We start from the raw sequence: 94,693 nt of genomic DNA on the forward strand, positions 1-94,693 counted from the left end.
TGAAGATATTAACGCTTATATGGAAGCGGGGGTGGACGAGACATCTGATGTCCAGTGGATCAATACGCTTCGCACAAAGCTAGGTTTTTCGGGGGAAGAAAAATTAGAAACTCTGTCGGGGGGTGAAAAGCGGCGTGTTTCATTGCTACGGGCTATTGCAGCAAAACCTGATATTTTGTTTTTAGATGAACCAACCAATCATCTTGATTTACCAACCATTGAATGGTTGGAGGGGGTTTTATCTTCTTTGCGTTCAGCCATTGTGGTGATTTCTCATGATCGACGATTTTTAGAAAATGTTACGCATTCAACGGTATGGCTTGATCGTGGCACAACGAAAAGACTGGAAAAGCGTTTTTCAGAATTTGAGAGTTGGCGTGATAAAGCACTGGAAGAAGAAGCACTCGAGCAGCATAAATTGGGGCGTCAGATTGCTCGCGAAGAGCAGTGGTTGCGTTATGGTATAAGCGCACGGCGTAAGCGTAATGTACGGCGCTTGGGGGAATTAAAAGACTTAAGAAAACGTCATCAAACCTATAAAGGGCCGCCGGGAAGTGCACTGTTGAGCGCCGCTAAAAGTCATGATTCTGGTCAATTGGTGCTTGAAGCAAAGAAAATTTCAAAATCTTATGGTGAGCGCGTGATTGTGAAAGACTTCTCTTTACGCATTCAGCGAGGTGATCGCATTGGTTTGGTTGGGCCCAATGGTATCGGAAAGACAACGCTCCTTTCCGCATTAATTGGGCAAGAAGCTGTGGATAGTGGAACAGTGCGGCATGGCTATAATCTGTCTATGGCATTGCTAGATCAGCAACGTATTATCAATGAAGAAGAAACTTTGGCACATTATCTTACAGGGGGGCGGGGCGATACTCTTGTGATCAATGGGCAGGAACGCCATGTGGTTTCTTATATGAAAGACTTTTTATTTTTACCGGAACAAGCGCGCACCCCTCTTAAAGAATTTTCCGGGGGAGAAAGAGCGCGCCTTATGCTTGCACGCCTTCTTTCGCGTCCTGCAAACTTTTTAATTCTTGATGAACCGACCAATGATTTGGATATGGAAACTTTGGATTTGTTGCAAGAATTTATTGCGGATTTTGCGGGAACAGTGTTGTTGGTAAGCCATGACAGAGACTTTTTAGATCGTACTGTAACGCATATGTTGGCACCGGAGGGCGATGGTCATTGGGTTTTATATGCGGGCGGCTATAGCGATATGATCGCACAAAATAAGCAAGCCTTAAAGGTACAACATAAAAAACGCTTACAAGGCAAAGAAATAGAATTATCGCACCATAAAGCCTCTTCAAAATCTCATACGGGCGAGGGCGGAAAACGTGCTTCATCAACAGATTCTAACCTGAATACGAGAGAGAAAAAAACACGGAGCAAATTGTCTTATAAGCAGGTTTATGCATTGGAAAAGTTGCCGGATGAGATTGCTGTGTTGCAAAATGAAATAAAAAAAATTGAACAAGAGCTCTCTGATCCAGCCCTTTATCGCAGTGATAAAGAGCGTTTTGAGCGTTTAACAACAGCGTTGGAAAAAAAGAAAAATACTTGCACACAAAAGCAAGAAAAATGGCTAGAACTTGAAATTTTACGCGAAGAAATAGAAGCCTGTTCACGTTAATGTCTCAGAGATTCATCTCTAAGCATGTTAAGAGATTCGTATTGTATCATCGCTTTTTGTAGAGCGCTTGGACATATTGAAGAAAGACGAGCGTATCCTTGCTAGGAAAGAAACGTCTCTCAAAGTGCACGTCATAGCCATTTTGCGACGGTGCCCCCGTGAATGGTATAACGGTAAATCCATTAAGCACTCCATCTTTGAAGTTTTTCGAAGAAGAAAGTCGGCATCCTCATACACTTGTGCCAGCTTTTGAGTATTGTGGACCAACCCTTGGGCTTGTAAGACGATTCATGAAAAGTCATTTTTAATTCTTATACCGTTTCACTCTACACGACTTATTCTGCTTTTAACGTGCAAATGGGTGGTTTTGATTGATTGAACATGCGAGAGATTTGTCATCAGAGAATTTTACGATATTTAGGTCTCTTATTTAATAGGTAAAATAATGAATTATCTTTATAAATTAGTGTCTTGTGTTTATAAAGAGCCGGTTTTTAAAAATGCGCTTTTGACTGAAGTTTATTTGATTGTGATTCAAAGTGATAGAGCTGGTTAATGAATGCTTGAAGCAAACTTTGACTTTTTATGTTTGTTTTTTTTTTGCAAAAATTTTGATAAAGAAAAAATTATCGCTGCGGTATGTTTTGTCAAAATTTTATCTATGCAAGCTTATCCACACCATCACACACTTCTTTTCGCTTCTAATGTGCGGTAGTTCTTGCCGTTTTAAGAAGATTCATAGGAGGTCTTTAGTCTTTCTTAGCTTTTATCTCTACGCTGTGCTTAGGCTTGTAAGCCACCCCTGCTTGTGATGTGCAAGAGAGGTGATTTTTATGCTTCAAGATAAGAAAATTTGAAATGAGGAAATCCTACGATTGTCGAGATTTTTCATTCAAGAGGGAGAACGATAAATGATCATTATAAATAAATACATTATAATGGGTGAATGATTGATCAACAGATGGTCCGTTTTACTGAGACAAGAGAAAAAACACAGGGAAAATTGTTCTATAAGCAGGGGGCAAGAATTTAGCATTTATAGAGGTGTCAAGCATTGGAAATATTGCTATCAGCACTCAACTGTTTTGCAAAATGAAATAAAAAGATTGAATAAGAACTCTTTGAGAAAGTTTTATCGCAGGGATAAAAAGCGTTTTGAGCCTTGATTGACAGCGTTTTAAAAAAAATACTTGTACACAAAAAGAATGGCACACAAAAAGAATGGCGGGAATTTTTACGCGAAAAAATGGAAGGTAAAAACAGGGAATGTGAAGTGCTTTTGTGCTATCGGATGTTTTAAATGCTTTGTATTGCGTTTTCTTGGGATTTATTGCAAGCGTTTATGGCTGATTTTGTGGAAATCAGTGTTTTTTAAAGTTATGACAGAGACTTTTTAGGTTGTGCTATATCCGCTATGTTGGTCTCTCAAGGCGATGGTCATTAGGTTTTTTATGCGGGGGGTGTATCGGGTGGTTATTCGTGAATAGGATGGTGGAAAAACAAGCTGGCTCTCCACTTACAAGGTAAAAAAACCAACGCAAAAAACAGAATAATCTCTGCGTTGTGTTTTTTTCAAAGTTCCGTATATGACAAGTATGCCAGCTTCATCACAAATTTTTCCAGTCCTAAAATGTTATTAGAGTCCTTGGCACTTGAGACGGTTCATAAAAAGCCTTCTTTTAATCTTTACCTTATACCCTAAACACACCAATTCCGCTTATAAAGTAACAAGCAAATGATCCGCATTGATTCTCATGTAAGAAGCTGTTTTGATGCAAAAAGCGTATCGTATTTGACGTTATGATTTAAATTTAAAAGTAATGATTTATCATGGTAAATCAACGTGTTATTGTCATATTTCTAGGAGGAGAAAATGAGGACAATTAAAACAAAGCGAACAATTTCTACATTGATTGGTTTAGAAGATGCGGTTGAACTATCTGCTTATTACCTGCGTAATGCGAATCATCTGCGCTCTTTTGAACCGTTAAGATCTGATGATTACCACACCCTAGCCGCTTGGAAAGCACGAACCAATGAATTTGCGTATGAAAGCGCGCAGAGACAAGCATACCGATATGCTGTACGATTAAAAAATCAAAATAGAATCATTGGTGTGGTAAACTTTACAAATGTGGTTCGTGGTGTTTTTCAAGCCTGTCATCTTGGTTTTTCTCTTGATGAAAAACAACAAGGCAAAGGTCTCATGTTTGAGAGTTTATCGGCTCTCATACGCCATATCTTTCGCGTTTATCATTTGCATAGGGTCATGGCAAATTATAGACCTGAGAATATAAAAAGCGGACTTTTATTAAAGCGCCTTCATTTTGAAAAAGAAGGCTATGCCAAGGATTATTTGATGATTTCTGGAAAATGGAGAGATCATATTCTCACGTCTCGAATAAATGATCTTTATGAGCCCGCCGATAGATCTGAATAAAGCTCTATTAAGGGGCTTTTCTCCCAGATGTATCAATATGCCGAATTCTTCACTATCCTAAAAGATCCTTCATCATCTTTCTTTTTGTAAATGCCCCTTGTTGAGCGGATTTTAGCTGCGGTTCCCTTTGAGCCGCCCCCTTTAAATGTCTTTTTTGTAGATAATGAATTGATTGATCATCATTATTCATTGTTTTTCAATTTAAAGAAGAATCCTTAAATATCGTAGGATTTTCTCCATTTTACCTCTATCTTTAGGGTGAAGCACTCAAAACGCCTTGCTCGCCATACACAAGTGCAGTTGGCTTAAAGGGGGGATGATTCGTATGGATAAAAATGCCGGTATGGATAAAATGCCCATATAAATAAAAATAATTGGAGAATAAGCATAAAAATGTGCTTTTTATGAAACCTTATACCGAGCATGAATCCTTTCAAATATGAGGGCTTTTGCAATCTTACGCCTTCTTGTGACCAGATATCGTGTCACAAGTTACATGCGTTTTTTGTTATTTTGCACAAATTGCTCAGGGGTAGCAGAGTTTATATGCATTCATTCGTTTTTCTCTATTTCTCGTTTTCTTAAGAAAAATTCCATTGATATCAATGATGTTAACTCATTCCAAGCGCATTTTTATAAAGTTCAATGATGGCTTCTTCTTCCATTCGTTCATGTTCTTCTTTTTTACGCAACCGTATAATGCTGCGCACAGCTTTGCTATCAAAGCCTGAGCCTTTAAGTTCTGTGTAAACGTCTTTAATGTCATCAGAAATGGTTTTTTTCTCTTCTTCTAGCCGTTCAATCCGTTCGATAAAAGAGCGTAATTGATTGACGGATATAGCATGTGTTTGATCGGTTACTGTGTCATTCATTGTATTGTTCTCCAAGTTGTATATTTGTAAGTTTTTTTTCGACGACGAATTTATGTTGAAAAAGCTTGAAAAACAAAAAGTCAATCAAGCTCCATCGTTTTTTTACAAATTGACTTTAAATATTTTGTAAAATTTTTAAGATATATGCCTTCATAAAAGGGCTATAAAAAGAAAAATGTGAAAATATATTTTTAGACTTGAAAGACTTTTGAAAAAAGAGATTTATAATTTTGTTAAAAATTGACATTATAGAGGAAGTTTTGTGATTTTAAAAAAACGATATTGGGCGTTGAGAAGAGGGTTAAAGGTTTTTCTCTTGAGCGTTTTGCTTTTGTTTCCCTTTGTTGTTTGTGCAAAAGCTGACTTTAGAGTTTGTAATACAACCCAACAGTCTGTGGGCGTTGCTCTTGGATATCGTACGTTTTCAGGGTGGGTGAGCGAAGGTTGGTGGGTGGTCCCTGTGACAGAATGTAAAACCTTAATCGAAGGGCCCCTTGCTTCACGGTTTTATTATTTTTATGCGGAAGGGGCACAAAAAAAAGGAAACTGGGCAGGCTCTATCACCATGTGTGTGCAAGATAGCCAATTTACCATTCAAGGGGTTCATGACTGTTTTCCTCGCGGGTATCAAAAGGCTGAGTTTAAAGAAATCGATACCGGCAATCAAACCAGTTGGATGGTACAGTTGACGGATGAATCTTTGTTCAACAATTCAGTTGTCCCCTCTCTTTCAGGAAATTCTCCACCGTGAAACGTGCTCGTAAAGTAAAAATTATTGCGACTCTTGGTCCTTCTTCTTTTTCTCGTGTCATGATTGAAAAGCTTTTTAAGGCAGGAGCAGATGTCTTTCGCCTTAATATGAGCCATACGGACCGTGACACAATGGTTGACTTGGTCAAGTTGATACGCGAGGTGGAAAAAATCGTTCAACGCCCCATTGGTATTTTAGTGGATCTTCAAGGGCCAAAACTGCGTATTGGTCGTTTTGCTAACGGTCAAGAAGATTTACGTGTCGGGCAAAGCTTTACCTTAGATAATCGCGATGTACTTGGTGATGCACAGCGTGTTTTTTTCCCGCATAAGGATGCCTTTTCGGTGATTAAACCAGGGGATCGGTTGCTGATTGATGATGGAAGGTTGGAGCTTTGTGCTGAAGTTTGTGATGATCATTTTGTTCAGTGTCGTGTGGTTGCAGGTACCCGTATTTCTGATCGAAAAGGCGTGAGTTTTCCTGATACCACTTTGCCTTTTGATTCGATGACGTCAAAAGATAAGGCTGATCTTCAAGCTCTTTTGCAACAGCCTGTTGATTGGGTTGCCCTTTCTTTTATCCAGCGTCCAGAAGATATTATAGCTGTGCGCCGGTTGACAAAAAGCAAGGTGTCTTTGATGGCTAAAATCGAAAAGCCGCAAGCCTTCGAGCATATAGAGAAAATTATTGATGTTTGTGATGGTATTATGATTGCACGCGGTGATCTCGGCGTGGAGATGCCTCTGGAAAGGATTCCAGTACTGCAAATGGAGCTGATAAAAGCTTGCCGTTTAGCCGGAAAACCTGTCGTCGTAGCAACACAGATGCTCGAATCAATGATCACATCTCCTGTGCCAACGCGCGCAGAAGTATCAGATGTGGCTACAGCGGTTTATGCTGGAACAGATGCGGTGATGTTGTCTGCTGAATCTGCTTCGGGTCGCTATCCAGAAGAAGCTGTACTTATGATGGACAAAATCGCGCAGCAAATTGAACAAGATCATACTTATGCCGCTCAGGTTGGCGCACAACATCCAGCACCAGAATCAACAGGAACGGATGCGATTTCTCTTGCAGCGCGGCAGATTGCTGAAACACTTTCACTCGCGGCTATCGTTGCCTATACGGCTTCAGGAACAACGGGGGTGCGCGCTTCTCGTGAGCGTCCCAATAGACCGATTATTGCTTTATCGCCCATTGTGGAAACAGCACGGCGTTTGGCACTCGTTTGGGGGCTTCATTGTGTGGTCAGCGAGGATGCACGGAATTTAGAGGATATGGTTGATCGTGCTGCAGCTATTGCCTTTCAAGAAGGTTTTTGCCAAGCAGGAGATCGCTTCCTTGTAACAGCCGGTGTTCCCCTTGGAACGCCTGGTGCCACAAACCTTTTGCGTATTGCCACTGTCTCTCAAGATGGAAAAAAGGGGTTTTGATCCGTTTACGTATGATCTTTTTTCATGCATTTTTGAACAGGCTTTAGGAAACAATAGGGCGGCGCTTCTCGTGAGCGTCTCAATAGAGCGATTATTATTTTGATCTTCCATTGTAGGAATAGCAGGTCGTCTGATGTTTGTGCATTAAGTTTTGGGGCGAGATGCGGTGATGTTGTAATTTTGTCCGTTTAATGTGTCTTTTGTCTTGAAGAGGTTATGCTTATGGAGGGTTTTAATGAAAGAAAACTTTTTATCTTATTGAGGTATGTTTCAGATTGCTTGATTGATGTCTTGCAAGCGAGATATTCATTTATCATGAGTGTTTATTCTTTTGATATTTGAATGAGGGCGTGACAATTTTTGTGAATAGATAAAACTTTTGCAAACAGAATTGAATAAATTCCAAAAAAAATCATGTGCTTAAAAAGTTATACGAGTATGCCATGAGAAAAAATGACGGGTCAGTGCGTTTTAAAATATATTTTTTATGCACTGTTTTTTGCAAAAGTCGTTGGCTGTATGCGTTGTGGGCGCGTTGATAATATATTGATTTATAATAATTTAGCGTTATTCAACTTGAGTGATAGTTCCCAATATCACAAGATTTTCTCGTTTTAAATTTGTTCCATGTTGTGTCAGTCATGCCTCTTTTCTTGTACGTTACAAGTGGGGAAAGCTTACATGGATAAAAACGACGAAGAAAGGTCATGTCTTTGCATGAATCATCTTGCAAGCTTAAGAGTTGTTGCAGCATTGGGGATAGGATGTGATCGCGTTGGCTTTTTCCTTCACAAGTGTAATGGGAAGTTTTAATGGATTTGCCTTTATACCATTTATGGGTGCTATTGTTATGGGCGCTATTGTGAAATAAACTTGAATGCTTTGAGAGATGTTTTTTTAACAAGCCACTACAACTGGGTGGCACTCTATTCTTTGTGAAGGGCGTGATTCTACTCAATAAACCAGACTGTTTAGGGCTGTAGAGTTAAAAATTTTTGTCCTGTAATAGTGTGGGAGGCACATCACACATTGCTGGTTCGTTCCGCACTGATGTATGTTTAGAAATCTTCCTGTTCTTGTTCTTGAATGTTTGTGCTGTTTTGATCATCTTTGAGCAATTGGTTCGTGAGTTTTTCAATGCGTTGTGTGGTGTCACGCATAATTTTTCCCATGGTACGGTCTCTTTCATTGTGGAGTCGTAAAAGAGCGTCGTAGTCTTCTTGTAGCTTTTTATTTTCTCGTTTTATTTCTTCCATTTCATCGATAATCATTATGCCTGCCATAACAGATAAACGATGATCGCCAATTTCACCAAAATTTTTCTTTAAATGGGTGATATATTGATCTAATTGAGCTGCAAGCGCCATAAGATGACGTTCTTGTCCTTTATTACAAGCCATGCGATAATTTTTACCATCAATGGTAACGGAAACAGTTTCCATACATTCAAACCTTTATCTATCAATGACGACACGAATCGTTTCCATTGCTTTAATAAGACGTTTGGAAACTTCTTTGTTAACAGATTCTAAGCGTTCAATTTGCGCTTCAGCTTTATCAAGTGCTTGGGCAAGATGGCTGCGGTCAGCATTCATCCGTTGAATTTCTTCTTCCCATTCGTTATTTTTATCAATAACGGCATTGCGGTTTATGATGGTGATCTCTAAGGTTCTAAGTGCTTTTTCTAGGTGCTCTAGAGCATCTTGTAGAACCGTAGTCTCTTGGTTCATTGCTTTTGTCCTTTGAGTAATTGTATCCTTTATCAATGCGTTATGCAAAAACGAATCACTTACACTTTAGTATTGTGTGCATTTTATTTTTAAGTATGTAGGATATTTTAGCAAGCAAAGCGGAGTATAGATATAAATTAAAAGCTGGATTTTTTGCGCGTATTGGCATAAATGACATGGATATACAGGATGCGTGAGGGGAATGTGTTATTAGTGTTATTGATAGTGGTGACAGGTAGTCTCACGCTGATGGTTAAAAAAGAGTATTTCTTAAGGAATTTTAAGAGAATACCCAAAAAGTAACAGAATAACGTATTAATGAAATGGTCGATCATTCATGACAAACACCCACCAACAGAATCAGATGGCCAATGCTATCCGTTTTCTAGCTATTGATGCGGTTGAAAAAGCAAATTCTGGTCATCCGGGTTTGCCAATGGGGGCTGCCGATATTGCTACGGTTCTTTATACACAATTTCTTGCGCATGATCCTAAAAAGCCGCATTGGCCTAATCGTGATCGTTTTGTGTTATCAGCAGGACATGGCTCTATGTTGCTTTATGCTCTGCTTTATCTTTCTGGTTATGAAGATATTGGTATTGAAGACATCAAAAATTTCCGCCAATTAGGGGCAAAGCTTGCAGGGCATCCAGAATATGGGCATGCGGCAGGAATCGAAACAACAACTGGACCTTTAGGACAAGGGTTGGCGAACGCCGTAGGGATGGCTCTTGCAGAACGGTTGCAGAATGCCCGTTTTGGCGATCTTATCAACCATTATACTTATGCGTTGGTAGGAGATGGATGCCTAATGGAAGGGATTTCTCAAGAAGCTCTTTCCTTGGCTGGGCATTTGAAACTCAATAAGCTTATCGTGTTATGGGATGATAATAATATTTCTATCGATGGAGAAATCTCTCTTGCGGATAGTACAGATCAGATAACTCGGTTTCAAGCATCCGGTTGGAATACACTCAAAGTGGATGGACATGACCAAGCCGCTATTGCACGGGCTATTGAAGCAGCACGCAATGGTGATAAACCAACGTTGATTGCTTGTAAAACAACGATAGGCTTTGGAGCGCCCAATAAAGCGGGAAGCAACAAAGTTCATGGAGCCCCTTTAGGCGCACGGGAAATTACTGAGACCCGTATCGCTTTGGGGTGGGAGGCAGAGCCTTTCCTTATTCCAGCTGATATCCTGGATAACTGGCGCTTGGCGGGCCTTAATGCTGCTAAAAAGCGGCGAAAATGGGAAGAAAAATTAGCTGCTCTTCCTGTTTCAGAACGGGTGGAGTTTGAAAGGTTGATGCGTGGTGATTTGGTGGGGGGATTTGATAGTGCTGTGGATGCTTATAAACAGAAACTCGTCGAAGAGCGTCCTGTTGTTGCGACGCGTAAAGCTTCAGAAATGGCTCTTGAAGTGATTAATGAAGTGGTGCAGGAGACCATTGGTGGTTCTGCTGACTTAACGGGATCCAATAATACAAAAAGCAGCCAGATGAAAAGTATCTCGGCGGATGATTTTTCAGGACGCTATCTCCATTATGGGATTCGTGAACATGCTATGGGCGCTATCATGAATGGGCTTGCTCTTCATGGGGGCTGTATTCCTTATGGGGGAACATTCTTATGCTTTTCTGACTATATGCGTCCTGCTATGCGTTTGTCTTCTCTCATGGGATTGCGGGTGGTTTATGTCATGACCCATGATTCTATTGGACTTGGGGAGGATGGTCCGACCCATCAACCCGTGGAACATTTGGCTAGCCTGCGCGCTATGCCTAATCACCTTGTGTTCCGACCTGCTGATGCGATAGAGGCACTCGAGTGTTGGCAATTGGCTTTGAAAGCACGCGGGACGCCTTCCACCTTGGCTTTGAGCCGACAAAATTTACCGCTTTTGCGCCAAGAGTATGAAGAAGAAAATCTCTGTATGCTCGGTGCTTATGAACTGTTAACAGCCAGTGATGATGCAAAAGTGACTCTGTTTGCTTCCGGTTCAGAATTACAAATTGCAGTAAAAGCCCATGAAGTCTTAGAAGAAAAAGGTATCCCAACCCGTGTGGTTTCTGTGCCTTGTTTTGAACTTTTTTCTCAACAATCTTGCTCCTATCAGCGTGCTCTCATCGGAGATGCGCCGATTAAAATCGCGATTGAAGCTGCTGTTGCCCAAGGATGGGACCGTTTTATTGGCTGTGATGGTGTGTTTATTGGTATGGAGGGCTTTGGGGCAAGTGGAACAATTGATGATCTTTATGCGCATTTCGGGATCACTTGGGAAAATGTTGTTGCTCGTGCTGAAGGAGAGCTGGAAAAGATCAAAGAGAAAAAGACAAAATGACAGCTTGTGTTGTCATGAGTGTGGGGCGTGCGCCATATTTTGTTCAGTGTTGTGGATAGGACTGTGCATTATTGTGGATTAAGTGAGTGATTGATCAAAATATTGACGTTATGGGAACACATGGTTTGGGATTGGAAAATGCCCTTTAATATTGTGTTTTTAACGGTTGATGAAAAGTATATACATAACGCATGTTATCATGAGAGTGTGTAGCGCGTTATATTTTATGCAGCATTGGGGGGGTGTGGGTAGTTTTGTACATCGTTGTGGATTAAGTGAATGATTGATCAAGATATTGACTTTATAGGAATGAATGATTTGGAATTGGTAAAATATCCATTTATTCTTATTCTGTTTTAAATGTTGTGCTTTAAAAAATTGATGAGGAAACATGTAAGATGACAGTTCGTGTTGCAATTAATGGGTTTGGTCGTATTGGACGCAATATTTTGCGCGCACTTATGGAAAGTGGACGAAAAGATATTGAAGTGGTCGCAATTAATGATTTGGGATCGGTGGAAACAAATGCCCATTTGTTGCGCTATGATTCAGTTCATGGGCGTTTTCCTAGGGATGTTAAGGTGGTAGGAGATGCTATTGATGTAGGGAGTGGTTTAATAAAGGTATGCGCAGAGCGTGATCCTGCACAGTTGCCTTGGAAAGATTTGGATATCGATATTGCCTTGGAATGTACGGGCATTTTTACTGCACGTGATAAAGCAAAGGCTCATTTAGATGCGGGGGCAAAGCGTGTTCTGGTTTCTGCACCCTCAGAGGGCGCAGATCTTACGGTCGTCTATGGGGTTAATCATCAGTCTTTAAGCAAAGAGCATCGCATTGTTTCCAATGCTTCTTGTACAACCAATTGTTTGGCACCTGTTGCACAAGTCTTGCATAACACGGTGGGCATTGAAAAAGGCTTTATGACAACAATCCATTCTTATACGGGGGATCAGCCGGTGTTGGATACGATGCATCGTGATCTTTACCGTGCGCGTGCGGCAGCTCTTTCGATGATTCCTACTTCAACAGGAGCGGCAAAAGCTGTGGGATTGGTCTTGCCAGAATTAAAAGGATTGCTTGATGGAGTCTCCATTCGTGTTCCAACCCCTAATGTTTCTGTGGTGGATTTGACATTTGTTGCTAAGCGTTCCACAACAATTGAAGAAATTAATACAGCTATTGAAACTGCTGCACGAGGTTCTCTAAAGGGCATTTTGGATACGACAGAAGAAAAGCTTGTGAGTTGCGATTTTAATCATAATCCGCATTCAGCAATTTTTCACAATGATCAAACCAAAGTGATTGATGGTAAGCTCTGTCGTGTTCTTGTTTGGTATGATAATGAATGGGGCTTTTCTAACCGTATGAGTGATACGGCTGTAGCTTTTGCCAAGACAATATAAACGCTATAAGAAGGACCTTAGGGTCCTCTTTTTTAAGAAAAAGTTTTATAGGAAAAAGCCTCGTTTTTGTACAAATTAAGGCGCATTCTTTTAAGAAAAACAGACAGAGGTTTTTTTGATGCGCTAGAGAGAAGATGCTGTTGAAAGATTGATGGTGTTTTTAAAATACGAGGCAATATGTGCTTTAAAAAACCGTGTGAAAGAGTAAAATTTGAAAAAATAATATCTCAAATGAGATAACGTTTGAGCAAAGGTTTAGAAAACGAAAAATGCAAACGCTTTTGCATAAAAGTAAAAGGGCATTTTAGTGGATAAGACAATTAAGCCAATGTATTTATTGGTAACAATGGAGTTTAGAAAATTAAAAGCAATGAGCGGCTTTGGTATACTTGACGATGGAAGTTTTAGATCTTCAGGCAGAGAGTTGAGAAAAGGATGGCTGTCGCAGATCCTTTTCATGCAAAAGCGAAGAGGGGCAGGCAAAAGCGAAGAGGGGGGTAGTGGAGAGAAAATTGAGCAGGTTTGTTTGATGCGCTTTTATTTGAAACAATGGAAAGTGAAGAGGAAGCCGTGATGGGATTTCGTACGCTTGATGATGTTGATGTTTTGGGCAAACGTGTTCTTGTGCGTGTGGATTTTAATGTTCCTATGGCGCAGGGCAAAGTTTGTGATGAGACGCGTCTTCAACGACATAAAGAGACACTTGTTGAGCTACAAAAGCGGGGCGCTAAGCTTATTCTGCTTTCTCATTGTGGTCGTCCCAAAGGAAAGGTAGAGCCAGAATTTTCACTCCGCTCTGTTGTGCCAGTGCTGGAAAAGATCATGAATCAGCCGGTTGCTTTTGCGCCCGACTGTATTGGCTCGGTGGTGCAGGTCGCGGTGGACGCATTGCAAAACGGGGGTGTTTTATTGCTTGAAAATGTTCGCTTTTATGCTGGTGAGGAAAAGAATGATTGTTCTTTTGCAGAAGCTTTGGCTCATAATGGAGATCTTTATGTTAATGATGCTTTTTCAGTTTCTCATCGTGCGCATGCTTCGGTGGAAGGGATAACACATTTGTTGCCTTCTTATGCGGGGCGATCGCTGCAAGGGGAATTGCAGGCTTTAGAAAAAGGGCTTGGCAATCCAACGCATCCTGTCGTTGCACTGGTGGGAGGAGCAAAAGTTTCCAGTAAGCTTTTTGTTCTTAATCATTTGGTGGAAAAAGTCGATTCTTTGGTTATTGGAGGGGGGATGGCCAACAGCTTTTTGGCTGCACAAGGTGTCCATGTGGGAAAATCTTTATGTGAACACACCTTGATGGAAACGGTAAAAAAAATCATTAAAAAAGCACAAGAGTATCACTGTACACTTCTGCTTCCTGTGGATGCTATCGTTGGATTTCGCTTTGAAAAAGAGGCACCGCATCGTCTTTATGATATTGGTGATATTCCTGAAGATGGTATGATATTGGATATTGGAACGCGCTCTATTGCCCATATCAAGAGTACGATAGATAAGGCTGCTACCCTTGTATGGAATGGGCCCCTTGGTGTTTTTGAAATGCCACCCTTTGATAAGGGAACAATTGCCATTGCACGTCATGCTGCAGAACGCAGTTTGATGGGAAAGTTGGTTTCAATTGCGGGAGGAGGCGATACGGTTTTTGCTCTTAATCATGCTGGTGTTGCTAATGATTTTACTTATCTCTCAACGGCAGGAGGGGCTTTTTTGGAATGGATGGAAGGAAAGGTTCTGCCTGGAGTTCTTGCGCTTATGCAGGTTTAAAGGCTTATTTAAAAAGTAGCTTTAAAGCTGTGGGTCGTAGGGTATGTTTAAGCGTATTATGCACTTTTGGAAAATTTTAAGATAAGATAGAGAAAATAAAGAGGAATTTTTTTATGACTGAACGGCTTGAAGATATTGCACTTTCTCTTGTGCAGGCGGGTAAGGGTATTTTAGCGGCAGATGAAAGTACGGCGACCATAGGCAAGCGTTTTACAAGCATTGGTGTTGAATCCAATGAAGAGAGGCGCCGTGCTTATCGTGAAATGCTGTTTAGTACAAAAGAAGCGATGGAAAGTGCTATTTCTGGGGTCATTTTATTTGATGAAACCATTCGGCAAAAAGCATCAACAGGGCAAATGTTAACAGATCTTATTCGGGATTCTGGGGCATTGCCAGGAATTAAAGTTGATACGGGGGCTAAGCCCTTGGCTGCTTTTCCCCAAGAGACTATTACCGAAGGATTGGATGGTCTTCGTGAAAGGTTAAAAGACTATTATGCTTTGGGCGCACGTTTTGCTAAATGGCGAGCGGTGATTGCTATTAATGCAGATACTTTGCCAACAAGAGGCGCTATTAATCAAAATGCACAAGCTCTTGCGCGTTATGCTGCTTTATGTCAGGAACTCAATATTGTGCCGATTGTTGAGCCGGAAGTACTGATGGATGGACCGTCGTGTCAACATTCTATTGCGCGTTGCTTTGAGGTGACACGCGCTGTTTTGACAACTGTCTTTAAAGAACTGTTTGAATCCCGTGTTGTTTTAGAAGGGATGATTTTAAAGCCTAATATGGTGATTGATGGCAAGGATGCGCGCAAGGCTGGTGTTGAAGAAGTGGCTGAAAAGACCGTTCGTGTGCTTAAACAAACTGTCCCTTCTGCTGTTCCAGGAATTGCTTTTCTTTCTGGAGGGCAATCTGATCAGGAAGCAACGGCGCATTTGTCTGCCATGAACTGTTTGGGCGTATTACCTTGGAAATTGACATTCTCCTATGGACGTGCATTGCAAGCGGCTGCTTTAAAAGCATGGGCTGGAAAAGATGAAAATATTGCTGTTGCACAAAAGGCATTTCGTCATCGCGCTTGGATGAATCATCTTGCGGCTTTAGGGCAATGGACACAAGAGCAGGAAAAAGTGAGCGCTTAAATTGCCGTAGGCTTGAATTTCCATAAGGAATGTGTACGGTGATTGTCCTTGATGCAAACGCTTTGTTGAGCTAAGCGGGGCAATTAGAATGCGCACACCCTCGCACACCATGCTCTTCGATAAAGAATATAGTTGTTTTTATCTCGAGAATTTCGAGATTGGAGTGTGCTGATTTTTGAATGGTGAGTAGCTGATGGAGGGACCGTTGTGTCAACATTCTCTTGTGCGTCTTTCAAAATATCCCATTACGCGTTGGGCTGTCTTTAAAGAGTTGTTTGAAGCCCGTGTTGTTTTAGAGGGGATGATTTTAAAGCCCAATATGGTGCCCAACATGGTGATTGATGGCAAGGGTGCGCGCAAGGCTGGTGTTGAAGAGATGGCTGAAAAGACTGTCCGTGTGCTTAAACAGACTGTTCCTGCCGCTGTTCTTAAGAATTGCTTTTCTTGTCTTGCGGGCAATCTGATGAAGCGGCAACGGTGCATTTGTCTGCCATGAATTCTTTGGGGGCATTGCTTTGGAAATTGACTTTTTCTTGATCGACGTGCATTGCAAGCGGCTGCAAGCATGGGCTGGAAAAGATGAGAATATTGCTGTTACACAAAAGGCATTTTGTTATCGTATAGGGATAAATTTCTGTCTTGGATAAGAGCGTTTTTAGCCTATGATGCTATGTAATAGCGTCATTTAGGCGGAAATTTGAATTTTATAAAGTAGTTAGTAGAGGAATTTTCTAGATAAAGAGTTAGATTGTATGGGTCCAATATAGAACATAAGAGAAAGAAGAGTTATTTTGTTCATATTGCTGAAAATCCAACGAGGAACTATTTTTATATAATGATAACATATTGATTTATAATGATAATTAGTAGTTTTATGTTGAATGAGAGTCTTGAAAATCAGAAACTTCTCTTGTTTCAACTCTGTTCCAGATTGAATCCAGTAAGACTATTCGTTTGCGCGTTACAAATGGGGAAAACCGTGTAAAGAGAAACGCTACAATAAAAATGTTTCTTATGAATGATTTCAAGTGTTAAGGGCAACATATTGGACATTAGAAAAGTATGTGATGCTACCAGCTTGTTCTTTTATGAAGTATTAAAGATGGGGAGCTCAATAGGTTTTATATTATTTATCAGTGTGTTATCATTATATTATTCACGGTTGATGTCGCGAAATGGGCTTTGTTGCATTAAGATAGGGGGCTTTAAAGAAAGTACGTGAGTGAGCAACCCAACGGTGTTCTATTTTGCGTAAGGATGTGGCTTTATTAGAGAAGTGGCTTTATTAAAGAACATGAGATAAAAGCATGAGGTAATATGTAATCTTTATACTTTAGAAGATATTGCTGTGAATGCTTTTGAAAGCCGTAAAGCTAAATTTAAAAATGATAGTAAAAATCAAAATTGGTTTATACTTTTACGCTTTTATTTCTTTTCCAATTCAGCTTTCTTCTCCTTTCGAAATTACATGAACAAACATATGTAAATAGGTCTTCATTTTGCTCGCCTGAGCAAAAAATCTCTGTTTCAAAACAAGCAAACTATTTTATTGGTTCTGTAAAGCTTTAGACGTAAATCTTTTAAAGCACACTTATTTCCGTTCAAAAAAATGAACGTTTTTTAATCACTTTATTTGAAATTTTTGTGCCTTATGAGAAGGGGACTTATGTTGATATTTCAAAATGATTTTCAAATTAAAAAAACGCAGCCACCGCGGTTTATAAGCGCTTGAGCCATTCTGTTTCTATTGGATGCGTTTTTGAATTAATCTTTAAGGTAGCACTCTTTACAGTGCAAGAAAAAACTCACTGCTTAACGAGGCAATCGTTTTGTTTAAAATCTTTGTGCCCCACAAGAATGAGTTTTTTACATACCAATATTACCAAAACGATTTTTGAACTTAGAAAGGCGACCACCACGGTCTACAAGTGTCTGGGATCCACCTGTCCATGCTGGATGTGTTCTTGGATCAATATCCAAATTAAGGGTATCCCCTTCTTTTCCCCAAGTGGAGCGCGTTGTATATTGGGTTCCATCCGTCATAACAACGGTAATTTTGTGATAGTTAGGATGAATATTCGCTTTCATGCGTCAAGCCTTTTACGTTTATAGAATGAAAGAACACTTACTTGATTTTTTAAGTGCGCTTCCTTTATCTTTTTGATACATTGATTAAAGTATTTATTTCTATAGCTGAGCACGCATCAAAAAACAAGTGTTCAAGATACATCATTGTATCACGTGTTATAAATCATTGAATAGAGTGAGCGGAGTTTTATGAAATTATATCGTCATTTAAAAAAATCTATAAAGTCTTCCTCTAGAAAAGCTCCCTTCTCTCCGCTTGCAGTTTTTGTTCCTTATCTTTTGCGTTATCGCTGGTTGTTTATCTTTGCCTTTGTTGCTTTGTCTATTGCAGCCCTTGTTACATTAGCTTTGCCTATCGCTATTCGCCAAATGTTTGATCATGGTTTTTCTCCTTCAAGTCATGGGCATATCAATTTTTACTTTGGCGTTTTGTTTGTCTTAGCCTTGGTTCTGGCATTGGCTTCCGCTTGCCGTTATTATTGTGTGATCACATTGGGAGAGCGGATTGTTGCCGATTTACGGCGTGATGTGTTCGTTCATATTATGAAACTTTCTCCTGCTTTTTTTGATCGGTCGCATTCAGGCGAGATTGTTTCAAGGCTTCTAACTGATACAACACAAATAAAGTTAGCTGTGGGATCGACCGCTTCTACTGCTGTGCGTCAGCTGATTATCGTGATTGGAGCCGTTGTGATGATGGTGATCACCAATGCTAAATTATCTTTGCTCGTTTTGGCTGCTATTCCTGTTGTGGCACTTCCTTTGGTGGTCTTTGGACGTAAAGTTCGTTCTCGTACGCGTGCGGCGCAAGATCGTCTTGCAGATGCTAATGCTGTTGCAACAGAACAGGTTAGCGCTATTCGTACTGTGCAAGCCTTTACCGCTGAAAAACTTGTTGCGACACGTTTTTCTCAGTTGGTAGAACGCGCTTTTCAAACAGCGCGGGCTTCTGTCATTTTGCGGTCCTTTTTTACCGGTTTTGCAATTTTTCTTGTGTTTAGCAGTGTCGTTGCTGTTTTGTGGATTGGGTCGCACGATGTTTTGAATGGGACGATGACAGGGGGAACATTAGGGCAATTTGTCCTTTATGCCGTTTTTGGAGCCTCAACTTTTGCGCAGTTATCAGAACTGGGGGCAGAATTAATCCAGGCAGCAGGTGCTGCTGAACGGCTGGCTGAACTGTTGCAAGAACAGCCTACTATTTTAGCACCTGAAAATCCTTTATCATTGATGCAGCCTGTTCGAGGCGAACTTGTTTTTGATCAGGTTGATTTTACCTATCCTTCTAGACCACAAGAAAAGATTCTACGCGCGCTTTCTTTTTCAATCAAAGCAGGGGAAACCGTTGCTTTTGTTGGGGCTTCAGGGGCTGGAAAAAGCACCATTTTTTCTTTGATCCTGCGTTTTTATGACCCGATAAGCGGCAAAATTCGGTTAGATGGTATGGAAATTGATTGCCTTTCTTTGCAAGATTTACGCGGAACACTCTCTTATGTTCCGCAAGAGGTTGCTATTTTTGATGGTACATTGCGTGATAATATTGTTTTTGGGACTGAAAATGCTCGTGAAGAGGATATTCTTTCTGCGGCTAAAGCAGCCAATGCACTTGAATTTATTGAAGCCTTGCCAAACGGTTTGGATACGCAGGTAGGAGAACGTGGAACCATGCTTTCTGGGGGGCAAAAGCAGCGCATCGGTATTGCACGGGCGATTTTAAGAAATGCCCCCCTCTTGCTGCTGGATGAAGCAACATCTGCGCTAGATGCGAACAGTGAAAAGCTTGTGCAAGAAGCCTTAGAAGGCTTGATGAAAAATCGCACAACATTGGTAATTGCACACCGTTTGGCAACCATTTTAAAAGCGGATCGTATTCTCGTGATGGATAAAGGCGCCCTTGTGGAAGAGGGAACCCATGCCGAACTTGTGGCAAAAAATGGTGTTTATGCTTACCTCGCAAAATTGCAGTTTTCACCGGAATAAGAATATAACTATCGGTATTCTAATGGAAATGACGCATTGCCTTACGCTTTTGTTTCTCTCGAGTCTTTTTGGCACGCACCCTTCATGGGGAAAAGAACAGCCTTTGTTGTAAAGGCTTTATGACTTGCAAACACCCCACCTTTCATTAAAAAAACTATTTTTTATTGTAAATTTTCTGAAATTACTTTACAGATTAAAAGGTGTTTGGTCGTATACGCAACGACCAATAGGGCCTTGAAAACCCGAAACCTACGCATGAATTTATCCCACTTTGTGGGTATCCCGGAATTCCGGGAGTTTTTGCTATGTCCAGGTGCATCTCTATGCACTAAAAGCAAAAAAGGCTGATTAGGTTTCAGTATTTTCAAGCTCCCGGAATACTTATGCGAGGGCGCTCGCAACCGGAGGGGGCAAAATGCAATCCCAAAATCTTAATATCGATTTTTGTGTGGGCAAAAGAATTCGCTTGAGACGAAAAATGCTCAAAATGTCGCAAACAACTTTAGGAAATGCTTTAGGAATAAGCTTTCAACAAATTCAAAAATATGAAAACGGCTTAAATCGCGTAAGTGCGGGGCGTTTAATGAAAATTGCTGATATTTTGAAGGTTCCGATTGCCTTTTTTTATGCAGATATCATCACAAAACAGCCGCCTTCATATCATCACGATGATGTCATCTCCAGCACAGAAGAATATCTGCTCCTTAAAAGATTTAGAACGCTCACCGCAATAAAACAAAAAGCCATTTTACAACTCATCATGGATGAGAATGCAAACTAACATCATGCGATAGCGCACACCACATTCTCCATAACGCAACGCGTCCTATAGAGCCTATAGACCTCTCTTCTCCTCAACATTCCACTCTCTTCAATAAGCATTCATGGATATTTGGGAAAAGAACAGTCTTCGTTGTAAGCGCTTTATGACTTATACCCCCCGCCTCTTATTAAAAAGCTGTTTTTTATTGCCAATCTTCTGAAATTACTTTATGAGTTAAAGGGTGTTTTGGTCGCATACGCAACGACCAATAGGGATTCAAAAACCCGAAAACTCGTACATTAATTTGTCCCACTGATGTGGGTATCCCGGAATTCCGGGAGTTTTTGCCATGTCCAGGTGCGCTCTAGCACTAAAAGCAAAAAAGCTGATTCGAGTTCAGTATTTTTGACTCCCGGAATACCAATGCGAGGGCGCTCGCAACCGGAGGGGGCAAAATGCAATCCCAAAATCTTAATATCGATTTTTGTGTGGGCAAAAGAATTCGCTTGAGACGAAAAATGCTCAAAATGTCGCAAACAACTTTAGGAAATGCTTTAGGAATAAGCTTTCAACAAATCCAAAAATATGAAAACGGCTTAAATCGCGTAAGTGCGGGGCGTTTAATGCAAATTTCTGATATCCTCAATGTTCCGATTTCCTTTTTTTATACAGATGTTATCACAAAACAACCACCTCCATATCATCACGATGATGTCATCTCCAGCACAGAAGAATACCTGCTGCTTCAAAGATTTAGAACGCTCACCGCAATAAAACAAAGAGCTATTTTGCAACTCATCATGGATGAAAATGCAAGCTAACATCATGCGATAGCATACAGTACACTCTCTATAATGTGGTACGCACTCATAGAGCTTACATGCTCTTCTCCTCAACATTCCACTCTTTTTTCAATAAGTATTCATGGGTATTGGAGAAAATAGAACGCTATTGGTTTGCACATTCACGGGCTTTTTTAAAGAAACATTTTCCAACGCCCGTCATACCCATTTTGCGACGGCGGTTTGTGAAGGGTATAACGATAAAGCCTCATCAATTATAAATGTCAATTATACATTATGAATATTGAACACTGCCATCTTTACGCTTGATCAGAAGAAAGCCGACATCATCACACACTTGTGCCAGCCTTTGAGTGTTGTGGACCAATCCTTGGGCTTATCAGACGATTCATGAAAAGCTATTTTTAGTTCTTTTTTATACAGTTTCATTCCACACATCCATCCCTCTGGTGATGTGCAAGAAAGTGATTTTGATTGATTCAATATGAGAGAGATTTGAAATGAAGGAATTTTACAGTATTTGGGTCTCTCATTCAATATAGAAACAGTAATTTAATATTATAAATCAATGTATTGTTAATGATAAACAGCAATATTTTTATAAAAAAATTATCATGAATCTCTCATGAAGGAGAAATATCAGAATTGAGGCACTCTGTCTTTAATTATGCGTGAGATTATTCATTTTGATAAAAACATTTTTGTGGGGAGAATGTAACGCGATGCTAAGCTAGTTTTCTATGGATTATTAAATTTTGTGCAAAGAGCTCTTTTTATAGCAGAACGTTGATTAGGATAACACATTGTTTATTATGTTGAACGACAGTATAAGATTTTTCCTTTCAAATTTATTTATATTGCATCAATCAACACTATGTTGCGCTTGTGATAAGTGAAGAAAGTTTGCGTACATAAAACACTTTGAGAAAAGACAATGCCTTTTCATGAATTGTCTCAAATTAATGGCTATAGAGGCAACATTGGGGGAAATGTATAACGGTGCGTGTATAATGGTGCTGGATTGCAGAAGAAAAGCTGATCAATAGGCAGAGACCGCTTTTTTATGTAAAAAAGAGCCTGTAACGCACGCAGTTTGTTTCTTTTTAAGGGGGGAGGTTTCCTTTGTTGTAACACAATAGAGTTATGGTTTTTGAGAGCTGATAATATTTTTTTAAAAAAGCGCATCAATCACGAGAGTAGTCTGATTAAATACAAAATGTTTTAAATTTACTTGTGTATAAAGCTAAATTTTATATTATTTATTTCTCACAGAGCATTTAGTAGTTTAAAGATTAGTATGACACATATTGATACAATAAAGAGGGATCAATGAGAGAACTCTAAAAGTAGTCATGAGCACATTAAAGAGGGCAATAATGAGTGATACTATCTTTGTCATAGGGGGAATATTCATATTAGGAATTATACTCTACTACATTTGGAAGGCAATGAAGAAAGGTTGCCATGCAGGATTTGAAGATACGGCGCTATTTGTCATAATTGTGGGTGGGCTTTGGTACTTTGGAGCTTCAACGAATATTTTGTTGAGTGTGGTAATTATAGCCTATTTGGTAGAGAGTATTATGCTCGTTGTGGTAAAGAATCATAATAAACGCTTAAATGAAAGACTTAAAGAAATTGAGAAAGTAAACGATTAAGAGTACAGTAATATAAATTATTGTACAGTGAGAGCAAAGGCTTTTTGAAAAAACGCAAAAAATATCACAAGAATGGATTAAACAATGGGATGCAGGAGTAAGGCAATGGGAAAGGAGTATACTGGAGATAAAAAATCTTGGGCACATTTCTGAATCTAAAGGACAGTGGTCTGTAATGGTAGAAGATATTTGTATGCAAGGATATGGGAAGGCATGTTTTTTTGTATGAGAAGGCGCTGAAAGTAAAATATACTGTTGAGCACATTGAAAGAATAAATGATGAAGTAAACTACTTAATGAGGTTGAAGAATTTTAAGAAAGTTTATTTAAAGACAGTGCGATTGATGAGAGAGAATGGTATCTCTCTGCAAAAGTTTGTAAACCCTCTTACGAAAAAAACGCGCTATAAACCTACGTGCTATCGCTTTATTGGTGTTTATATGTGGTTGATGATATGATTAAAGCTGAAGATGAACAACAACAAAAAGACAAAGCTTTAGGACGTTATAAAAATATAGTCTCTCCGGAAATTCACTTTGAAGGCCTCCCTAAATATACAGAATATGAAATGCTAAGCAAGGTACTAGAAGGATTTGGTTGTCGACCTAGTGAGTGGACAAGATAATGCATTTGTAAAAAGGGGCTGTTATCATTCTTGTATGATGTTTCCAGTGCTTATAAAGTGGCAGGAAAGACTTTCATTTACTATAAGATGCTTATTGAGACGGTGAAAGAAGGCGCTATTGCCTTTAATGAAGATTGTCGTTATTCCACGGTTGAAAGGGTAATGAAAGTTTGTAGAAAGAGAGATAAGCAAAAGAAAAAAGACTTTAGTATTTCCGAAGAGATGCCAACATTTGAAGAAGCTTACAAATTAGGTGTTAAAGAGTGGATGCGAGCTGTCAAATGAGAAATGTGATAACCGGGTGATCTTTTGGAAGGAGCTCATAGGAATAGGGAATTCACGAGAAAAATTAGAAATCATCTTTGGTGAGGAGCAGCTAAAGAAACTGGAAGAGGCTATTAAAAAGGATCGAGAACAGGTTAAGAGAAAAATGCAGGAAGCGATTTTTGAGAACAAGAATTTTTGTTACTACAAATCTCGGGAGCATTTCATAGACCATCTAAGATAATGGTTAAATGAAGGGGGGAATGCTGTATAACTCAATGAATCTGCTGAAAGCTCTGTCACTATGTAGGGGTGATCTTTTAAGAGGGAGAGGGGAGTTTTTTGCCTTGGCTGTGGTTGGTGCTTTTGAGAGCGTTTTGTTGTGATGATGCTTTTTGTTTCGTTTTCTAGTGTGTTTGTGAGCGAATTGAGGAAAACAACAGCGTTAATAATATTGGCTAAGCTGTCATTGCCTCTTTGAGGGGGAGGTGAGGGCCTTGATGATTGGTGATGATGTTTTATCATCATTTTCTTTTGTATCTGGAAAGAAAGTTGAAAAGCCTTCCTTTACATTGTTTTTTCAGATTCTATAAGATTTTAAGGAGGGGGCATGTTTTAAGGAGTCTTTTAAAAACGGGCTTTTAAAAAGATTATAAGGTTTAAATGCCTTTTTTGAGGGTTCTTTCTAGTTTCAGGCGGATATGTTTGTTGCCGGCGAGGATATTTTTTTTACGGAATATGTCATCACCGCCTTCTTTATCGGTGACAAAATTGGTAGTTTCGTGAACTATTTGTATGTTGGTTGTTCTATTCCAAATTTACAGGCTGTCTTCCCAAAACCATTGGTTTGGCTAGGGGCAATATAGGCTCAATCAAAAGCAGCAGTGTTAGAATGGAGAAGGTTTGTGGCTTTTCTCATCACATTGCCAATTTTATAAGATAGGCTGTGTGATGAGGGATATTTAGATAAGGGCGGGGCTCTGTATTGCTTTTTTAAAGACGCTCTTGAGGGGTAAATGTGAGGTTTAAATGCCTTTTTTGAGGGTTCTTTCTAGTTTCAGGCGGATGTGTTCGTTGCCGGCGAGGATATTTTTTTTGCGGAATATATCATCACCACCTTCTTTATCGGTGACAAAACCACCGGCTTCACGAACCATCAATATTCCAGCAGCCATATCCCAAATTTGCAAATTGTCTTCCCAATAGCCATCGGTTCGACCAGCGGCAACATAGGCTAAATCAAGGGCTGCTGAGCCAAAACGGCGAAGTCCAGCAACTTCCATCATTACATTACGCAGTTCAATAAGATAAGTTCCATGACCTGGACGCCCAAAATGCGGCATGCCTGTGGCAATGACACAATCTTCTAGTCTGCGTCGTGCAGAAACGCGACAGCGCCGGTCGTTGAAAAAAGCACCACTGCCGCGTTCTGCAGTAAAGAGTTCATCACTCACGGGATTGTAAATGACACCTGCAACGATTTTACCTTGGCTTTCTAAAGCAATCGAAACAGCAAAAAAAGGAATGCCATGGAGAAAATTTGTGGTGCCATCTAAAGGGTCAACAATAAAACGATGTTGTGAATCCTCTCCAACGATTTCTTCAGATTCTTCCATCAGAAAACCAAATTTGGGGCGTGCTTTGCTTAGTTCAGTGAAAATAATTTTTTCTGCTTTACGATCGGCTTGGCTGACGTAATCGGCTGGCCCTTTCAAAGACACTTGCAAATTTTGTACTTCACCGTAATCACGCACCAGCGAGCGTCCTGCTTTCATGGCAGCTTGCACCATGACATTCATGACTGCAGAATGGGCCATCTTTTTATTCCTTTATTTATCTTTTTCATTTGCACGACGCAAATAAATCAACTCGTTGGTGTCGACAATGATACGTTCACCGGCATTCATAAAAGGGGGGACAAGAATGCGAATACCGTTTTCAAGCATGGCGGGTTTATAAGAGGCGGTCACTGTTTGTCCTTTAAGAGCTGGATCGGCTTCCACAATCGTGACAGCAACTTGATCAGGAAGTGAGATGCCAATAGGCTTTTCTTGATAAAGTTCAACGGTAACAGTCATCCCATCTTGCAAGAAAGCAGCACGTTCACCAACAAAATCTTTTTGAAGTTCAAGTTGTTCATACGACTCTGAATCCATAAAGACCAAAGCATCTCCTTGTTGATAAAGAAAGGTGAAATCCTTTTGTTCAAGGCGTACGCGCTCTACCGTTTCTGCGGCGCGAAAGCGTTCATTAAGTTTTGTCCCATCAATGAGATTTTTCAGTTCAACTTGATTAAATGCTCCACCTTTTCCAGGCTTTACAGCATTACATTTCACTGCAACCCACAAACTTCCTTGATGTTCAATCACATTACCAGGACGAATTTCATTGCCATTAATTTTCATCGTTTCTATCCAATTCTATTTTTGCAAAAAGAGCTCTCTTGTTGCTTTTATGGCGCTTTTCTTTGCTGCCTTAACAATGAACTCTTTATATTGTTTTTGGGTTCAAATTCCCTTGTTAGTCTTGCTGCGCTTTCATGGTCTCTTTGTGTGCTTTTCATCTGTTTTGCCATGGATTGGTTCAAGGCGTTTTCTCATAAATTTTTTCATGAGCTTTGCAGAAAAAAGCTTAAGTACAAACAAGGACCTTGATGTATTCTTGTTCTTCAGTTCTTTGCAAGACCATAAAAAGTGCCAAGACGCAAGCTTTTTAAAAATTTGCACAAAACTTTTTGCGACTTTGGGGGAATTTTTTAGGGATTTTGGGGAAATTTATTCCGTTGTGTCGTAAAATATTATCAAGGCTGATGATAAAAGTTCTGTAAAACCATGAGGCGTTTTTTGATGAAAATCTGTGGTGAATATGAGAGGGGGGGAGCATTCCAGATCAGGTGCTTTTTGCCTGCTTTAGCCAACAGAGTGCATGGCGCCGTTAGAGTATGGCGTTGTTATTGTGCGGTCCTTTCATGCTTTGAAGCATCCTTTTGTTTATTCTTTTGATAAAGACTTTCTGAAAGAAATTTGTACTAAGCAAAGTTTAAGTTTGTTCAGTGCGTTTTAAAAAACAGGAAGGAGCTTTATTGCTTCTTTGCGCGCTTTTTCTCGTTGTTTGTTGTCCATACCTTGGAGCATTATTTCAAGATCAGGTGCTTGCATTTTTGCCTCCTTTGCAAGCATATACCATGCTGCTGCCATGATCGTATCGCCTTTTGTTCCGATACCGTCTCTATAAAGTCTTGCAAGAGAAATTTGTGCGGGGGCGATCATGTTGGTGGCATTGTGAAGCAGCAAATGAAAAGCACGATCAAAATCTTTTTCTCCTCCACGGCCTTGTATAAGCCATTGGGCTAAATGAAGTTGAGCTTTTAAGTGGTTGTTTTGAGCAGCGACTTCCATGAGTCTGCGGGCATTACGATCATCTTTTGGTCGATTTAAAGTGCCTAAGGAAAGAATTTTTGCAGCCGCAAAAGCAGCCTCAGCATCTCCAAGAGCAGCCCCTTTTAAGAGCCATTTTAAGGCCTGTTCAATGGCTTCATTTTCACGGCTTTGAGAAGAGACGCCAGGGAGATTTTGTTTTTCTTGTGAGGCTTTATAAAGAAGCAGTTGTCCATAATAAAAATAGGCTTCCTTAACGCCTGCGTTGACAGCTTTTCGAATAAACTGTGCACCAAGTTCCTGGTTTTGTTTTACAAAATGACCATCAAATAACATAAGTCCATAGCGAAGCTGGGCTTGGGGTTCTCCTTGTTTTGCGGCGCGTTCAAACCATAAAGCAGCCCGCGCACCGTCAACAGGAACAGCGCATCCTTCCATATAAATTCGGGCAAGAAGCGTTTGGGCAAAAGGATCGTTTTTTTCAGCACGCCGGAGGGCTTCTCGAAAAGCTTTTAAATAATAGCCTTGAATGTAATAGTCATAGGCTTGGTCATAGTCTCCAGCTTTTAAGGGCTGAAAAGGTTCTTCTGGGGGTGAAGATTTTTGAATCGTATTGAAAGAGCGTTCAAAATTTGAGAGTTCTTCAGTGTTGCCAGCAGAATTTACAACAGAATTTGTCAATCCCATCATGGCTACCATCAGCACTTTAACGCTTTTCTTGATCATCAATGTCTCCTCCTCGCTAACAATCGGGATTTTCACATTTTTCTTTTATGATATCAAGTATGAGAAAAAGAATTATCTTGCGTCAAAATATTTCTCTTCAAGGCTATAAATTTATATGCGGTTTTCTCTTTCGCATCAAAAGTTTTAAAAGATTGCAAAATTATTCTCTGCTTGAACAACAGTCGGGACTTTTATAATTTCTGTCTCCACCCATGTTTATGGCAATATTTTGCTCACTGAAGATTGCGGCGGTCAGCATGGGGCTTTTTTATCAGCTTTGTTACCATGACTTAATTAAGGTTTAAGAGAATGCATATTAAGAGGATGCATAGCCTATTTTTGCGTCAAAACACGGGTTGTTTAGGGCAGTAATACAAGCATCGTAAACTGACAAATTCAGCTATATTGAAGTGTTTTGAGTGTGTGTGGTTGTCTTTAAGGAAACACTTGTTCCTAGAACTGATGCAAGTGAACCGCATGAGCGGTCAAGCAGTGGAAACGAGCTCCAAAAGACATTAAACTTTTTACAGACTGGAAATTTTTTATAGATTACCAATTTGTAGGAACCTTTTTCCTTTTCATGTATATTTAATGCATTGATTTATAATGATAAACTATCTTTTTTAGTTTGAATCATAACTCTGAATATCGTAAGATTTTCTCATCACAATCCCTCTTATATTGAATCAATTCATATCACTTGCTTGCACGTCAAAGGCGGGGCTGGTGTGTGGGTAAAAATTGCTAAAGAAAGGGCTAAAAATGGTTTTTCATGAGCCCTCTTACAAGCCCAAGGGCTGGTCCGCAACACGCAAAGGCTGGCAAATATAATGATGGTGCCGGCTTGTGACGGCATGTTAATAATGGAGAGAGTGAGAGCGTATAGGGCTCTATATCATGATGTTGAGTTTCATTTTGATTCAATGAAGAGAGCGGAATATTGATGAAAAGAGCGTGTAGGCTTTATGAGTACGTATCGCTTTATTTTATGAAAGAGCATGTGGTTTGATGCAATGAAAAGCGTCCATATTGAAGAGGGGAATGTCCTTAAAATATGTATAACTTCTGATGAATAAAGCCTGTCGTATTCACGTGATATTAAAGGCTTTCATTGGGTTCAGAGAGTAATTGTAAAATTGCTTTGCGTTTTATCGCAGTGAGCGTTCTAAATCTTTTAAGCAGCAGGTATTCTTCAGTATCCGAGATGATTTCATCGTGATGGTAGGGAGGCTGTTGTTTTTTGATGATATCTGCATAAAAAAAGGCAATCGGAACATGCAAAATATCAGCAATTTCCATTAACCGCCCTGCACTTACACGATTTAAGCCGTTTTCATATTTCTGGATTTGTTGAAAGCTTATTCCTAAAGCATTTCCTAAAGTTGTTTGCGACATTTTGAGCATTTTTCGTCTCAAGCGAATTTTTTTGCCAACACAAAGATCAATATTAAGATTTTGGGATTGCATTTTGCCCCCTCCGGTTGCGAGCGCCCTCGCATGAAGTATTCCGGGAGCTTGAAAATACTGAACTCAAATCAGCCTTTTTGCTTTTAGTGCTGGTAAGCACCTGGACATAGCAAAAACTCCCGGAATTCCGGGATACCCGCAGAGCGGGACAAATTCATGTTTGAGTTTTCGGGTTTTCAAGGCCCTATTGGTCGTTGCGTATGCGACCAAAACACCTTTTAATGTGTAAAGTAATTTCAGAAGATTGGCAATAAAAAATAGCTTTTTGAATGAGAGGTGATGTGTTTTGCATGAAGGCAATAAAATAACCACATTGAGGGAGGCTTTGAACAACGCGTGGTACGCCTTATAGTGCGTATCGCGTTATGGAGAGCGTGGTGTGTGCTATCGCATGATGTTAGCTTGCATGTTCATCAGAGATGAGCTGTAAAAAGGCTTTCTTTTTTACAGTGGTGAGCGTTCTAAATCTTTTGAGCAGCAGGTATTCTTCAGTATCCGAGATGATTTCATCGTGATGGTAGGGAGGCTGTTGTTTTTTGATGATATCTGCATAAAAAAAGGAAATCGGAACCTTCAAAATATCAGCAATTTCCATTAACCGCCCTGCACTTACACGATTTAAGCCGTTTTCATATTTCTGGATTTGTTGAAAGCTTATTCCTAAAGCATTTCCTAAAGTTGTTTGCGACATTTTGAGCATTTTTCGTCTCAAGCGAATTTTTTTGCCAACACAAAGATCAATATTAAGATTTTGGGATTGCATTTTGCCCCCTCCGGTTGCGAGCGCCCTCGCATGAAGTATTCCGGGAGTCTAAAATACTGAAACCTAATCAGCCTTTTTGCTTTTAGTGCTGGTAAGCACCTGGACATAGCAAAAACTCCCGGAATTCCGGGATACCCACAAAGTAGGGTAGATTCACGCGTAGGTTTCAGGGTTTTAGAGCCCTCTTGGTCGTTGCGTATGCGACCAAAACACCTTTTAATGTGTAAAGTAATTTCAGAAGATTGGCAATAAAAAATAGCTTTTTGAATGAGAGGTGATGTGTTTTGCATGAAGGCAATCAAATAACCACATTGAGGGAGGCTTTGAACAACGCGTGGTGTGCCTTATAGTGCGTATCGCGTTATGGAGAGCGTGGTGTGTGCTATCGCATGATGTTAGCTTGCATGTTCATCAGAGATGAGCTGTAAAAAGGCTTTCTTTTTTACAGTGGTGAGCGTTCTAAATCTTTTGAGCAGTAGGTATTCTTCACTGTTGGAGATGATTTCATCGTGATGATAGGGGGGCTGTTGTTTTGTGATGATATCTGCATAAAAAAAGGAAATCGGAACAGTCAAAATATCAGAAATTTCCATTAAACGCCCCGCACTTACATGATTTAAGCCATTTTCATATTTTTAGATTTGTTGAAAGCTTATTCCTAAAGCATGCCCTAAAGTTGTTTGCGACATTTTGAGCATTTTTCGTCTCAAGCGAATTTTTTTGCCGACCAAAAGATCAATATTAAGATTTTGGGATTGCATTTTTCCCCCTCCGGTTGCGAGCGCCCTCGCATGAAGTATTCCGGGAGTTAAAAACACTGACCTCGAATCAGCATTTTGCTTTTAGTGCGTAAAACGCACCTGGACATAGCAAAATCTCCCGGAATTCCGGGATACCCGCAAAGCGGGGTAAATTTACGCGTCAAGTCTTCGGGTTTTTAGAGCCCTATTGGTCGTTGCGTATGCGACCAAATATCCTTTCACTCATAAAGTAATTTCAGAAGATTGGCAAATAAAAATAGTTTTTTGACTTATAAAATTTGTTTTTTGAATGAGAGGTTATTCTTACCTCTCAACCTCTCTGGGACGAGTCACAAAATCACGACATTAGACCCCGTGTTTGTTGAGAGAACGAATAAGCTTTTTTAAGATCAAAAAAACTTTGGACGCTTAAAAGTTAAACATTTTCAATTCGCTAATATTGACAACATAACCAATAGTTATTACCTTTAATACCAAGGAATAGAAAGGACATACTGCTATGAAAACTACCCTTTCTCCGCTCATTTCAGAGTTCGAAACCGTTGAACAGGAAAGCAGCTACACGGCGTGGTTGCGCGATAAGGTCGCGATAAGTCTTGCAAATCCATCTCCTCCTATTCCGCACGATGAGGTGATGGCTGAAATGGACGTTATCATAGATCAATGTGAAGCTGAACAGAAACAGTGATGCTTCCGGTTGTTTGGTTGTCTTCGGCTCGTGATGATTTGCGTCAGATTTTAACTTACATTGCTTGCGAGAATCCCTTCGCTGCACGCTGAATGAAAAGGTTATTGGAAGAATCTGTACTACCATTGGCTGAACATCCATATCTGTACAGACAGAGTGAGAAGGTGCTCGGATTGCGAGAAATTATAGCACATCCAAATTACCTTATATTGTATCGAGTTGTTGCAAATCAGATCGAAATTGTCGCTGTCGTACATGCCCGACGTGAAGTTCCTACTTCTCTTTAATTGCCTATTTCTCTTTAATTGAATGAGAGGCTATTCTCGCTTCTCAACTTCTCTGGAACGATGACCAAAGTCATGATATCAACCCCGTGTTTGTGGAGAGGGTTAAAAAGCAGAAAAAAGTAGGGTTATTTTGCGGATGGGATAGTGCTTGCTTAAAGTAAATTACGAGTGAATAAAGTATACTTTCAAAATTAAAGATGAGTGTTGTTTAAATTTATAATGCATCAATTGCATCTGCATCTAAAGAGAAGCCAGCTTTTTTTAACCGCTTCATAAGTTTGGGAAATGTTTCTTTTATGTCTTCTTTAAAAGAAAGGTAGTGAACTCCATTAACATCTGAAGGTATTTCAACACCTTCTTTGTATAAAATAGCAATTTTATCAAGAGGAAGCGCGATGATTAACATGCCCGTTTCCAAAACAGCGTTTTGTCGTGCACGATCTTTGGCCTTTGTTTCACCGTCAGTCTTCGCATAACCCACGTCATCAGGTGTTAGCAGTACAATACCAAACCCTATAGAACTATTACAAATTTCTTGTTTCAAAGTTTCAATGATGGGTAAACCATTACCACTCGTATTTTGTAGAATGTATGGATCGAGCCTAAGTTTGAGAAGAGCATTTTCAAGCTTTGTTAAGGAGACATGATCATGACCATGAACGATAAAAATTTTTTTATTTGATGTATTGGAAGCAATCTTTGGAGTTAAATCTTCTTTTAACTTTCTTGCAGCGGATGCTTTACCTTGAAAGTTGAGTGTTCCTGTACTTTCATACCAATTAATAATTCCTCCACAGTAGGTTTTGATCTGATATCTTCCAGAAGAATTATGTAAGAGAGGTTTAGCTTTTAGAATGTAATACCCAGCATTGCAAACTATCTTTTGAAGATCTTCAAACGTTCCTCTGTATTTATATTCCATTTTTATATCCCCTTTATATTTTTATCATCAGTTGTTTGTATTCACTATTGGTATGAGAAAATGATGATTATCCCCCAATCGTAATGGTTTTTTTATAAGCATTGAATTAGAAAGCTTTTATGATCCTTCTTTCTATATATTATGTCAAAAAAATTCGCTAGCTTTTTCAGCTCGTTTGATTGGAATTATGAAGCAATTTTATTGAGTTTTAAGGTACGCAAAACGTATTTTTATTCTCTTTATCTGTTACCGTGTGTTCACCATAGGTAATATAGTGGTCGCTGTAGTGTTGTTTTTAACGCTTTCTTTATAAATTCTTCCCGTATTAAAAGGGGGGCGCTTTTGCGTTGTTTTAAGCAGAGGCAAGGGGATGTCGTTGGCAAAGATGATATCTTTAACGGCAATGAATTCACAAGCGGTCTCTTCATCAAAACTTGCGCAATCGTTTGCTGTTTAAAAAAGGGTAGGGCGATTCTTTTTAGTCTATAGGGTTGTGGTTACAAGACGTGAGTGGGGTGTCCATGTGGTTTTGGGCGTATGTGTTATCCTAGAGGTTTTTTCCTTTACAAGAGTCAATTAAAAAAGGAGGCGCTTTACAAGGGGGCGTTTTTACATTTTTCTTGGCAAAGTTGAAGCAGAACCAAGGGGGTGTCATGGGTAAAGATGACTTCTTCTATGGCAATGAATTCACATCCAGTTTTTAAGGCTTCATCAAAGGTTGCAAAGTCACTTCCTGCTTGAATAATGGCGGGGGTTTCCATAATCTCTGCCCACCATGTTGCTAACTGAAGATTGCGGGGGTGCGGTTGGGGTTTTTTATCAGCCCCTAATTTGCCAAAGAGAAGATAATCAACCCCTGTTTCTGCAGCAAGCATAGCACTATGGCGATTGCGTAAATTGCCAAAGCCGATGATTTTTTGTTCCTTTTGCTGATTTTTAAAGCTTTCAAGGCTGTTTAGATCATCTTCTATGTGCAAACCATCAGCTTTTATGCGTCCGGCAATGCGGCTGTCACCAGCAATAAGAAGAGCGGCACCATTGTTTTGAATATCTTCTGCGTAAGTTTGAGCTTGTCGTTGTAAAAAAGAACCATCATCTTTTTGCTTTTCAGAATCATAGAGAATGACACAGGCAAAAGATTTTGTTTGCAAAATCGGACGCAAAAAGCTGTGCGGAGTGTTGCGTCGAACATCAAGTGTTAAAACCAATTGAGGAAAAAGAGGGGGGGAAATCGGTTTGTTTTTTTGTTGTGGCATGTCAAGTTCCTGTTTCTTAAAAAAATAACATTTAAAAATTAAAATTTCATCTTATCTTGTTTGCGATGAGGGGCACCATCATTGTATCTAACTTTTTGCGGTGCGTGGAAATCTATTTATGAGTAAATCCATTTAATTGAGCAATGAGAGTTTTTTTGAGTATAAGATGTCGCCTTTTGCTGTGCTCGATGCAGGGTTATTGTTCGTTCTTTTTCCTTAAAAAAAATGATGCTTATAAAGAAACTTGACTCTGCAAAATTAAAGTTTAACTTTGCATTGTTTTTTTTGCAATGAGGGGCACCACCGTTTTTATGTAACTTAAAAGCTTTAGGGTGTGTGGGAGTCCGCTGATGAAATACCAAGATGTTATTGAGCATAATACGCAACATTTTCGTCGTGATACACGTATTGATGTTTTTCGCTCTCTAGCCTTATTGACGATTTTTATCAATCATATTCCCGGAACGCTCTATGAGCATATAACCCATAGAAACTTCGGTTTTTCTGATTCTGCAGAAGTTTTTGTTTTGCTTTCAGGTGTTTCGCTGGGGTTAAGCTTTCAGGGGCGGTTACAGCACAAGCCTTTTGTTTTTATTATCCGAAAACTTTGGCAGAGGGCTTTGCAACTTTATGGGGCCTATCTTTTTACAACCTTTGTTACGTTAAGCTTGTTTTTAAGCGCCTTTTTCTTATGGCGAACAGAAAAGTTGTTAGCAATGAACAATGTGGGGCTTTTTGTCACACAGCCGCTTACGGCATTTTTGCATAGTTTTAGCTTGGGGCATCAATTAGGCTATAATAATATTTTGCCACTTTATATGGTTTTGATGTTTTTTGCACCTTTTATCCTCTATTGGAGTTGTAAACAGACAAAGTGTCTGCTTTTAGGCTCGTTTATGCTTTATCTTATTTGCGGGTTTTATAAAATTGCTCCCCCTTCTTATCCTATAAAGGGGAAGTGGTTTTTAAACCCTTTGTCTTGGCAATTCTTATTTGTCATAGGCTTGACCAGCACTTTAGCGCTTAAACAAGGAAAAACAATCGCTTTTCAGTCTTTTTGGATGGTTTGTGCGGCAGGATACCTCTTGTTGGCGTTGTTATGGGTTCGCTTAAACTGGTGGGGCGTTTTGGGGTGGTTGGGTTGGTCTTCTCCGTTGATCAACTTTAATAAAACCTTTTTAAGCTTACCACGTTTGCTCCATGTTCTTGCATTGGCTTTTCTCATTGTATGCTTGCCGCGTGTCAATAAATGGTTTTATGTTTCAGAACAACATCCTTTAGCAATCTTAGGAAAACACAGTTTACCGGTCTTCGTAACGGGAACTATTTTTGCGATGTTTGGACAAATTGTAAAAACAGTGATGACAGGAACGTTTTTTTCCGATAGCCTCTTAATCATAACAGGTATTGTTTTGCAATTTGGAGTCGCCTATTATTGTGAAAGACGTCGATCGTTGCAGGGCACGTTTTCAAGGAAACTGATCCGTTTATAAGAAAACGGTTTCAGGGTGGTTATTGGGCTGCGTTAACCTTAGTATAAAAAGTGCGTTGCGCAAAAAAATTAAAAGAGGTAGTCAATTAAAAAAAGCATTCTATACAGCAACAAAAGAAACTTTTTAGGACTCTGTTCGTTGAGTGGGGGAGTATTGAGTGGTGTGGTTTTTGTGCTGATACTTGGAGTATAAAAGCGTGAGCGTACATAAATGTCCCTATGATGAACCTATTATCATGATTGAGCATAATGCTTTTGAAAATGCTTTTAATCGTCTTTATGAAGAGACAATGGCACTGATTGAAAAAACAGCAGCCTATATCGATTCAGAAGGGAAAGTTGTGGCACGTTCCCTTTCAGCAGAAATTTCTGCAATCTATGCAAAAGAGGCGATGTATTTAAGTACACGACTTATGCAAATTGCCTCTCAACTTCTTCTCCTTCGAGCAGAGCGTGAAGGGGAAATGTCACCGGAACAAATAAAAAAAGAAATCGTAAAAGTTTCTCTTCATACGCCGACATTGGAACTTGAAACCCCGCATTGGAACGAGCTACCAGAAGATTTCCGCCAATTTGTTGCTCATTCACTGCGTTTAGAGGCACGTATAAAGACTATGTGTGCGGGGTGGGAAGCTGTGGCTTCTCATACTTTGGAAGATGAAAATCCCGTGGGAAAACAAATCGAATTGCTGAAAACAGCTTTTAGGCGTTCTTAGAAGATATTTCCTTGTTTTTTGTCTATTGGCTTCGTTTGAGAAGCACGTATAAAGACTATGTGTGCGGGGTGGGAAGCTGCTGCTTCTCGTACTTTGGAAGATGAAAATCCCGTGGGAAAACAGATCGAATTACTGAAAACAGCTTTTAGGTGTTTTGAGAGGATATTTCCTTGGGCTTTTGTCTATTTGCTTCATTTGAGAGGCATACATATTTTTCGTTTAGGATATGTGGCTGTTGTTTATGCGTTTTGATGCTGTTATTTATGTGCTTTGATAAAGAAGAGGCGGCTTTTTTGGGGGAAGGGTGAGATATCTTCTTGGCTTTTTGTGCAAAGGGGAAATGTCACCGGAACAAATAAAAAAAGAAATCGTAAAAGTTTCTCTTCATACGCCGACATTGGAACTTGAAACCCCGCATTGGAACGAGCTACCAGAAGATTTCTGCCATTTTTTGCCTATTCACGCTCGTTTGAGAGGCACGTATAAAGGCTATGTGTGCGGGGTGGGAAGCTGCTGCTTCTCGTACTTTGGACGATGAAAATCCCATGGGAAAACAGATCGAATTTGCTGAAAACAGCTTTTAATCGTCTTTATGAAGAGACAATGGCTCTGATTGAAAAAACAGTAGCCTGTATCGATTCAGAAAGGAAAGTTGTGGCACGTTCCTTTTCGGCAGAAATTTCTGTAATCTATGCAAAAGAGGCAATGTATTTAAGTACACGGCTTATGCAAATTGCTTCTCAACTTCTTCTCCTTCGGGCAGAGCGTGAAGGGGAAATGTCACCGGAACAAATAAAAAAAGAAATCGTAAAAGTTTCTCTTCATATGCCGACATTGGAACTTGAAACCCCGCATTGGAATGAGTTGCCAGAAGATTTCCTCCATTTTTTGCCTATTCACGCTCGTTTGAGAGGTACGTATAAAATCTATGTGTGCGGGGTGGAAAGCTGCGGCTTCTCATACTTTGGAAGATGAAAATCCCGTGGGAAATATATACCCTCCATAGAGAAGCATCTTTAATACTTATGAATGTATGGATTCTATCGTTGTTTACTGGTGATGGTTTAAGCGTTATGACATTAAAGATGAGAGAGAAGGGGAACTTTATGCGTTTCTTTTGTTTATCTTGTAAGATGTGAATGACTTTGTTTGATTGCATTTGTGTCTCATAAAGTATGTTCTATAAAGCCACTGTTTGTTCGTGTGTTATACTGTATAAATTCATGACGCACGATCGTCTATTTTACTGGTTTTATGTTTTGCTGCTGTTTTCTTTGTGGGCGAGCCTTTATTCAAAAGGGGGAAATGTGTATAAACTGGCGTTTATGGCAGAGACGATTCGTATTATAGGCATTGATCCCGGATTACGCTATACTGGATGGGGCGTTATCGATCTTGTGGGTAATCGTCTTCAGTTTGTTGCCGCAGGGACGGTTTCTTCTGATGTACAGTGTGATCTGGCTTCTAGACTCTGTCAGATCCATAAAGGTCTTTCAGAAGTTGTACATCGATTTATGCCCCATGAAGCTGCAGTGGAACATGTGTTTGTTAACAAAGATGCGACAGCAACTTTAAAACTTGGGCAAGCGCGTGCGATTGCACTACTGGTTCCTGCGCAAGCCGATCTTCCTGTTTTTGAATATGCGCCCAACAAAGTGAAAAAATCGGTTATTGGTGTTGGTCATGGAGCTAAAGAACAAATACATATGATGGTAAAAGTCTTACTTCCACGGGCTGAATTTGATAGCAATGATGCGGCTGATGCTCTTGCTCTTGCGCTTTGTCATAGCATGCATCGTAAGAGTATTAACCAATCTTATCAGGCAAGGGTGGCGATGTGATTGGGTTGGCAACATGATGGGTAAATTAAAGAATGCCTTCATATCGTTGAAGATCATAGCCTTCTGGATGTTGACGGTGTGGGGTATGGTGTTGTGTCACATTGGTTGTATACAATATGAGAGGAATGACTGGTCTTATCAGGCAAGGGTAGTGATATGATTGGGCTGGCAACATGATAGGTAAATTAAAGAATGCTTCCATATCGTTGAAGATCATAGCCTTCTGGATGTTGACGGTGTGGGTTATATTGTTGTGTCACATTTGTTGTATACAATGTGAGAGAATGGGCTGGTCTTGTTAGGTAAGGATGGTGGTATGATCGGGGCGGCAACATGATTGGCAAATTAAAGGGCACGCTTGAACATATCTTTGAGGATCATATCGTTTTAGATGTTCATGGTGTGGGGTATGTTGTTTTTATCTCAAATCGGTTGCGTCCTTCTTTACCTGCTGTTGGGGAGGCGTTAAGTCTCTTTATTGAAACGCATGTTCGGGAAGAGGCAATCCGTCTTTTTGGTTTTGCGACAAGAGCTGAACAGGAGTGGTTTTGTATGCTCCAAAATGTTCCAGGGGTAGGGGCAAAGGTTGCTTTGGCAATCTTGGGGACTTTAGCGCCAGATGAACTTGCACAAGCCATTGCCTTAAACGATGTGGCGATGATTAGTCGAGCACCGGGCGTTGGTAAAAAAGTCAGTGAAAGAATTGTGGGTGAATTGAAAAGTAAAACACTTCCCTTTGAACAGGCGGTCAAGACTGTTTCGGTTTCTCAGAAAGAGAGGACCAATCAACCTGCGCATGATGCACTTTCCGCGTTGATGACGCTAGGCTTTGAACGGGAGCAAGCCGCGAGGGCTCTTGCTCTTGCGATGAACGCTCTTGAGGGGGAAACTGTTTCTTCTGCTCTGCTTATTCGTCATAGTCTCAAATTGCTTTCTTCTCCTACTTGAGTAAAAGGTCACAATGCATAAAGATGAAGATCAACGCCTTTTAGGGGCTGCTTCCCTTCCCAACGATCCAGATCGTTCCTTAAGACCACAAGTTCTCGATGACTTTATTGGGCAAGAGGCGGCGCGGGCTAATTTAAAAATATTTATTGAAGCCGCGAAAACGCGGCAAGAAGCGCTGGATCACGTTTTGTTTGTAGGACCACCGGGACTGGGAAAAACAACGCTTTCACAGATTATGGCAAAAGAATTAGGCGTTAATTTTCGCTCTACTTCAGGACCGGTTATTGCTAAAGCAGGCGATTTAGCTGCTCTCTTGACCAATCTTGAAGAACGCGATGTCTTGTTTATTGATGAAATTCATCGCTTAAATCCAGCGATTGAGGAAATTCTTTATCCAGCTATGGAAGATTATCAACTCGATTTGATTATTGGGGAGGGACCGGCGGCACGCTCTGTTAAAATTGATCTGGCTAAATTTACTTTGGTGGCAGCAACCACACGGTTGGGGCTTTTGACTACACCGCTGAGAGACCGTTTTGGTATCCCCATTCGTCTTAATTTTTATACGATAGAAGAATTAGAATATATTGTGCAGCGCAATGCACGGCTGTTTGCTGTTAAGATCAGTGATGATGGCGCCCATGAAATTGCACGTCGAGCACGGGGGACTCCGCGCATTGCTGGACGGCTTTTACGGCGCGTGTGTGATTTTGCTTTGGTAAAACAGGCAAAACAAATTGACCGAAAAATTGCTGATGAAGCGCTTTCGCGCCTTGAGGTTGATCATCTTGGGCTTGATCCACTGGACCGGCGTTATTTGCTCTTGATTGCTGAGACTTTTTTAGGGGGACCGGTGGGTATTGAAACGATAGCTGCTGCTTTATCAGAGCCCCGTGATGCTATTGAAGATATCGTTGAGCCATATCTTCTCCAACAAGGCTTTATTCAAAGAACGGCGCGTGGGCGTATTCTCACGGAAAAGGCGTGGAGCCATTTAGGACTTGTCGCGCCTACTACAACTTCTATACAAAAGCGTGCTCAACTTTCTGATGTTCAAGATAATGCATCACTTCAGACGTCTTTATGGGATGGGGAAGAGGACTAAGGCATCTTTTAAAAGAAATTGTATAAATATTTTATAGCAAGGTCATAAAATACAAGAGGCATTTTTCTTTTCTATTTTTTTTATTCTTGTGTTCTGACCGAAAGGGTTTAGAACGCGTAAGGCTTTTGTATTTTTGCTTTTCACAACTTCAACACAAAAATGTGTTCAATATCTTGATTGATAAATAATTTGCTAGCTTAAGTGATTTTATGGGACATAAAGTTAATGACAGAAATAACGCCTTTTAAGAGCAATCATACAAGTGCTTTTCATAATTTTCAGGTGCGCGTTTATGTGGCTGATACAGATTTTTCCGGTGTGGTTTATCATGCTCGTTATCTAGAGTTTTTTGAACGGGGACGTTCAGAGTTTTTAAGGGATACCGGTTTTAATAATAAGATGTTAGCAGCAGGGGTTAAGGGAGAAAAACTATTTTTTGTTGTGCGCCATATGGAGATTAGTTTTTTAAGACCAGCCAAGATTGATAATCTTTTAGTTGTTAGAACACGGATTAATCATCTCCAAGGGGCTCGCTTTTTTATGGAGCAATCTATTGTGCATGAGGCAACCACGTTGGTAACAGCAAAAGTTGAAATTGCTTTGATTAATGAGGAGGCAAAACCACGACGTTTACCCAAAGAGCTTTTTGCAAAAATGCTGGGTTAAAAGTTTTGTGCGAAGCCGGGCATCATCGTTATATTTGTCAGCCCCCAATGTTGCAACAGATCTTGCATTAAGACGGTTTATAAGAGCTATTTTTAGTCCTTTCTTATACATCCACACATTCATCCCGCTTTTGACGTGCAAGGGAATGATTTTGATTGATAATCGCCTTATTCAACTTGAATGAGAATCTTTAAATGTCGTAAAATTTTCTCATTTCAAACTCTTTTGTGAATTCATCAAAATCATTTTCTTGCATGTCATATTTTTTCTTGTCATAGGCAGGGTTGATGGGGGGATACAAAAAGGATTGAGAAAGGCATAAAGTACCTAGCTTTTTAAGTGTCAAGACTGATTGCAAATTTTGCGTTAAAACGTTTATCCTATCATGCCGTAAAACACTGCTCTGATCGTTGGGCAATGTAAGGGGCTTCTTGTGCAAAGTGAGGGATGAATATTTTAGGGAAGGATTTGCAGGCTGGAGACTACTCTTCTTTGAGAGACAGTGATTACCTTGTGAAATAATCAACTGAGAAATCCGCTAGAATCAGAAACCGGCGTGTTGACAGACCAGTGTTTATAGAATGGTGCGGAGGATCGTTTCATTTGCTGCTTTCTTTCAAGATACAAAAGTGTAAAAACGTGAATCCGTAAAATGAAAGGAAGTTTTGGTTTTTTTCATGCTTTTGCCTAATGTGAAATTAACCACCAAATTTCCTCCTGCTTTTTAGGGTGAAGTTCTCTAAAAGTTTTCAAAAGGGCGTGTTCTTTTTCGCTATAGGTTTCTTGATCATTGTGTAAGCAATGTTCTTTTGTGGGAAATTCTTTTTTTGAAATATCTGCATAAAAAAGGCAATCGGAACATGCAGAATATCAGCAATTTCCATTAAACGCCCTGCGCTTACACGATTTAAGCCGTTTTCATATTTTTGAATTTGTTGGAAACTTATTCCTAAAGCATTTCCTAAAGTTGTTTGAGACATTTTGAGCATTTTTCGTCTCAAGCGAATTTTTTTGCCAACACAAAGATCAATATTAAGATTTTGAGATTGCATTTTTCCTCCCGCCGGTTGCGAGCGCCCTCGCAAGAGTATTCCGGGAGTAGTAAAGTACTGAGTTCAGTCAGCCTTTTGCTTTTAGTGCTGAGATGCACCTGGACAGTGCAAAAGCTCCCGGAATCCCGGGATATCTATAAAGTGGTATCGATTTTTATGTACTGAACTTAGGGCTTTACTAACCCTTTTGGTCGTTGCGTAGACGACCAAAGTTACCTCATTAGTAAAGTACTTTAAGGAGATTGGCAAGACCCATTAAAGCATTGGTTCTTCTATTATATTGTAAAATAGCGCTGTTTGAGAGGTGAGGATCTGGAGTCAATAGAGGGAATTCGCTTTAAGGAAAGTTGGCGTGTTGATAGATTATTGTTTGTAAAACGGTGCGGGGATGAATGTTTTTCCTGCTGTTTTCTATTAAAATAGCAATGTCGTTAAAATATGAATCCATACAATGAAAAAGAAGTTTTTGGTTTTTGTTTGTATTTTTGTCTCATTTGAAATTAACCACCAAATTGCCTTTTGCTTTTTAGGGTGGCGTTCTCTAAAAGTTTTCAAAAGGGCGTGTTCCTTTTCGCTATAGGTTTCTTGATCATCGTGTGAGCGATGTTCTTTTGTGGGAAATTCTTTTTTTGAAATATCCGCATAAAAAAGTTCATTGGAACCTCCAGTAGGTTGGCAATTTCTAGTAAATGCCCTGCGCTTACACGGTGCAAAGCTTTTTCGTATTTTTGGATTTGTTGGAAACTGACACCTAAATGGCTTCTTAATTTCTTTTGAGAAAGCCCTATGGCAATGCGTCTTGTGACGAATTCTCTTTCCAATTGAAATATCATTAAAGCGTGGCTTTTTGTTTTGTACTTTGCATCCCCCACCTCGTGCGAGCGCCTTTTATGCGTATTCCGGGAGTAGTAAAGTACTGAACCCTAGCCGGCTTTTTTGCTTTTAGTGCTTTTGGCACTTGGACATGGCAAAAACTCCCGGAATTCGACATACTCGAAAAGCGAGTTTATTTTTACGTTAAAGCTTAGATTTTTCAGAGCTCTTTTGATTATCGAGTATGCGATCAAAATACCTTTTAATCTCTAAAGCCATTTCAGAAAATTGGCAATAAAAATAAGCTTTTTTCATGAGAGGCGGGGTGTTTACAAGTCATAAAGCGCGACAATGGAGGTTGTTCTTTTACCCAATCCCCATGAATACTTATTGAAGAGAGTGTGTAGGCTTTATGCGTGCGTATCGCGTTATAGAGAGTGTGGTGTATGCTATCGTATGATGTTAGTTTGCATGTTCATCAGAGATAAGCTGTAAAATAGCTTTTTGTTTTATCGAAGTGAGCATTCTAAATCTTTTAAGCAACAGGTATTCTTCTGTGTTCGAGATGATTTCATCGTGATGGTAGGGGGGCTGTTGTTTTGTGATGATATCTGCATAAAAAAAGGCAATCGGAACCTTCAAAATATCAGCAATTTCCATTAAACGCCCCGCGCTTACACGATTTAAGCCGTTTTCATATTTTTGAATTTGTTGGAAACTTATTCCTAAAGCATGCCCTAAAGTTGTTTGAGACATTTTGAGCATTTTTCGTCTCAAGCGAATTTTTTTGCCAACACAAAGATCAATATTAAGATTTTGGGATTGCATTTCCCCTCCCGCCGGTTGCGAGCGCCCTCGCATTGGTATTCCGGGAGTAGTAAAGTACTGAATCCGAGTCAGTTTTTTTGCTTTTAGTGCTGATAAGCACCTGGACATAGCAAAAACTCCCGGAATCCCGGGATACCCACAAAAGTAGGCATAATTGTACGCTCGGATTTAGGGCTTTACTAACCCTCTTGATCGGTGCGTAGACGATCAAAATATCTTTTAATTGATAAAGTACTTTAAGGAGATTGGCAAGACCCATTAAAGCATTGGTTCTTCTATTATATTGTAAAATAGCGCTGTTTGAGAAGCGGGGTTCTGAAGTCAATAGGGAATTCGCTTTAAGGGAAGCTGGCATGTGGATAGATTATTTTTTGCAAAACGGTGCGGGATGAATGTTTCGCTTGCTGCTTTCTATCAAGATAGAAAAGTCGTTAAAACGTGGATCCGTAAAGTGAAAAGGAAGTTTTGGCTTTTTGTTTTATCGAAGTGAGCATTCTAAATCTTTTAAGCAACAGGTATTCTTCTGTGTTCGAGATGATTTCATCGTGATGGTAGGGGGCTGTTGTTTTGACATGATATCCGCGTAAAAAAAGGAAATCGGAACATGCAAAATATTCGCAATGTGCATTAAACGCCCTGCGCTTACACGATTTAAGCCGTTTTCATATTTTTGAATTTGTTGGAAGCTTATTCCTAAAGCATGCCCTAAAGTTGTTTGAGACATTTTGAGCATTTTTCGTCTCAAGCGAATTTTTTTTACCCACACAAAGATCAATATTAAGATTTTGGGATTGCATTTCCCCTCCCGCCGGTTGCGAGCGCCCTCGCATTGGTATTCCGGGAGTAACAAGTACTGAATCCGAGTCAGTTTTTTTGCTTTTAGTGCTGGTAAGCACCTGGACAGTGCAAAAACTCCCGGAATTCCAAAATAGCCACAAGAGTAGGCATAATTGTACGCTCGGATTTAGGGCTTTACTAACCCTCTTGATCGGTGCGTAGACGATCAAAATATCTTTTAATTGATAAAGTACTTTAAGGAGATTGGCAAGACCCATTAAAGCATTGGCTATTCTATATATACTGTAAAATAGTGTTGTTTGAGAAGCGGGGTTCTGAAGTCAATAGGGAATTCGCTTTAAGGGAAGCTGGCATGTGGATAGATTATTTTTTGCAAAATGGTGCGGGGTTAGAAATTTTGTCTTTTGAGATTGTGGGAGCTTTAGAAATGGGATTGGAGAAACTTTCTTTCTTTGAAGGGTGGAGAGATTAAGAATATTTTGGGCAGGATTTCCTGTAGAGCCTTATGCAAATAAACCGTATGAGTGGTCAGCAGGTGGAATTCGTTTCAGAGAAGCCGGACTGTTCACACGAGACTGGCGCTGGGTGGAATTTTCATCCTTTAAGGTGAAGGGTGGAAGTCAAGATGGTTTGGCGTTCTTTTCATAAACATGAAAGAGGGGGATTGGGTCTCATGCTTTATATTACTGATGGAGAGGGGGAGGCTTTATGGTTATCTTGTCGTTAATGCCGGTGCGAAATGGGCGGAGGTGTGGAGGTCTTTGATGATCATTTTTAAAAGAAATTTAAAAAACGGGTCTTGTTTTAGCGCATGGATTTATGTGAAACTAAAGTTTTTTAATTAAATTTAGAAATTATAAAATAATCTGTTTTATAGAATTTTAAGAAATGCACCTTTCATTTAGAGGGATAAAATTATGCTGCATGGTGAACTAACAAATCCGGAAACAATGGGAATGTTGCATTTGTTTATGCAAGCGAGTTTCGTTGTTAAAGCTGTTATGATCGGGTTGCTGCTTGCTTCCGTTTGGAGTTGGACCATTATTTTTGATAAAATTTTTACGTATCGTAGAATACGGCGTGAAATAAAGCAATTTGAACGTACATTTTGGTCCGGCAAAGCGTTAGAAGATCTTTATGCTGCGTGTAAAAGTCAACGCACCAACAGTATATCTGCTGTTTTTATGGCGGCAATGAGTGAATGGAAAAAATCCCTTGAAAAAGGAACCCATACATCGGCAAGTTTGCAAAGCAGAATTGATAAGGCGATGGATTTGACGCTGGGACGTGAAAGTGAAAAAATAGAATCAAAGTTAAGTTTTCTTGCAACTCTTGGATCCGCAGGACCCTTTATCGGTCTTTTTGGAACAGTGATTGGTATTATGGAGTCTTTTCTTTCTATTTCAGCTTCTCAAAATACATCTCTTGCCATTGTAGCACCAGGGATTGCAGAAGCACTTTTGGCAACCGCTATCGGTTTGTTTGCGGCAATTCCAGCCGTTATTGCTTATAATAAGTTGATCCATGAAAGTGCACGCATCATTGCACAAATAGAAAACTTTGCTGATGAATTTTCAACAATTGTATCGCGGCGTATTGATGAAACACACGCAGCAACTTCCTCTTTATAAAAAGGAGCTTGTCTCATGGGTATTTCTGTTGCTTCTTCTTCTCGAAAAAATACACGTAGACGGCATCGTTCACAAAACCAGCTGATGAGTGAGATCAATGTCACGCCTTTTGTTGACGTCATGTTGGTTTTGCTTATTATTTTTATGGTCTCTGCGCCCCTTTTAGTGAACGGTGTTCCTTTAGATTTGCCACGGAGTCAAGCGGGACCGGTACGCGCGCAAAAAACGCCTCTTACGGTTTCACTTGATGCGCAAGGACGCTTTGCTATTCATCAAGATTATTATGAAACCTCACAAGAGCTGATTGCACAGCTTAAAGCTCTTCTGGAAGCGGATGCGACACAAAAAGATCAACGGATTTTTGTGCGTGTTGCTAAAACCGTTGAATATCAACAAGTCTTAAAATTACTCGCAGATATTCAAAAAGCAGGGTTTTCTCAAGTTGCGTTAGCAAGTCTTGCGCAATAATAAACTTTTTCATAAGTTATTGTTTTTAATATTTTTAAAGAGCGAAGAATGATTGAAAATGAAAAAGTGCAAGGTATAAATTAAGGCATAAAGAATGAACAAAGACTCCTATCATAGCATGAAACGAGGCTTGGCTTTATCCCTTGTGGTCCATGTCATTTTTCTCAGTTGGGGCGCCGTTCAATTTACAAACTCTGTTTTTTTACCACAACCCTTGGAAGCAATTCCCATCACTCTTGCACCTTTGAGCGAAGAGTTTTCCTCTCAACAAGGTGCTGTGAAAGCGCCACTTCGTGCAATCCCTACTGTTAAACCAACGATTCAACCCCAAGAGACAGAAGACGCACATCATGTTGGAGAGGGAAAAATAGATAGTCTTGCACCTTTTCAACCAAAAGAAAAGCCGCGTCTTGTTGAAGCCACATCGTCGCTGCCAAGCAATACGTCAGAAACCTCTGAACTAACAAAACCAGTTGAAACAAAAACAGAAGAGGCACCTGCGCCTGCACCTGAGATGTCTTTAAAAGCACCAGAAGAGACGCCTGCGTCTGCACCTGAGATGCCTTTAAAAGCACGAGAAGAGACGCTTGCGTCTGCACCTGAGATGCCTTTAAAAGCACGAGAAGAGACGCTTGCGCCTGCACCTGAGATGCCTTTAAAAGCACCAGAAGAGGCGCCTGCGCCTGCACCTGAGATGCCTTTAAAAGCACCAGAAGAGACGCCTGCGTCTGCACCTGAAATGCCTTTGGAAGCACCAGAGGATACTCTCAAGATGGCACCGAAGCTTGTACATAAGAATGAAGAAATGATCTTGCCAAAAGAATTGGCGCCCAAGGTACAAAAGGCACCAGCAGAGCAGGTTGTTCATCAAGAGCCCAAAATTGCACTTCCAGAAAAACCTCTTCTTCCACAGTTTAAGCCAAAATTTGACGAAGCATCTCCAATGAAGAATGGGGCTACATTGAATCAAAAGGCACCAAAGATTAACAAGAAAAAACAAGAAAAACAAACCATTGAAGATATTTTAGCACTGGAAGAAAATAATTTGCTCAATCGTGCACGAACACAAGGAGGGGGCGCAAAACGTTCTGATACACCAGAAGCAATGGGGGAAAGAAAAAACATTAATGATACCACAAAAATGGCACAAACATTGGTCAATATTGCAGGGGGATGTATTCAACAGAAGCTTAAACTTGTGGCACTTGGTGGCGATTTAAAAAACCGTCCGGTTGTGCGGTTACGCTTTTACTTAGACCGTGAAGGGATGGTGATAGGCGATCCTATCATTGATCCGGTAAGTGGTCTTGAAAGCCAACAAGCGATTATGATAAGGCAGGTATATGCGGCTGTCTTTTCATGTCAACCTTATGCAGATCTCCCACGTGATCAATATGACCTGTGGGGGCAAGGTTTTGACTTTAATGTTGACCCCCTCCAAGAAATAAGATGATAAAAGAAAAAATAAATCGGCTATGAAAGGACACATTCCATGATGACGATAACAAGACAGAAAGTTTTTACGTGGTTTATCATCACTTGTGGTTTGTGGTTTTCCAGCCTCTCATCGGGTTATGCGCAATTGAAAGGAACGATTTCAAGTGCTGATTTTAATCCTATTCCCATTGCCATTACAGATTTTATTTCCAATGATTCGATTGGATTGAAAATATCGGCAGTGGTGTCAGCTGATCTTGAACGGTCTGGGCTTTTTTTACCGCTTGATAAGGAAAAATTTTTTGAAAAAATTTCTAATCCGAATAAACAACCGCATTTTGCTTCTTGGCAGAAAATAAAAGCGCAAGGTTTGGTGATGGGGCAAGTCATGAGAGAAATCGATGGGCGTTTGAGGGTTGATTTTCGTTTATGGGATGTTTTTGGGCAGCGACAACTGAAAGGGCGGCGTTTTTATACCGCAACAGAACGTTGGAGACGTGTGGCCCATATGATCGCAGATGAGATCTATAGTGAAATGACAGGGGAAAGTGGTTATTTTGATACACGAATTGTTTTTATCGATGAGACAGGCCCCCAAAATGCGCGTATTAAACGTTTAGCAATGATGGATCAAGATGGTGCAAATTTGATTTATATGTCTGATGGAAGTGAATTGGTGCTGACGCCGCGTTTTTCACCCAAAAGACAAGAAATCACCTATATGGCTTATGAAGACAATCAAATCCCTCATGTTTATCTCCAACAAATTGAAATGGGGCAAAGAGAGTTGATCGGAACGTTTAATAACATGACCATTGCTCCACGTTTTTCTTCTGATGGACAAAAAGTCATCATGAGTTTGTTGCAAAATGATGGAAGTGCAAATCTTTACACCATGGATTTGCGAACCCGTACAATGACACGACTGACAACAACTTCTGCTATTGATACTTCTGCTTCTTATTCTCCGGATGGGGAACAAATCGTCTTTTCTTCCGATCGTAGTGGAAAGCCGCAAATCTATAAAATGAATGCCGATGGTAGTAATATTCAGCAGATTTCTTCAAACGAGGGAAGTTATTCAACACCCATTTGGTCGCCACGGGGTGACTATATTGCCTTTACAAAACAATTAGCCGGACAATTTTCTATTGGTGTTATGCGCCCTGATGGACAAGGAGAACGAATTTTAACCACAGGATTTCACAATGAAGGACCGACTTGGGCCCCCAATGGTCGTGTGTTGATGTTCTTTCGCAAAAATCCCGGTATGGGACCAAAAATCTATACCATTGACATTACGGGACGCAATGAACGTCAACTCCCCACACCCAATGATGCTTCTGATCCAGCATGGTCACCGTTACTCAATATACAATAAAAAAAGTGTTTGACGAAAATACAAAAACAGAGAGGGAATGCAGTCTCAAATCTATACCAATTTCCATGGTTTTTAATCATTTAAAAGCAGGAATTTGTTATAGGAGTATAAGAGCTTCTGTCAGTTTTATGCAGCGTTGGCTGCATTCAGCATCGGCTGTCGTGGTCATGAATTTTTTTTGAGACGCCAATGTTTTTAAAAAACAATTTCCTTAAAAAAGAGAGCTGTTTTGAGATTTCTAGATGGCCTTTATTTTTCAAACTGTCGCTATAGATGTTTTTGACGTCCTTTCTGCTTTTTTTTGCTTAAAGTCCAGCTAGTTATCAAGTAGACTCTTTCTACTTCCCTCTTGATCTCGTTTTCTTTAACGATAAGGAAAACTCTAGGGGGTAAGCCCTATCTTACAGACTATGGATCACGTCTTTTAAAAAAATATCGAATATCTCCAGAAGCTTTTAATGTTTCAATAAAAGAGCAAGACCGCATCATACAAACTCTAGAATGTTGCAATAGCCTTACAGCGTTTTAAGACGGTTCATGAAATGGCATTTTTAGTCTTTTAAGTTTTACAGCACACGGGATTTTTCTGTTTAATAATATAATGTGCAAGCGCATGATTTTAATTGTCTCAATACACACACAGATTTTAAATGAGAGAATTTGACGCTATTTAAAGGCTCACATTCAATATACAAAACAGTGAATTATCATTATAAATCAATCTCTTGTGCAAATATAAATAACGCTAGACTTTTAATATAAATCAATGTGATGCGTATTTAGGAAAGGATATGCTGCCTTCAATTGCAAGCAAATCTCATGCGTGGGAAAAGGCATGCGTCTTTAAAAAATCTGAATTATTTAAAGACCAGATTGGGGCGCAATCTTCATTTTTTGAGAGGAAGGCAAAAAAGGTTAATCTTAAACAACAAATGAGAGAGAGGCAGAGGCATTCTTAGAATATAGATAATTCCTAGAATATATCAGGAAAGCGTGAGACTATAGAGTCTAGGCTTTTATCATCAAAACAGTTTGAGCGTTTAAGGGTGTTTTCTTCAATCTGCTTGGTTTTATTTTTTGCAATTAATTATGGTTTTTTTGGGCGTTATAAATGATTGACCCCGCTGTTGATGCGGGGCTTTTATATGTGTGGATAAATTATGTATGCTCCTAAAGAGGAGAGAGATGCTTTTTCAGTTCCTCATAGGTGAAGCGGGGGCTCAAGGATGAAAATTATACGGATAGTTTTGCCAAGATCTCATCGCTGACATCAAAATTAGCATAAACATTTTGCACATCATCATCTTCTTCTAATGTTGAAATCAGTCGTAAAACGGATAAAGCTTTTTCTTCATCTATTGGAGCAAGGGTGGTGGCTTTCCAAATTGTTTTAATCGATTCTGCTTCACCCAGTTTTGCTTCAAGTGTTTTTGAAACTTCACCAATATCTTCAAATGCGCAGGTAATATGATGTCCAGTTTCTTCTGATTGTACATCTTCAGCACCGGCTTCAATGGCTGCCTCCATGATGTTGTCTACTGTTCCTGCTTCTGGTTTATAAATTATTTCCCCAATCCGATTAAACATGAAGCTTACAGATCCTGTTTCTCCTAGGGCTCCGCCGGATTTGGTGAAGGCGGCACGCACGTTTGAAGCGGTGCGGTTGCGGTTGTCTGTTAAGGCTTCAACAATAACGGCAACACCGCCTGGTCCATAGCCCTCATAGCGGACTTCATCATAATTTTCGACATCGGTGCCGGAAGCTTTTTTAATCGCGCGTTCGATATTATCTTTCGGCATCGATTGTGCTTTGGCATTTTGGACAGCCAGCCTTAAACGTGGATTCATGGCTGGATCAGGCGCACCTTGTTTTGCAGCTACGGTAATTTCCCGTGCAAGCTTAGAAAATATTTTTGAGCGCATTGCATCCTGACGCCCTTTACGGTGCATAATATTTTTAAATTGTGAATGACCTGCCATAGTTTTCCTTCCTGTTTCAAGGGCTGTCCTTCCAGTTGGATATTCTTTAGAATTTCAAGGCGATAAAACCACACATCCCACCAGAACAAATATGCCACAGCATACGGTGAAATAATCAAATAAACCCTTTATAAGAAAATTCATCTTAAAGGTAAAGATCCCTTAAGTTTAAGGATCATGATAAGAGAGATCTCTTGTCGTTGAGCAAAAATCACGCTATAACAGAATATAATCTCATGGCAAAATGGTTTATTCCATGCCTCTCTTTGTTTTTAAGAGTGGGTGGGAAAAACTGATATATAACAAAGATTTCAGTGCTCTTGAGTGGGCTATAACCTGCCTCATAGAGGAGGCACAGAAGAGGATTTATAAAGATGGCAACGCAACTTTTGATGCCCAAAGCGACAGCTGTTTGGTTGGTTGATAATACAGCACTTTCTTTTGAGCAGATTGCAGAATTTTGTAAATTGCATGTCTTGGAAGTCAAAGCTATTGCCGATGGAGAGGCAGCTTATGGTATTAAAGGTCTCGATCCGATTAGTTCTGGGCAGTTGACGCGCAGTGAAATTGCACGGGTGGAGGCGGATCAAAGCGCACGCTTGAAAATCTCTCAATCGAGGGTGCATATTCCTGAAAAAAAACGAAAAGGGGCGCGCTATATCCCTCTTTCTCGACGTCAAGATCGTCCCAATGGTATCTTATGGTTGGTCACAAATCATCCCGAGTTAAAAGATGCACAAATTGCACGGTTGATTGGAACAACAAAAGCAACGATTGAACAAATCCGCCTTCGAACCCATTGGAATAGTGCAAACTTGTCTCCTCTTGATCCTGTAGGACTTGGCTTGTGTTCCCAAATCGATTTAGATTTTGAACTCCAGCGTGCGGCAAAAAATCGTCCTGTTGCTGCAGAAGAAGATAGGTCTTTGCTTCCTGCTTCTGTGACGGAAAACGCTGCTCTAGAGGAAAATGAGAGTGAAGAAAATCAAAGCAAGACTTTTGATGCTGATAAAGTATTTGCAAAGTTAAATGCATTGCAAAAAAATAATCAAGATCAAGAAGATGCGTAAACAGCATGGCGTATAAGGGTAACATTTCTCATGAAAATGCTAGAGGAATAACCGGAGAGAAGAAAAATTGGCAGAGACTGAAAAATAATAACAAAAACAGAAAAAATTTCGTCTTCATTAGGAATTAACAGTTATTCTTAAGAAATATTTTTAAGAATGTACCCTTCTTTACGAAACTTAAGGAGAAACGGACTATGCGCTCTACCCAAAATACTCTCTCTCGTTCCTTAGCAATCCTTATTTTTTTCTCTCTATGCTTGAGTGGGTGTGGCAAAAAAAATATCGGGGCATTAAACGGTATAAATGGCGCCTATATGAATGATGCTGGTTTCAATCAAGTGTCACCAGGTTCAGGGCAAGAATTTACGGTTAATGTGGGGGATCGCGTGTTTTTTAGTCTTGATTCTTCTTCACTTAATGCAGATGCTGAACGTATTTTAACGCGCCAAGCAGAATGGTTGCTTCATTATCCTTATTACTCTATTATGATCGAAGGTCATGCTGATGAGAGGGGAACACGTGAATATAACTTGGCACTGGGACAGCGCCGCGCTGTTGCTGTGCGAAACTATTTGGTATCTCTTGGTGTGTCAGCACAACGGATTCAAACAATTTCTTACGGAAAAGAAAGGCCTGTAGCGGTGTGTGATGATATTTCCTGTTGGAATCAAAATCGACGTGCTGTGACAACGCTCAATGACATGAACAGTCGTTAAAGGAAGAAAATTGTTTGTTTCAACCATTCAATGAACTCTTAAGAGGAGAAGAGAATGTATCGTAAAATCAATTGGAAAACGATTTTTTATATGGCGGTTTTCATAGCTTGTTCTACTTCATTTGTTCAAAGTGCAGCGCGAAAGGCTTCTGAATATCCAGCACATGATACAGATAAAGTTGATGCTGCCGATAAAGCGGCTTCTGATGCGGTGAAGCAAGCTCCTGACGCTTCCGATGCAGTGGAAAAAGCCACTGACGCTGCTGATAAGGCTGCTTCTGATGCAGTGAAGAACGCCACTGACGCTACCGATAAGGCTGCTACCGATGCGGTGAAGAAAGCTTCTGATGCCGCTGATAAGGCTTCCGATGCAGTGAAAAACGCCACTGACGCTGCTGATAAGGCTGCTTCTGATGCAGTGAAGAACGCCACTGACGCTACCGATAAGGCTGCTACCGATGCGGTGAAGAAAGCTTCTGATGCCGCTGATAAGGCTTCCGATGCAGTGAAAAACGCTACTGACGCTGCTGATAAAGCGGCTTCCGATGCAGTGGAAAAAGCCACTGATACTGCTGATAAAGCGGCTACCAATGCGGTGAAGAAAGCTTCTGATGCGGTGGAAAAAGCCGCTGATGCTGCTGATAAAGCGGCTACCGATGCAGTGAAAAACGCTACTGATGCCGCTGATAAGGCTGCCGATGCGGTGGAAAAAGCCACTGACGCTGCTGATAAAGCGGCTTCTGATGCGGTGGAAAAAGCCGCTGACGCTGCTGATAAAGCGGCTTCTGATGCAGTGAAAAACGCCACTGATGCTGCTGATAAAGCGGCTACCGATGCGGTGAAAAAAGCTTCTGATGCCGCTGATAAGGCTGCTACCGATGCAGTGGAAAAAGCCACTGGCGCTGCCGATAAAGCGGCTTCTGATGCGGTGGAAAAAGCCGCTGATGCTGCTGATAAAGCGGCTACCGATGCGGTGAAGAAAGCTTCTGATGCCGCTGATAAAGCGGCTACCGATGCGGTGAAGAAAGCTTCTGATGTCGCTGATAAGGCTTCCGATGCAGTGAAAAACGCCACTGATACTGCTGATAAGGCTGCTACCGATGCGGTGAAAAAAGCTTCTGGTATTTCGGAACATCAAGGAATTATTTTAGAGAATCAGCAGCTTTTATTTAAAGATTATGATTTAGATAAGCTTTTGCATAAGATACGAACGGTGCTTGAGCGTAATAATCTGAAAGATATTAACAAGCAGTTTCACCGGCTTTTTGATCAAAAAGACTCTTCTGTTTATTCTTGTTCCGTTGAAAATGCCGCTTTGGATGAAAAATCTCAGAAAGAAGAGAGGGGACAGGAACATAGCACCGGTGATCAGACAAAGGTTGCTGCTGTGAAAGATCATGATGTCCGTGCTCATATCGAATCACATAAGAGTGATACGCTTTCTTCTTCCAAAGCTTTGTATAAGGAAGGGTATGATTTTATTCGTTCTGCCAATTATGTTGATGCTGAAAAAAGTTTTTGTGCTTTTCAAAATCGTTACAAAAAAGATCCTTTGAGTGATGATGCTTTGTTTTGGTTGGCTGAATCTTTGTTGGGACAAAAACGCTATCATGAAGCAGCACAAGTTTATCTAACCGCGTGGTATGCCGATAAAAAGAAACTCTATACTTCCGAGATTTTGCTGAAATTAGCAAGAAGTATGATTGCTCTTGAACCCAATAAAGAGGATTGTGCGCATTTTGTGAAAAAATCAAAACGTCATCAAATGTTAGAATCAGTGTTTTGTAAACCCGCAAAATAAGCAGAGAGGTCATGTTTAGTGTGCATGAATTGGCAGGAAATCTCTTTAAAACATCGGATTTTATTCAGTGTCAACGAGTGATTCTTGCCGTTTCAGGAGGAAGTGATTCTTTGGCTTTGATGTTTTTGGTCAAGGAACATTTTGAAACACTCTCTGTTTCTCCAGAAATAATTGCTGTTACGGTTGATCACCAATTGCGTAAAGAATCAGCGCGTGAAGCGGAAATTGTTGCGGAAATTTGTCGTACCCATCACATTAAACATATCACTGTGCGGTGGGAAGGCGAAAAACCAAAGACCCATATTGCTGCCAGCGCTCGTGTTGCACGCTATGATCTCTTGGTTTTGGAAGCGCAAAAACAAGGTGCTTCCCTTATTATGACGGGTCATACACTCAATGATCAGGTTGAAACCTATCAAATGCGGTATCAACGTCTCCAAAAGAATAAAGGGATTTTATACGATAAAGCAGGTGCTTTGCGTGATGGTGCTTCTGCGGGCGGTTTTGTCGGTGCTTTGCGCGGTGAAGCGGGTGCTCTGGGTGATGGTGTTCCTGCGGGCGGTTTTGTCGGTGCTTTGCGCGGTGAAGCGGGTGCTCTGGGTGATGGTGTTCCTGCGGGCGGTTTTGCCGGTGCTTTGCACGATAAAGCAGGTGCTCTGGGTGATGAAGATCATGCCAGAAAAACGAGAAGCCATATTGCCGAAAAAAGCTATGACGCCCTCTATGCGCGTGGTTTATCCTGTATTCCGCGTGAGGCATTGTTGCATAGAAAAGTGCGTTTGATTCGTCCGCTTCTTGGTGTCAAACGTCAAACATTGCGGAATTATTTACGTTTACGAGGAAAAACATGGATTGATGATCCAACAAACGAAGATCGCAATTTTGAACGTGTGCGTGTGCGTCAGTCTCTTTCTTCGCAAAAGCTTGCTGATATTGCTCAAAAAATAAATGAAGCCGCATTGCAGCGCCGTCAACAAGCGAAAAATATTGCCGATTTGATCTTAGCGCTGGATATTACGGTTCAACATGGGCGTTGTTTCATCGCAAAGCCTGCATCATTTTTACAAAAACATTCCTGTTTTCCTTTTGTTGTCGGGCTTTTTGCGGTGCTGATGGGGGGGGCGTGTTATTTGCTTCCCAAGCAAAAATTGAGCACACTTGTTCAAAAAATCTGTCTTTATTCTTCAAAAAAAAAGCGTTTTACTTATGCTGGCTGTGTGATTGAATATAATAAAAGTGGGATCGCTTTGTGGCGTGAAGGGCGAAATATGAAAGAGGCTATTGTTGAGCCAGATGCAACGTTCATATGGGATGGGCGTTATCACATTACCAATCATGGATCTGAAGCGATAAAGGTTGGAGCAGCGCATTTAGAACAGCTGAAATCTTTATTGAAAAACAGCAATTTTGATCTTAAAAAACCTCATTTTCCCTCTTTACAATCGCTGCTGATGATTTCAAATGATAAAGGCTGTGATATTCCTGAGTTGATTTCTCAAGCGGTTGTGCATAAAAATGTTATGATCAAGCGGATTATGGCGCCTTTCGATTGGCTTTCTTCACGGGAAGATGATGCGCTGGTGAATGTTGTGGAACCTTTTTTTAATCTTGAGGTGAAAAGATAAAGAAAAATCACTCTAAAAGAGAATAAACTGTCTCTCATCCCTTGGCAAGGGGCTGACAAGATTATATGTTAAGGGGAACTGTTTGAAATCTATATTTGATTAAGTGGGCTGAATATGAATTCCAATTACCGCACTCTCCTCATTTGGGGAGTTATTGCCTTGATTTTGATTGTATCGTTTTCTTTCTTTAATGGAGATAGTCAACGTTCTGGTGGTGGAGAAGTCTCCTATTCTGAATTTTTGCAAAAAGTTGAGAATAACGAGCTAAAATCGGTGACCATTCAAGGTCAAAAGTTAACAGGACAAACTGTCGAACGTAGGACTGTTTCAACTTTTGCACCACGTGATCCTGGTTTGATACAAAAATTGGAAAGCAAAAACGTCAATGTTAAAGCTATTCCTGAAAGCTCTGGAAATAGTATATTCCTTAATCTTCTTTTTTCCTTACTGCCTGTTATTATTATTGTTGGGGCGTGGGTCTTTTTTATGCGGCAAATGCAAAGTGGATCTCGCGGCGCAATGGGATTTGGCAAATCAAAAGCAAGATTGCTTAATGAAGCACAAGGACGTGTTACCTTTAAGGATGTTGCGGGCGTTGAAGAAGCAAAACAAGATCTCCAAGAAATTGTTGAATTTTTACGTGAACCACAAAAATTTCAACGCTTAGGGGGACGTATTCCACGCGGTGTTTTGCTTGTTGGTCCTCCAGGAACCGGTAAAACGCTGTTAGCGCGCTCGGTGGCGGGTGAAGCCAATGTGCCCTTCTTTACCATTTCAGGGTCTGATTTTGTTGAAATGTTTGTCGGTGTTGGGGCAAGCCGTGTGCGGGATATGTTCGAACAGGCTAAAAAAAATGCGCCTTGTATTATCTTTATTGATGAAATCGATGCTGTTGGACGTCATCGGGGTGCTGGATTGGGCGGTGGAAACGATGAACGTGAGCAGACTTTAAATCAGTTGCTGGTCGAAATGGATGGGTTTGAGCCCAATGAAAGTATTATTTTGATTGCGGCAACAAACCGTCCGGATGTGCTTGATCCTGCTTTATTGCGACCAGGGCGTTTTGACCGACAAGTTGTGGTGCCAAATCCCGATGTTTCTGGGCGTGAGCAGATCTTGAAAGTGCATGTGCGCAATGTTCCTCTAGCGCCTAATGTTGATCTGAAAGTTTTGGCAAGGGGAACTCCAGGATTTTCCGGTGCAGATTTGATGAATCTTGTCAATGAAGCGGCTCTTATGGCTGCAAGCCGTAATAAAAGAGTGGTGACGATGCAAGAATTCGAAGATGCAAAAGATAAGGTGATGATGGGGGCTGAACGTCGTTCAACTGCCATGACACAAGAGGAAAAAGAGCTCACGGCTTATCATGAAGCAGGACATGCTATCGTGGCTCTTAATGTGCCGGTTGCTGATCCTGTCCATAAAGCAACAATCGTTCCAAGGGGAAGAGCATTGGGAATGGTGATGCAATTGCCGGAAGGCGATCGCTATTCCATGAGCTATCGCTGGATGATTTCTCGTTTGGCAATCATGATGGGGGGACGTGTGGCTGAAGAATTGAAGTTTGGAAAGGAAAATATCACATCGGGGGCTTCTTCTGATATTGAGCAAGCAACGAAATTAGCCCGTGCCATGATCACACGGTGGGGATTTTCTGATCTGCTTGGAAATGTCGCTTATGGCGATAACCAAGATGAAGTTTTTTTAGGTCATTCTGTTGCGCGAACACAAAATGTTTCTGAAGAAACAGCACGCATGATTGATATGGAGGTGCGTAAGCTTATTGATGATGCCTATAAAAGTGCGACCAATATTTTGAAAAGCAAAAGAAAAGAATGGTTTGCTTTGGCACAAGGATTGTTGGAATATGAAACTTTAACGGGCGCTGAAATTAATGAGGTTATTGCAGGAAAGCCGCCTTCACGGACGCAGAAAGATGAAAACGCTGCGCCACGGGCTTCCTCTGTTCCAAAAACTGGAACAATGAAGGCAGAGGATTCTGTGGTGGATGAAAAAGACGCTAAAACAGCACCTAAAACAGTAGCTCATAAAGCAGAGACCGTTAAAGGTGAGGATGGTGAAGCAGAGGGCGCAGAGGGCGCTGGTGGGAAAAAAATAGCAAAATCCAGTGATACTAAATCCAAGGATACTGAGTCTAAAAAAGCGCAATTGGGTGACACTGGAAAAAAGTCGCAAAGCGCAAAAGGTTCCAAAAAATCAGTTAATCGTTCTCAAAGTAAAAGCAGCGCTGAAAAAAAACCAAATGCTGCGCAATCTGATAAAGGAAAATAAGAGCTTTTTAATAACGCTTGAGTGGCTATGTTTTGGGAAAGTTTCTAAATTCTTTGAGAAGGGCGCGAGCATTGCTTGCGCCTTTGATGTCATATTTTTCAAAATATGGAAGCAAAAAGTTAAGCAAAGCTATATAAAATCATTTTATTATGATGACTTTAGCAGGGGATAAGGTGGTCTGTTTCCTTGCGAATTTGGTAGGGTTTGAGGCGAGGCGATGGATTGCCGGTGTATATTTGGGCCAAGAGTGTGAGGTTTGATAATGGGGATGCAGTGCGGTTTTGGTAGGATGTAAGGCTTGGTGGTGGACTTGCTTTGGAGATTTGGGTAGAGGGCGTGAGGTTAGATGATGGATTGCTATGCAAATTTGGTCCAAGCCGTGAAATATCCTTTGGTTGTTTTACAAGGGATGTGTAAAGGCTTTTTAGAAGATTGCTTTATGTGCAAGACGTAGAAACATTATTGGTTGAGCATGGTTTAGGTTATGTAGATGCGGTAGAGGCTTTTTGATGATCTAAAAAGATGAGGGGCGGGTCCAATGGTCTTATTTATAGGGGGAAGGGAATATGGTGAGGAGATCTATTGTACAAGGGGGCTGTTAGAGTTTTTCGAGAAAAGCCAAGGGAAAAAGGATAAAGGAAAGAGGCATGGTACAAAAATATTTTGGTACAGATGGAATTCGGGGGAAAGCCAATTCATTTCCCATGACACCCGATTTTGCCATGAAAGTAGGGATGGCTGTAGGGGTTTTATTCCGTTCACAACATCAATCGCGTCGTGTGGTGATTGGCAAGGATACCCGATTATCTGGCTATATGTTGGAAAATGCTTTGGTTTCAGGGTTAACTGCTGCAGGAATGGAAGCTTTTTTATTGGGCCCCGTGCCAACCCCTGCTGTTGCAATGCTTTGCCGCTCTTTGCGCGCGGATCTTGGGGTGATGATTTCTGCTTCTCATAATCCTTTCTATGATAATGGAATTAAGCTTTTTGGTCCGGATGGTTTTAAACTTTCAGATGATATGGAAGCGAAAATTGAACAATTAATCGATACAGATCTTTCAAAATCTTTAGCAAGTTCTGCTGAAATTGGTTACGCAAAACGGGTTGAGGGGGATATTTATCGTTATATTGAATATGCCAAACGAACTTTGCCGCGTGATGTTCGCTTGGATGCTGTGCGTATTGTTGTGGATTGTGCCAATGGGGCTGCTTATAAAGCAGCACCCCGTGCTTTATGGGAATTGGGGGCCGAGGTTTTTGCTATTCACGATGAACCTAATGGGACCAACATTAATCAAAAATGTGGTTCAACGGATTTAAGCTCTTTAAAACGTAAAGTGCATGAAGTGCGTGCTGATGTAGGCATTGCGCTTGATGGAGATGGCGATCGTGTTCTCATTGTTGATGAAAAAGCACAAACGGTTGATGGGGATCAGTTGATTGCTGTGATTGCTGAAAATTGGCATAAAATGGGACGATTACGGTGCAATGGTGTTGTCACAACGGTTATGTCTAATTTAGGGTTGGAGCGGTTTTTGAATGCCAAAGGGTTGGACCTTATCAGGACAAAAGTTGGAGATCGTTATGTTGTCGATGCCATGCGTCAAAAGGGATATAATGTTGGCGGTGAGGCTTCAGGGCATATTGTGCTTAGTGATTTTGGAACAACCGGTGATGGGTTGGTGGCGGCTTTGCAGATTTTAGCTTGTATGAAGGAAAATCAAAGCCCTATGAGCCAATTGTGTCAACGGTTTGAACCTGTACCGCAAATTTTAAAAAATGTAACGATTAAAAACAAAAATGTCTTGAAAAAAAACTCCGTCAAAACGGCCATTGATCAAGCAGAAAAGCGGTTAGGAAAAGAGGCACGGTTGGTGATCCGTGCTTCTGGAACTGAGCCGGTTATCCGCCTTATGGCTGAAGGGGATGCACGAGAAGTGTTGGACACAGTTGTGACAGAGTTAATGGATGTGATCACTCATCATGATGCAGGCGTGGGGATTGCACTTGAGGAATCTTGAATTTTTTAAAGGAAATTATCAGCTCATCTTTTGCAAAAAACAAAAAGGGGACTTTTAGGAATGATTTTGTGGAGAAAGATTAATTGAATAGAAGTGCATGACCTTTGAGAATGTTTTTGATGCTTGAAGGGGAAAATAAGAAGATTTTGGGGAATTTGTATGTGCTAAAACGTTTTTTAAAAGAGAAGGGGAAAAATTCTTGAATGGTACAAGGGAAAAGAGATAGGTAAGCTGCTAATCAAAACGGTAATCGAGCAGGTAAAGAAGCGGTTGCTGAAAGCGTTTTGGGACTTTGTGTGATGGTGGAGATTGATCATTTATACATTTGATAGAAGGGGGATCGTGATATAAGAGTGATCGGGAATTTATAAAAAGGGGAATGGTTTACACGAGTAAAAGCGATATCGTTTCGTGCTTCTATCTTTACTTCTATTTTTAGTTGTGTTTCGGGGATGCAATTCATTTTTGGGAGAAAATTCGTGTGTAGGAGATCAAGGAAAATATCGCACAATCCTTAGCCTTGGGGAATGTTCACTTTTTTATATCGCTTTTGCGTTGGCATGTTTTTTTCAGTATAAGGCGATAAAAATGGAAAAAAATATAATGGCAAAAAGATAAAAAACCAACTGCGAAAACAGAAGGGATTCTAAAATACCTATACGGTAAAGTAATCTTCCAATTGAATTTATCATGATGCATTTTACAAGAGGAATTTTGTGAGAAAAGGGATATTTTTTTGGCTTTCGAGAAAGAAGGCAAAATAGCTTTTTTCTTCAAAAAACAATAAATCGCTTCCAATCAGAATTCAATGAAGTCCTTAAAACTTTAGAAATGCCAAAAAATTCCAAGCAATTTGTATCATAAATTTGATATAAAACTAAAAAAGGGAAATAAAATGCCCAATGAAACAAACGGAAGATGAAATAAACAGAAGAAATGTTATTAATATATAAACCATCGATATGATATGATGGACTTGTTTATATACTCTCTTTATTCTTAATTATTCCCATAATAAGCGATACTGAAGCAATAGAGGTTGCATGATTTTCTCTTAAAATGAATAAGAGGATATAACATTAATCATTTCAGATTTAAAACACTGAAAGAAAGCTTTTCAGTTTTTCTTTTCGTGAGGAAGATGATTTTTAAAAAAGAGAGAATGTATTTTCAATTAAGTTAAGTGATCCACAATCGCATTTTAAATACGAATTTGGCATATAGAAAGACCACTTTAAATTTAGCTGATTATTGCTATGAAGCAATACAAACAAAACGAGGAAAATAAAAAAATCAAGTCTTTTGATTAAATGGAGAAAGAGATTGGATATAAAATCCTGCGGGGGTCTTAATGCATAACCTCTCTCCCCAAAAGAGAATATATACCAGAGATTTTCATTTAGCAATTACTTTTAAAGATATGGAGATAAATTAATGTAAAAATCTTTTTTATGCGTACTTGATTGGGTTAGAAATCTATACCAATAGCTTTGGCTTACATCTTTTCGTAGAGTTTTTGGAAGGACGAACAAGCCTTAGGTTTTAAGGTCAAGGAAACCCTTACAGGGCGTCTAATGGCGTCCTTGATTTGAAAACCATAGAGGCTTGTCTTATCCTTCTCACGCGGCTTTGAAATCATGATTAAAGGGGAGAGCTAATAAGGGCGCTATAGTCAAAAAAGCCAATAAACAAGGATTTTGTTGGCGCATTCGTGATGGGGAAAAAGGCTGATCGTCTAAGAGGATATTTCTTCCCGTTTGTTGTTTGCAATTATTGAAAAGGAACTTTAAGCGGTCAATCGTGCTTTTGAAAAAACTTTATTGGCATAATGTGTAAAGCAGTAGGGGGAGGGTGTTGTTTTTTTAAAAAGCGTCGCGGCGTTTGAAGGGGTCGTAGTAAATTTCTGTGACACGGAATTTGCCTTCAAGGCGTTTGCATTGGATGATGACGTCTATCATGGAAATTAATAAGCCGCGGATATCTTCTCTTGCTAGGTTACCACCCCCGTCACTTTCTTTGACAAGAAGGGTCATTTGTTCAAAGGCGGCAAGGGCTGTGGAGGCGTGGACGGTGGTGATAGAGCCAGGGTGACCAGAGTTGACATTGCGGATATAGTAAAAGGCTGTGCCATCACGCAGCTCTTGTAGGAGGATTCTGTCGGGGCGCATGCGCAAGCCCGATTCAAGGAGTTCTTTTGCACCAGCTTTTGCTAAGCCTTGGTTGTCTTTTGAATAAAAGAGTTGCACTTTGTTTGAATGGGGAACGACCAGTTCTGGTGTGTCTTCAATGGTGAGGATGCGTTCATAGTCAGGGATTTTGGCAATTAAAGCTTTGGAGAGGGTGGTTTTACCAGAACCGGTTTTGCCAGAGATTAAGATGTTTTGTTGGGTTGTAACGGCTTTTTCTAAAAAGGTGCAAAAATCTTTGGCTATAAAGAGGTCTGTTAGTTCTTTTTCTGTGTCAGAGAGTTCTTTTTCCCGTTGTATCATTTGTTCAAGGGGGGTAAAACTGACGCCTTGTGTGACGGAGAACAGTTTGTTTTCATGTAAACTTTCAAGGGAAAAGGTGCGGGATGAAGGTTTGCGGATTGTCATGCTGATGGTGTTGGGAGCAACGGCAGGGGGCATAACAATTTGTATGCGTTCGTTATTGGGCAGTGTTGCGGAGAGAACGGGGTTTTCGACACTGATTTTTTGTGTTGTATAGGCAGCAACAACTTTTGCAATGCCTTCTAGCTCACTGTAGGTGAGTTCTGGTATGGTGTGGGTTTGCCAACCATTTTGACCTTCGACGATTACTTCGCCAGGGCGGTTGATGACAATTTCGAATAGGTTTTCGTTATTGAGAAAGTCATCTAGGATTTTTAATTTTGTTAAAACGATAGAGGCGCGTTCTGAATTTTTTGCTGTTGGCATAATGAAACTTTGGGTTTGTGTGTGGGTTTGTGATTTGTGTGGGGGTTAGGGGTTAGGATTTGTGGTTAGGTTTGTGGGGTTAGTGGTGTGGTTAGGGGTGGTGGTTAATGAAAGAAGGAATAGCCTGGTGTGTGGCGAGAGTAAGCGTTGTTTTTTTTGTGGGTGATGGTGAGTTTATAGACGGATGAAAAGTCGAGATCTCTGGCGACGAAGATGTTGACGAGTTCGCCTTGGTATTTTTCTAAGGTAGGGGGGATGTTGATTTGATTTTCAAGGGCAATGGAGGCTGCTTCTTTTCCAGTGTGGCTTACGCCTTCGAAATTGCCGCCTCCGGCGTTGTTTGCGCCTGCTGAATTTGATTTGTTTTGCATTTTGTTGACGAGGGTGGTTGTGGCGCTATCAATAACGCTGAGTAAAAGGGAAGAGCCAAAGCGTTCCCACCAATGGGTGTTGATGTTGCCGTCAAAGCCGGCGCGCCCTAAACTGTCGGTTGCGGGTGAGGCAAGGGGAATGATGACGCCGTTGGGGGTTTTGGCTCTGGTCCAGAGAACAAAGAGGCGGGATTGGCCTTGTTTGATGCCACCGCGGTATTCACCGATGACTTGGGTTCCTTTATCAAGCAGAACAACGCGTCCATTGTCAGAGAGGATATCGCGGTTGATGACACAGCTGGCAAAGCCTGGTTGGTCGCTGTTTAAGGCGGTTTCTAGGATACAGGGGATAGAGGTTCCCATGGCGATGATAAAGTTTCTGTTGCCGATGAGTTTTGCTTTTGTTTCTTCTGTTGTGGTTGGTTTTAATAGGGTGGCAAAATTTTGTGTGTTTTGAGCGGCAGGAGAATTTTGCATATTCTTGAGATTTTCAAGGACATTTAATTTCTCAAAGGGGTTGAGAGTATTGTTGACCACGTCTTTTAAGTGAGATTTAGAGCCTCTAGCAAAGGCGAGCACAGGGGCACGTCTTGCGGCATCAAGTAAGGGGTCGTCTTTTTTGGGGGCTGGTGTGAGTGGTTGGGGAGGGGGCAGGGTTATGGGCGCCATTTTTGCGCGCGGGGTGGAGGGGGCGAGCTCGAGAGGTGCGAGGGTGTTGTGAAAGCTTTGGGCTTGTTTTTTATGAGCTTTTACGGTGTCTTTTTTTTCTTCGGGGGAGGAGAGGATGTTCCAGAGTGCATAGATGCAAAATCCTATGCAGGCTAGAGCGATAACGATTTTTTTGCCAAGGCTTTGGGAGATATTGTTGCGTTTATCGCTGATTGCGCTTCGATCTTCGATTGTTGTTTTATCACTCATAACTGAGCCCCCTTTGATTCCCGCTTTGTTTAAAGATGCTTAAAGATGTTGATGTTTAAAGATCTGATGCGACTTTGCGTTCAACAGATGGTGAGGTTGTTCCGGTTTCTGGATTGATGCCTTTTTGTTGATAGGCTTCGTTAAAGATGCAGAGGACATTTTTGCCATTTCTTAGGGTGAAGCGGGCGCTAATGGCATGGATGATGACCATGTTGCCTTTGGTGGTTTTGGGGACCAGGGATTCTGTACCGTCACTGTTTACAATGTAAATGGCAGGGATTTCTTGGTTGTCTGGAAAGGTAAAGGTTGTGGTTTTGCCATTGTCGTAAACAGAGGCGGGTTCAAGGGTGGTTGAGCCTTGTGCGGTGTAAGCCCAATTGCGTGGTCCATAGGTCTCGGTGGCGTTGAAGATATTATCGATTTGTCTGGCTTGTTGTTTTTGTTGTTGCATCAGGGCGGCGAGCCTTCTTTGTGCGGCTTCATCTTGGGGGTAGCGAAATTTCACGAGGAAATAGGTTTCTTGTGCGGTGGAGATGTCGCCATCTTTGATGATAAGTTCGAATTGATAGGAGCGTTTTGAGCCATCAAGCTTTGTGGTGACAACTTGCAGGTTGGTCATGGGTTGGACTTCCCGTGCTTTGAGGAATAGAATATTGCCAGCGGGGGCGACTTCCCATGCGATGCTGTTGCCAATGGCGACATGGGCAATTTCTTCATTGGCAGAAAATTCTATTTGGACAGAGGAGCGGATAGAGCCAATGATTTTTGTGACATTATAAGCATCATAATTGATAAAGCGAATGCGGCTGTCATTGGGGGCGCGGGTGGGGAAAACACTGGCGTTACTCCAAGGTGTAGGAGAAAGGGCGATGATGCTTAAGAAAAGAAAAAAGATTTTTTTTGTCATGATCAGTTGACCACTTCTGGATCTGTTCTATATTCATTAACAATAAAGCCAAGAGGATTTATCAGGCGGTTTTGCACAGAGATAGGGGCGTTGATATATTCGAAGGTGAGAGTTGAAACCCAATGGGTGATGAATTCTTTGTTGTTTTCATTGTCATGGATTGTTCTGTAGTAACGTACTTGAGCGACATTTTGATTGATAAAGGAGATTGATTTTATAGAGATTGTAACGTTAGCGTGTTTGTAGAGCAGTTGTGGGCTTTGAGGGTTTTTTGCGCCGTACCAGCTGGCAAATCTTTGTTGCTCTTCGGGAGAAGAGAGCAGAGAGACGGTTTCGTAGTTGTTTTGTATCTCTTCTGCGGTGAATCCTTCACGCGAGCGGACATATTTTGCGGCAAAATAGCGTGTGATAGCTTCGTCCACATTGGAGGGGGCTTCTTTTAAAGCTTCTACGACCTCTGTGATGCCGGTTGAATTGTCGACACGGATGACAAAGGGTTCCACGGTTTTAAGGGGTGTGAGGGTGATGACCGCCAGCGAGGACATGAGTGCAGCGATGACGGCAATGCCGGCAATGGTGAGTGAGGCGCGGGTGGTGCGCCGTGCTGCGAGCATGCGGTCTTGATCAAAGGAGCGTGCTTCAGCGATATATTGTTCTAGGTCTTTTTCTTTCATGCTTTTTGCCCGCAGTTTTTATAGGATTTGAGTTCTTCATCGGTTAACTTTTGTGCCAGAAGCGTTTCAGGTTTTGCCTCTTTTAGGGGGGAGGCGCTGTTGTTGCTGATGATAATGGGGGTGGGTGTGGGTTTTTTCCCTTCCCAATTCCACATGGACCGGTTGAGTGGGCGTTTAGAATATCCATCACACTTTGGAAGTGACTTCATTGTGTGTGATGAAGATATACAGCCACTGAGAAAGAGAAATGGTAAAATGACCCCAATTTTTTTAAATTCCCGCATTTTAACTTAGACCTTTATTTTAACTTAGACCTTTTTTAAGAGTGATGCTAATTTTTTAACACCCTTTGTTATTGTGTTGGTTGCTGCATTAGCTGCTTTACCTGTTAGTTGAGCTGTTGCTTTAGCGACTGGTGCTGAGCCTGTAAGGGAAACCCCTCCAGAGGCTAAGCTTGACGCGATATCAGGGAGTCTGAGGAAAAGAAAAATACCCCCAATACCAACAATCAAGAACTGAATTAAAGAAGTCATGATATCATCAACACCTCTTGAAAAAATATTCATCGAAATCTTTACATATAAGCCACCAAGCAGCACGACTAACACATATAAAATGACGAAGTTTGCGACTTGCCCTAACCATGCTTCTGTGAATTTTCTGGTTGAGGAAAACATATAGAGGCTTATAAAGACTGGTCCGATTGATAGGACAAGAAATGACCCCAGTTTAGCAAATAATGAAACGGCAAAACCGACTGTACAAAAAAAGGCAGCAATAACTAAGCAGATAAAACCAGCAATCCATGTCGCAATAAACTTCCCCATTTGAGTCAGACCTGTGTACTGGTTTGCAGCATCCAAAACCTGTGCGCCAGCTTTGCCCATCATATTATCCCATACATTTCGATCTGAATGTGCACCTTGGGTGATATTTGCAATGGCATTCGGCAGATCATGGAAAAATATACCACTGACCCACTCATTATAAAGAGCAGCGTTTGTGGCCAGTGCAACAACAATGCCGAGTTTAAAAGTTGTCACTATAAATTCCCATAAAGGCATGGAAGAACGCCCATAGATGATGTTGTAGCCCATAAATATAATGTAAATTGTACAAGACAGCTTAAGTGGAGCACCTAAGCTTGATGAAAGACTTTTAATGGCGTTACCCATTGCCTCTGTAATGGGATCCATTAACATATTATCTATATCAGTAAATGCGCCTTTGCTTTCTACAGCCATTTAAATGCTCCCCTTTTTATTGTGTCTTAATTATTATTCTATTGTTGTTCAGCTTCTCTTTTAGCGCGCTCTTTTGCTTCTAGTTCAGCTTTCCTTTTTTCAAGATCTTCCCTCATTTGGGCTTTCAGTTTTTCCATTGATTTGCGATTTTCTTCTTCAATTTTACGACTTCTTTCTGCTGCTTTTGCCTGACGTTCCTTATCAAGTTCTAAAAATGCTAACCGCATGTTTTCACAATTTTTTGAAGTTCCTGCAAACCCACATTTCGCATCCCACTCTAAGCGTAACTTTTCATCTTTTTTAAATTCTGCGACGCTATAGGTTTTTTCACATCCAGCAGCAATAAGCCCTGTGCAAAGTAGTAATGTTGTTATGAGAACTTTATTCATTGATATTTCCCCTTTTTCCTTTCAGTTTTACGCGGTTTGAGCACAATTTTTAAATCATGCTAGGATATCGGTTTTTCATAACCGGTGATGATAAATTTAGGGCAGAGACATAATCTTGCCATAAATCTATTATAGAATGCAAAAAGCTCTTTAAGTTGAGCAGCTAAAGCGCCATAGAAGTGCGTCATGGTTGTCGCCTTTTTTTGGTAAGGGGCTCCATTAACATAGTGTCTATATCGGTAAATACGCCTTTGCTTACTATTGCCATTTAGATACTTCGCTATTCGTTGTGTATTTTTATAATTTAATTATTATTTTTGTTGTTTCTCTTTTTGTTCTTTTTCAGTGCGCTCTTTTACCCCAAATGTATTTTTCCATATTTCTTTAGCTTTTGCCTGACGTTCCTTCTCAAGTTCTAAAAATGCTAACCGCATGTTTTCACAATTTTTTGAAGTTCCTGCAAATCCACATTTCGCATCCCACTCTAAGCGTAATTTTTCATCTTTTTTAAATTCTGCAACGCTATAGGTTTTTTCACACCCAGCAGCGATAAGCCCTGTGCAAAGCAGCAATGTTGTTATGAGAACTTTATTCATTGATATTTCCCCTTTTTCCTTTCAGTTTTACGCGGTTTGAGCACAATTTTTAAATTATGCTGGTTATCGGTTTTTCATAACCGGTGATGATAAATTTAGGGCAGAGACATAATCTTGCCATAAATCTATTATAAAGTGCAAAAAGCTCTTTAAGTTGAGCAGCTAAAGCGCAATAGAAATGCGTTATGGTTGTCGCCATTGTTTTAGTAAGGGGCTCCATCAACATAGTGTCTATATCAGTAAATACGCCTTTGGTTTCTACAGCCATTTAGATGCTCCGCTATTTATCATATGGGTTCGCGTTCCATACAAAATCGAATTTTTATGCTTTAATTACTGTTCTGTTGACTTTCAGACTGTTCTTTCATTTTTTTCTTATCATCATTTTTACGATATTTATTTAGATAGTTATCAAAATTTTCTTGACGCACTTCTTCTATTGCTTTGTCTAAATTTTTACAATTTTGTGAATCTCCTGTCCATCCACACTTACGTCTCCATTTATCGCGTAATTTTTCATCTTTTTTAAATTCTGCGACGCTATAGGTTTTTTCACACCCAGCAGCGATAAGCCCTGTGCAAAGCAGTAATGTTGTTATGGTGATCGTGTTCATGATTAATGATTGTCCCCTTGTTTTTCAGCTTCTCTTTTAGCGCGCTCTTTCGCTCTTCGTTCTTCTTCCGCGCGTTCTTGTGCTTTTTCTTCAGCTTTTCTTTTTTCTATTTCAGCTTTCCTTTTTTTTATTTCAGCTTGCATTCTTTGATGTTCAGCTTCCATTTCGGCTTTAGTTTTTTCCATAGCATCATGAAAACTTTTGTTCTGTTCCCTAATTCTCTCTGCAGATTTTGCTTCATATTCTTTCTGAAGTTCTAAAGCTGCTAATCTTAGGTTTTCACAGTTTTTTGAAGTTCCTGCGAAGCCACATTTTGCTCCCCATTCGTCCATTAATTTTGGATTTTTTTTAAATTCTGCGACGCTATAGGTTTTTTCACAACCAGCAGCGATAATTCCAGTGCAAAGTAGTAATGTTGTTATGAGAACTTTATTCATTGATATTTCCCCTTTTTCCTTTCAGTTTTACAAGGTTTGAGCACAATTTTTAAACCATGCTAGGATATTGGTTTTTCACAACCAATGATGGTCAATCTAGGGCAGTGACATAATGTTACCATAAATCTATTATAGAGTTTACAAGGCTCTTTAAGTTGAGCAGCTAAAGCGCAATAGAAATGCGTTATGGTTGTCGCCATTGTTTTTTTAAGGGGCTCCATCAACATATTGTCTATATCTGTGAATACGCCTTTGGTTTCTATAGCCATTTAAATGCTCCGCTCTTCATTGTGTCTTTTTATAATTTAATGGTTATGTTGTTCTTCTGCCGCGTGCTCTTTTGCTCTTTGTTCTTCCTCAGCGCGTCGCTTTGCTTCTTGTTCAGCTAATTTCCTTTTAGTATTAGCTTCCATTTTTTCAAGTCTGGCTCTCATTTCAGCTTTAGCTTTGTCCATTGCTTTACGATAACGTTCGTCATCTTCACGGGCTCTTTCTTCAGCTTGTGCTTCATATTCTTTTTCGAGTTCAAGCCCTGCTAATCTTAGGTTTTCACAGTTTTTTGAAGTCCCTGTGAAGCCACATCTTGCTCCCCATTCTTCCATCAACTTTGGATTTTTTTAAATTCTGCGACGCTATAGGTTTTTTCACAGCCAGCTGTGATAAGCCCTGTGCAAAGCAGTAATGTTGTTATGGTGATCTTGTTCATGATTAATGATTGTCCCCTTGTTGTTCAGCTTCTCTTTTAGCACGCTCTTCTGCTCTTCGTTCTTCTTCCGCGCGTTCTCTTGCTTTTCGTTCGGCTCTTCTTTGTTGAAGTTCAGCTTCCATTTCGGCTTTAGCTTTTTCCATAGCATCACTAAAACTTTTGTTCTGTTCCCTAATTCTCTCTGCAGCTTTTGCTTCATATTCTTTCTGAAGTTCTAAAGCTGCTACTCTTAGGTTTTCACAGTTTTTTGAAGTCCCTGTGAACCCACATTTTGCTCCCCATTTTTCCATCAACTTTGGATCTTTTTTAAATTCTGCGACGCTATAGGTTTTTTCACATCCAGCAGCAATAAGCCCTGTGCAAAGTAGTAATGTTGTTATGGTGATCTTGTTCATGGCTTGGATTCTCTCCAGATCTTATCTATTCTTTTCTGATCTTCTTTAATTCTAGCTCGCCATTTAGCGGCTTCTTCTTCTCTCCGTTTTTCACGTTCAGCTTCTCTTTTAGCGCGCTCTTTTGCTTCTTGTTCTTCTTCCGCGCGTTCTCTTGCTTTTTCTTCAGCTTTTCTTTTTTCTAGTTCAGCTTTTCTTTTTTCAAAGTCAGCTTTCCATTTTTCATGTCTAGCTTTTTGTTCAGCTTCAAATTCTTCATATCTTTTGCGATTTTCTTCTGAAATTTTTGCCCGACGTTCTTTCTCAAGTTCAAGCCCTGCTACTCTTAGGTTTTCACAATTTTTTGAAGTCCCTGTGAAGCCACATCTTGCTCCCCATTCTTCCATCAACTTTGGATCTTTTTTAAATTCTGCGACGCTATAGGTTTTTTCACAGCCAGCAGCAATAAGCCCTGTGCAAAGTAGTAATGTTGTTATGGTGATCTTGTTCATGATTAAACCCCTCTCTTTTTCCCTTTATTGTCCACGCAGTTTTTGGGCTAAAGCTTTGTATCGTGCTTTAAATTCTTCCAGTTCACGTCTTTCAGCTGCTTTTTCTTCTGCTTGTTGAATCATGGCGGCGGCTTGCATTTGAAGGACTTGTGTTTGCAGCTTGGCTTGTATGGCTGATAATTGTGCTTGAATGCCTTGAATTTCACCAGCCTCTTCAGTGTTTCCAAGCTTATCGAGAAGCTTGTTAATCTCTTTTTGTGTTTCACTGGCTTCTTCATAGACATCTTGGCCTTTGGCCGCTTGTCCTACCACGCGCTGTTCGGCTTTTTTTACTTCCTCTGCGTAAAAAGCATCCACCGCTTCTTTGGACCCCGCGCCCCCCGCGGGCTCTTTGTATTTAAGCTCTTCTTGCCATTTTTGCGCGTTTTTGCTGCCGCCGCCACCTCCTCCCCCGCTGCCCCCGCTGCCCATTGAGTGTTGAAAGTTGTTAAAGTCTGAAGGAAGAGCGCCATTGCTCCCTTGCTGGTTAAACATTTCTTTTAAGCTCGAAATGTCAGGTTTGGCATTTAAGGAGCTATAGAGTTGTTTCATTTGATCGAGTTGGCTCTTTAATTGATCAAGCTGCTTGTACCCTTGTTGAACTTGCTCTGATGCTTTCTTAACTTGTTCTTTCAATTGGTTAAGTTGCCCTATGTTTTGCTGCAGTATTTGCCAATCAAAGGGACCTCCAAATGCATTTGCTTGAGGGCTAAAAGAAATTGCGCAGAAGGCTGTTGCCAATAAAAGTTTCTTCATTGTTTTGACCTTTCTTGGAAAATTGGAAGCCATTTTTCTGGAGAGTCACCAACTTCATCCATAATGGTCTCTAACAGTTCAATGTTTTTGGTGGTGCCACTTAAAATGGCGATTTCATCATCAAAACCCCGTAAATTCAGCTCTGCTACAACAGAACTTTGTCCTTGTTTGATGAGAAAACGCCGCGACTCCCGGCTTAATTCTGTTTGTATGAGGTTAAATTCCCTGTCGGATAATTTAAAACCTTCTACATAATCCCCATGATTGCCCTTTTGATTGGGAAAATAAATCTGAGTAGGGCATTGCTCTATAATGGTGTGCGCTATCGTCGAATTAAGCGCATCTTTGGGAGATTGCGTGGCAAATAACATCAGCCCATTCTGTTTCCGAATGGTCTTTAGCCTATCTTGCGCAAAGGCTTTAAAGGAATCATCCTCTAGCGCTTTCCAAAACTCATCAATGACAATGATAATACGGCGCCCGTCAATCAGAGACAGAATTCGATGAAATAAATACATCATTAACGGTGGACGAATTTCATCATTGTCCAAAAAATCCGTCATATCATAACCAATAAACTTGGCTTCAATGCCTATGTCATCATCTGGATTGTCAAAAACCCACCCCAAGGCATTGCCTTTACACCATCTCTCTAAACGCCCCGATATCCCCTCGCGATGCGTCGTGTCAAAAAACATCTGTAGCGCCGATATGGTCCGTTGCTCCTTTGGCAATAGAGCAAGTTGGTCAACCGCAGCAGAAATATCTTGCCTTTCCGATTCACTAATATTTTGACCCTCAGAAGAAACAAGCTTGGTAATCCATTGGCGTAAAAACACCCTATCGGCGGGATTGTTATAATCTAAACCTTTTAGTGGCGCTATGCCTGTTGGTTTCCCATTTTTCAAAGGCATATAGGTGCCGCCACCGGCTCTGACAAAAAGCTCCGCACCACGGTCCTTATCAAAAAACACCATATTTGGATCATGCTTTTGAAGTTGTGCTAAAAGAAAATTAACAATAACCGTTTTACCAGAACCAGACGGACCACAAACAAACGTGTTGCCTAAATCACCAAAGTGAAAGTTAAAATAAAAGGGAGAACCCGCAGAAGTCTTCATTAAGGCAACCGCTGGTCCCCACACATTGCCATCTATTTTGCCAACCGGAAAAGAATGAAAAGGTGAAAGCGCGGCATAATTGCGGCTGGTTATCGCGCCAGAGCGGGTGCGATAGGCATAATTGCCCGGTAATTGTGCCCACCAAGCCGCTGCTAACCCCAAATCTTCTCGCGCAATGACTGCGCCACCATCTGTTAGACGAGAACGCGCTTTGGCAAGATTATCAGTTAATTCTTGCGGCGTATCAGCAAAAACGGCTAACGATAAATGATGCTCCCCTAAAACAAAACGATTGGACTCAAGATCATCAAGTGCATCATCCAATTCCACAATTTGTGAACCCGCACGGTCGCCAGCATTAACCATTTGATTTTGTTTACGACCCATAATCTGCTTGGCTGCATTCTTGCTCTTGAAAATAAAAGATTGCGTAAAAATAAACTCAAAGGGAAGCGTTAAAAGACCATCCGCCATGCCTATTCTGGTTTTTGCTGGATATTCTTTCCAGCCAAACATGCCGGCAAAACGCTGTCCCGCCTCGGTGCGTATTTCTATGATCTCTTTCCCAAAAATCAGACGGTCTGAATAAACAGTCGACGCTATCGTCCCCCATGTCAGCGGGACACGTTCACGACGCCCCCCTACCAATTGGTGGATAAACTCACTTTGTTGCGAATAAATAGTGCCTTCATGCTCATAAAGACTAAGCCTTCTGGCGCCATAACGCTCTAAATTTTGAATAAGATCTGTCGTAATATCTTCAAGTTTACGAACGGATTCCGCATCAACTTCTGTCTTTTCTTGTTTGGCTTTGCCTAAACGCTTGAAAAATTCTAATAATTTATCCGTCTTATCAACGTGCGGATTCCACAAAATCGAAAGATAAAGATCATTGCGATATAACTCTTGAGAAACCATCCGTTCACGGTATTTATCATCCAATTGCTTGGCAAATGCCGAGCGAAAAGTGCCATCCGGATAAACAGTCTCACGCTTTCGGATAATATGGCTGTAAAGAGCAATACGCTCATCCGCAACGTTTTTAAAAAGATTATTAAGCTGTTCGTGAAGAACATTTAGATCAATAATATCGGCTGTTTCAAAGTTAATGCCCTCAAGAGCAATAACGCTCATGAGAGCACGCGAATCAAGCGCAATGACATGCTTGTTAACATGGCGAACATACGGAATGATCGCCTCTGGCTGCTTTTCACGTTTGCGCTCTATCGTTTTCATTATAATTCCTCATAATTACGAATTAATCGTAATGGAGAAATACTTCCCCCACCCCATAACTTAGAATTCCTGGCAAAAATAGTTGTCTTTTGCCATGTCAGAAGAATACGAAATTTATTGTGGTCGTTTTTAAGAATTTCCTTAAAAATAAAATGCACCGCTACACCAACAGTGAGAAGAAAAATATTGCCTGACATAATAAACAATATCATCGACCCTATCCCATTTAACCCCATAGCTTCCACCGTCACGCCTGCAATCATTGCAGGGCGCGTGCAAGCAAGAAATAACGTATCCTCTGTTAGCTTATCTTGCTCTTGCATGGCTTTGAAAGATAAAGTTTAATTGGAAATCATTGATACAATTTGCGATGCACCCATAACAATGCCGATGCCAACACAAACAAAAAAAGCCTTACGCATTTCAACATAACCAGCAATCCATGCAAGACCAATACCCGCAACCGCAATGGTCGCAATCGATCTTGCAATTGATCCTGTTAAAGCCTCGATTACTTTTTTAAGCGCATCGTCAATTTTGCCAAAACCATCGGCAAATGCTGGCTCACTGAGTGCAAGGAAAGCAATAAAAAGCATTAAGGCTGTTGTTAACCATTTCTTTTGTGTGTTGGAAAAGGCTAATTTTGATAAAGTACGGCTAGTCGTAAAGTGATTATTTATTTTAGGCATAAAAATGTCCCCGCGTATTAAAATAAAAAATTGCTTTGTAAGATGCGTTCATTGATGAACGGATTATTTATGTTTTTCATGAAAATTCCCCGCTCTATGTTGAAGTTACTTATAAAATTAATCGTTAAAATATTAATTGGGAATCATATAAATGAAAAAAAAAATTTTTTTTCTATTCATAAATTAACAATATTTAATTTTTTTTCAGTGAACAAACAATAAAATACAGTAATATTCAAAATGATACTTTTAAAATATCGTCAATCAGTGCTGAAATATTTGCTCTTAATCTTTATTATTATTTTAGGATACTTTTATTTTAGCGAAAATTTTGAAAACATTATTCACAGTGATTTCTTTAAAAGATTGGAAAAATCAGTTCAAAGTTCGAAGGCAAAATTTATAGACAACAAAAACCAACAAGAGAAAAATCAACAAAATGTGATGTTGCATCAAAAACCTTTGCATCAGGAATCATTGGCATCAGAATCATTGTCGTCACAGTTTTATGAAGAAAATGTTCCCGTTTATTCTGGTTCTATACAAGTTACCAGTGGTGTTACCTTTAAAATGATCACACCAACAGATGATGGCTGGAGAAAAAGGATCGTCCGTGATATTCGCCTCTATGGTGTGGAAACCTGTGAAACGCGGCAATTTGCCACCCGCAATGGGATTAAGTGGCCCTGTGGGGCTTTTGTCACGGCGTGGCTTGTCTCAAAAACAATCGATAAAAATGTTACGTGTAGGCAAGCCCGTGTCATTCAACAAATTCACTATGCACAATGTTTTGTAAATGGGGTTGATCTTGCACGTTTAGGGCTTGCAGAAGGATTGATGGTTTTGACAAAAGATCAGCATAATTTTCCTTCTCCCGCAGACTATAAAAACTTACAATTTACAGCTCAAAAAGAACAAATTGGCTTGTGGTCGAGCCAATTTCAACAACCAGAAGAGTGGAGAAGAGATCACGGGAGCTATAATCCCATTGACCATAATTGATATGGATCATTATTGATCAAGCAGACAAGCGGTTGTTAAAAGATAATACATTGATTTATACGATACTTTACTGTTTTTCATGTTGAGTGAGAGTCCAAAATAACGTAGGCTTTTCTCATTTCAAATCTGTTTATCTTGAATCAATTAAAATGACTTGCTTGCATGTCATAAGTGGGGCTGGTGTGTGGGTAAAAACTGTACAAGAAAGCACTAATAATAGTTTTTCATAAATCGTCTTCCAAGCCCAAGGGAGAGTCGCAACACTTAAAGGTTGGTACAAGTCGTGTGATGGTGCCGGCTTGCTTCTTTTGATCAAGCGTAAAGATGGTGGTGCTCAATATTTATAACGTATAATTGACATTGATAATTGATGGGGCTTTATCGTTATACCATTTATGGTCGGCGCCGTGAAATGGGGGTGACGAGCGTTAGTGAGATGTCTCTTTAAAAGAAGCACGGTTGGTGATCCGTGCTTTCTGGAACTGAGCCGGTGATTTGCATGATGGGGCAAGGAGATACACGAGAAGTGTTGGATACGGTCGTGACAGAGTTAATGGATGTGATTACCCATCATGATGCACGTGTGGGGGCACCGCTTGAGGAATCTTGAATTTTTTAAAAGGTAAGCGATCAGGTTATCTTTTGAGAAAAACAGAAGGGGGTTTTGGGAATGATTTGTTGGAGGAAAGTTAATTGAGTAGACGCTGAGTGACCTTTGAGAATGTTTTTGATGCTTGAAGGGGGGGTAAGAGAAGATCTTGAGGAGTTTTGTGTGTGCTAAAACGAGCCTCTTGAGAGAGAGGGGAAAAATTCTTGAATTATATACAAGGAAAATATGCGTGTTCAGAATAATCTGAATATATTCAAATCAGTGAGATGACCTTCGGTTGTGGTAAAAGGGCTGATGAAAATATAGAGAAAAGCAAAACAGCTTTTTTCTTAAAAAAACAATAAATCACTTCAAATCAAACCAGAACTTTTAACTGAAATATTGCCTAATACTGCCATGTTTCATAAACCTGGGCTTGCAGTGTGCAAGGGATTTTAGCTGTTCTATGGAATTTTGAGCTAAAATGAAAGGGATTTCTTCTCAAGGGCTTGAGGAAGCTTAAAAAAACACAAAGAAGTGCTTTCTTTTGTAATATAAAGAAAGCACTTCGAGGGGGGATTAGGTATACACCATTACATATTTTATTCTGAAAAGCGGTCTTTTTTATCTTTTTTCCACAGGAAATAAGTTGCTAGTCCCAAAATGGGCACACTCAATTTGGCAAAAGGCAGATGTTGACTGAGAACAGCAAGGCTGGAAACGGTCGCATCTGTCATCAGTTTGTGGCGTTGTTCTTCGGTCTTTTTTTGTTGATCATAGCGTTGATAAGCCTTGAGAACACGGTTGATGATAAGCGCTAATCCTGCAACAACAAGCCAAATTATAAACATGATACTAGCGGCGGCAAGAGGTGTCATCATAGAACATAAGGCAATAAAACCGATGAGACATAAAAAAAGCAAAGCCATGAAAAATGAAATGCCAATAACGCCACAGCAAATGGCTTGAAGGCGCACTTGCTTGACAGTGCTTTTTAGCCCTCCACCGACAAGATAGTTTAAAAGAGGAGCGATAAACTTATGCATTGCTTAACGACGCAGTAATTGAGAAAGAATAAAACCAACGCCTGCAGCAAACAAAACACTTTTGCCAGGATTTTTGCGAACGCATTCATTCATCGTTTGTTCAAGATCACTGATTTTGTCTTTTGCTTGAGACATCATGTCTTCACTGCTTTCTTTGGCGGAGTGATACAGTTTTTCCGCTTTGTCTTTGGCTACATTGAATTTTTTTGAACCAAGATCTGTCAGTGTTGAAGCCATCCCTGAAACTTCATGGCGTAACGTTTCTAATTGTCCCTGAAGATCTTTTTGTAGGGCTTTTTCTACTGCTGTCTTATTATTTTGTGTTGTTTTATTATTGGCCATGATGTTTTTTCCCTCTCTGGATATGTTTTAATATATTTGTGTTGTTCATCGTAATTATTTGCATTGGAGTAAAAATTTTTACTGCTGGGGTAACGCTAAAAGTTTTTTTTAGTTCCCTTCGTTTTGTGCCATTTAAAATTGTTTTTGATAAAATAAATTTTATCGATCACTCGGCCTATAAAGAGGGGTTTTGTTTCGTAAAGAAACGCATCTGTTGAATTTATTGAAATTGTCTTATGCTTTTGAAAGGAAATTAGCACTATTTTTTCGCTTTTTATGGAGCTGTTTTTAAATATGACACAAAGGAAAAAGTGCGAACACCTTTGAAGAAACAAGCAAGTGCAAAAGCTAGTTGTGTTAGGGGAGGGTGATACAGTATTTTATAAAAATTCGAGATATCTCTCCAATCTATCGTTGGTTAGTTTTTAACATTATGGCGTTTTTTTCTTCGTTTTCTTTAGAGCGTGCAGTTTTTTTGTTGTTTATCAATCAACATCCGAATTTAACGCAATAGCGTTTTTAAGAGAAAGATTGAGACGAATGAAAGCTCTAAGAGCAACGCCAGTTTTTTTATACCAAATGGGTGCAAGGATTTCGCGTATCTTTAGTTTGGGGAAACTCTAAAACGAGTATACAGCCTCATTTTGGTAAAATATGAAGTTTTAAAGGTGAAAACCAATGACGCACCTTCCTTTTAGATCAGCTTTACAGCTTTTAAAAGCATAGCAATGTCTTTTAAAGAATGAAGATTGCTTACTGGTCTTACGTTTTTGTTTTTCACGTATCTTTCATGGGGGCATGACTTTTAGGTCACGGGCTTGTTTAAAAGAGACATCTCGCAACGCTCATTACACCCATTTTACAGTAGCGGTTTATGAATAGTATAACGATAATGCGCCTCTTAGAAATACTATAAAATCCCCCATGAAATAGTATAAAATTTATTGTACCTCCATTTTTATGCTTGTGAAGAAGTAAGCCGGCATTCATATGCTCGTGCCAGCCTTTGAGTGTTGCGGATTGCCCCTTGGTACTTAAAAGAGCTCTATGAAAAGGTACGTCTTTCTTATACAATTTTTAAACCCTCGTGCCAGCGTTGCTTTTGATGTGCAAGAGACATGATTTTGATTGATGAAATATCAAGAGATTTGCAATGAGAGACTTTTACGGGATTTAAGGCTCTCATTCACGTTGAATAAGGCTATCGTATCATTATTAAATCAATATTCCCTTATAAATCGATATTCCTTGTCCTTATTTAAAATATGAATAGCATATTTTAATGGTGAGAGGAAAGCTTCAGAGCCCTGATTTTTAAAGGGGTAAATATTCTGAAAAGCGCCCTCTTTACTTTTATTCCATGAAAATTATCTTATGCAGGAAGATTTTTTGTTGCGCTTATAAAGAGCGGCTGAAATGAGAAAAGCTGGCGATATGAAGAGTTTATTCAAGAACAATGATGATAAATTATTCTTATATATCAATGAATTGTAAGTAGAAAAATGAGGCGTTATTCTTGCTTATTGAAATATTTATGAAATATTTCTTACAAGTCTATCATTTTGCCAAATTTGTGCAGTAAATTGATTGAAGTGAGATAAACCTGTTGAAGGGTTAGAAAAAAATTCTTGAATAATTGCTTTAGAATAAGAGAGAGCGTTTGGGAAATAAAACTATACTTGATTTGTCAAGTTTTCTTTCTTAAGAGGAATGCGAAAGTAACGTTACAAGGGAAGGAGCATTGTAGAACAGTGATGCTCTGCGGGATGACGGTCGAGTGCATAAAATATAAAAAAAGATAAAATAGAGTGTGAGATAAAAATGGAATCTGAAACAGTCCCTTTAGAGAATAGTTCTGCTGTCTTGGCAGTGCATGATTTTTCTCCTTTTTCTATGTTTATGGCTGCTGATTTTGTGGTAAAAGCTGTTATCATTCTTTTGTTGTTTGCTTCTTTGATATCTTGGACCATTGCTTTTGTGAAAATTATTGAGATCACTTTGGCAAAACGACGCGTGCGTCAAGAACTGCGATTGGTTTTGAATGCTCAGACTCTTACGCGTTTGGCCGCTAGCTTGAAAGAAAGCAAAGGAGCTGGGGTGTTTTTTCTCAAAGAAGTCCTTAAAGAGGTTTATCTTTCGACACAACAGGTTCATTTTATTGCTCCTGAAGGGACAAGTGAAAGCTTTGGCGAAAGCTCTGGTGAGAGAAGCAATCCAAGGAAAAGTTCACAAACGCTTGAAGATATTCTCTTTTATGAGGAAAATGATCAATATGGAGATGTTTCACGCGATGTTTATGTCCGCGATGTTCATGAAGGTTTAAAAGAAAGGGTTCATTCGCTTTTGTCTCGCTGCTTGCTGGCTGCGACACGCCGTGTTGCGTGTGGAAGCGCTGTTCTGGCGACCATTGGTGCTATTGCACCCTTTGTGGGGCTTTTTGCAACGGTTTGGGGAATTATGAATTCTTTTATTGGGATTGCGCAATCGCAAACAACGCGCCTTGATGTGGTGGCTCCTGGAATTGCCGAAGCCTTATTTGCAACGGCGATTGGACTTTTTGTAGCTATTCCTGCTGTTGTTATGTATAATAGCCTTATGCGTGCTTTGAATGGTTATCGCAGTGATTTAGGGGATATTGCTGCAGCTCTTGAAAGGCTCTTGAGCCGTGAACTTGATCGACAAAGACAACAGAAAAGTCATAAAAAATGAAAGCAAGCTTTTATGATGATTGGGAGACAGATGAAAGTGGGTTGCATAGCGAAATCAATGTAACGCCCTTTATTGATGTTGTGTTGGTGTTGCTGATTGTTTTTATGGTTGCTGCACCATTGGCAACATCTGCTATTCCTGTTCAGCTTCCTTCGGTAACTCAAGCGCCTTCAGTGGTTCAACCGGAAGAGCCTTTGTATGTTACTTTGCAAAAAGATCGTTCTCTTTACATTGGTGATCATCTTATAGAACAAGCTGCTTTGAGGGAAACTTTGTTGAAAGAGACCAAGCAAAATTTAGAGACAAAAATTTTAATTAAAGCCGATAGCGAAATTGATTATGGCATTGTTATCGACTTATTAAACCAAATACGCATGGCGGGATATGGTAAAATCGGTCTTGTCGGATTACAAAAGTCTCCCAATCTTGCTGCCAGAGGTGGGGGTAATCATAAAACAGTTGATGGAACAAATGGACCTGTTGTGACAAACAGTGCTAACGAGGACGCTGGTGTTGTGGGGCATGTAGAGGCGGCGACGGTCAATGAGGCAGATGCTTCTGTTTCTGGAACGGCTTCTGCCCCATAAGAAAAAAATAGCCTTTTTTGAGGAAAATAAAGCACTTTCATCAAAGCCATAGGGTGAAATTGATGATGAGACTGTCATCGATTTATTAAACCAAATATGTCTGTCGGGATATGGTAAAATCGGTCTTGTCGGATTTGCAAAATTCTCCCAATTTGGCTGCAAGAGGTGGGATCAATCATAAAACAAAAGGTGTGATTTTTGTGTGCCTTAACGCATCTAAAGCTTTTTTGACGATATCCATGAAGGGTAGAGTGTCCTTATAAAATAAGGATAAAAAAATCTATTGAGTGCTTACCGTCTTGATTTTTTTATCATCTTTCTGCCTCATAAAAAAGAAAGGGAGCACTCTTATATGCTTGGCATCTTTTTTCAATGCGCTCATTCTTAACATACGTGTTTATTGTGGGCTTTCTTTCGTTTTTTTCTACCACCAGTTCCGTTTTTAACATCCAAGAGAAGTGGTTTTGGTGGCTGAAAAACAGATCTTCAATGAGAAAATTTTACGATATTTGAGATTCTTATTCAACATACAAAAAATGAATTATGATGATAAATCAAAGTGTTGTATATTAAATAGCGCAAACATTGATTTGCGATACGGGGTTGATGACTGTTTGGGCAATACGCATTCCTTATGTTCAATAGAAAAAACTTCCTGACCACAATTGATGAGAAGAATTTTGACTTTACTTCCGGATAATCACACTCAATCGTACCTCGCGTGTTGAGGCATGTGAGGCTGTGAGCTTTAACATGAGAAGCGTGGAAGGAGGCGTGTTTTAAAAGCCTAAAGGGATCCCCAAAAAAATCAAAAGATTGGACGAAAAGACTTGTTGAGATAAGGGCACGGTCCTTAAGAGTAAAGATTTTCTTCGCCAAAGGTTGGGGGTGCATGTTAATTAAGATCAGTCGAACCAGCTATCGTTAAGGAAGTTTTCTTATTCTCAGTGCAAGATATTGAATGAGTAAAGTCACGGAGGAATGCATTAAAGTCACGGGGTTGTGAAGGTTTATGAAAAGACGCCGAGAGGAGGAAGGATGCTGGGTTTCGTTGGATTAAAAGGTGAGAGCCTTGGGTATTCAAGTGGCGCTGCTTTGATTTACAAGCTTAAGATGCCTCCAAATTCCAAAAGATCCCAAAAATCAAGAGCTCTCAAACTCCAAAAAGTCCTAAATCGCAAAGCATCTCGAACCCCAAGGGATCCCCAAAAAAATCAAGTGATGAATAGTAAAAGAGTTTTTGAAGCGAGTTTGTGTTATTTTAAAAGCAGACTTTTCAGAGCTTTTTAAGTATGCCCTGTTGAACCAAAACCTCCTGTACCACGGCTTTTTGCATGGCTTTGGCTGTCTTTTTGCTCTGGTTCAATGGCGCAAACATTGACTTTTGTTACAGGGGCGATGACTGTTTGGGCAATGCGCATGCCGCGTTCAATAGAAAAGTCTTCCTGACCACAATTGATGAGAAGAACTTTAACTTCGCCACGGTAATCACTATCAATCGTTCCTGGAGTGTTGAGGCATGTGATGCCGTGCTTTAAGGCTAAGCCGGAGCGCGGACGTATCTGTGCTTCATACCCTGGTGATAAATGAAAAATGAGACCTGTTGGAATAAGGGCACGCTGCCCTGGTGCAAGGGTGAGAGTTTCTTTTTCTCCAAGGGCGGCGCGTAGATCAAGACCCGCAGAACCGGCTGTTGCGTAGTGAGGAAGTTCTAAATCTTGTCCGTGTTCAAGACGTTGAACGAATAACGTTACGGATTGTGAAGATTTTGAAGAAACACAATTTTCTTGGTTGTTTTGCGGTGTGTTGGTTTCAGTGTGCGGCATGATCAAAGTATTTCCAAAATATGAGGTCTAGAAAAAAATCATACTTTAACAAAAGATGTTCATAAAACAAGTCGATAAAGTTTTTTGATATAGATTGTCCCCAGAGCTTGATTATCATCTTTTGTTGATCCACAAGACTTCAAAGTATATATCCCAAAACACCCTAAGAGCCCTTTAGGTCCTAAGAGCCTTTTGAGCATTGCCAACGATGATTTGATATATTTCGATAAAAGGGATGATCTATGAGAGAGCGTTGCACATTTACACACTTGTTTTAAAAAAACATCTGCACATGTCACATCCATTTCACAGTGGCGGTTTATGAATGGTATAATGATAAATCCATTGAGCTTCCCCACTTTTGCGTTTATGGCGTAAAAAGCCGGCATGATCACATGATTTGTACCAGTTTTTGAGTATTATTGACAGACTTTGGCATTTCTTGACGATTCATGAAAAGATATTGTTATTATACAGTTTGATCCACTTGATTATATAGTTTTATCTACATGGGTTTTTCCCACTTGTAACGTGCAAGAGATATGGTTTTGATTGATGCAACATAAGAGAGTTGAAATGAAAGAATTTTACGGTATTCAGGTTTCTTATTTAAGTTGAATAGTGCTAGGTTATCTAAAGAAATCAATATCTTGTTGCAAGACTATGAGGGGCGTGTATTTTTTTTAAAAATACTGTCGATAATAATTCCTGTGGCAAAAACCAAGGCTCCTCCGATGATGACCTGTAAAGAGGTGCGCCAAAAAGGGGGCGACATGAATTTGTTTTGAATCCAGACGAAAGCATCATTTTTTTTAATAAGGGCATTGCCAACGATGATTTGATGCTCCTATATGACGCGTCTTTTGTACAAAGGGATAATCTATGAGAGAGCTCAATGACGGATTTGTACGGATTTGCGGTTTTTTTCAAATACTGCCGATAATAATTCCTGTAGCAAAAACCAAAGCCCCTCCGATGATGACCTGTAAAGAGGCGCGCCAAAAAGGGGTCGACATGAATTTGTTTTGAATCCAGACGATGGCGCCTAGTTCGAAAAAAACAATGATAAAGGCAATGACTGTTGCGACATAAAAAGAATGGATCAAATAGGGAAGCGTATGGCCTAAGCCGCCTAATGTTGTCATAATGCCGCTGGCAAGACCTCTTTTTAAGGGCGAACCACGCCCTGATAATTTTCCATCATCATGAGCTGCTTCTGTAAATCCCATTGAAAGTCCCGCACCAATGGAAGCTGAGAGCCCGATCAAAAAAGTTTGATGCGTTTCTCCCGTGGCAAAAGCGGCGGCAAAAATGGGAGCAAGGGTGGAGACAGAGCCATCCATTAATCCCGCAAGACCAGGTTGAATCCATGTCAATAATGTTTGTTTTTCCGCTTTTGAGGGCTTTTTTATGGTGGGATTGGCCGCTGTTGTTTTGGGGGAGGAATGGCTTCCCTTACTGTTTATAAACCTTTGCTTTTTCATAAAAGCAGTTTGCTCACATAATCCACCAGCTGTGTGGGCACGATTATGGCAAGAAAGACACAAAAGTTGTTTATAATTTTCAAGCGCTTGAAGACCCATGGCTGTAAAAACCGCGGCTTCCTTAGAGGAATAAGGCTCTAGAGCTTTTGCATATTTTAAATAGAGCGCAGCATGTTGCTCTTTTGCTTTGAGTGTTTGAAACATCACTTTTTGTGCTGAACGAAAGAACAGAGCTTTACGCTGTACAAATGAAAAAAACGATTTCAACATTCTCCGTTCCTTTATATTTTAGAATAATTCTAAAAGATTAAGAAAAATAAACTGAAAGTCAATCTAAAAATTAAAAACTGAAAAACGGCCAAAAGGTTGCACTGAAAAAGAAGAATGTGGAGAGCCCGTGAAAGTAAGATAGGCAAATCAAGAAAGTAAAAGAGATTTATCTCGGGGTTTTGCCAGAGGCGTGTGAAAGACCAAGAGCGTGTGAAAGAATTGAAAAGAAAATAGGCTTTGATTTTGTTAAAGGGGCGTTTTAATGGCGCATTCCAATTTATTGTACGAGAGCCAATGGATTTATGCGCGAGAATGTATGATGGAAACAAACTAAGCTGGCGCCGTTATTCATTTGATACGTACAAAAGACGATAAAAACTCTTGTAATTTAAGAGCATTTTTTAAAAAAGATATGTTTCAATACTTCAAAATCCTTTTCGTGAGGGTGCTCGTGAAGGGGATAGCACTAAAGCCCCCATGAGGAAATAATATAAATTCCCCCCATGAAATAATATAAATGAGTCTTCTCATCTTGATTCTTGATCAGAAGCAAGCCGGCACCATCATACACTTATGCTAGCTTTTGATCATGTTGCGGACCAACCCTTGGGCTTGTAAGATGATTTATGAAAAGTCATTTTTTAATCTTTTCTAGTTTTTTATCCACATGGCTCACCCGCTTTTGATGTGTAAGCAAGTGATTTTGATTAATGCAAGACAAACAGAGTTGGAATGAGAGAATCCTACGATATTTAGAATTCTCATTCAACATGCAAAACAGTGAACACTCTTTATGAATCCAATATTGTTTCATGCGAGGTGCTGATTTGAGCCGAGGTTTTATAAGGGAGACGGGGCCTTTAAAATCCTTTAATTTCTCATGTTTTCGCTAGGCGGCATGATTATGTTCTATCACAATATGCGGTATTTCAAGATGACAGATATCTGAAGGAGTGAGCGAGGAAGGGAGAGTGCGGGAGAGGGGTTGGTTTTTTATTCTTAAGTGTATGGTTGACTATTCAATATTTATCGATTTATCGATTCCCTCACTTATTTAATTTTTTGATCGCTTTTCCACCGCCAACTTCTATCAAAATAGAGCTGATAAGCACAGAGAAGCAAAACATAAAATACAAACGTTCGTTGTTTTTATTGTTCCTCCTTATCTTGGAGAGGAAGATATGGATAAAAATCATTAAATCTGCAAATACATGAAAAAGAAAATACAGGGATATTTTACAATAACAAGTTGTTTTATCCGTCAAAAATTAGAGGGAAGTTTGATGGGAAGATGATGTTTGTGAATGCGTGTTAAAGGGATATTTTTTGTGCTTGTTATTTTTTTATGTTCGATATTTTTTGTTCTCTGGGGGCTTTTATGCTGGGTGTCTTTTGCTGTGGAGATTATGGAGAAGTTTTTAAGAGCAAGTATTATTTGTGGGGGATGATTAGTTTATGTCTTGTGGCCAGAAAGAATGCCTTTTGAAGCAATATAGAGGCTCATAAGGGTGAAAAGTAAGCTAGCAATAACATTCCAATCAGCAAAGGAGAGAAAAAGAAAACGTATGGAGGCTTCAGAACAAGAAGGAGGGTGAATGTTGTTTAATTGGTTTAGCAGTTGGTTAATGTTTGTCGTTTTTCGCACGGCGTTTAAACCACAACTAAGCGGTGCTTCCCAAAAGCCATATTCAACGCCGGCATGATAAATGGCTAAAACAAGGCTGATGCTCATTAAGACAAAAACACATAAAAATAAAAGTTGTACCCAAGAAGATATGCGAAAAAACCATGCACAAAAACCCGCTAAGAACAAAAAGGGTATGGCACTGTAATAGGGCAAACGCTCTATCAGACATAAATCGCAAGGAAGATACCCTCCAAGATGTTCAAAGCCAAGAGCAAGACCTATTGTGCTTGATAAGCAAAACGCAAGAAAAAAAGCCCATAAACTTTGTTCTTTTCTGCTGGGTTCAAGATGAAGATGCTTGTTTAAAAGGGGATGGGAAGACAAAACGCATGCCATTGAGTTTGTTCCTTATAAAAACTGTTTGTTAAAAAAAGCGATAAAAATCCCATAAATGAAAAGAAGGCTAACAAAACTGAAGAGGATAATCCATTTGAAATGTTGTCTTAGAAAACGCATTGCTTTTTGTCCAAAATGTTTAATAAACCACGCAAGAAGATAAAAACGAGCACCTCGAGAAAAGATACAAATAAGAATGAAAAGTTCAAGGTGTACACTCATCACACCTGCTAAAATTGTGACAATTTTGATGGGGGGAAGATGAAAAAAGCCTGATGTAATCAGTAAAATAATTAGAAATTGTAGGGTTGCACTGTTTTTCAGAGATTCAAAACTTTCAACTTTACCGTAAAATTCTAAAATGGGTTTGGCAAGGGTGTCATAGGCAAAATGTCCGATAAACCAACCGGTAATGCCTCCTAAAACAGAACAGATCGTCGCAATAAAAGCATAGCGATAAACCCGCTTTTGACGGATAAGCAGCAGCGGGATATATAAAACATCTACGGGAATTGGAAAAACAGAGCTTTCAATAAAGGCAATGAAACCAAGCCAGTGTGGTGCTGTACGCCGATTTGCTAAAGAAATCGTCCAAAGCTTTAATCTGTTTAATATCATGCGTTTTTTATAAATTTAAGAGGTAAAAACTTTACAAATAAGTTTGCTATAAGTTCGATAAAGGAAATATTCCATAAATAAAGAGAAGAAAAAGAGAAGAATTCTTAAAAAATAAGAAGTCTGCTGTTGACGAATCTGTGCTTCTTCATATAGTGCAGAGACATAATCGACAAGTGTGTTTTTTATAGCTCTGTCTTTTATAACAATGTGCGGGTGTGGTGGAACTGGTAGACGCGCCAGACTCAAAATCTGGTTCCGAGAGGAGTGTCGGTTCGAGTCCGACCACCCGCACCACTTTATGAATATTTTTCTTTATTCAGTTATGTCGTATTCCCATTAATTTATTAGGCATTGGGATTTATAAAGTGTTGCGATTTATAAGGCGTAACGTTTGTTTGTAAAGAATGTTCACTGTTTTGCCTTTTGCCTATATTGTGAGATTTTTTTACTCAAAATCGCTTGATATTGGATCAATCATAATCGTATTTCTTACACCTTTACAGACGAGGTGCGTAGCGTAAAAACTTTACAATAAAAAATGCCTATAAGGTTGAAAAACAAATACATACAATGTTTTTTTATGCTGCGTTTTTTATGCGGCTGTCACATTATCATCAGCAGCTGCAATTGATGGGCAGTGTTCTTATTATTTTACAAGAAATATCAATGCTCTCATTTATTGCATGAGGGCGTTCATGGTGTGGTGGTAAAGTGCTTATATTTCAAATGCCTTACAGAGGTGAAAGGATAAAAATTTGCTAGAAGCTGAATTGTTTTGCGGCTATTGATGGATTGTTTATCTTTGGTTTTGGGAATCTCCGCCCTTTGAAGTATGAGGAAAACATAAAAAAACCCTGTTTTAACAGGGTTTTTAAATCATTTAATTTTTTCTATAAGATATTAGAATTTATAAGCAATGCCAAGGCGAACATCATGCGTTTTGGAGCTGATGTTAAGCACATCCTTGGCAAGTTTCTGTTTAAAAAAATCTGAATAACGATATTCTGTACGCATGATGATGCTGTCTGTCATGGCAAGATCAAAACCACCACCAACAGTATAACCCGTCATTGTTTTTGTCTCACTTAACACATTGCCAGAAGCAAATACGACTGTCGGCTCTTCTTGCGATTTTGATAAAAGTGACTGGATATATTGTATCTGTGTGTAGGTTATACCCCCTGCAATATAAGGCATAAGACGATGGGAAGCAAAACCAATGCGCGCGCGCGCAGCACCAGACCATTTTTCTTTTAACGTTACACTGCTGACAACAATGTCACCATAGTTGGGGATTGTCTCATCTTGAGCAGCAGGTTTTATAATAGGAATCCCAGCTTCTTGAAAGGCTGCGTTAATTGTGTCTAATTCATCTATAATTCTCTGTTCACCGCCCGTTTGCGTATTTTTCCGACCAGACCAGACGATGTCCGTATCAAAACCAAGAACAACGTTACTTCCTAAATCAACATTAGAACCTGCATAAATGCCTGCTCTTAATCCTGATGGTTTGGGTGATAAATCTCTATCAACCCAAGCCCATTTTCCGCTCTGTGCTTCTTGTGTATAATTTAGAGTGTTTTTACTGGAAAAATAGCCAATTTGTCCTCCAAAATAAAAACCAGACCAGGAAAAAGGTTTAGAAACAATAACCGGTGAGATCCGTGGTGGTAAACTACTTGTCCTTGAAATATCCGGTTTTGATGACTTAAAAACCACCGTATCAGCGGCTTGCACTGTTGAAACAGTCATGAAAGTGAAAAGAGAAAGTGCAGTTAAACATTTTATGTTCATAAAACATCCCCAATTTATTTAAAATACGATATGTATTGTATATAAATCGGTTAAAAAAATCTATACTTAATTTCATTATAAAAAATAAAATATTCTAAAACTCGATGATTATTCACTATTAAGCGTTTTTAAACGTGTTTATTCCGCTTTTTTCCCTTATAATTCTTAATTTTTAAGCATTTGTTTACCACTGTTCCTCCCGTGCTTTCTATGTTTTAGAGCACATTATGATGTAATAATTAAGCTTTTTATTTATTTAAAGAACTATTTCTTTTATAGGAATTAAAACATTTTTTATTATTTATTTAAAGAAATAATATCTGTTATGGTTATTATTTTTATGCCTCGTATTCAATTAATATAAAAAAATATGTGGTGGCATTTTTATATTTTTTGATCTTTATCGTCATCCTTGTATTTCGGTTTTACGGCTTTCAAAAGTTAAATACTGTCTTTTAAAGCGTGGAATTTACCCATTGGCGCACGCTTTTGTTCCTCGCGCTCTTTAATCTCGCACTCTGTAATAGCGTCACGTTTTACGCGTGAATAGAACGCCTAAAATAATGGAATATAGCTATGTTGCATATTCACGCACTTGTTTAAAAAAAATATCTCTCAAAGTGCACCCAAGCCCGTTTGATGGTGTCGACTATAAAAGGTATAACGCAAAGCTCGCTATAGAAATAATATAAGATTTATTGTACCTCCCCACTTTTATGCTTTATAAAAAGAGCAGGCTATAAAGAGCAAGCCGTCATTCTCACACACTTGGGGGGGGCTCTAACATTTAGGGGTTTTTCTAAAATGTTGCGCACCAACTTTTGGCATTTCTCGACGGTTTATGAAAAGGCATGCCTTTCTTATACAGTTTTACACCACACAGCTTGCTTGCTTTGTGATGAGAAAGAAAATGTGATGGAGCCAAGCGTTTCAAATTTGGCCAAGCGTTTCAAATTTGATTGTGTGCTGTCTTAAAGGATATTTTTGTAAGGGTGCTGATTGTTTTTAGCAAATTGTTTTTCGTAAAGGCAACGTCAAAGCTTTTTGGGGTGTTGAGCCTTATTTCAACAGCTGTTGCTTCTTTAAGTTAAAAGCTGGAGGAATGGAGATACGTGTTTAAAATGAACATTGTGGGTCATTGTTATCATTGGAGGCTTGTCGTGGCATGATAATACTTTGATTTATAGTGATAATCTAGCATTATTCACCTTAAATTAAAGACCCGAATAACGTAAGATTTTTTCATTTCAAATCTGTTTATCATCAATCAACTAAAATCACTTGTTTGCACATCACAAGCGGGTGGGTTATGGGGGTAAAAAATGTATAAGATAAGGAATAAAAATAGTTTTTCATGAATCGTTTTACAAACCCAAGGGTTGATCCGCAACATTATAAGGGGATCATCGGGGCATGGGGCCCCGATGTTTTTGATGAACAAGGTTTAGAGAAGTTTTCCTGTTCTTTATCGGGCTCTTTATTGGGGCGCGATCATCTTTTTGGGATCAACCAGCCGATCATAATCTTCTCCAGAAACACCTGCTTTGAGAGCTTCGGTGCGCAAAGTTGTATCATTTTTATGGGCAGCTTTGGCAATTTCAGCGGCTTTTTCATAGCCAATTTCTGGAGCAAGAGCGGTGACTAACATGAGTGAGCGCTCCATGAGTGCGTGAATATGAATACGATTAGCACGCAGTCCTTGGACGCAATGGAGATCAAAAGAGCGCATGCAATCCCCAAGAAGGGTAATGGATTGTAAGACATTATAGCCAATAAGAGGCTTATAAACATTGAGTTCAAAATGCCCTTGACTTGCAGCAAAGGTGACGCTGGTGTGATTGCCAAAGACTTGGGCTGCGACCATGGTCATGGCTTCACATTGGGTGGGGTTCACCTTGCCAGGCATAATAGAAGAGCCGGGTTCATTTTCAGGTAAGCTTAATTCGCCTAAGCCAGAACGCGGACCAGAGCCTAAAAACCGAATGTCATTGGCAATTTTAAATAGATCCGCGGCGAGAGCGTTTAAGCTGCCATGGAAATGCGCAAGAGCACCATGATGCGCAAGCGCTTCAAATTTATTGTGTGCTGTCTTAAAGGATATTCCGGTGAGAGTGCTAATTGTTTCAGCAAAGGCAACATCAAAACCTTTCGGAGCGTTGAGTCCTGTTCCAACAGCCGTTCCACCTTGCGCCAGCATTTGGACATCGCTAAGGGCTGTTTCAATGCGTTGAAGATTGGCTTCTAGAGCAACCCGATAGCCTGAAAATTCTTGTGCAAGTGTTAAGGGTGTTGCATCTTGCGTATGGGTGCGGCCAATTTTGATAATATCGGCAAATTCTTCTTCCTTTTTCTTTAAAGTGCTAATGAGCGCTTCAAGAATGGGAAAGAGATGTTGGCGCGTCTGCAGTGTGGTGGCAATGTGAAGTGCCGTGGGAAAAGAATCGTTGGATGATTGACTCATATTAACATGGTCATTAGGGTGAACGGGCTTTTTACTTCCCAACTTTCCCCCCAAAAGCATGCTTGCATGGTTGGCAATCACTTCATTGACATTCATATTGCTTTGCGTACCAGAGCCTGTTTGCCAAACAGAAAGGGGAAAATGCTCATCGAAGGCGCCAGAAAGAACTTCATCAGCGGCGGTAACAATGGCTTTTCCAATGTTTTGCGGAAGTTTGCCTTTGTCCATATTGACAAGAGCAGCGGCTTTTTTGATAAGGCTTAAGGCATAAATAATGGCAAGAGGCTGCTTTTCACTGCCAATATTAAAATTATGCAGAGAACGTTCAGTTTGTGCACCCCAATAACGATCTTGGCGTACCGAAATCGTTCCAAAGCTATCCGTTTCCTGACGTGTTTCAACCATGATTAAGATCCTTTTTTGTTCACGGGTTCTTAAAAAAGCTAAATAACGCGAAAGTACAAGAAGAAGCAAGATGTGGAAGCTTTATTTTAAGAGAAATTATTTTATGGCTATCCTTGACATTGAGAAAGGCCGATTTTATATCTTGGACAGTGTTAGCACTCATATGTATAGAGTGCTAGCAAGAACTTTCTAAGATTAATGCAATTATGTTCAGTTTTAAGGATTTAAAACATGGCTAATATACAATTCCGCCCGCTTCACGATCGTGTCGTTGTTCGTCGGGTTGAATCTGAAAATAAAACCGCTGGTGGGATTATCATTCCTGATACAGCAAAAGAAAAACCACAAGAAGGCGAAGTTATTGCTGTTGGCAATGGCGCTCTCGATGATAACGGAAAGCGCGTGCCTTTAGAAGTCAAAACAGGAGACCGTATTTTATTTGGAAAATGGTCTGGAACTGAAGTCAAGATTAATGGCGAAGACCTCTTAATCATGAAAGAATCGGACATTATGGGAATTATGGGCTAATTAAGAAGCGCTCAATTTTTCATTTTTTCATTCATGTACTATTGTGAAAAAAACTCCAAGGAGAAATTAAATGGCTGCTAAAGAAGTCAAATTTGGCCGTGAAGCGCGTGAGCGTTTATTGCGCGGTGTGGATATCCTTGCTAATGCGGTGAAGGTGACACTCGGCCCTAAAGGGCGCAATGTGGTGATTGATAAATCATTTGGTGCGCCACGCATCACAAAAGATGGTGTATCCGTTGCAAAGGAAATCGAACTGGAAGATAAGTTCGAAAATATGGGTGCGCAAATGTTGCGCGAAGTTGCTTCTAAAACCAACGATATTGCTGGTGATGGAACAACAACAGCAACGGTGTTAGGACATGCTATTGTGCAAGAAGGGGTTAAAGCTGTTGCTGCCGGTATGAACCCAATGGATCTTAAACGCGGAATTGATGCTGCTGTTGATGAAGTGGTGGCTAATCTGTTCAAAAAAGCTAAAAAAATCCAAACTTCAGCAGAAATTGCACAAGTAGGAACCATTTCCGCAAATGGTGCGGCTGAAGTGGGTAAAATGATTGCTGATGCTATGGAAAAAGTAGGCAATGAAGGCGTCATTACCGTGGAAGAAGCAAAAACCGCTGAAACGGAATTGGAAGTTGTGGAAGGAATGCAATTTGACCGCGGCTATCTTTCTCCTTACTTTGTCACGAATGCGGAGAAAATGATTGCGGATCTTGATGATCCTTATATTCTTATTCACGAAAAGAAATTGTCTAATTTGCAATCCTTACTTCCAGTTTTGGAAGCGGTGGTTCAGTCTGGAAAACCCCTTCTTATTATCGCTGAAGATGTGGAAGGTGAAGCTTTGGCAACGCTCGTGGTTAACAAGTTGCGCGGTGGTTTAAAAATTGCGGCTGTAAAAGCACCGGGATTTGGTGATCGTCGTAAAGCGATGCTTGAAGATATCGCTATCTTGACATCTGGACAGGTTATTTCTGAAGATGTGGGTATTAAGCTTGAAAATGTCACTTTGGATATGCTTGGACGAGCAAAGAAAGTGAATATTTCTAAAGAAAACACCACCATTATTGATGGTGCTGGACAAAAGGCTGAAATTACCGCACGCGTTAATCAGATTAAGGCACAGATTGAAGAAACAACTTCTGACTATGATCGTGAAAAACTGCAAGAAAGACTGGCTAAACTGGCTGGTGGTGTTGCTGTTATCCGCGTGGGTGGTGCAACAGAAGTTGAAGTGAAAGAAAAGAAAGACCGTGTGGATGATGCCTTGAATGCAACACGGGCAGCTGTGGAAGAAGGTATTGTTGCTGGTGGTGGTACCGCATTGTTGCGTGCAGCAAGTGCGTTGACCGTTAAGGGAAGCAATCCTGACCAAGAAGCTGGTATTAATATCGTTCGTCGTGCTCTCCAAGCACCAGCACGTCAAATCGCAACTAATGCCGGTGAAGAAGCCGCGATTATCGTTGGCAAGGTGTTGGAAAATAATGCGGACACATTTGGTTACAATACTGCAACCGGTGAATTTGGTGATTTGATTGCTTTGGGAATTGTTGACCCTGTGAAAGTGGTGCGTTCTGCTCTTCAAAATGCAGCTTCAATTGCAAGCCTTTTGATTACAACAGAAGCAATGGTTGCTGAACTTCCAAAGAAAGATGCTCCAATGCCTCCAATGCCAGCTGGTGGAATGGGCGGAATGGGCGGAATGGATTTCTAAGCTCTTTTTCCTAAAGATAATAAAGAAACGGGTCTTATCGACCCGTTTTTTTTGTCTATTTTTTTATTTTTCACGTTCTTGGGGGCGGCTCTTTTACGTGGAAAAAATACCCAAAACGTCTTCCTTGTTCCCTATCTCTCATGGGTTTTATCCCTTATAGGCTTTCCA

The 94,693-nt window shown here is 40.1% G+C and carries 78 protein-coding genes, 1 tRNA gene and 10 pseudogenes (1 of these 89 running past the window's edge); 44 read left to right on the top strand and 45 right to left on the bottom strand.

Annotated features, from left to right (window positions below; translation table 11 throughout):
• Window positions 1-1,636: the 3' portion of an ABC-F family ATP-binding cassette domain-containing protein gene (locus FNZ60_RS01540; protein WP_142416066.1), read on the top strand. It extends 245 nt beyond the left edge of the window; 1,636 of the gene's 1,881 nt are visible here — the last part of the coding sequence; its start codon lies beyond the left edge, outside the window; its stop codon occupies window positions 1,634-1,636.
• A 1,873-nt stretch (window positions 1,637-3,509) separates the two neighbouring features.
• Complete coding sequence (rimJ, locus tag FNZ60_RS01545) at window positions 3,510-4,076, top strand: ribosomal protein S5-alanine N-acetyltransferase (protein ID WP_142415999.1); 567 nt, start codon at window positions 3,510-3,512, stop codon at window positions 4,074-4,076.
• A gap of 611 nt (window positions 4,077-4,687) precedes the next feature.
• Here rimJ and FNZ60_RS01550 read toward each other — a convergent pair.
• On the bottom strand, window positions 4,688-4,948 hold the full coding sequence (locus tag FNZ60_RS01550) for a DUF2312 domain-containing protein (RefSeq protein ID WP_039760779.1): 261 nt from the start codon (window positions 4,946-4,948) through the stop codon (window positions 4,688-4,690).
• Window positions 4,949-5,210: 262 nt separating this feature from the next.
• Between FNZ60_RS01550 and FNZ60_RS01555 the strand changes: the two genes are divergently transcribed.
• The 3 genes from FNZ60_RS01555 (at window position 5,211) to FNZ60_RS10365 (ending at window position 7,945) form a co-directional block, all read left to right on the top strand.
• Window positions 5,211-5,699, top strand: coding sequence for a DUF1036 domain-containing protein (locus FNZ60_RS01555; RefSeq protein ID WP_142416000.1), 489 nt, complete (start codon window positions 5,211-5,213; stop codon window positions 5,697-5,699).
• Window positions 5,696-7,132: a pyruvate kinase gene (gene pyk / locus FNZ60_RS01560; RefSeq protein WP_142416001.1), complete on the top strand. Its 1,437-nt coding sequence runs from the start codon at window positions 5,696-5,698 to the stop codon at window positions 7,130-7,132. Before FNZ60_RS01555 ends, pyk begins: the two co-directional genes overlap by 4 nt.
• 681 nt (window positions 7,133-7,813) lie before the next feature.
• The gene (locus tag FNZ60_RS10365) at window positions 7,814-7,945 is read left to right on the top strand and encodes a hypothetical protein (RefSeq protein WP_281280228.1); all 132 of its coding nucleotides are present in this window, start codon (window positions 7,814-7,816) and stop codon (window positions 7,943-7,945) included.
• A 245-nt stretch (window positions 7,946-8,190) separates the two neighbouring features.
• On the opposite strand, the gene FNZ60_RS01565 is transcribed toward FNZ60_RS10365, so the two are convergent.
• Together FNZ60_RS01565 and FNZ60_RS01570 are read right to left on the bottom strand one after the other, a co-directional pair.
• Window positions 8,191-8,574, bottom strand: a complete 384-nt coding sequence (locus tag FNZ60_RS01565; protein ID WP_142416002.1) for a cell division protein ZapA — start codon at window positions 8,572-8,574, stop codon at window positions 8,191-8,193.
• A 12-nt stretch (window positions 8,575-8,586) separates the two neighbouring features.
• The gene (locus FNZ60_RS01570) at window positions 8,587-8,862 is read right to left on the bottom strand and encodes a DUF4164 domain-containing protein (RefSeq protein WP_005774573.1); all 276 of its coding nucleotides are present in this window, start codon (window positions 8,860-8,862) and stop codon (window positions 8,587-8,589) included.
• Window positions 8,863-9,199: 337 nt separating this feature from the next.
• Here FNZ60_RS01570 and tkt point away from each other — a divergent pair, with 337 nt between their 5' ends.
• The 6 genes and pseudogenes from tkt to FNZ60_RS01600 all read left to right on the top strand — a co-directional run.
• On the top strand, window positions 9,200-11,206 hold the full coding sequence (tkt, locus tag FNZ60_RS01575; RefSeq protein WP_142416003.1) for a transketolase: 2,007 nt from the start codon (window positions 9,200-9,202) through the stop codon (window positions 11,204-11,206).
• Window positions 11,207-11,604: 398 nt separating this feature from the next.
• A complete protein-coding gene (gene gap / locus FNZ60_RS01580; RefSeq protein WP_142416004.1) occupies window positions 11,605-12,612 on the top strand; it encodes a type I glyceraldehyde-3-phosphate dehydrogenase in 1,008 nt (335 codons plus the stop codon).
• Window positions 12,613-12,919: 307 nt separating this feature from the next.
• Window positions 12,920-13,186, top strand: coding sequence for a hypothetical protein (locus tag FNZ60_RS01585; RefSeq protein WP_142416005.1), 267 nt, complete (start codon window positions 12,920-12,922; stop codon window positions 13,184-13,186).
• Window positions 13,186-14,379: a phosphoglycerate kinase gene (locus FNZ60_RS01590; protein WP_142416006.1), complete on the top strand. Its 1,194-nt coding sequence runs from the start codon at window positions 13,186-13,188 to the stop codon at window positions 14,377-14,379. Before FNZ60_RS01585 ends, FNZ60_RS01590 begins: the two co-directional genes overlap by 1 nt.
• Window positions 14,380-14,492: 113 nt before the next feature.
• Window positions 14,493-15,524 (top strand): class I fructose-bisphosphate aldolase, encoded by a 1,032-nt coding sequence (locus tag FNZ60_RS01595; protein ID WP_142416007.1) that lies wholly within the window; start codon window positions 14,493-14,495, stop codon window positions 15,522-15,524.
• A gap of 190 nt (window positions 15,525-15,714) precedes the next feature.
• A pseudogene (locus tag FNZ60_RS01600) lies at window positions 15,715-16,171 on the top strand (class I fructose-bisphosphate aldolase); the annotation flags it as partial.
• A gap of 1,219 nt (window positions 16,172-17,390) precedes the next feature.
• Here the strand turns inward: FNZ60_RS01600 and rpmE are convergent.
• Window positions 17,391-17,612 (bottom strand): 50S ribosomal protein L31, encoded by a 222-nt coding sequence (gene rpmE, locus FNZ60_RS01605; protein WP_005774581.1) that lies wholly within the window; start codon window positions 17,610-17,612, stop codon window positions 17,391-17,393.
• Between the two features lie 189 nt (window positions 17,613-17,801).
• Between rpmE and FNZ60_RS01610 the strand changes: the two genes are divergently transcribed.
• The 6 genes from FNZ60_RS01610 to FNZ60_RS09980 all read left to right on the top strand — a co-directional run bounded on the left by FNZ60_RS01610 (window position 17,802) and on the right by FNZ60_RS09980 (window position 23,726).
• On the top strand, window positions 17,802-19,592 hold the full coding sequence (locus tag FNZ60_RS01610; RefSeq protein ID WP_142416008.1) for an ABC transporter transmembrane domain-containing protein: 1,791 nt from the start codon (window positions 17,802-17,804) through the stop codon (window positions 19,590-19,592).
• A 415-nt stretch (window positions 19,593-20,007) separates the two neighbouring features.
• On the top strand, window positions 20,008-20,373 hold the full coding sequence (locus FNZ60_RS01620; RefSeq protein ID WP_142416009.1) for a helix-turn-helix domain-containing protein: 366 nt from the start codon (window positions 20,008-20,010) through the stop codon (window positions 20,371-20,373).
• A gap of 437 nt (window positions 20,374-20,810) precedes the next feature.
• On the top strand, window positions 20,811-21,176 hold the full coding sequence (locus FNZ60_RS01625) for a helix-turn-helix domain-containing protein (RefSeq protein WP_142416010.1): 366 nt from the start codon (window positions 20,811-20,813) through the stop codon (window positions 21,174-21,176).
• A 1,358-nt stretch (window positions 21,177-22,534) separates the two neighbouring features.
• The gene (locus FNZ60_RS09970) at window positions 22,535-22,816 is read left to right on the top strand and encodes a hypothetical protein (protein ID WP_246054691.1); all 282 of its coding nucleotides are present in this window, start codon (window positions 22,535-22,537) and stop codon (window positions 22,814-22,816) included.
• Window positions 22,817-23,258: 442 nt separating this feature from the next.
• Window positions 23,259-23,441, top strand: coding sequence for a hypothetical protein (locus FNZ60_RS09975; RefSeq protein WP_246054692.1), 183 nt, complete (start codon window positions 23,259-23,261; stop codon window positions 23,439-23,441).
• A 30-nt stretch (window positions 23,442-23,471) separates the two neighbouring features.
• A complete protein-coding gene (locus tag FNZ60_RS09980; protein WP_246054693.1) occupies window positions 23,472-23,726 on the top strand; it encodes a hypothetical protein in 255 nt (84 codons plus the stop codon).
• Window positions 23,727-24,730: 1,004 nt separating this feature from the next.
• Here FNZ60_RS09980 and FNZ60_RS01635 read toward each other — a convergent pair.
• From FNZ60_RS01635 to FNZ60_RS01660, 6 genes and pseudogenes are all read right to left on the bottom strand, one after another.
• Window positions 24,731-25,522 (bottom strand): inositol monophosphatase family protein, encoded by a 792-nt coding sequence (locus tag FNZ60_RS01635; RefSeq protein ID WP_142416011.1) that lies wholly within the window; start codon window positions 25,520-25,522, stop codon window positions 24,731-24,733.
• Between the two features lie 12 nt (window positions 25,523-25,534).
• Window positions 25,535-26,110 carry an elongation factor P gene (efp, locus tag FNZ60_RS01640; RefSeq protein ID WP_142416012.1) on the bottom strand — a complete coding sequence of 192 codons (576 nt, stop codon included), beginning with the start codon at window positions 26,108-26,110 and terminating at the stop codon, window positions 25,535-25,537.
• Window positions 26,111-26,764: 654 nt separating this feature from the next.
• Entirely contained in the window at window positions 26,765-27,808 is a 1,044-nt protein-coding gene (locus FNZ60_RS01645) for a tetratricopeptide repeat protein (protein ID WP_142416013.1), read from the bottom strand.
• 1,098 nt (window positions 27,809-28,906) lie between these two features.
• Window positions 28,907-29,275, bottom strand: coding sequence for a helix-turn-helix domain-containing protein (locus tag FNZ60_RS01650; RefSeq protein WP_142416014.1), 369 nt, complete (start codon window positions 29,273-29,275; stop codon window positions 28,907-28,909).
• A 397-nt stretch (window positions 29,276-29,672) separates the two neighbouring features.
• Entirely contained in the window at window positions 29,673-30,038 is a 366-nt protein-coding gene (locus tag FNZ60_RS01655; RefSeq protein WP_142416015.1) for a helix-turn-helix domain-containing protein, read from the bottom strand.
• A gap of 395 nt (window positions 30,039-30,433) precedes the next feature.
• A pseudogene (locus FNZ60_RS01660) lies at window positions 30,434-30,799 on the bottom strand (helix-turn-helix domain-containing protein).
• Between the two features lie 499 nt (window positions 30,800-31,298).
• On the opposite strand from FNZ60_RS01660, the gene relB reads away from it, so the two are divergent.
• Window positions 31,299-31,487: a type II toxin-antitoxin system RelB family antitoxin gene (gene relB / locus FNZ60_RS01665; protein ID WP_142416016.1), complete on the top strand. Its 189-nt coding sequence runs from the start codon at window positions 31,299-31,301 to the stop codon at window positions 31,485-31,487.
• A gap of 92 nt (window positions 31,488-31,579) precedes the next feature.
• Window positions 31,580-31,774, top strand: coding sequence for a type II toxin-antitoxin system RelE/ParE family toxin (locus FNZ60_RS09875; RefSeq protein ID WP_246054694.1), 195 nt, complete (start codon window positions 31,580-31,582; stop codon window positions 31,772-31,774).
• Between the two features lie 214 nt (window positions 31,775-31,988).
• Here FNZ60_RS09875 and FNZ60_RS01675 read toward each other — a convergent pair whose 3' ends face one another.
• Both FNZ60_RS01675 and FNZ60_RS01685 read right to left on the bottom strand, forming a co-directional pair.
• Window positions 31,989-32,696 carry a TIR domain-containing protein gene (locus FNZ60_RS01675; RefSeq protein WP_142416017.1) on the bottom strand — a complete coding sequence of 236 codons (708 nt, stop codon included), beginning with the start codon at window positions 32,694-32,696 and terminating at the stop codon, window positions 31,989-31,991.
• A 593-nt stretch (window positions 32,697-33,289) separates the two neighbouring features.
• Window positions 33,290-33,952 (bottom strand): thiamine phosphate synthase, encoded by a 663-nt coding sequence (locus FNZ60_RS01685; RefSeq protein WP_142416018.1) that lies wholly within the window; start codon window positions 33,950-33,952, stop codon window positions 33,290-33,292.
• A gap of 350 nt (window positions 33,953-34,302) precedes the next feature.
• Here FNZ60_RS01685 and FNZ60_RS01690 point away from each other — a divergent pair, with 350 nt between their 5' ends.
• From FNZ60_RS01690 to ybgC, 8 genes and pseudogenes are all read left to right on the top strand, one after another.
• On the top strand, window positions 34,303-35,445 hold the full coding sequence (locus FNZ60_RS01690) for an OpgC family protein (protein WP_142416019.1): 1,143 nt from the start codon (window positions 34,303-34,305) through the stop codon (window positions 35,443-35,445).
• Between the two features lie 196 nt (window positions 35,446-35,641).
• Complete coding sequence (locus tag FNZ60_RS01695; RefSeq protein ID WP_142416020.1) at window positions 35,642-36,160, top strand: DUF1465 family protein; 519 nt, start codon at window positions 35,642-35,644, stop codon at window positions 36,158-36,160.
• Between the two features lie 57 nt (window positions 36,161-36,217).
• The gene (locus tag FNZ60_RS09985) at window positions 36,218-36,412 is read left to right on the top strand and encodes a hypothetical protein (protein WP_246054695.1); all 195 of its coding nucleotides are present in this window, start codon (window positions 36,218-36,220) and stop codon (window positions 36,410-36,412) included.
• Between the two features lie 282 nt (window positions 36,413-36,694).
• Window positions 36,695-37,166 (top strand): annotated as a pseudogene (locus FNZ60_RS01710) (DUF1465 family protein).
• A 319-nt stretch (window positions 37,167-37,485) separates the two neighbouring features.
• A complete protein-coding gene (ruvC, locus tag FNZ60_RS01715) occupies window positions 37,486-38,001 on the top strand; it encodes a crossover junction endodeoxyribonuclease RuvC (protein ID WP_142416067.1) in 516 nt (171 codons plus the stop codon).
• Between the two features lie 333 nt (window positions 38,002-38,334).
• Window positions 38,335-38,949, top strand: a complete 615-nt coding sequence (gene ruvA / locus FNZ60_RS01720) for a Holliday junction branch migration protein RuvA (RefSeq protein ID WP_142416021.1) — start codon at window positions 38,335-38,337, stop codon at window positions 38,947-38,949.
• Window positions 38,950-38,962: 13 nt separating this feature from the next.
• Window positions 38,963-40,054, top strand: coding sequence for a Holliday junction branch migration DNA helicase RuvB (gene ruvB, locus FNZ60_RS01725; RefSeq protein WP_142416022.1), 1,092 nt, complete (start codon window positions 38,963-38,965; stop codon window positions 40,052-40,054).
• 225 nt (window positions 40,055-40,279) lie between these two features.
• Entirely contained in the window at window positions 40,280-40,720 is a 441-nt protein-coding gene (gene ybgC / locus FNZ60_RS01730; protein ID WP_142416023.1) for a tol-pal system-associated acyl-CoA thioesterase, read from the top strand.
• A gap of 687 nt (window positions 40,721-41,407) precedes the next feature.
• Here ybgC and FNZ60_RS01735 read toward each other — a convergent pair.
• The 4 genes and pseudogenes from FNZ60_RS01735 to FNZ60_RS01750 form a co-directional block, all read right to left on the bottom strand.
• Window positions 41,408-41,772: pseudogene (locus tag FNZ60_RS01735) on the bottom strand (helix-turn-helix domain-containing protein).
• Between the two features lie 492 nt (window positions 41,773-42,264).
• Window positions 42,265-42,600 (bottom strand): annotated as a pseudogene (locus FNZ60_RS01740) (helix-turn-helix domain-containing protein); the annotation flags it as partial.
• 447 nt (window positions 42,601-43,047) lie between these two features.
• Window positions 43,048-43,413, bottom strand: coding sequence for a helix-turn-helix domain-containing protein (locus tag FNZ60_RS01745; protein WP_142416024.1), 366 nt, complete (start codon window positions 43,411-43,413; stop codon window positions 43,048-43,050).
• Between the two features lie 431 nt (window positions 43,414-43,844).
• Window positions 43,845-44,210: pseudogene (locus tag FNZ60_RS01750) on the bottom strand (helix-turn-helix domain-containing protein).
• Window positions 44,211-45,128: 918 nt separating this feature from the next.
• Between FNZ60_RS01750 and tolQ the strand changes: the two are divergent.
• The 4 genes from tolQ (at window position 45,129) to tolB (ending at window position 49,128) form a co-directional block, all read left to right on the top strand.
• Complete coding sequence (gene tolQ, locus FNZ60_RS01755) at window positions 45,129-45,842, top strand: protein TolQ (protein ID WP_142416025.1); 714 nt, start codon at window positions 45,129-45,131, stop codon at window positions 45,840-45,842.
• A 15-nt stretch (window positions 45,843-45,857) separates the two neighbouring features.
• A complete protein-coding gene (tolR, locus tag FNZ60_RS01760) occupies window positions 45,858-46,310 on the top strand; it encodes a protein TolR (RefSeq protein ID WP_142416026.1) in 453 nt (150 codons plus the stop codon).
• Window positions 46,311-46,404: 94 nt separating this feature from the next.
• Entirely contained in the window at window positions 46,405-47,763 is a 1,359-nt protein-coding gene (locus tag FNZ60_RS01765; protein WP_142416027.1) for a cell envelope biogenesis protein TolA, read from the top strand.
• A gap of 39 nt (window positions 47,764-47,802) precedes the next feature.
• A complete protein-coding gene (tolB, locus tag FNZ60_RS01770; protein ID WP_142416028.1) occupies window positions 47,803-49,128 on the top strand; it encodes a Tol-Pal system beta propeller repeat protein TolB in 1,326 nt (441 codons plus the stop codon).
• Between the two features lie 1,233 nt (window positions 49,129-50,361).
• Here tolB and FNZ60_RS01775 read toward each other — a convergent pair.
• A complete protein-coding gene (locus FNZ60_RS01775) occupies window positions 50,362-51,108 on the bottom strand; it encodes a YebC/PmpR family DNA-binding transcriptional regulator (RefSeq protein WP_142416029.1) in 747 nt (248 codons plus the stop codon).
• Between the two features lie 374 nt (window positions 51,109-51,482).
• Between FNZ60_RS01775 and FNZ60_RS01780 the strand changes: the two genes are divergently transcribed.
• From FNZ60_RS01780 to glmM (FNZ60_RS01805), 6 genes are all read left to right on the top strand, one after another.
• Entirely contained in the window at window positions 51,483-52,178 is a 696-nt protein-coding gene (locus FNZ60_RS01780) for a DUF1013 domain-containing protein (RefSeq protein ID WP_142416030.1), read from the top strand.
• Window positions 52,179-52,372: 194 nt separating this feature from the next.
• A complete protein-coding gene (gene pal, locus FNZ60_RS01785; RefSeq protein WP_142416031.1) occupies window positions 52,373-52,894 on the top strand; it encodes a peptidoglycan-associated lipoprotein Pal in 522 nt (173 codons plus the stop codon).
• 54 nt (window positions 52,895-52,948) lie between these two features.
• The gene (locus FNZ60_RS01790) at window positions 52,949-54,694 is read left to right on the top strand and encodes a tol-pal system YbgF family protein (protein ID WP_142416032.1); all 1,746 of its coding nucleotides are present in this window, start codon (window positions 52,949-52,951) and stop codon (window positions 54,692-54,694) included.
• Window positions 54,695-54,705: 11 nt separating this feature from the next.
• Window positions 54,706-56,319, top strand: coding sequence for a tRNA lysidine(34) synthetase TilS (gene tilS, locus FNZ60_RS01795; RefSeq protein ID WP_142416033.1), 1,614 nt, complete (start codon window positions 54,706-54,708; stop codon window positions 56,317-56,319).
• A gap of 114 nt (window positions 56,320-56,433) precedes the next feature.
• Entirely contained in the window at window positions 56,434-58,611 is a 2,178-nt protein-coding gene (ftsH, locus tag FNZ60_RS01800) for an ATP-dependent zinc metalloprotease FtsH (RefSeq protein ID WP_142416034.1), read from the top strand.
• 647 nt (window positions 58,612-59,258) lie between these two features.
• Window positions 59,259-60,632 carry a phosphoglucosamine mutase gene (gene glmM, locus FNZ60_RS01805; RefSeq protein ID WP_142416035.1) on the top strand — a complete coding sequence of 458 codons (1,374 nt, stop codon included), beginning with the start codon at window positions 59,259-59,261 and terminating at the stop codon, window positions 60,630-60,632.
• Between the two features lie 1,862 nt (window positions 60,633-62,494).
• On the opposite strand, the gene virB11 is transcribed toward glmM (FNZ60_RS01805), so the two are convergent.
• The 19 genes and pseudogenes from virB11 to FNZ60_RS01905 form a co-directional block, all read right to left on the bottom strand.
• Window positions 62,495-63,547 carry a P-type DNA transfer ATPase VirB11 gene (gene virB11, locus FNZ60_RS01810; protein WP_142416036.1) on the bottom strand — a complete coding sequence of 351 codons (1,053 nt, stop codon included), beginning with the start codon at window positions 63,545-63,547 and terminating at the stop codon, window positions 62,495-62,497.
• Window positions 63,548-63,651: 104 nt separating this feature from the next.
• A complete protein-coding gene (gene virB10 / locus FNZ60_RS01815) occupies window positions 63,652-64,836 on the bottom strand; it encodes a type IV secretion system protein VirB10 (protein ID WP_142416037.1) in 1,185 nt (394 codons plus the stop codon).
• 55 nt (window positions 64,837-64,891) lie between these two features.
• Window positions 64,892-65,743: a P-type conjugative transfer protein VirB9 gene (gene virB9, locus FNZ60_RS01820; protein ID WP_142416038.1), complete on the bottom strand. Its 852-nt coding sequence runs from the start codon at window positions 65,741-65,743 to the stop codon at window positions 64,892-64,894.
• A 2-nt stretch (window positions 65,744-65,745) separates the two neighbouring features.
• Window positions 65,746-66,417, bottom strand: a complete 672-nt coding sequence (locus FNZ60_RS01825) for a VirB8 family type IV secretion system protein (RefSeq protein ID WP_142416039.1) — start codon at window positions 66,415-66,417, stop codon at window positions 65,746-65,748.
• Window positions 66,414-66,701, bottom strand: coding sequence for a type IV secretion protein VblB7 (locus tag FNZ60_RS01830; RefSeq protein ID WP_142416040.1), 288 nt, complete (start codon window positions 66,699-66,701; stop codon window positions 66,414-66,416). Before FNZ60_RS01830 ends, FNZ60_RS01825 begins: the two co-directional genes overlap by 4 nt.
• 24 nt (window positions 66,702-66,725) lie before the next feature.
• Window positions 66,726-67,661 carry a TrbL/VirB6 family protein gene (locus FNZ60_RS01835; RefSeq protein ID WP_142416041.1) on the bottom strand — a complete coding sequence of 312 codons (936 nt, stop codon included), beginning with the start codon at window positions 67,659-67,661 and terminating at the stop codon, window positions 66,726-66,728.
• A 38-nt stretch (window positions 67,662-67,699) separates the two neighbouring features.
• Window positions 67,700-68,050, bottom strand: a complete 351-nt coding sequence (locus FNZ60_RS01840; RefSeq protein ID WP_142416042.1) for an EexN family lipoprotein — start codon at window positions 68,048-68,050, stop codon at window positions 67,700-67,702.
• A 311-nt stretch (window positions 68,051-68,361) separates the two neighbouring features.
• A complete protein-coding gene (locus FNZ60_RS01850) occupies window positions 68,362-68,646 on the bottom strand; it encodes an EexN family lipoprotein (protein ID WP_142416043.1) in 285 nt (94 codons plus the stop codon).
• A gap of 49 nt (window positions 68,647-68,695) precedes the next feature.
• Window positions 68,696-68,914: a hypothetical protein gene (locus FNZ60_RS01855; protein WP_142416044.1), complete on the bottom strand. Its 219-nt coding sequence runs from the start codon at window positions 68,912-68,914 to the stop codon at window positions 68,696-68,698.
• A gap of 61 nt (window positions 68,915-68,975) precedes the next feature.
• On the bottom strand, window positions 68,976-69,260 hold the full coding sequence (locus FNZ60_RS01860; protein ID WP_142416045.1) for an EexN family lipoprotein: 285 nt from the start codon (window positions 69,258-69,260) through the stop codon (window positions 68,976-68,978).
• A 2-nt stretch (window positions 69,261-69,262) separates the two neighbouring features.
• A complete protein-coding gene (locus tag FNZ60_RS01865; protein WP_142416046.1) occupies window positions 69,263-69,697 on the bottom strand; it encodes an EexN family lipoprotein in 435 nt (144 codons plus the stop codon).
• Between the two features lie 59 nt (window positions 69,698-69,756).
• Entirely contained in the window at window positions 69,757-69,966 is a 210-nt protein-coding gene (locus tag FNZ60_RS01870) for a hypothetical protein (RefSeq protein WP_142416047.1), read from the bottom strand.
• 36 nt (window positions 69,967-70,002) lie between these two features.
• A pseudogene (locus tag FNZ60_RS01875) lies at window positions 70,003-70,403 on the bottom strand (EexN family lipoprotein).
• Between the two features lie 2 nt (window positions 70,404-70,405).
• Window positions 70,406-70,798: an EexN family lipoprotein gene (locus tag FNZ60_RS01880; RefSeq protein WP_142416048.1), complete on the bottom strand. Its 393-nt coding sequence runs from the start codon at window positions 70,796-70,798 to the stop codon at window positions 70,406-70,408.
• 95 nt (window positions 70,799-70,893) lie between these two features.
• Window positions 70,894-71,286: pseudogene (locus FNZ60_RS01885) on the bottom strand (EexN family lipoprotein); the annotation flags it as partial.
• 24 nt (window positions 71,287-71,310) lie between these two features.
• A complete protein-coding gene (locus tag FNZ60_RS01890) occupies window positions 71,311-72,081 on the bottom strand; it encodes a TrbJ/VirB5 family protein (RefSeq protein ID WP_142416049.1) in 771 nt (256 codons plus the stop codon).
• Window positions 72,078-74,438 (bottom strand): VirB4 family type IV secretion/conjugal transfer ATPase, encoded by a 2,361-nt coding sequence (locus tag FNZ60_RS01895; protein ID WP_142416050.1) that lies wholly within the window; start codon window positions 74,436-74,438, stop codon window positions 72,078-72,080. Before FNZ60_RS01895 ends, FNZ60_RS01890 begins: the two co-directional genes overlap by 4 nt.
• Window positions 74,438-74,761 carry a VirB3 family type IV secretion system protein gene (locus tag FNZ60_RS01900; protein ID WP_142416051.1) on the bottom strand — a complete coding sequence of 108 codons (324 nt, stop codon included), beginning with the start codon at window positions 74,759-74,761 and terminating at the stop codon, window positions 74,438-74,440. Before FNZ60_RS01900 ends, FNZ60_RS01895 begins: the two co-directional genes overlap by 1 nt.
• 18 nt (window positions 74,762-74,779) lie before the next feature.
• Window positions 74,780-75,127: a TrbC/VirB2 family protein gene (locus tag FNZ60_RS01905; protein ID WP_142416052.1), complete on the bottom strand. Its 348-nt coding sequence runs from the start codon at window positions 75,125-75,127 to the stop codon at window positions 74,780-74,782.
• Window positions 75,128-75,367: 240 nt separating this feature from the next.
• Between FNZ60_RS01905 and FNZ60_RS01910 the strand changes: the two genes are divergently transcribed.
• Window positions 75,368-76,129, top strand: coding sequence for a nuclease (locus FNZ60_RS01910; RefSeq protein ID WP_142416053.1), 762 nt, complete (start codon window positions 75,368-75,370; stop codon window positions 76,127-76,129).
• 447 nt (window positions 76,130-76,576) lie between these two features.
• Window positions 76,577-76,739 (top strand): annotated as a pseudogene (gene glmM, locus FNZ60_RS01920) (phosphoglucosamine mutase); the annotation flags it as partial.
• A 581-nt stretch (window positions 76,740-77,320) separates the two neighbouring features.
• Here glmM (FNZ60_RS01920) and FNZ60_RS01925 read toward each other — a convergent pair.
• Window positions 77,321-77,764 carry a phage holin family protein gene (locus FNZ60_RS01925; protein ID WP_142416054.1) on the bottom strand — a complete coding sequence of 148 codons (444 nt, stop codon included), beginning with the start codon at window positions 77,762-77,764 and terminating at the stop codon, window positions 77,321-77,323.
• A 3-nt stretch (window positions 77,765-77,767) separates the two neighbouring features.
• Window positions 77,768-78,106, bottom strand: coding sequence for an ElaB/YgaM/YqjD family protein (locus tag FNZ60_RS01930; protein ID WP_142416055.1), 339 nt, complete (start codon window positions 78,104-78,106; stop codon window positions 77,768-77,770).
• 1,821 nt (window positions 78,107-79,927) lie between these two features.
• Here FNZ60_RS01930 and FNZ60_RS01935 point away from each other — a divergent pair.
• Window positions 79,928-80,815, top strand: a complete 888-nt coding sequence (locus FNZ60_RS01935; protein ID WP_142416056.1) for a MotA/TolQ/ExbB proton channel family protein — start codon at window positions 79,928-79,930, stop codon at window positions 80,813-80,815.
• A complete protein-coding gene (locus FNZ60_RS01940) occupies window positions 80,812-81,402 on the top strand; it encodes a biopolymer transporter ExbD (RefSeq protein WP_142416057.1) in 591 nt (196 codons plus the stop codon). Before FNZ60_RS01935 ends, FNZ60_RS01940 begins: the two co-directional genes overlap by 4 nt.
• Window positions 81,403-81,974: 572 nt before the next feature.
• Here the strand turns inward: FNZ60_RS01940 and FNZ60_RS10525 are convergent.
• From FNZ60_RS10525 to FNZ60_RS01970, 5 genes and pseudogenes are all read right to left on the bottom strand, one after another.
• A pseudogene (locus tag FNZ60_RS10525) lies at window positions 81,975-82,146 on the bottom strand (dCTP deaminase/dUTPase family protein); the annotation flags it as partial.
• 542 nt (window positions 82,147-82,688) lie between these two features.
• Window positions 82,689-83,228, bottom strand: coding sequence for a dUTP diphosphatase (gene dut / locus FNZ60_RS01955; RefSeq protein ID WP_142416058.1), 540 nt, complete (start codon window positions 83,226-83,228; stop codon window positions 82,689-82,691).
• Window positions 83,229-84,154: 926 nt separating this feature from the next.
• Complete coding sequence (locus tag FNZ60_RS01960; protein WP_142416059.1) at window positions 84,155-84,982, bottom strand: VIT1/CCC1 transporter family protein; 828 nt, start codon at window positions 84,980-84,982, stop codon at window positions 84,155-84,157.
• A 1,453-nt stretch (window positions 84,983-86,435) separates the two neighbouring features.
• A complete protein-coding gene (locus FNZ60_RS01965; protein ID WP_142416060.1) occupies window positions 86,436-87,005 on the bottom strand; it encodes a disulfide bond formation protein B in 570 nt (189 codons plus the stop codon).
• A gap of 12 nt (window positions 87,006-87,017) precedes the next feature.
• On the bottom strand, window positions 87,018-87,623 hold the full coding sequence (locus FNZ60_RS01970; RefSeq protein ID WP_142416061.1) for a YqaA family protein: 606 nt from the start codon (window positions 87,621-87,623) through the stop codon (window positions 87,018-87,020).
• Window positions 87,624-87,832: 209 nt separating this feature from the next.
• Here FNZ60_RS01970 and FNZ60_RS01975 point away from each other — a divergent pair.
• Window positions 87,833-87,917 (top strand) — tRNA-Leu (locus FNZ60_RS01975).
• Window positions 87,918-88,523: 606 nt separating this feature from the next.
• Here FNZ60_RS01975 and FNZ60_RS01980 read toward each other — a convergent pair.
• On the bottom strand, window positions 88,524-89,417 hold the full coding sequence (locus tag FNZ60_RS01980; protein WP_142416062.1) for an outer membrane protein: 894 nt from the start codon (window positions 89,415-89,417) through the stop codon (window positions 88,524-88,526).
• Between the two features lie 1,477 nt (window positions 89,418-90,894).
• Window positions 90,895-92,283 carry a class II fumarate hydratase gene (fumC, locus tag FNZ60_RS01985; RefSeq protein ID WP_142416063.1) on the bottom strand — a complete coding sequence of 463 codons (1,389 nt, stop codon included), beginning with the start codon at window positions 92,281-92,283 and terminating at the stop codon, window positions 90,895-90,897.
• 231 nt (window positions 92,284-92,514) lie between these two features.
• Between fumC and groES the strand changes: the two genes are divergently transcribed.
• Both groES and groL read left to right on the top strand, forming a co-directional pair.
• Window positions 92,515-92,811, top strand: coding sequence for a co-chaperone GroES (gene groES / locus FNZ60_RS01990; protein WP_005774667.1), 297 nt, complete (start codon window positions 92,515-92,517; stop codon window positions 92,809-92,811).
• A 70-nt stretch (window positions 92,812-92,881) separates the two neighbouring features.
• Window positions 92,882-94,525, top strand: a complete 1,644-nt coding sequence (groL, locus tag FNZ60_RS01995; RefSeq protein ID WP_142416064.1) for a chaperonin GroEL — start codon at window positions 92,882-92,884, stop codon at window positions 94,523-94,525.
• Window positions 94,526-94,693: the final 168 nt, after the last annotated feature.

Source organism: Bartonella massiliensis, assembly GCF_902150025.1.
Lineage (GTDB): Bacteria > Pseudomonadota > Alphaproteobacteria > Rhizobiales > Rhizobiaceae > Bartonella > Bartonella massiliensis.

Excerpts from the sequence above, each read along its gene's own strand:
- FNZ60_RS01565 (WP_142416002.1), bottom strand. The coding sequence starts at position 8,574 with ATGGAAACTGTTTCCGTTACCATTGATGGTAAAAATTATCGCATGGCT.
- tilS (WP_142416033.1), top strand. The coding sequence starts at position 54,706 with ATGTTTAGTGTGCATGAATTGGCAGGAAATCTCTTTAAAACATCGGAT.
- FNZ60_RS09875 (WP_246054694.1), top strand. The coding sequence starts at position 31,580 with ATGAAAAGGTTATTGGAAGAATCTGTACTACCATTGGCTGAACATCCA.
- gap (WP_142416004.1), top strand. The coding sequence starts at position 11,605 with ATGACAGTTCGTGTTGCAATTAATGGGTTTGGTCGTATTGGACGCAAT.
- FNZ60_RS01960 (WP_142416059.1), bottom strand. The coding sequence starts at position 84,982 with ATGTTGAAATCGTTTTTTTCATTTGTACAGCGTAAAGCTCTGTTCTTT.
- FNZ60_RS01610 (WP_142416008.1), top strand. The coding sequence starts at position 17,802 with ATGAAATTATATCGTCATTTAAAAAAATCTATAAAGTCTTCCTCTAGA.
- FNZ60_RS01865 (WP_142416046.1), bottom strand. The coding sequence starts at position 69,697 with ATGAATAAAGTTCTCATAACAACATTACTACTTTGCACTGGAATTATC.
- FNZ60_RS09985 (WP_246054695.1), top strand. The coding sequence starts at position 36,218 with ATGTGTGCGGGGTGGGAAGCTGCTGCTTCTCGTACTTTGGAAGATGAA.
- FNZ60_RS01775 (WP_142416029.1), bottom strand. The coding sequence starts at position 51,108 with ATGGCAGGTCATTCACAATTTAAAAATATTATGCACCGTAAAGGGCGT.
- FNZ60_RS01965 (WP_142416060.1), bottom strand. The coding sequence starts at position 87,005 with ATGGCATGCGTTTTGTCTTCCCATCCCCTTTTAAACAAGCATCTTCAT.
- FNZ60_RS01895 (WP_142416050.1), bottom strand. The coding sequence starts at position 74,438 with ATGAAAACGATAGAGCGCAAACGTGAAAAGCAGCCAGAGGCGATCATT.
- FNZ60_RS01790 (WP_142416032.1), top strand. The coding sequence starts at position 52,949 with ATGTATCGTAAAATCAATTGGAAAACGATTTTTTATATGGCGGTTTTC.
- FNZ60_RS01620 (WP_142416009.1), top strand. The coding sequence starts at position 20,008 with ATGCAATCCCAAAATCTTAATATCGATTTTTGTGTGGGCAAAAGAATT.
- rpmE (WP_005774581.1), bottom strand. The coding sequence starts at position 17,612 with ATGAAAGCGAATATTCATCCTAACTATCACAAAATTACCGTTGTTATG.
- tolR (WP_142416026.1), top strand. The coding sequence starts at position 45,858 with ATGGGTATTTCTGTTGCTTCTTCTTCTCGAAAAAATACACGTAGACGG.
- ybgC (WP_142416023.1), top strand. The coding sequence starts at position 40,280 with ATGACAGAAATAACGCCTTTTAAGAGCAATCATACAAGTGCTTTTCAT.
- FNZ60_RS01550 (WP_039760779.1), bottom strand. The coding sequence starts at position 4,948 with ATGAATGACACAGTAACCGATCAAACACATGCTATATCCGTCAATCAA.
- tolB (WP_142416028.1), top strand. The coding sequence starts at position 47,803 with ATGATGACGATAACAAGACAGAAAGTTTTTACGTGGTTTATCATCACT.
- FNZ60_RS01880 (WP_142416048.1), bottom strand. The coding sequence starts at position 70,798 with ATGAACAAGATCACCATAACAACATTACTACTTTGCACAGGGCTTATT.
- FNZ60_RS09970 (WP_246054691.1), top strand. The coding sequence starts at position 22,535 with ATGAGTGATACTATCTTTGTCATAGGGGGAATATTCATATTAGGAATT.
- FNZ60_RS01825 (WP_142416039.1), bottom strand. The coding sequence starts at position 66,417 with ATGAAAGAAAAAGACCTAGAACAATATATCGCTGAAGCACGCTCCTTT.
- FNZ60_RS01930 (WP_142416055.1), bottom strand. The coding sequence starts at position 78,106 with ATGGCCAATAATAAAACAACACAAAATAATAAGACAGCAGTAGAAAAA.
- ftsH (WP_142416034.1), top strand. The coding sequence starts at position 56,434 with ATGAATTCCAATTACCGCACTCTCCTCATTTGGGGAGTTATTGCCTTG.
- FNZ60_RS01890 (WP_142416049.1), bottom strand. The coding sequence starts at position 72,081 with ATGAAGAAACTTTTATTGGCAACAGCCTTCTGCGCAATTTCTTTTAGC.
- FNZ60_RS01910 (WP_142416053.1), top strand. The coding sequence starts at position 75,368 with ATGATACTTTTAAAATATCGTCAATCAGTGCTGAAATATTTGCTCTTA.
- FNZ60_RS01925 (WP_142416054.1), bottom strand. The coding sequence starts at position 77,764 with ATGCATAAGTTTATCGCTCCTCTTTTAAACTATCTTGTCGGTGGAGGG.
- FNZ60_RS01590 (WP_142416006.1), top strand. The coding sequence starts at position 13,186 with ATGGGATTTCGTACGCTTGATGATGTTGATGTTTTGGGCAAACGTGTT.
- FNZ60_RS01835 (WP_142416041.1), bottom strand. The coding sequence starts at position 67,661 with ATGGCTGTAGAAAGCAAAGGCGCATTTACTGATATAGATAATATGTTA.
- FNZ60_RS01830 (WP_142416040.1), bottom strand. The coding sequence starts at position 66,701 with ATGCGGGAATTTAAAAAAATTGGGGTCATTTTACCATTTCTCTTTCTC.
- FNZ60_RS01625 (WP_142416010.1), top strand. The coding sequence starts at position 20,811 with ATGCAATCCCAAAATCTTAATATCGATTTTTGTGTGGGCAAAAGAATT.
- FNZ60_RS01900 (WP_142416051.1), bottom strand. The coding sequence starts at position 74,761 with ATGCAAGAGCAAGATAAGCTAACAGAGGATACGTTATTTCTTGCTTGC.
- FNZ60_RS01655 (WP_142416015.1), bottom strand. The coding sequence starts at position 30,038 with ATGCAATCCCAAAATCTTAATATTGATCTTTGTGTTGGCAAAAAAATT.
- rimJ (WP_142415999.1), top strand. The coding sequence starts at position 3,510 with ATGAGGACAATTAAAACAAAGCGAACAATTTCTACATTGATTGGTTTA.
- FNZ60_RS01570 (WP_005774573.1), bottom strand. The coding sequence starts at position 8,862 with ATGAACCAAGAGACTACGGTTCTACAAGATGCTCTAGAGCACCTAGAA.
- ruvB (WP_142416022.1), top strand. The coding sequence starts at position 38,963 with ATGCATAAAGATGAAGATCAACGCCTTTTAGGGGCTGCTTCCCTTCCC.
- FNZ60_RS01745 (WP_142416024.1), bottom strand. The coding sequence starts at position 43,413 with ATGCAATCCCAAAATCTTAATATTGATCTTTGTGTTGGCAAAAAAATT.
- FNZ60_RS01690 (WP_142416019.1), top strand. The coding sequence starts at position 34,303 with ATGAAATACCAAGATGTTATTGAGCATAATACGCAACATTTTCGTCGT.
- dut (WP_142416058.1), bottom strand. The coding sequence starts at position 83,228 with ATGCCGCACACTGAAACCAACACACCGCAAAACAACCAAGAAAATTGT.
- FNZ60_RS01650 (WP_142416014.1), bottom strand. The coding sequence starts at position 29,275 with ATGCAATCCCAAAATCTTAATATTGATCTTTGTGTTGGCAAAAAAATT.
- FNZ60_RS10365 (WP_281280228.1), top strand. The coding sequence starts at position 7,814 with ATGGATAAAAACGACGAAGAAAGGTCATGTCTTTGCATGAATCATCTT.
- tkt (WP_142416003.1), top strand. The coding sequence starts at position 9,200 with ATGACAAACACCCACCAACAGAATCAGATGGCCAATGCTATCCGTTTT.
- FNZ60_RS01765 (WP_142416027.1), top strand. The coding sequence starts at position 46,405 with ATGAACAAAGACTCCTATCATAGCATGAAACGAGGCTTGGCTTTATCC.
- virB10 (WP_142416037.1), bottom strand. The coding sequence starts at position 64,836 with ATGAGTGATAAAACAACAATCGAAGATCGAAGCGCAATCAGCGATAAA.
- FNZ60_RS01635 (WP_142416011.1), bottom strand. The coding sequence starts at position 25,522 with ATGGCCCATTCTGCAGTCATGAATGTCATGGTGCAAGCTGCCATGAAA.
- groL (WP_142416064.1), top strand. The coding sequence starts at position 92,882 with ATGGCTGCTAAAGAAGTCAAATTTGGCCGTGAAGCGCGTGAGCGTTTA.
- FNZ60_RS01675 (WP_142416017.1), bottom strand. The coding sequence starts at position 32,696 with ATGGAATATAAATACAGAGGAACGTTTGAAGATCTTCAAAAGATAGTT.
- FNZ60_RS01645 (WP_142416013.1), bottom strand. The coding sequence starts at position 27,808 with ATGATCAAGAAAAGCGTTAAAGTGCTGATGGTAGCCATGATGGGATTG.
- fumC (WP_142416063.1), bottom strand. The coding sequence starts at position 92,283 with ATGGTTGAAACACGTCAGGAAACGGATAGCTTTGGAACGATTTCGGTA.
- relB (WP_142416016.1), top strand. The coding sequence starts at position 31,299 with ATGAAAACTACCCTTTCTCCGCTCATTTCAGAGTTCGAAACCGTTGAA.
- FNZ60_RS01935 (WP_142416056.1), top strand. The coding sequence starts at position 79,928 with ATGGAATCTGAAACAGTCCCTTTAGAGAATAGTTCTGCTGTCTTGGCA.
- groES (WP_005774667.1), top strand. The coding sequence starts at position 92,515 with ATGGCTAATATACAATTCCGCCCGCTTCACGATCGTGTCGTTGTTCGT.
- FNZ60_RS01940 (WP_142416057.1), top strand. The coding sequence starts at position 80,812 with ATGAAAGCAAGCTTTTATGATGATTGGGAGACAGATGAAAGTGGGTTG.
- FNZ60_RS01850 (WP_142416043.1), bottom strand. The coding sequence starts at position 68,646 with ATGAATAAAGTTCTCATAACAACATTGCTGCTTTGCACAGGGCTTATC.
- FNZ60_RS01855 (WP_142416044.1), bottom strand. The coding sequence starts at position 68,914 with ATGGCTGTAGAAACCAAAGGCGTATTTACTGATATAGACACTATGTTG.
- FNZ60_RS01970 (WP_142416061.1), bottom strand. The coding sequence starts at position 87,623 with ATGATATTAAACAGATTAAAGCTTTGGACGATTTCTTTAGCAAATCGG.
- glmM (WP_142416035.1), top strand. The coding sequence starts at position 59,259 with ATGGTACAAAAATATTTTGGTACAGATGGAATTCGGGGGAAAGCCAAT.
- FNZ60_RS01905 (WP_142416052.1), bottom strand. The coding sequence starts at position 75,127 with ATGCCTAAAATAAATAATCACTTTACGACTAGCCGTACTTTATCAAAA.
- FNZ60_RS01860 (WP_142416045.1), bottom strand. The coding sequence starts at position 69,260 with ATGAACACGATCACCATAACAACATTACTGCTTTGCACAGGGCTTATC.
- efp (WP_142416012.1), bottom strand. The coding sequence starts at position 26,110 with ATGAAAATTAATGGCAATGAAATTCGTCCTGGTAATGTGATTGAACAT.
- FNZ60_RS01980 (WP_142416062.1), bottom strand. The coding sequence starts at position 89,417 with ATGAACATAAAATGTTTAACTGCACTTTCTCTTTTCACTTTCATGACT.
- FNZ60_RS01840 (WP_142416042.1), bottom strand. The coding sequence starts at position 68,050 with ATGAATAAAGTTCTCATAACAACATTACTACTTTGCACAGGGCTTATT.
- FNZ60_RS01595 (WP_142416007.1), top strand. The coding sequence starts at position 14,493 with ATGACTGAACGGCTTGAAGATATTGCACTTTCTCTTGTGCAGGCGGGT.
- virB11 (WP_142416036.1), bottom strand. The coding sequence starts at position 63,547 with ATGCCAACAGCAAAAAATTCAGAACGCGCCTCTATCGTTTTAACAAAA.
- FNZ60_RS01685 (WP_142416018.1), bottom strand. The coding sequence starts at position 33,952 with ATGCCACAACAAAAAAACAAACCGATTTCCCCCCCTCTTTTTCCTCAA.
- ruvA (WP_142416021.1), top strand. The coding sequence starts at position 38,335 with ATGATTGGCAAATTAAAGGGCACGCTTGAACATATCTTTGAGGATCAT.
- tolQ (WP_142416025.1), top strand. The coding sequence starts at position 45,129 with ATGCTGCATGGTGAACTAACAAATCCGGAAACAATGGGAATGTTGCAT.
- pal (WP_142416031.1), top strand. The coding sequence starts at position 52,373 with ATGCGCTCTACCCAAAATACTCTCTCTCGTTCCTTAGCAATCCTTATT.
- virB9 (WP_142416038.1), bottom strand. The coding sequence starts at position 65,743 with ATGACAAAAAAAATCTTTTTTCTTTTCTTAAGCATCATCGCCCTTTCT.
- FNZ60_RS01780 (WP_142416030.1), top strand. The coding sequence starts at position 51,483 with ATGGCAACGCAACTTTTGATGCCCAAAGCGACAGCTGTTTGGTTGGTT.
- FNZ60_RS01870 (WP_142416047.1), bottom strand. The coding sequence starts at position 69,966 with ATGGCTATAGAAACCAAAGGCGTATTCACAGATATAGACAATATGTTG.
- ruvC (WP_142416067.1), top strand. The coding sequence starts at position 37,486 with ATGGCAGAGACGATTCGTATTATAGGCATTGATCCCGGATTACGCTAT.